This window comes from Brassicibacter mesophilus (assembly GCF_050433385.1).
GTDB lineage: Bacteria > Bacillota > Clostridia > Tissierellales > Proteiniboraceae > Brassicibacter > Brassicibacter mesophilus.
On record NZ_JBNPXI010000021.1, the window covers coordinates 1 to 90904 of the forward strand.

Here is a 90904-nt window from a genome sequence, read left to right on the forward strand (position 1 = left end):
AGTATGGTGCTTACATTGTGCAGGAACGGATAATACACTGAAAGCGTGGTGCGGTTTTCATATTCATGGGCAACTTTTTTGCTATTATCATAGACGTCGCCTTTGGTGTATAAAACATCGTAAAGCCGAACCAAAAAGGCTCTGAACGCCAGAACACCCTCACGTATGCTCTCTTCACTTGAAACATTTGTATATGCAGGATTGATCGCATATGCTTCGTGCGTTTCGGGCACCATAATTTCCTTCAAATAGCTTGCCACATCCTGAAGCGTTTTTCTCATGTGTTTCACCTCTTGTAATTTATTTTGCCTAATATCTCTAAAACCAATTTGCAAATTCCTGTTTATCTGATTGTATATGAATAATTCATGTGTCACGTGATAGAACTTATATGATTTATCTAATTCGTTCTTAATTGGGGATTTTCTATTTCTTTTTTATTTATTTTTATGTTGATAGTCTACATTGCCTTTAGGGATTGCAGATAACGGGTTATGGATTGTAGTCGTCCTATGTTTTTGATAGGATGACTACAATCCTATGTTATAACATGGGGTGTTATCACTCTTCAAAGACTTTCTTCAAATAACTTTTTATTAAATATAAATACAATTTATATTCTTGATATTATACCTATTTTGCGCATTTATAATTTTTTTGCCAAATAGAGCGCTATTGTGTCATTAAGGACTATTCTATTTCCTGAATTTGTAATTGCTTCTCGAATTCCGTTATAAAAGTTTGATTTATACGGTTCTTGTAATGTAATATGTGCACAACTCGTTCCTAGATAATTAACATATTCATCAGCATTAAAAACTCTTGTCTTTTTCCAATCACGATAATTATAATCAACAAATCTATAGTTAACAATATTGTCATAATTCAATCTACAAGTATACTCTTGTTCAACATGAAAATATTCATCATAAACTTTCTGTATTTCATCATACAATGCCACGTTTGATGTTTTTTCATCAGTTCGAGTCATAAACATAGCTAATGTTCCACCAGTTTTAAGAAGGTTGTACACCTTTGGAAAACCAATCTTTTCAGGTATCCATTGGATAGTAGCAGCAGAAAAAACCAAGTCAAATTTACAATCTCCAAAGTCATAAGTTTCAAAATCGCCGTTTATAATTTTGAAATTATTATATGCACCAAATTTTTTCTTTGTAAATTCAACAAAATGTTCACCAAGTTCAACAGCCAGGTAATCACAACCTGTTTTCAAAAACGGTTCAGTAGCTTGTCCTGTTCCTGCCCCAATTTCAAGTACTGATTTACTTTTATCAATATCGGCATATTTTATAATATCAGCAAAAAGCTCATCACAATAGCGTGGTCTCCACTTGTCAAACTGTTCTGGAATTTTATCAAATGTTTTTCTAAAGTCCATAATTTCACCTCACAAAATATAAATAATCTTCACTAACTATATATATCAATCAGATATAAAGCTTCAAAGTATGTTTCAATCAACCTCAAAGTTTTTCTCTGAAATGATAACGCTCTTTCTTATAACGGTTTGTGTTCATGAAGTCGATGAGTCGGACCCACGAAGTCCTTCTCCTAGGCGGCAACTCGTTTGCCCGACGAATCGATTTGGTGGTGACCATTAATTTCTACCTTACAATACTCTAGAGCCCTTGCCCTAAGCACTTTTCAGCCGCCACCCGGAGCATGAACATGTTGTTATAAGATGTGGGGCACCTACAGAGGCTAGAGCAGCAAGGATGCTGCGACCCAAATAATTACTGTAAAACAACTTTTATTTATGCTTTTTTACATAAACACCTTAGCTTTTTCTTGAAATAAACAAACCCATTTCTTTAGGAATATTTATTGTTCCTTCTTTAATCCGTATCTCTTCAAAAAACTCAAACAATCCATCAAGGTCGCTTTCAGAAAAGCTCGCAAATGTAATTGTTGACTTAATCCAATCAACTAAATCCTGTGTTTCTGTGATTCTAAGGGAATCTTCAAATTCAACCAGTTTTACATCATCAAAAAACTTATGTAATGTTTTCTCGCCATTTTGCATTGTAAATAATAGTTCGGTTTTAAAGGAATCAATTTCGGGATTAAAACGCTTTAATGCGTCATGTAAATATGGACGCATTCCGCCATTCCCATTTGTTGACGCGTAAAACCGTCCGTCATTTTTAAGCACACGTTTTACTTCAGCCAGTGCCTTGTCCAAGTCTGGAATATGGTAAAGCATGTGGTTTGCTATAATAATATCAAACACCTCATTTGGAAATGGCATATCTTGAATATCGACACGTTGTACTAATACATTGTTATACTTTGAGTACTTTTGCCATACTGCATCTACCATCCCGAATGAAAAATCAGTTAAGACAAGTATACAATCTTCAGGCAAATCATCTATGCGTCCATACCATTGAGCAGCATTTCCGCATCCCAACTCCAATATACGAAAGCTTTTGTGGAACTCATATTTTTCAAATAACCAAGGATAAAATCCCTGCTCATTTGTACTATGTTTAGAATGTAAATTTATCCTTGCTGATAATTTGTTGTCATTTGAATACTGTTCTTTCACTTTCTCTCTTTTATTCATTTCAGACATAGTGACACCTCCGAATGTAAATAATTTTCAATTCGCTCTATATACTAATACCCAGCTACATAGTTATACTTATACAATCCGCAACAGGAAGTGGCAGAATCCGCGCCCCATGTCTTATAACGTCCCGGATTGCCGAAGCCTTTGAGCTGGACTCCAAAGGAATGCTTCTTGGCGGAGCTTGTCTCCCAGCGAAAAGGTTTGGGTCGGAGCGTAGCGGAACCGGCAATGCATTGTTATGTAAAGTCGCGCGCCTTCGAAGCTCAGAGGCTGACAGGACGTCAGCCCCTTAATTTCTATCCCTTATATTTCATAATATAATAATATTGTGCAAGAAACTTACTGTAGATTATGCTTATACTGTACGCGACCATGACTTTGCCTGTTGCAGAAGTTTTGCATAAAGAAATTAATTCAGTTAAGCCCTAACCACTCACCACAACTAAAGTGTCTCATCCAACTTCCGAATCTTTGAGTGGGAAATTAAATATACATTGCCTAAAATGTCTATTTTGTCTCCCTTTACACGTACAACGCAATCTTTGTTCGACGCATAAACATTCATTTCTTCTGATAAGGGAGATAGTTCACCTTGAATCTGCGCAATGTTATTTTCAAGATCAAAATGAGACAGGACAGAAAAATCGTCAAGGCCGATACCGTCGTAAATAGAGCTTATTTCACCTTTATAGCCAGTGTATTTCGAGCATAACCATTTAGCGGACATGTTTATCGCACCAGCGCTTGTCCCCATCACAACGGCTTTGCTTTTTTTAATCAAATCTGACAATTCATATTCAATCAAAAGACCGTTCTGTTCAACTGTATTTCCACCCAACAAGAAAATGACCGAAGCATTTTGAATTAATTTTTGGGCCTCTTCCTTCTGTACGCCATAATCAATTAAATGATATTCATCAAAAATAATGTTAGCCTGGTCAAGCCACGAGCGTTCAGTAGCACCAACTTCCTCATCTTCATGAAGAAATGGATTCGCGCTAATCATAACAAGCGATTTTCTATCAGTTATATCCTCATGCAACAACCTGACCAGCTTCTCAAGAAAAATATCGTTAAACCAACCGAAATAATAGTGAGTTTTCATAAGTACCTCCTTAGTAAAGTTTATATAATATAAATAATCTGTAGTTCGCTTTATCATACTTGTATGAACCAGTCTCCCTAAAGCCAAGTCCTTAAAACCCGCCACAGGACGCAGCGGACTTGCGCGCGATTTTATATAACGTCCCCTGACTTCCCGACGTCTAACGGTTCAATTAACATCCCCTTCCACTAGTCATGAAACCAATAGATGTTGGGAAGTCAATGTTAGGTGATGTTGCGTACGGAAGCTACCAATATCCATAAATGTGTAGTTGAAACGTAATATATAAATGTTATGTATCAATCTTAGTACCGAAAATGCTTATACTGTTCGCAAAATACCAAATTCAGTTAATAAATTCTGAAACCTACATTTTTCATGTTCCATCACAGAGAAAAGGGGATTATATAAACAATGATGCAAAACATCTGCATCTTTTAATACTTCATCAAATGCAGAATGAGTAGTCTCCTTAGAACTGTGGTTGCGAATAGCTGAACATATTAAATCGGTTTCATTATCAGTTGTTAATGACAACTCCCCAAGAATTTTACGTGCCAAAACTGCACCGTGCTCAGCATGATTTTCAGTATTCATGGTTTTGTAAGAATGTAAATCATGTAACATACCAACTATGGTCGCCAATTCAACATCTTGATTTCTTTTGAGAGCAATCATAGCACACGCTTGCGAAACTCCATAAAGATGGAGATACCCGCACCTTCTTTCTTGAGTGTCTTTCATATTTAATAGAATTTCATCAATATACTTTCGAAGCCTTTCAATGCGATTATCCATATCTTCAGCACGTCCATTATGTAAATACTTTTGAATTTTTTCAATATGGTTTTCCATGTCTTCCTCCGCCCATTATATATATTTTTTTCTAACTTCACAGTTTTTATCTTAAGTTTACAATTTCCGACTAGTACCAATGCCATCTAACGTTTTGGATATATTACGATGTTACACACTCTTTTTGTGGAATATCTGTAAATAGCTTGTTCGTATTATTAGCTTATACCAGTTTAGTCTTGGTATAAGTCTTTTTTTGTCAATAATCTAGATATAAACTAGGTAAAGAACGTATAGTTTGTTGGGGCCTAGATCCCGTCGTTTAAAGTGTTCAAGCCTAGGCTAGACTTGTTACCTCGATTAAGCTGGTTGGGGCTTTGACCCCGCATCACTTCGCGAACCTGAGGAGCTGTTGATGCTTAGGACCTAGTAAAAAAAGGAGGTATTCTATGAATCCAATTTTATCTATTGATGTTTCAAAATCTAATAGTTATGCTGCTGCTTTTCTTTCTAATTCTAAACCTTTTTCTAAGCCTTTTAAGTTTAACCATTCTCCAAATGATCTTAAAAACCTTTTATCTTTATTGGATGAAATGGAGAATATTACAGGCACAGAGCCAAGTATAGTTCTTGAAGCTACAGGTAATTACTCTAAGCCTATCACTTCATATTTTATGAGCCATGGTTATGATGTGATAGTACTAAATCCACTTCAGACACATGAACTTAAGAAAAAGACTATTCGTAAGGTTAAAACTGATCCTGTTGATACTAATAGAATCGCTAAAGTATATTACCTTAATAGCTTCATGCCTACTAAATTGCCTGACAGTATTACTAGCAATCTGAGAACTGCCTGTCGGCATTATGAGGGTTTTAATATTCTCTACACTGAAGCTATCCTTAGGTTAAGAAGTATTTTAGATGTTGTTTTTCCTAATTATGATAAGCTCTTTTCTTCTGTATCTAGCAAGATCTCTCTTAATTTTCTTTCTAATTTTAATACTCCTGAGAATGTATTAAATGCTAATTTTGAAGAGCTTGTACAATATCTTAGAGTGCGTGGTAGAGCCAAATCATGGTCTGTTGAAAAAGCTAAGCTAATAGTAGAGACTGCCAAAGAAAGCTTACCTGATAATACGTCCCAGCAGTCTAATGTTTATGCTTTGGAGCAATATATCAAATTGCTCATTTACATACAAAATATATTGACTGATGTACGGGATCAAATGATTAAATGGGCTAAGCGTTCTCCTCAATACGAGCTTCTCCTATCCATTCCTGGAGTTGGAGATATGACAGCCTCTACTATTCTCTCAGAGATCGGTGATATTACTAGATTCCCTACTGAAAAACAGATTGTGGCATTCGCTGGAATTGATCCATCTGTTTATCAATCGGGAACCTTTAGAGCTTCTAACAACAAAATATCTAAACGTGGATCAACATATCTTAGAAAGGCTTTATATCAAGCTACGTGTGCTGGAATTTATAGAAGGTCTAGTGGATATGCAAATACTACATTAAGAGCTTATTATGATAAAAAAATAGCTGAAGGAAAGCCTTCTAAAGTAACTATTATTGCTACTTGTAACAAATTATTAAGGATTATTTATGCTATCTTAAAGAGCGGTAAAACATTTAATTTAAATCATTAATTAGTATAGATTATTACCTTGCAGTAGCACTTTTAAAACCTATTTTTTAATAGGCTTGTTTACTATGCCTATTTTTACTATATTCTACTTTTTTTCAAAAAACCCTTGACAACTATTAGCTGGTTTATCTGTTGTAGTATCCCCAAAGAATTCCGTAACATCCAAATTTCTTACACAACATAAGAAAGAGACGACTTAACTAACACTAAAATTATGCTACTACAGCTCTACAAATTGGAATCTATTACTTGTCTATATAATCGGTTTATGAGTAATCCTCACCAAAACGACTTGTTTTCTTTAGCACCTCTTTAACTATTTTTGCTAGTTGATCATACTTAGTATGATCAACTAGTCTAAAGTATAAGCTTTTTAAGAAAAGAGTTACATTAAATTCAATAAATAAATGATCAGGAACTATACCTGTTTTTTCTCTGTTACCAATGCTTCTAATCCATTCTTCAATTTCTTCTACAGGAATTATATCTCTTTCCAAAACCGCCTTAACAGCCGATATCATACGCTCATCCTCGTTGTTAATATATCCGTAGTAATTTATTTTAATTTTTTTATGTATTGAATCTAATATCTCTTTTAATCCTTCATATCCTATTATTTGACATTGTGCAAGTTCCACCAGAGCATCAGCACCGTGGGCCGCCCCATGAGCCCAGCTTTTACCCTCTACAAAACCTCTTACATCCCTGTCCTCATTATAAAATTTCAGAACTTTCTTAAAAGCTTTTAAAATATCACTATCAGATAAACGCTTCCTATGCTTATAGATAACACATGCAGTCACTTCAACGGAAAAACTCCTGTCAAAAACTGAATCTCCCATTTCTCCTAAGCCTTTGAAAATATGTTTTTCGTCCAATGCAATTAAAAATATCTCATATGCTTCTTCTGGTGTAAGAACATCACTCACTATCCATTCTACAAGAATGTCAAAAGCCAAGTCATTACGCAGTTCACCGTCAGTATCTCCTATATAATCCATCAGCTCTAAGGATAATTTATATGGGTTCACCCCCTCTGGTACTGTGTATTTGTTATCTTTTATATTTCTTAATAATGTCTTTAATGCTTTTCTTTCCATATATTTCCGCCAACCTCTCATTATTTTTTGAGTTCACTTCTCTTGCCATAGATTACCATATCTTTTCTCAAAAGCCTTTATTATACATCTTTCACCTACTTATTATATTATTTTCACTACTAAAGTAATCCTTCATGGAATACTCTCTATTCTTAACTTTATGTAGTACCTCATGTAATGCTTCATAATAATCTACTATTATGTTTTATCTATCTTATATATTTTTTATTTTTTCTGTTATTTTGCTATTACAGATAACAGTCTTGTGTTCACGACGTCGCTTGAACCGGACACAAATAGCTAGACCGTCTTGGCGGTGCTCGCACCCGGTGAAGTGATGTGGTCTGACTTGCCCTCTTGAACGTTCTCGCTAGGACCCTTGCGTGAACATGTTGTTATAGGATGTAGTGAACTCTGTGACAATCCACATAAGATAATTTTACTCGACAAAATCAATCTGTTTTGCCATTTCGATGCGAAACTCTCTCTTATTAACATCTTGATTTGTGTATGCAAATAAATCAAACCCTATGATTGAGAAACCACAACTTTTATAAAATGATATTGCATTATAATTACATGATTGTGTTTCTAAAATAATCATTCTTGCATTTTCTTGAATAGCAGTTAAACATGCTTTTTTCATTAATGCTTTTCCTATGCCTTGTCCACGATGAGATTTTTCAACTAAAATATTTGAAATTCGCATTCTATTATTCCATTGTTCATGGCTTAGTTCTAAATAACCTATTACATCTTCTTTTTCGACTACTCCGAAAAGTTTTGGATTTTCAAGCCAATCTGATAAAAGTGTATCTTCAAACTGTTTTTCAATTATCTTATCATATTTCTTTTTCATGAGAGAAAAATAAAAACCATTATTATCTTCTACAGCTTCAATGTCATAAAAAAATTCTGTTTTATATCTAAATATTAATTTTTTTCCTTTATATGTTTCATTATTTAATAATTTAATTTCCATAAATGTTTGCTCCTTGCTTAATTTGAATAATTTCAATATTTTATTTCTTTAATCACTATTTTTATTATAGACGTTCAAAGAATAACCCCCACATCACTATGTCCTAGTTACGGTAGACGCGTCAGTCACCTGACGCACTCCGCTCAGAATCCCGACGTGCAGATTTCCCGCACCGGGCTCTTCAAATATACTCGCTTCCGTAATTAAACAAAACATTCTTCTATTCTTATTTGATTATCTATCTTTTCTGTTATCTTCGGTTTGATAAGTCCATACCATTTCATTTTCTTGTTGAATTCTTCCCATGTAAAACTTCTCCTTTGACTTCTTCTGTTTAACCACTTATAGAGTATTTTTTTTGCTGGTCCATAAAAATCATATAATCCTTTGCTATTTCCTATTACTCCATAGTAATTAAAATATCCTCGAAACTTTACATTTAGTGTTTCAACTATGCGTTTTATCCTATTGTGCCTATTTTCTTTGCACCACTGTGTAAACGCTTTTAGCGATTTTCTTAACTTCTTCCTACTTGTCCTTCTTGCTATTATGTCTTTTCCTTTTCTTGATACTGCCCAACGATACTCAAATCCTAGAAATTCAAAGCTTGTGTTTTCGTATTTTCTAAATCTTGAAAAGCTTATTATTTTTGTCTTTTCTTCTGCTAGTTCTAAGCTAAATTTTGCTAGTCTATTTCCTAAGTTTCTATAAAGTTTATCTGCACCCTCTTTGTATCTAAAGGCACATATGAAGTCATCTACTGTTCTGCATAGATATGCTTCTCCTTTGCATGATGGCTTTACTCTTTTTTTCAAACCATATATCTAATGAGTAATGTAGGTATATGTTTGCTAGTATCGGACTTATGACTGACCCTTGCGGGCATCCTGTTTGTGGGTTTATTATTTTTCCATCTACATCTAATATGCCTGCTTTTAGCCATTTCTTTATTAGTCTTAGAAATGTCTTGTCTTTTATCCTTTGTTCTAGCATTGTTATTAGCCATTTATGGTTTATGTTGTCAAAGTAGCTTCTTATGTCTGCTTCTACTACGTAACTGTATCTACCCATTAGTTCTTTTGTCATTTCTTTTACTGCCTTTTGTGCTCCTGTTTTGATCTGTATCCATAGCTACTTTTTAGAAAATCTTGTTCATATATTGCTTCTAGTATATTTGCTGCTGCTCGTTGGATTATTTTGTCTCTTAGTACTGGAAGTCCTAGCGGACGAGTTTTTCCATCGCCTTTTGGTATGTTTACTCTCTTTATTAATCTTGCCTTATACTTTTTGCTTTTTAGCTCTGTTAGCATGGTTTCTAAGTTCTCATCTAGATTTTTCCTGAATTCTTCTGCTGTTTCCTTGTCTATTCCAGATGCTGAATTCTTTTTTATATCTTTCCATGCTATATACAGTGCTTCTTTATCTATCATCCCGTATAAGTTTCCGAATTTGTATTTGTCATCTTGTTTTGCTTTTCTTGCTATTCCCCACAGTGATGTTTGCATTATTTCCTCCAGTCCTGCAGTCCGGATAATGTTTCATTTGCGGGCTACATATATTTGTTAACCCCTTCCCCATGTAATCGGCGTTACCGTCTCAGAGTACTATGGATTAATCCGAATTCCTACAAGCATTGGTCGTCCTCTTTTTTCGATTGGATAGACCTACCGATATTAATGCTATCGGAGCCATAGGAGCCTCCCAAGCTCCTAACAACTCTCTCTATACATGCCATGTTCTTTGACCCCGACAGAACCTCGGGAATCTCACCTCTATCGATTTCTCTGTGTTGGCTTCCGTGACGTTAAACACATCGCCTTCTGTTTTAACCCGGTTACGAGGCTGAATATGCTTCAGGGATTACGGTCTCCCCTATGGCCTGCATAGTTCCCTGTGTACGCTTAGCCTTACTGTTACCAGTTTCGACCCAACACTCGGTATGGATGGTTGGTTAGACCTTATCCAACAAGGACTTTCACCTTGTAAGAATTGTCAAGCTTTCTTGGCGCACTAACGTCTCGTATTTCCGACGTCGCTGAACCGGACCCCCTGAACCATTCTTCGTAGGCGGTGTTTGCACCCAGTGAAGAGATGTGCGTAGCGAACGGAAACATTTTGTTATCAGATGTTGACTCATTCAGCTTAGAAGCCATTTCCCTAATGTTTTTTATTGTTTCTCCAACAAATCTAAACTATCTTTCATATCAGTTTTTATAGATGTCATTAGCTTCTGGGTATTTGCTTAAAAACTCAGTATTTGCCAACATAATTTTTTCGTGATATTCTCGGTAAGAACTACTTAATATTTTAAGATTATAAATAAAAATATCATTGTATCTACTATCTTCTTTAAATTTAATTAAAAGTTGTTGCATTTTATACATAGGACTTGATTTAAACTCTTGTGAATTACGATATTCTAAATATTGTGATATATTATCATTGTTTTTAGCAATATAATTGCTTATATCACTTATCACATTATTGGTAGACTCTTCTATCTTTTGTAAGTCGCTTTCACTTATTTCATTCAAATATTTTGATAGAAATTCTTCTAATTCTTCTGGGATATCAATATTATCAAGAAATTGAATTATCCTATAATATGCTAATACCTTTTCATCACTGTCAATTTTCCCATTTAAGAACCTACCAAAATGTAGGGATAGATACCTTCCATAATACCCTGGAAATGAATGAGTCAATTTATCCTGAATCACCATATTTTCGTCTAATCTTCGATTAATTGTGTCTATTGCTTTATCTACATTATATTCATTATCCAATAAATAGTTTAAGCAATCATACTGTGTTTTCAGTTGTTCTATTTGAAGTTCCTTTTTAATTTTATAATCAGATAATGCTTTTGGTCTATCATCACTCGTAATGATTGTTTTAATATCGGCAATACTGATATTAAGTTTTCTCAACATAGCAATTTCTTTTAATAAAGTTAGATCATTATTGTCATAGCACCTATAGTTGTTATTATTTAATTTGGGTTTAATCAAACCTTGTTTCTCATAATATTCTACTGCCTTTTTTGTCACACTACACGCTTTACAAACTTCGTTTATTAGCATTTTTATCACCTCAATGCAAATTATAAACTACTCCCCTAGGTGACAGTCAATAGAATTTGAATGAAAATTGCATAGATGTTTTTCATTCTACTATAAGTATACATATATTAGGTTCTTTACCCCAAAGGAATACCCTGAAATGAATGAGTCAATTTCTTATAACGTCTTGGATTAGCGATGTCTCTGAACTGGACCTTAGAATATTTCTTCATAGGAGGTGCTTCGCACCCAATGAAGAGATGTCTGCTAATCTAATGTTAGGAGAAGTGTCTCAACTTTAGATTCTATGACGAACCATTTACTAGTAATATATACAGTGTTTTATTATTATAAAAAAAGTATACCTATCAGATTGGAAACCTTCAAAATGAGGTAATAAAGCATCCTTATTATACTATTTTATTCCGATAAGAGATATCAATCCATGTGCCAAGGTTTCTCCCCAGGATAAATAATCATGACTACTATTAAACCATTGAAAATCAACATAGTAGCCTTTAGATATTAAGGTATCTCTTAAATTTATATTTGCATAAATCATTTCCTTATGTTCAAAAACTCCTACATCTAAATAAAACTTAAGAGGTAACTTATTTATTTTCTTAAACTTAGTACTCATCCAGCAATCCTCTTTAGTAGTACTAGAGCCCTCTGACTTGTACCAATAAGAACCTGATTGAGAAAGAACATTGCCAAAAACTTCTGGATAGTTTAATCCTAAATAAGTTGCTGTTAAACCGCCTAAACTAAGTCCACAAATTATGGTCTCTTCTGGATTGTTAGAAATATTATAATTTTGCCTAACCCATGGAATTAATTCTTTTGTAATAGTCTCACCGAAGAAATCACTACACTCCAATTCTTTTTCTCTTGTTTCTTCTTTTGAATCAATAAATATTGCAACTATAGGAGGTATTTTTTTAGACGCTATAAGATTATTCAAAGTTTCTATGGCAGAAAGAAGATATATGTAATCATCACCATCAGTTAAAACCATAACTCCATATGGTTTTTCTTCCCTATGATATCCATAAGGTATATAAACTCTAATTCTACGCTTGTCCTCTAAGTTTTTACTTTCAAATCTATATTCTTCTACATTACCTCTTGTTACACCTCCTGTTTTTTTAGCCCAAATATGTTCTGGTGCCTTAGGCATTTCTATATAAGAGGCTTTATCTTCTCCATTTTCGTCTTGGAATGTAAATACTTTTTTGTTAAATTCATCATATACAATTCTATTATCAAATCTGTCATTCCAATTATTATCTAATGGATCATTTGGTGAAAAATAGTACATTAACCGAGCATCATTTCTCATCTCATAAGTAATATACCATAGGTCTGTTTCCATTATTCTTTCCATTTGAAAATCTTTATAATTATCTTTATATCTATCTCTTCCTATCTCAGGCACAAACAAAACACTTTTACATTCTTTATCACCTTGGTATATAAAAGTAACTAAATTGTTTTTAACCTCATTTTCTAACTCTTCTATTATTGGAGCACCCTTCTGTTTTAAATGGCATAAAAATTCTTCTATGGCTCTATCCCCATACTGTTTAATTTTATCTTCTAATTGAATGATAGTCCTACTTTTTAATAAAGATTTTTTCATACTAAGCCCTCCCCCTTGCTTTCATTCACTATAATTTTTAATACTACTTTTTTATAATGGCCCGTTAGAAGCTACCCAGAAGGACATTTCTTCTAACGTCCCTTTGTTCACGACGTCACTGAACCGGACATCATAGATAGACAGCCTTGGCGGTGGTCACACCCGGTGAAGGGATGTGGTCTGACTTGCCCCTTAAACATTCCCCCTAAGACCCTTGCGTGAACATTTTGTTAGGAGATGTTGTTTTCTCAGCTTCAATTGCTTGCTATAACTTTATTATATATTTCTTTTTAAATTAATTTTCTATCCATTTTTCTCTAGTTAGCTTATAATAATTTCGTTTAAGTATTTTTTCTTTTTTCTTAAATAATTCTTCTGTAGTATCAAACAATTCATAACCTACTGATTCTAATGACTTACAAGAGTTAATATTGTCTCTTAAAGCATCGGCTATAAGCACTTCAACACCTAATATATTAAAAGCATAGTTATACATAAGTTTTCGTGCTTCTTTCATATGTCCTTTTCTCCAATAATTAGAATGTAACCTTTGAGAATCACCTGCTATCAATTTCCCATCTTTTTTCTCAGGGAAAGAAAGTCTCATCATTCCGATGACTTCATTGCTTGATTTTTCTTCTATCATCCATACATATAGTACTTTTTTATATACATTTAATAATTCTTCAATTTCAACTACTGTCTTTGGAACTGTATTGCCAGTCCATTCATGCATTTTTTCGTCTTGGGATACTTTATAATAGTGATACTTATCCTTTCCAATTTCCATCGGACGTAAGCGTACCATATTTCCTTCTAAAGTAGGTATTTCTATCAATTTGCTACCTCCTATAATCTCGAGTTCTTAAATTACAAACTTAATCGATATTCATCATATCTAAAGACCTAATAGATATACTCTGAAATGAGAAATCAATTTCTCCGTCACCATAGAGCCATCAGTCACCCAACGCCCCTGGCACAGATCCCAGCATGCGGATTTCCCGCACTGGGCTCCTCAGTTGTATATCTCTACTTCCGTATTTCAGCAACTAAATTTAAGTTGTTCATATTCTTCTCTCTTGATAAATGGTTTCTGGAGGTTGTACAGATTCATCTTTTCTTTAAATTCTACGTAGTTGAAGCTTCTTCTTTGGCTTCGCCTATTTAACCATTTGTATAGCAGATTGTTTATTATATTATTTAGTTTCCATATGCTTTTCCAGTTGCCAATTACGCCATAGTAATTGTAGTAACCCCTTAGTTTTACATTTATCATATCTATCATTTTCCTTAAGCGACAGTTCCTGTGTTCTTTTATCCATTTCTTCATTGTTTCAATGGATTCCTTGAACTTCTTTACACTTGTTTTATGGGTTATTATGTCTTTTCCTTTCCTTGATTTCTCCCATCTATATGTAAATCCTAGGAAATCAAAGCTTCCATTTTCTTTCTTCTTAAATCTTGTGAATTTTACTAGCCTTGTCTTCTCTTTTGATAGTTCTAGGTTAAATTTCTTTAGTCTTCTTTCTAGACTTATCATGAATTTTTCTGCATCTCTTTTGTACTGAAATGCACATACAAAGTCATCTGCATAGGATATTATCATGCTTTGTCCCTCTGCTTGTGACTTTACTATCTTTTCAAACCATATATCTAATGCATAGTGTAGATATATATTTGCTAGTATTGGACTTATTACTCCGCCTTGGGGTGTTCCTTTCGTTGGCTTTTGCACCTTGTTTTCTTCTGTCATAACTCCTGCTTTTAGCCACTTCTTGATTAATCTGATGAATTGTTTGTCTGCTATCTTTTCTTCTAGCATCTTTATTATCCATGCGTGACTCATGTTATCAAAGAATCCTTTTATATCTGCCTCCACTACATATCCATATCTACCAAAGTTTAATTCTTTTCCAAGGTCTTTTACTGCTTTCTTTGCTCCTCGGTTTCTTCTATATCCATTTCTACTTTCTGTAAATATCGGCTCATATATTGCTTCTAGTATCTTTTTACATAGTGTTTGAAGTAGTTTATCTCTTACTACTGGCAGACCCAATGATTTTTTTCCACCATTTGGCTTTTCTATATGTATTCTCTTTATCAACTTACTCTTGTATCGTCTATTGATAAGTTCTTTTTCTAGTTCTTTGATTTCCTTTTCTAGGTTTATCTGAAATTCCTTTGCTGTCTTTTTATCTATTCCATATGCAGCTCTTTTATTCACATGTCTCCAAGCTTCGCTTAAGTTATATCTATTCAAAAGCCTGTATAGGTTTTGAAATTTATGATTCTTATCTCTAGTTGCTTTCCTTTCGATACCGTACAGTGAGGTTTGCAAACTTTGCCCCAGCCCTACGTGTCTGGTGTTTGTTTCCTTTGTACGGTGCATACTCCTGTTTCCCCCTTCCCCATGTAGACGGCTTTCCCGTCTTCAGAGTAATATGAGGAAATCCGACTTCTTACCATCTATACAATATCTTCTTTTTCGGTTGATTATTGCTTCTTGTATTAACAAGGGATGATAAGACCTCCCAAGTTCCTGACTCTTCTCTTTCTACATACCATGTTCTTGGACCCCGGCAGACCCTCAGAAATCTTTGCCTTTAGCGATTTCCTTGTATTGACTTCCGTGACGTTAAACACGTCGTCATCTGCTTAACCTATTAGTAATAGGGACACGCTTGACGGGGCTGAATATGCTTAAGGGATTACGGTCTCCCCTATGGTCTATAGAATTCTCTGTGTACACTTCACTCTGACTGTCGCCAGTCACAGCGCAACACTCGATAAAGGTGGTTGGCTAGACCTTGTCTTACTAGGACTTTCATCTAGTCAGAAGAGCCAAGCTTCGCTTGGCGTACTAACGGTCTTGTGTTCACGACGTCACTAAACCGGACATCTTGGCGGTGCTCGCACCCGGTGAAGTGATGTGGCCTGACTTTCCCTCTTGAACGTTCCCTCTAAGACTCGAAGCGTGAACATGTTGTTATAAGATGGAGCATTATCACACTCCATCGACTTTCCTAAAATATCAATTTATATATTTGATATTATGTTTATTAGTGGAAGTCTTATCAATTAAATTCATAAACAAATTCACATGGTTTTTCACCTCGACTGTTAATCGGAGACGAAATAATTTTCTTTGTTTTCAGTTTAACATCTAACATTAATTGTAAATGACGGCGAAATGACCCAGCACAACATAAACAGTATGATAAAGGCATATCACGGTCATCAGAATTGCTTTTTGATAGGGCAAGATCTGAAACTTTCACATCTTTACAAACGGTTGCTGAACAAACACACGAATACTTATCATTGTTTTTGTAAACCATTACCGCAGTCAAATTACCTTCATTATTTAAGGCAATATTTTCGGAAGCAAAAATCTTACTATTGAGATAGATTATTTTTTCGTTTAAAGATTCACCCATCAATTCTTTACCGATTTTTTCACATTTTTTTCGATATTCTTTACTGCCCAAACAGGCACAAGAATCCAAAATTTCATACATCATATCAGAATCAAGTGAAGTTTCCATCCGTGTAATGACTTCTACTAAATCTTCGTTTCCAATAATTTCTCTTATAAGTTTTTTGTCAATATTATTTTGCTCTAATCGCTTTTTAATTCCATAAACTCTTGCCACTTTATTTTTTCCCCCTCCATTATATAAATAATCTTCACTATTTAATTATTAAAAAAAATTAAAAGTTCAAACAACAATTAAATTGACCTAAAATCTTGTCTCCGAAATGATAATACTCTTTCTTATAACGTTTTGAGGCTTAGCGATGTCGGTTTTACTCTAGATAATCACTTTCGATGTTGCTAAGGCTCTGTTATATGACGTTTCCTACCCCACATTCCCAAAACGCAATACATACAGCACTCTTATAAGAAAGTCCCAGTCAAAACTAACTCATATTTTTAGATGTTACAAATCTATTCATATTTATCAAAGTCCAAAATTTGAAGTACATCCTTCTATATATTCTTCAATTCTTTTCCTTGTTCCTCTAGATACTCTATCGGGTAAATTATTTAGCTGAAAAAACTCATACCTTTCAATTTCTGTATCTGTTTTACCTATAAGAGAAAATTTATCAGAATAGAAAATAATAATATTATCATTTTTATATTCATTAAAACTGTTATAAACTCCTAATAATCTTATAGAATGCAACTCACACTCTAATTCTTCATGTAATTCTCTTCTAATTGCTTGTTCAAATGTCTCTCCCTTTTTCATTCTTCCTCCTGGAAGAAACCATGAGTCATGATATGTATGCTTTACTAGCAAGATAGAATTCTCTTTCAATAACATAACCCTTACCCCAATTGTTATAGGCTTAGTTATTTTCCAAAACATCCTATTCACTAAATAAATCAACTTTGGTAAGGTCATTATTGTATTCCCCATTTCTTTATAATATCAATTCTTATAGAATATCCTACAGTTACTTCTTGTAAAAATTTTTAAGATTTCATTTTATGAGATTTACAAAGGCTACTAATAGTCCTGCTAGAAATGTTATATAACGTACCGTACTCCCGACGTCTCTGAACCGGACCCTCAGAGCCCTTCTTCGAAGCGGTGCTCGCACCCGGTGAAGAGATGTGCATAGTGAACGGGAGTATTTTGTTATATGCTGTATACCGGTAACATTCCTCTATAACTGCTTTGACTTATTCTTTTCAACTATTAGCTATTTTTACACATAATTCTCTCAAGTCTGACAATTCTTCAAGCGCTAATGGATTCTTGTCTACATTAATCAAAGGACGATACTTCTGTATTAATTTATTTTCTACTTCTTCAAGATTCCCATTAGTTTCAATCCAATTAACTATTAGATTTTCGTCTATCTACTCTATTATTTTATCCTGGTCTTCTAATGAAAACTTATAGTTTTTTTTATTAACTTTATTTTTTAGTGAACCACAGGGTGGTCTATATCCTAAAATAGCTCCAAGACTTCTAAAAAATGTACCGTGACCCTTAGCTCTCAGTTCTTGTTTTAAAAATCTTTTATTTAGACTTTGAATAGCAATACCAATGTAGATTATATTATGATGTCTTTCTTTGATAATTTTATCAAATGGAGTAGGTAATGTAGTGATATCTTTTATTCGAATACAATAAATACCTGAATTACTTGGCATTAAATTATCAATAATCATTGCACTTTTAAAATTTTCTTCGTTCATTAACTCTTCTTCAAGAGACGTATCACTTTTTTTAATATCTATATGTTTTATTTTTAATTCTTCTATCTCAATATGAGTTGATTTATTTAAGCTAGTCTGTTCCCTTAAAAAAACTGTAGAACCATTACGAATGAAAATCTGAGGATAGTTTCTTGTACGACCATGAATTTGATAAGGTTGAATCATAGATCCATCTTTCTTGTGATACCAGCCATTTTTATTTAATTCTTTTGCAATCTCTGTTGTTGTCATGTGTCGTCCTACCTGACTTAATAATTTTTCTATTGCTTCATGAAGTATCATAATTTATCTCCTTAGAATGTATTTTTTGCTCAAAACCATAACTAAAGTATGGCATATAACGTTCAGGCATTTACGAAGCGTCCTAACTGCATTCATCATCCTAAGTTTCGTAAATGCCGTGTTAGGCGAAGTACGGCACCCCATACGTACGCTATAATATTAAAATTGTCTTTCTCCTCTAGTATCAAATTCCACTAAATTGATAAGATTTTTTATTCCTCTATTTCCACTCGTTTTATTCTCTACTCCGTCATCATCTGTTTTAATTTCAATATAATCTCCAGTTAGCAGATTTATATCTTCATAATGTCTTCCTGCACTTGAAACAGCTTGAAACCAATCTTCGCTTGCACCAATTAAATACCAACCATCTTTTTGATATCTAAATCTATAAGATTTACTCCATCTCCAAGCACTTCCACCGTAATGATTAATTAAAAGAGAACCTCGATTTATTTCTAAACCCATAAACGGTTCTCCCATATTACCACCTTCATCTTTTCTTAGAATTGCCTTTTCTGCTTTTACTGCTAAATTATAAGTCATATCTTTGTTACCTGTTGCAATAATCAATATACGTGGAGAAGTTGATTCATTTATTCCATCTCCATTAAGGTCTCCCACTACTTCAGATTCTCCATAAGCCTTAGCAATTTGCCAACCATCTGGAATAAATGAAGTAATACTTTTAATCTCAACATTGTTTTCTATACTATTTGAAGAAGGTTTCTTACCAAGGTCATCTTTCTTGATATCTTGATTAACTGCACTTTTACTTTGGACAACTTTAACATTATCACTACATGCTGTTGCAAATAACGAGATCACTATTAGCCCAAAAGAAAATATAATTAATCTTTTCATTATTTAACTCCTTCATCCCAAAATTCATTCAGTATATGCCGTATTTCGCCTAACGTTCCCGTGTTTACGACGTCCCTGAGCCGGACTCAAAAGATAGACCGTCTTGGCAGAGCTTCGCTCCCGGTGAAGGGATATGGTGCTCTGATCTTACCCTTGATACATGCCCACCAGCACCTCCCGTAAACATGCTGTTATCGGATGGATGGCACCTATCACACAAAGAGACACAAAATGAACCTATAAATTGATTTTCCCTATCATAGCAAAGTTTTTAAAATGATTTTGGGGAAAATATTTTTTCTTACTTCTTTTCTATAGTTCATTTCGCTATCTTCTCCTCCAATTAATAAAGATTTGTTCTTTAGCGTATTATCAGAAACACTAAATAGAGCAGCTAATTTTAAATTTACTAAAGTTGCTGCACGAAATGCTGCAGCAGTTTCCATTTCAATTACATTACAACCCATATTCATTATCTCATCAATGTAAGGAAACTGAGCAACAATAGTATCAACACTGAATGTCTTTCCGATATGCCATTGCACCCCATTTTCTTGACACATTTCTCTTGTAGTATTACTTAACACATTGAACATTTCTTCATCAGGATAACTCAACTCTCCAAAAGGATCATTAGATTTTAATATACTTCCTTTTAAGTATCTACTGATTCCATCACCACATATTGACAACATAGGAATTACTATATCACCAATAGATATGTTTAAATCTAAGGCTCCAACCGAACCAATAAATAGTAATTTTTTACATTTAGTTCCTGCAAGTGCTAGTATTGCATCAGTAAGAATAGGTGCGCCTATTCCGGTTTTTATATATGAAATTACACACTCATCAACATGTATATTCCAAACTTTTATTATTGATTTCTCCTTGCTCAAATAGGTTGTTTCATTTCCTAAATTAGCAAATACATCTGGTTCCCACCAAGGTGCAATAATAACTCTTTCATGAATTTCATCTGGTGAAACTCCAAGTGTTTGTAAACAAACATCTTCAGGTGACGATCCAAACCTTTTCCATCCATCAATCAAATCTTTATATTCCATTGTACCACCTCACAACTTTCAGAATTTAAATACTTTGGTTCATCTGTCCGATAACGGTTCTGATTAGCGATGTCTCTGAGCTGGACCCTAGAACTTCTCTTCGTAGGCGGTGCTTCGAACCCAGTGAAGAGATGTTTGCTAATCTATTGTTAGATGGTGCGGCAATATCTTTTCTCCAACGGTTTTTCGCATAATATAAAGGGTAGGCCTTAACTTCTTACATAGCTTACTATAGATTCTTTGTAGCTACAACAAAGTTATATTTACTGATTCAAGCTTATTTCTAATCAAATTGATTTGAAAATCTATAACTCTAAACATATTGCCATAGATAAATCCACCAGATTAGTTCTAAGATCTTCTAATCTATTCCAATTTCTAGAATCCCATTTGATACCGCTCAGGTCATCTCCTCCATAAAGTATTTGTCCCAGTACAACACTTCTAAATTTAGCAACTGCGAAAAATGCAGCCGCCTCCATTTCAACAGTTACACATCCTTCGGAAACACGTAGATCTATTTTATCGTCTGTTTCACGATAAAATGCATCTGTAGTCCATGTCTTAGCTTCAATAAATGGTATCTCATTCACTTTTAAATACTTAGTGATGCATTTTAAGGCCGACTTACTACATTCAACTTCTCTAGACGGCTTTAAATAATGATAAGATAAACCTTCATCCCTAATTGCCGAATATGGAACAATCAAGTGCCCCACCTGAATATCCTTTTTTAACACACCAGCAGCTCCACAAACAATAAACTTCTTAAATCCCATAGCAATTAATTGTTCAAGTTGTGCACCAGAACCGGCTGCTCCTAAGTAACCTTGCACAATTCCAATAGGTTTCCCATCAACTGCTGTCTCATATATAGGTAATACAACTGTACATGTTTTGAATTCACCAACCTTTTTTAATCTTCCCTCACTTAGCATTCTTTTAATAACATCACCAAAGAATGTGATTATGCAATACTCTGGAACATCTCGCTGCTTTTTAATTGTATCAAAAGGCTCAATTTTAGCTCTTATAGCAGGATCAAACTCCAATATAGGAAGATCTCTTTTTAACATCATTGCTTCATCCCCCTTTTGCATTAATTTTATTTACTTCAAATAATTCTACTATTATGCAATATCTTCTTTTCATTAAAAGATCCCCAAAGAACTGCTCTGAAATTGCCGTGTCATCTAACTCTCAGGATTGTATCTGAAGTTGAAAGCACAAAATAAATAACCCTCATTATTCTAGATTACTAATCAAGAGCTATAACCACTCAATACTTTTTTCAATTTCAGATACAATTCAGTTGAACGATGCCGCATACCACTTTACTATGGGATTTCAATCTTCCCTATTTTCTTTTGTTTTTGAAAAAATCTTTTGTTTTTTTCGAAACTTCTATATAGTTTAAATAATATATTTGATATTTTTTGTATTATTCCTTTAATCTTACAGTAATTTATTATATTTTCATTTGCTCTTCTTAAAAATATGCATACTTCTCCTAAGGACCTGTCCCCTTTAAAACTTCGCTATTTTAGATTAAGCTACTGACATCTTCACGCCTGGCGGCGAATAACATCTAGGATTAATCTTTTTGTTTCTAACCATACTGCCTTTGCCACAACATGGACATATGGTGTAATCAACTCCAGTTAATCTAAGAATTAATTCTTGCCAGCTTTCTTTGTCTTTTGCATTCATTGTCTTTTTAAATACTTTAAGCAGTTGTTTGCTTTTTTTTAGTTTAGTTACTCTATTTCTATTACTTAATATTCCATAGTGCCTTATCTTAACAAATCCACGAGGTAATATATGTAGTAAAAACCTGCGTATAAACTCAAATACATCTAGAGTCATAGTCTTATTCTTATTATCATCTCTATAATCTCTCCACTTAAATGTAACTTTGTTATCTTCTAGCTTTAAAATTCTGTGGTTTGATATGGCTACTTTATGAGTGTATCTACCTAAATACTCTAGTACATATTCAGCACTTCTAAACGGAGGCTTAGAATATACTACCCATTCTTTTTTATAAAGATTATCAATTAACTTTTGAAATTCTTTCTTTACTACTAGCCCGTTTATTATTCCATCAAATTTGAGTTTGCTATTATAGTATGACTTTTTTAGATAATATAGAAACTTGCCCCTAAACAGTCTAGACATTACCTTAACTGGTATGAAGAAATCTTTTTTTGAGCTTATCCATCTTTTTTCATCTGGTGATAATCCTCCACCTGTTACTATACAGTGTATATGAGGATGATCCATAAGATTTTGTCCCCATGTATGTAAAATTGATATAAACCCTATATTAGCTCCTAAATATTTAATGTCTTCTGAAAGCTCTATCAATGTTTCTGAACTAGCTTTAAATAGTATTGAGTATATTTCTTTTTTATTTCTAAGTGTTAGTGGATTGAGTTCATCTGGTATGGTAAATACGACATGAAAGTATTGGATAGGCAATAAATCTTTTTTCCTTTCTTCTAGCCATCTTTCTTTATTAAGGCTTTGACACTTTGGACAATGTCTATTACGACAAGAATTATATGAAATTCTTATATGTCCACATTCGTCACATTTATCTATATGCCCGCCAAGTTTATCTGTACGGCAAAATTCTATATCACTCATAGTTTTTAGGGTATGTAATGGTAACTTGTATTTTTCTCTATAGGCTTCGCCATATTTACTGAATATATCTGCTACTTCCATGTACTCAATCCTTTTGATATCTCATTGGTGATTATTGCCAATCAATATCAAAAGAAACATTCATACCCACGACTCATATGTAGTTTGTTTGCTTTTCAGCCACCGCTGTTAAGCGGTTTAGTTCAACTATTGCATTCCCGAACCCAAGTTCGTTTTTTATTCCGATATAGAAGGAATTACGAACCAAGGTTCGTGAATTTCTGCTTATAGATGACTTTTGCTAATTACATATTATACCACACTTTGGTAAAATATTGTTTATAAAAAGCACTAAAAAATTTAAACTGTACTCTATCGACTAAACAGAGTACAGTTTAAAAAATTCAAAATACTATTATAACTATATATTTAATTATCTACATTCAATGCTTTATTAAGCTTTTTTATTGCTCTTTTTTCTATTCTTGATACGTATGATCTAGATATTCCTAGCATCTTTGCTATCTCTCGTTGTGTTTTACAGCCACCGTTTGCTAAGCCATATCTTAGCTCAATGATTGTCTGTTCTCTATCCTTTAATACTTTATTCATTTTTCCATATAGCTTTTTTACTTGAATTTTGAGGTCGACTTCATCTATTACCTCATCAGGTTCAGTTCCTAGTATATCTATCAGTGATAGTTCATTGCCTTCTTTATCTACTCCTATAGGATCTTGTAATGATACTTCTGATTTTGTTTTTTTAGATGAACGTATTGTCATAAGTATCTCATTTACTATATCCTTCAAAAGACAAAAAAATTTATTAACAACTAAACTATATTGATGTTAAAAGCTCCTTTTTATAAACCATATACTTCTTTTAGGTTCTTCAATAACATCCTCCTTATTTACATCTATAGATTAATGTTCTTATTTAGCCTTTCTCTAACACTCTGACAAAGCTACTAATTTAGTTTTCATCGTTTAATATATTATAGATACACTTTTTTTAAAAATCCCAAAAGAGCATATTTCCATACTTTCTAAATCTATAAATTTACTCACTAAAAAGCAAAAGAATTATATGTTATAATAAATTTATTATAGAAGTATTCGTAAAGATTAAAGACTCTAACATCTATTAGCCTATATCATAAATATCGTATGTTTACTGGCTTATTTTAAGTTTCTCAATATTATTTACTGAGGTGGTTTCATGAAATTTGCTATATATTCAAGAAAATCAAAATTTACCGGTAAAGGTGAATCAGTTGAAAACCAAATCCAACTATGCAAAGAATATGCATATAAGCACTTTGGTATTACAGAAGATAATATAAAAGTTTATGAAGATGAAGGTTTCTCTGGAGGTAATATAGATAGACCGCAGTTTCAGTTAATGATCAAAGATGCAAAGGACAAAAAATTTGATACGCTTATTTGCTATAGATTAGATAGAATAAGCAGAAATATTACTGACTTCTCTTCACTCATTGATGAGATCCAAGACTCTAATATTAGTTTTATATCAATTCGGGAACAGTTCGATACTACTACTCCTATGGGTAGAGCTATGATGTACATAGCAAGTGTTTTTGCTCAACTTGAAAGAGAAACTATAGCTGAGCGTATTCGTGATAATATGCTCCAGCTTGCTAAGACTGGTAGATGGTTAGGTGGTAATACCCCTACAGGTTTTAATTCCGAGCGGTGTGAATTTATTGATTCTAAAGGTAAGCAAAGAAAGTATTATAAACTCTCACCAATTAAAGAAGAACTTGATATAGTTAAAATAATCTATGAAAAATTTATAGAATTTAGATCACTCAATAAAGTCGAAACTTTTTGTATTCAAAATGATATCAAGACAAAAAACGGGTTGAATTTTACTAATTTCTCTATTAAATGCATTCTCAACAATCCTGTTTATGCTACTGCTGACAAAAAACTATATGATTATTTTACTAATAATAACCATGAAATATATGCAGATGAATCTGATTTTGATGGAAATCATGGCATCATGGCTTATAATAAAACTTTCCAGCGAAGAGGTAAGGCTAATAAAATGAGAGATACTTCTGAATGGATTATAGCTGTTGGAGCTCATGAAGGTATCATATCAAGTGATAATTGGATTGATGTTCAAAAGCTACTTAATATAAACTCATCAAGATCTATAAGATCAGTTAAAAATGCATCATGTCTACTATCTGGTCTATTAAGATGTGCTGACTGCGGAAGTTACATGCGCCCAAAGTATGGTAGAGTTAAGAAAGATGGCGAAAAAGCTTACTATTATATGTGTGAGCTCAAAGAAAAGAGTAGAAAACAGAAATGTGATATCAACAATGTAAATGGAAATGACCTTGACAAACTTATTATCAAAGAACTTAAAAGCTTAGCTTCTGTCGAATCAAATCTTTATGGAAAAATAAAAAAAGACAAAGTCAGTATTGAAACATCTCAAAATAGCATTAAAGCTGAAATAAAAATACTTGAATCTAGTATTAGAAATAATGAACAATCAATTAGCAATCTAGTCATGAGCCTTTCACAAGCTCAAAACACAAGTGCTGAGAAGTATATTATTGACCAAATTAATTCGCTAGATGAACAGAATGCTAATATGAAAACTCGCTTATTAGAATTAAGAGAGAAATCAGATAATAATCAACACAAAGAAGATGGCCTTGACTTAATGAAAGACATGCTCGCTACTTTTACTAATATAGTTGATTCATTGGATATTCATGGGCAAAGAAGCTTAATAAAAAATCTTGTTGATAAAGTAGTGTGGGACGGAGAAAAAGTTGATATTTCTTTATTCGGAGCTGCTACTAAAAAAAAGTAGCAGAAATGTTTCCGTTGATTAAGGATAGCATTATCTATACATCTAGCAGCATAAGTAGCGAGTCTAGTTCCTTTACATCTGTCAAAAGTTGAAATTGCTTTAATAAGTCCAATTGTTCCTATAGATATTAAATCATCTGGCTCTCTACCAGTATTATGGTATTTCTTTACAATATGAGCAACTAGTCTTAAGTTTCTCTCGATTAAGATATTTTTTGCATCTTCATCTCCTTGTTCATATAGCATAAGGTAATATTCTTCCTCTTCTTGCGATAAAGGCTTCGGGAATGAATTGCTGCAAGAAACATAACCTATTAACGGAAAAAAGGGCCTAGCGATAAACCCTATGTTAACTAATAGTGCAGACAACATTAAAGCATACACCTCCATTGTATTATGCCTCATACTTAATTATATGTTAAAACTAGATTAAGTGTGCACGTACTTTTCTGCTTTATTATAAAATTTATTTATGCTTTTCAATGTCGTATATTATTTTTGCTATTTGTTCAAATATAGGTGCAGCAGATCTACTACCAGAATGTCCTCCTTCCATAAAAACTGTCACTACATATTTCGGTTCTTTCTTTGGAAAATATCCTGCAAACCAACCATGTACTGTCTTTTTTTGGTTCAAAATAGCCTGAGCTGATCCTGTTTTACCTGCACCTCCACCTATATCATCTATTGAAATGTTTCTAGCAGTTCCCTTTTCAACAACATCCTCTAAATATATCTTTATTCTTTTACATATATTCTCAGGAAAAGCTCTATAACTATCTTCTCTATTTATTTTCTTTACTAGTCTACCTTGATCAGTCACAATGCTATCTACAATACTTAAATCTTTCCAAATGCCATCATTGACAATAATCATCATCATGTTTGTAATTTGAATAGGTGTAGTCTCTATATTGCCTTGTCCAATGGAAATATTGCCTATAGCAGGGCCTAGCAGCTCATCGTCCTTAGGTAAATTGCCCTCAGCCTCTAGTAATCCGATTTCTATTGTTGAGCCAAAACCTATCCTTTTAGCAGTCTCAATAATCTTTTTTGCTCCAATTCTCTTCCCCAATTGAATAAATGCAGAGTTACATGAATCATAAAAAGCCTGTTCAATATCAATCTCTCCATGACCTTCTTCTTTATTGCATCCAATTGTGACAGTCCCAACAGTTTCATAACCATTACATACAAACTTTTCATCCTCATTTATCATGTTATTCTCAAGTGCAGATAATAAAACTACAATTTTAAATATTGAACCTGGTGGGTAAGATAGTTCAGTAGCTCTATTATATAGTTCCATCTTTTTACTCTCGAAGTAATTATCTACATTCGTTAAATCTATATTAGGCCTGCTTGCCATAGCGATAATATCTCCACTACTGACATCAGCTACTACAACAGCTCCATTTTTTTCATCTTTATCTAGGATATTTTCAACTGCTTTTTGTATTTCATAATCTATAGTAAGTTTTACACTATTTGACTTTGAAGTCCTCTGTTTTGATACTTCTGAAACATCCATGCCTGGGATCAACCTTTGTTTTCCATCAATAGCAACAGTCAATAACCCATATTTACTGTCTTGTTTGAATATATCATCATATCTTTTCTCAATTCCACTTATGCCCATATTATCACTTTCATTCACATATCCAATAACATGAGACAAAATATTATTTTCATCATACCTATTCTCTTTATCAATCAAAATAGCACCATTAATTGAAATCTTATTTAAGCTAGTTTTCTCTTCTAACATAATCTCTGCAGTTGTTCCAGCTGTATCTAATATTCTCTTAAGCTCTAAATCTGTATAACCTGTCAAATCCTTTATCTCTTTTAGACTTTTTTCATCGTTTTTTACTGTATCTTTAAATAGCAATAATGCTTTATTATGTTTTCTATTGGTCAATCTTACTAAATTTCTATCAAAAATAATTCCTCTAGGTGGTGCAACTCTAACTTCTTTTACATGCTGTTTTAGTACTGCAGCTCTATATTCACTATTCTTAACTATCTGTATCCAAAACAACCTTATCATTAACAGCATGAAAATAAGGAAAGAAATATAAACAAAAACATTAGCTCTTTTCAGTATTTTTTTATCTTGAAAACTTTTCATAGAAAAACCCCCATCTAAGTCTTTAATATGATTATTTCCAACTTATAATGGAGGTATAATTGTAGTTTTATTAAATTTTCATGGAAATAATTGATTTTACCTTTGTAACCATCAAATCAATTGCAACTTTGTTATATCCGCCTTCAGGAATAATGATATCGGCATATTTTTTACTCGGCTCTATGAATTGCATGTGAGCTGGTCTAACAGTAGTCAAATATTGTTCTATAATAGAGTCTAATGTTCTTCCTCTTTCTTTGATATCCCTTATTATTCTTCTGATTATTCTTACATCTGAATCAGTATCTACAAATATCTTGATGTCCAATAACTCTCTGATTCTTTCATCATCAAGTAATAGAATTCCCTCAAGGATTATTATATCCTTTGGAAAAACTGTTTCAGTTTCTTTTCTTCTATTATGAACTTCAAAATCATAAATTGGTTTATTAATCGATTGTCCAGACATAAGTGCTTTTAAGTGTTCAATAAGTAAATCATTATCAAATGCAAAGGGATGATCATAGTTTGTCTTTATTCTATCCTCAAAGGATAAATGACTCTGTTCTTTATAATATGAGTCCTGTTCAATTATAACAATATTTTTTTCTGGTAGCGAGCAAAATATTTCTTGTGCTACTGTACTTTTACCAGAACCGGTTCCCCCAGTTATGCCGATTAAAATTGGTCTGTTCAAAATTATCATTCCTTTCTAGGTTTTCTTATCATGTCCCAAGTGCCAACAGGTTTGTTCATTTTGATCCTAATTTTTTGCTGAGCATGAGGTGCTACCTCTATTTCGTTACCTTTATCATCCCACATTCTCTCAACCTTTTGAGTAAAATGCTCTTTATTAGGTCCAAAAACTTCTATTTCGTCTCCTAGAAAAATTCTATTTCTTTGTTCAACAGTTGCAATTGAAGTTTCTACATCATAGTCAAGTATTAACCCAACAAAATCATAAGTTCTGATGTATGAACTACTTGTATACAGTTGTTCATTACCACTAGGCTTTCCAAAATAAAAACCTGTTGTAAAATCTCTATAGCTTGCTTTTTTTATTTCATCTAACCATTTATCATTATAAACATAATTTTTAGGGTCGGCAAGATATTTATCTATTGCCATACGATAAGATCTGATAACTGTCGCAACATAATAAGGACTTTTCATTCTTCCTTCAATCTTAAAGCTTGCTATTCCAGCCTCAATTAGTTCAGGTATATGCTGTAACATACATAAATCTTTTGAGTTGAATATATATGTGCCTTTTTCATCTTCATAAACTGGATAATATTCTCCAGGTCTTTTTTCTTCCATAAGATAGTACTCCCATCTACATGATTGAGCACACTCACCTCTATTTGCATCTCTATGCACCATATAGTTGCTTAGTAAACATCTACCTGAATAAGATATACACATTGCTCCATGAACAAACGCTTCTATTTCTAATTCATCAGAAGTATTATCAATTATTTCTTTAATTTCATTAAGTGAAAGCTCCCTTGCTACAACTATTCTTTTCACTCCTTGTTTATGCCAGAAATTCGCAGTAGGATAGTTAGTAGTATTAGCTTGAGTACTGAGGTGTATTTCCATGCCAGGTATTACATCTTTTACTATTGAAAATACTCCTGGATCTGAAACTATTACTGCATCTACTCCAATTTTATCTAGCTTTTCTAGGTATTCAGGTAAGCCAGTTAAATCTTCATTGTGTGGAATAATATTAAGTGTTACGTACACTTTCTTACCTCTAGAGTGTGCAAAATCTAAGCCTAAGTTTATTTCTTCTATAGTAAAATTTTTAGCTGCTGCCCTTAATCCAAATTCTTCGCCACCTAAATATACAGCATCTGCTCCATATGTTATAGCCATCTTCAATTTTTCTAGGTCTCCTGCTGGTGCTAATAGTTCTGGTCTATTCATTACTTTACTACCTCCTTCTTATATGTTAGTGCAACACCATCCCCAATTGGTATAATGCATGATTCGAAACTTTCGTTATTGCAAATATAGTCTAAGTATTCTCTCATTCTTTTCACAATAGTTTTCTTACGTCGAATTACTAAATCATCACTTGCTACCATTCCCTTAAAAAGAACATTGTCAGATACAATTATGCCATTATCAGCTAGATTGCCTATACAATAGGAAAAAAACTCTAAGTATTTACCTTTTGCAGCATCTAAAAATATAAAGTCAAAGCTATCTTTAATATCTGGCAGTATCTCTTCTGCGTCTCCTCGAACTATTTTTATTCTTTCAGATAGTCCATTCTTTTCAATATTTTCCTGAGCTATATTTATCATATCTTCACGACGTTCAATAGTTAATATCTGGCCATTTTCTTCCATGGCTTTAGCCATTAAACTCGCTGAATAGCCTATAGCTGTTCCAATTTCCAATATTTTTTTAGGCTTTTTTATGTTAATTAGTACTTTTAGAAATTGAGCTACCTCAGGGTGAACTATTGGAACATGGTTTTGCAACGCATATTCCTCCATTTCTAATAAATGACCTTGTCTTTCAGGTATTACTTTTCTAATATAATCTTCTATATATGGTTCAGTAATATTACTCAATACAAATCTCTCCTTATCATGACTCAGTGCATAAATAATACGTGGTTCATCCCCCCACGTATTATTTTAACCTTAATGCATAGCTTAAATTCTAATTCCTGATTTTATTCTTAGCATTCAAATGCTCTTGATACGTCCTGGTAAATGTATGCGTCCCGTCCCCATTTGCAACAAAAAACAAATAATCAGTATCCTCTGGATCAACCGCAGCTTGTATTGACTTAACTCCAGGAGAAGCTATTGGTCCTGGGGGCAACCCTTTGTGTAAGTACGTATTATATTCTGACTTAATTCTAGTATCACTTTCGGTTAAGTTTTCTTTTCTTTCCCCTAGTATATATTGAACAGTTGCACAGGATTCTAGTTTCTGACCCTTTTTAATTCTGTTATGAAACACACCAGATATTAAAGCTCTCTCCTCATCAACCATTCCTTCTCTTTCTATAATTGATGCAAGAGTAATCACGTGATTAATGTCCATGTTTAAACCATAAGCTTTATTTCTTATATCATCAGTGTATATGCTTTCAAATTTATTTAACATTTTTCTAATTACATCTTCTTCTTTTACATCGATATATACTTCATAGGTATCAGGATATAGGTATCCTTCAAGAGAATGATCTGAGGGAACTTCCTTTAAGAAATCATATTCAGAAGAAAAATTAGAAGCCTTTGAGCATAGTTCTAAAAACCTTTCTTTATCTATAATTCCTTTTTTTTCAAGTCTATCAGCTATTTGTTTTAGTTCAAAACCTTCTGGAATTGTAAATATAATAGTGTCTTTGCTAATACCACCTTCTACTAACTTGTCCATTATCTCTCGCTGCGACATTCCACTAGAAAGAATATATTTGCCTGCTTTATACCTTCCTTCTTTATCTTCCATTTTTGAAACAAACCTAAATACATATTCATTTTTAATCAAGTTATTTTGTTTTAAAAGCTGAGCAATAGATGAAGTTGAACTTCCTTTTGGAATTTCAATAGATTTTTCTTCAATATTCTCATGTGAAACAGGCATTAGTTGGTCATTAATATAATATTTTATCCCTATCACACTAGTGACTAAGATAATCACTATGATAATAAATATGCTTCTATATCTCTTCCTGCCATTTTTCTTATTATTGTTAGGAAGGGTTTGAGTCATAAAACTTCCCCCTTTTTAAACCGTTTCTTAAATTATACAATAATTAATCTTTTTATTACAAGAAATATATAACAAATTCCAACATTTTATTATTTTAATTTATGATTACAATTTATTAGTAAAAACAAAAAGCTTTAAATTGTTTAAAGCTTTTGTTTTATATTAAATATTGGATTTTAATTTTATTCGTTTATATGCGTATAGTACTATATGACCAAAAATACCTACTGCCACTAATTCACCAGCTGCTATTCCAGCTACTGTAGGCCAATATGGTATTTTAATAAAGTATGATACCCAAATAGATACAATTAGACCATTTAAAATAACTGGCGGTATTATACCAAGCCATTTGTTAGGCATTTTGCTAGTTAAATATGCTGATATTAATGTAACTAGACTCCCAGCTACAACATCTATTAGTCCAAATCCCGATGTAAATGTTAAAACTAAATTCGCTAGTAAGCAACCAATAAAAACACCAGGTATTGCTGCAGATTCAATTAAAGGAAGTAAGACCAATGCCTCAGCAATTCTAACTTGGACAGGTCCAAATGCCAATTGACCAAGTGGAATCTCTAATACAACTAAAATTACATATATAGCCGCTATTACACTAGCCTTTGTTAAGTACCTTGTATTCATCCTTATCCTCCGCTCATTAAGTATAACTTATTACTTTATAACTTAGAATATAAAGTCGTAGAAGTTCTACGACTTTATACTTCCATTATAATCGGCAATATCATAGGATTTCTTTTAATCTTCTCATATAAGAAATTCCTTAGAGCATCTTTTATGCTTGATTTTAATGTTGCCCAATCAGTTATTTTATTTTTCTCGCATTCAACCAATACTTCTCTTACAACTTTTCTAGCCTCTTCCATCAAGTCTTCAGATTCTCTTACATAAACAAATCCTCTAGATACTATATCCGGGCCAGCTACCACTAATCCATCTTGCTTACTTATTGTAACAACAACTACTATTAATCCATCTTCCGAAAGATGCTTTCTATCTCTTAAAACAATATTTCCTACGTCTCCTACTCCAAGTCCATCTACTAAGATGTTACCTGAAGGCACACATTGTCCGAAATTCCCACTATCCTTGGTGAATTCAATACTACAGCCATTTTCAGCTATGAAAATATTCTCTTTTGGCATTCCAATATCTTGTGCAAGTTGTGCATGTTGTTTTAAATGTCGATATTCACCATGTACAGGAATAAAAAATTTTGGTTTTAATAGGTTATGCATAAGTTTTAACTCTTCTTGACACGCATGTCCTGATACATGCACATCGGCTAAAGCTTCATATATTACATCTGCACCTTTCTTGAAAAGCTGATTTATCACTTTAGACACGGTCTTTTCATTTCCTGGTATAGGAGTGGCAGATATAATAACTAAATCACCAGGCATCAGTTCCATCTTTCTATGGTCTGAAGATGCAATTCTAGCTAGTGCAGACATTGGCTCTCCCTGACTTCCCGTTGTTATTACTACTATTTTATTATCAGGATATTTACCCATATCATTAATATCAATTAAAGTTCCTTCTGGTATGTTTAAGTAGCCTAACTCAGTAGCTACGTTTACTACATTAACCATACTTCTACCTGACACTACAACCTTTCTATTAAACAATAAAGCTGCATTAACGATTTGCTGAACCCTATGGATATTAGAGGCAAAGGTTGCTACAATAATTCTCTGCTTAGCTGTCATAAATATATCATTAAATGTATCTCCAACAGTACTTTCTGACATAGTATAACCAGGTCTTTCAACATTTGTGCTATCTGCTAATAGAACTAGTACTCCTTTGTTCCCTAATTCAGCAAATTTATGGAAATCCATAACTTCACCATTAATAGGAGTGTAGTCTATCTTAAAGTCACCTGTATGAACTATAGTTCCTACAGGCGTATGGATAGCTATAGCTACTGAATCAGGTATACTATGACTTGTTCGGATAAACTCAAGATTAAATTCACCTATTTTTATGTTCTGAGAAGGCTTAATAACATTTAGAGTAGCATTTTTTATATCATGCTCCTTAAACTTATATTCAACTAAACCTAATGTAAGCTTTGTACCATAGATTGGTACATTGAGCTTTTTCAAAACATACGGCAACGCTCCTATGTGATCCTCATGTCCATGAGTAAGGATAATACCTTTTACTTTATCACGATTTTTTAATAGATAAGTTACATCAGGTATAACAACATCTATTCCAAGCATTTCATCCTCAGGGAAAATAAGTCCACAATCAATTACTATTATCTCATCATTATACTCGATAACAGTAATATTCTTTCCGATTTCATATAATCCACCTAGTGGAATAATTTTTAGTTTTGATGCTTTTTTAGACACCATATCACTCTCCTTATATTGCTTCATATTTTATTCTATTGAATATTACAAATCACGCGCATAACCAATTATTTCTATTATACTTTATTTAAGTAAACTATTCAATAATTTACTATATTGCACCTATTATTGTATGTATTACGAATACTTATGGTCTTATTTTAACCATAAATATATTAATAATTTATCATAAAAAGAAATATAATTATTTTCATCTTTAATATGTAATATAACAATTTAAGTACTAATTTAAATTGACAAAAAAATAAACCCCTAGGTGGGATTTATTTCCGACAGTCCTTACAATAACCAAAAAATTTTACACTGTGGTCTACTATCTTAAATTCCCCTTCTTTTTCTATCTCGTGCTCAAGATTCTCTAGTAAATCTAATTCTACCTCTATCACTTTGCCACAGCTAAGACAGATAAGATGGTGATGCTGATGATCATGAGAAGTAGATATCAACTCATACCTACTACATCCATCATTAAAGTTTAGCTTATAGACTATATTAAGTTGTTCAAATAATTGCAGTGTTCTATATACCGTAGCTAATCCAATCTCCGGATATTTATCTCTAACATCATCATATATTTCTTCTGGACTCAAATGCCTGCCTTGATTTTCTAAAATAACATCAAGAATAACTCTTCTTTGAGTAGTAAGCTTATATCCCTTTTCCTTAAGTTTAGATTTTAAATTCTCAATGAATTTATCCATTTCCCCACCTGCTTTTTACTTTCTATATAATAGTCTATAGTTATAGTATGCAAAAGTCAACATTTATGTCAATTATTAATGATCATCAATTCTTTTATATGATTTCATCCGCTATTGCTTCATATGCAGCTACAACATCTTCAAATTCATCTGTATCTTCTATGTTCGCTAATATTAATTCTCCATCTTCATCATATTCCATTCTCAAGATATAAGCTTCTTCCTCATCTTCGTTAATTGGAAACAATACTGCATATTCATTGTCTTCTACTTCAAATGTAGCTAAAACTTCAAACTCTTTTTCTTCTCCATTGTCATCAATTAATGAAATCCTATTTTCTTCACCTGACATTTTAACACCCTCCTACCTTTTTTGTAAATAAGCTTGTAAAATATATGTGGCTGCTACTTTATCAATTACTTCTTTTCTCTTTGCTCTACTTACATCTGCACTTATCAGAGCTCTCTCTGCAGATACTGTTGTTAATCTTTCATCCTGCATTATTACTTCTAAGCTAAATTTAGCTTTAAGTTTTTCCACAAATTGAAGTACTTTCTCCCCTTGAGGCCCTATTGTATTATTCATATTTTTAGGCAGTCCTACAACTATTTTTTGAACACTATAATCAGAAATTATTTGCTCAAGTTCATCAAAGTCATTTTTAATTCCTTTTCTTCTTATGGTGGTAATTCCTTGTGCAGTTATTCCTAAAGGATCGCTCACTGCAACACCAATTGTCTTATTACCAACATCTAATCCCATTATCCTTTGCATAAAATATTGCCTCCATGTATTATATTACCTTGATACAAAATTCTGGACAACCAGCTGCACAATATCCGCACAGTACACATTTCCCTTCAACAACGACGGCTTTATTATCTATTATTTCTATTCCTCCATGCTTACATACCTTTGCGCATTCTCCGCAGCCTAAACACCAATCTGCTATTTGAAGCTTTCTTGTTTTATTTCCAAGCTTATTTTTGATATCAAGAGGTATATAGCCGTGCTCCATTAGACTTATATTGGCATCCACTTCTTCAAAGCACTGCATACCTATTGCTATTGAATGTAAGAAAGGAATATTTTTCACAAATTCCATGGCTTGTTCAACACTTTTAATTAAATGTCCACCACCTAAAGGCTTCATTCCATAGATACCCTTTCCTTTTTTATGAGCCGCTTTAATAGCTTCAATCATATCTGTTACATTTCCATCTTGGATACCTAATCCCACTTTATTTACAATAGGATGTATAATTTGTAATTCATCATATTTTAATGAGCCTATCACTGCATCAACTCTATGTGTTGACAAACCTGTTGCCCTAATTATTCCTTTTTCTTTAGCCTTCAAGAAAAATTCTATAGCTTCATAGTGTCCTCTAATAGTATGCTCACTTTCCTGTTCATGTAATAGGAATATATCTATATAATCAGTATTAAGCTCCTTTAAAGCTTTATTTAAGCTTTTCTCTGCTGTTTCCTTGGAATATGAATATGACTTTGTTGCAATAACATATTTACTTCGTTCTATATGCTTTAACGCCTCAGCAATATAAGCATAGTTATCATACAATTCAGCTGTATCTAAAAAATTGATTCCTTTATCAAATGCATACTTAATTATATCTGCACCTTTGCTTACTGGCAAGTGAGCCTGCAAAGGACTCATTGTCAATGATCCTAGACAAAGTCTAGATACTTCAATACCAGTATTGCCTAGTATAGACTTTTGCATTTTATCACTTCCTTAACATTCACTTACTATTACTTCGTATAATAACGCTACTGTTATATATATACTAGATATAGCCGCAAGTAAGATACCTGAATCATTTACTAAAAGTCCAACAATAACTCCAAGTAATGCTGATATTAGACCTGAAGCAAAAAACTTATTTATATCGAATAATTTGAATAACGTAGTCTTAAAAAACTTAATTAGTATTGATATAATAACGATACAGGTAAATATCACCTTTGACCATATTGACACTCCAATGAGCTTTATATTCATCTGCAGCTTTCTTATAATAACATTAATCAGAGATGCTGGGCCATTCTTAAAAACCATCATCAAAGTTTGACCCAAATGTGTCGGGTTCGGATTTATATAGATATCAATTATCCCCATTAAAACTATTATCATTACAACGGAAATTACCATTAACAATATTCTTTTGAAGTCAATTTTCACATCAAAAATTAACAATGTAAGTACTATAGAAGCAAACAATACAGAAATAGTACCTCCTACATTGGCACCCAAATTAGGATGTGCGACTAGCAAAATACATATTGGTAAAAAGACTAACACAATTTTATGTCGTCTGACTTTGTCTAAGAAAAATACTATAGACAATATTAATACTGCCAGAAATACTCCTACAAGTTCATTACCTACACCAAAGTATCTTGCTCCAATTATTGGGTCATATCCAAGTATAGAATATTTAGTTAACTTCCCTCCAATGGCTATATCTATAGACAAAATTATAAAAGTCAATAAAATAATGGAAAATAACCTATATTGTCTTTTAATCTTATAACTCATTAAGAAGAGAACTAAAACAATAGCAGTGACAGCTAGCATAAAAGCAGTGGCATTATTTATACTAAAGATTGACACTAGTAAAAATGATAGTGGTAATATTAATAAAATCAACAATATAGCGCTTATCAGTTTCTTAATTTTTTTGTTAACAATATCACTTAATACAAGAATAAGCATAGATATTATTAAACTAACTATTACAATTATGCTATAAGTAGTTAAAAAAGGTGATCTAAGCTTGGATATAATATTTGTCTTCTGATTCAAATTATATATATAGTTAAAACTACTGTTTTCGTAATTTACAGACATAGCATGACCGACAAAATTGTCTGAGTCTGTACCAAGGTAATTAGTAATAGTTGGCGCTATATCTAAATTTGCAACTATTCCATTCCTTCTTGTTGTTCCAGAAGTCAGTATTCCTTTAGTGATCTCTTTTTCCCATACTACTATAGGTGACAGCTTACTTGCATCAACTTTTTCATCTGGTGCATTAGGACTTATAATCATCATCATAGAATTATCTTTATCAATTGAATTATATAATTCTCTAATAAAATCATCTATATCACGTAAAATTCGCTTTCTATGAGTAACATACATTTCATCAGTTAGTTCTCCACTATAAGAGAACAGTCTATCTAAATCTCCAGTATCTATTACAATGAGTGATGCATTTTGACTTGTTTCATTGATTTCAGTAATTAGCTTATCGTAATTAGTTTTAAAACCAAATGGGTATTGATCATCCTCTACTGTTATATAGTCAACATTGCCGTAATCTATTAACCCCTTACTGTCAACAGCTATTAATCCACTAGTTCTAACAAAACTATCAGCAGTATCTGAGTTCCCAAATACTGCTGTCTTAAGACCACTATTATGTAGGTTATCTCCTAAAGCCCCTATATATGGAGCATATGATTTATCCTTGTTCAAGCTCAATAATTTATTGATATCAATATTTGCAATTTCATGACCTTTACCTATTAGTCCAGTTCTTCTTTGATATATAGCAATTTTTTCTTTATCTAGATTAAAAAACTTCGAAGTACCATAATTTGCATATGCCTTTGAAGAAGCATTGATAGTTACATATCCTTCTGCGCCCTTATACCCTATTGCTCCTCTTGTGTTCATAAGTCCTAAGCTTCCATATTTAATTATATCGTTTAAGTTGTCCATTTGTTTGATGTCCTGTAAAGACAATCTATTGGCAACGATCACGTAAACTTTTTTAGAATTACTTTCATCACTTACAGAATGAGCGAATCCTGATATAAAAATAGATGATAACACAACGAGCAGAATCCACATCCTCTTTTGTATATTTTGTATCAATTGTACCTCTCCTATTACCTTTTTTCTAGGTATTTTTTTAATATCTCCTCTAGCAACTCATCTCTTTCAAGCTTTCTTATCAATGTTCTAGCATTATTATGACTAGTAATATAAGTAGGATCGCCAGATAATATGTATCCTATTATTTGATTAATAGGACTATATCCTTTCTCCTCAAGAGCCGCATATACAGTGAATAAAATCTCTTGAGCATCTTTCTTGTTATCTTTAGCAACATTGAATTTCATAGTTTGATTAGTATCTTTCATGCAAAACACCCCCTTATATATTTATATCATATATTATAATTTTGTATACTGCTTGTATAAAATTATCTACTGTCCAGCAAGTATAATGCTTTAACCTACTGGACAGCATTTTACTATCTTAGTTGTGATTTAATAATATCTGATACTTGACTAAGTGCAAAATCTACTTTTAGTGGATCCTTTCCTCCTGCTTGTGCCATATCTGGACGGCCACCGCCTCCACCACCAGTTAATTTAGCTACTTCTCTTATTATATTTCCAGCATGAATGCCTTTATTTAACAAGTCTTTTGTAACCATAGCAATAAATGACACTTTTTCATCGTTTACTGAACCTAATACTATTATTACAGAGTCCATCATATCTTTTATCTTATCACCTAACTGTCTTAAGTTATTTCCGTCCATACCATCAATTCTTTTGCAAATTACATTCATATCCTCTATCTTATAGTTATCCTTAATTATATCATCAACTTTTGATAAAGCCAACTCAGACTTTATTTTTTCAACTTCTTTTTCTAGATTTTTGGTTTCTTCGCTAATAATTTGTACTCTATTTATTATATCCTTTTTGTTTGTTTTTAATATATCAGCTATTTGTGTTATCTGAGTCTCAATATCATTCATATACTCATATACTTTATTTCCAGTAATAGCTTCAATTCTTCTAACACCAGATGCTATACCTGATTCGCTTAGTATCTTAAATAATCCAATTTGACTTGAATTGCTTACATGTGTACCTCCACATAGCTCCTTACTATACTCTCCAATCATAACTAATCTTACAACTTCACCGTATTTTTCATCAAATAATGCAGCTGCACCTAGTTTTCTTGCTTCATCAAGTGTAGTTTCAATTATTTTTACATCCAATCCTTCTAATATCTTTGAGTTAACAATTTTCTCTATTGTAGAAAGTTCTTCATTTGTCAAGCTTTCGAAATGAGTAAAATCAAATCTTAAGCGGTCTGATAAAACAAGTGAACCTGCTTGATTAACATGTTCTCCAAGAACTTCTTTAAGAGCTTTATGAAGTAAATGAGTAACAGAATGGTTTCTTGCAGTATCTAGTCTTCTAGACTTATTCACCTTTGCAAATACCTCTGCCCCATTACTCAGGCTTCCCTCAACAACTTCTACAACATGAAGAATCTTTCCTCCACTAACTTTTTTAGTATCTTTTACGTTTGCTAAAAATCCATCTCCTCTAATTATTCCAGTATCTCCTGTTTGTCCTCCACCTTCTGGATAGAATGGAGTTTTATCTAAGAGTACAACACCTTCTTCATTTGCAGATAGTTTTTCTACAGAACTATCATCTCTTATTAAAGCAATAACTTTTGATTTCATTTCAATATTATTGTATCCATCAAACTCTGTTTGTACATCTGTACCAATCATAGTAAAGCCGTCATTGCTCCACGCTTGATTATCTCCTTCTTCTCTTGCTTTTCTTGCTCTTTCTCTCTGCTTATCCATTTCAATATTAAATCCTTGTTCGTCAACAGATAAATTGTGTTCAGACAATATTTCTTTTGTTAAGTCAAGAGGAAAGCCATAAGTATCATATAATTTAAATGCACTCTCACCATCTAATACCATAGTTCCCTGTTTTCTGATTTTTTCAATATAGTCATTTAATATATTTATACCCTGATCTATTGTCTCTTGAAACTTTTCTTCTTCAATTTTTATTATTTTTTTAATTTGAGCTTCTCTTTCTCTAAGTTCAGGATAAACATCTTCCCAAAGCTCAATGACATTTGACAATAACTCACTTAAAAAATCATCATGAATTCCTAAAAGCTTCCCATGTCTTGATGCTCTTCTAATTAGTCTTCTTAATACATATCCTCTACCTTCATTGCTTGGTATTATGCCATCTGATACCATAAATGTCATAGCTCTTAAGTGGTCTGTTATTACTCTTATTGACATATCACTTTTTGGGTTATTGCCATATACTGCACCACTTTTCTTTTCAACAACATTTAATAATCGTCTTATTACATCAACTTCAAAAATATTTTCTGCTCCTTGCATTATTGCAGCCATTCTTTCTAGTCCCATTCCAGTATCAATATTTGGATTTGGAAGTAGATTGTAATTACCATTCTCATCTTTGTCATATTGTGAAAATACAAGGTTCCATACCTCTACATATCTATCACAGTCACACCCTGGCTTGCAATTATCGCTTCCACAGCCATATTTTTCTCCTCTATCTATATATATTTCTGAACATGGCCCACAAGGCCCCACTTCTAACTCCCAAAAGTTATCTTCTTTTCCTAGCTTCACTATCCTATCCTTACTTACGCCTATATTCTTGCTCCATATTTCATATGCTTCATCATCGTCATGATATACAGAAACCCATAATTTTTCTTCCGGCACAGACATTCTATCTGTCATAAACTCCCATGCCCATTGGATAGCTTCTTTTTTGAAGTAATCTCCAAAAGAGAAATTACCAAGCATTTCAAAAAATGTTCCATGCCTTGAAGTTTTACCTACATTCTCAATATCTCCAGTTCTAACACATTTTTGGCATGTAGTCATTCTTTTTCTTGGAGGCTCTTGTATTCCAGTAAAATAAGGCTTTAAAGGTGCCATACCTGCATTGATTATTAGTAAACTCTTATCGTTTTTAGGAACTAAAGAAAAGCTAGGTGCAACTAAGTGTTCTTTTTCATTAAAAAAATCTAGAAATTGTTTTCTTATTTCATGTAGTCCTGTATTATTCATAGTATTTCTCCTTCCATATTTAAATTTGAATATAAAAAAACCCGCCCCTGCGTTAGGGACGAGTTTACCCGCGGTACCACCCTATTTACTAAAATAGTCACTTAATAAGATAACGGATTAACCGAAAGCCTCTACTATAGTTTCAAAGCTTTAACTTAAGGGCTGCTTCAATATATTTATCTAAACACCTTCCAGCCAAGGGCGTTCTCTCTATGAGATTCAATATATTTACTATTCCCTGTCACAGTTTTTTACATTTATATTTTTATTACATAGACAATAACACTATTGCCTATATAACTCTTCCATAGATAGGATTATAATTAAAAAGTTATATTTTGTCAATACACTAAACTTTCGATAATTTTTCTACAATAAATCCAGAAGTAATTTTTATAATAGCTGCTAGAGGTACAGCTAAAAGCATACCTAAAATTCCAAAATAACTTCCACCAATTAATAAAGCTAGCATTACAATAACAGGATGTAGTCCTACACTTTCTCCTACTATCTTAGGAGCAACAATATTACCTTCAAGCTGTTGTATAACAACAAATACTATTATTACCCATACTGCTTTTATTGGACTTTCCAGTAATGCGAATAGTAGTGCAGGCAATATTCCTATTATAGGACCAAAATAAGGTATTATGTCAGCTATACCAGCTACCATACCAATAATGATTGCAAAATCTACTCCGATAATCAATAATCCTATAGTAGTCGCAACTCCAACAAATGCTGCTACTATTAATTGTCCTCTAATAAATTTACTAAGAACAGAGTCTATTTCTCTACTTAATCTTAGAGTATCATTTCTATATTTTTTAGGTATTAATAAATATATTTTTTTCTTAAAATACTCTTTATCCTTTAAGAAATAGAATGTTAATATTGGAATAATAACTAAACTAACTACTTTAGAAAAAGTTTTAATTACTGAATTAGTTAATCCTTTTAATGAACTGATAATTATAGATTGGAATCTGTTTAGATTTTCTAACAACACCTCTCTAATACCATTAAATTCAGGCGGTAAATTTTCTAGCTGGCTAGAGTATTTGATATAAAGTTCATTGAAAAAGTCATATATTTTATTAAATTGCGTTGGTAAAACTTTTGCTAAGCTTTGGAATTCACTTGCAAGCTTTGGAACTATAGAAAAAGAGACTATAAGTATAAATGCTACTAGTATGAGATATACCAATAATACGCTTAAAGATCTTGATACTCTCTTCCTCTCAATAATATTAACAAGAGGATTTAGTAGATAAGCTAATATTATAGAGTAAAAGACTAGCATTAATATTTGAGTTAGGCTGCTAGGTCCTTTAAATAAGTTGTAAATAGCGACAAGAAAAATGACTGCTATTATAGTGTTTATAACCGCTTTTCTACTAATAACAAACTTCTTACCTTCTTGCACATGTTTGTTCCCAATATTTATTAAAAAATATATACCTAATCCAAGTAAAATAGTTAGAAAGATAGAACGCAAATATCCAGATAATATTAGTATGTAATCCATATTTTACCCCCTTACTGTTAATTAAAAGGCAGCTAAGCTGCCCTTTAAAACAAACCAATGTTACTAATCATATTAGACATCATTCTTCTGCTAATTTTCATCATTCTTTTTCTTTGTCTAGGACTCATTCTGTTCATAGCATACATGCTCGCAGTTGCTCCTACTAGGCTCCCTGCAATTATGCCTGATACAAATTTTCCTCTCATTTTATCACCTCTTTTATAGGGTATATATACTTAGTTTAATACATTTTTCTAAAGTAATTCTAGTAGTTTCTTGTAATCTTCCTTATATTTGTCAAATTCACACTTCAATTTTTCGTTTATAACTAAAGCGTCTTCGCCAAAGGTTATTCCATTTTTGTAAGGAAGAATATTTCTACCTTCTTTAATGTCCTGTATTAACCCATCTGTTAATATAAATCCTATAATTTTTCCCTTTGTTTCATCAATTAATATATCTTTAATTAACCCTAGACTCTCACCATTTTCTGTAAGAACTTCTTCATCAGATAATTTTTTTTGGTTATTTATGATTTCATCTAATTCAGGTATAACTTTAGCTTTTTCAATTACTCTATCATTAACCACAATAACCGCATCTTTTCCAATAGACTCAACATCACTAAATTTAATTACTTTGGCTTCTCTAAAAAGTCCTCCCTCACTAACCAGAAAGGCCAATACTCTAAATTTTTTTTTAGAATATATTACGTCCTTTATGGAAGCTATTTTATTACCATCTTTTTTACTTAAAATAGGAAGTCCTATAAGGTCACTTTCTTTTCTCACTACTACAACCTCTCTTTATTTTCTTTATATATATTATTCCACATTCGCGACCTATTATTTGATTTTTTTTAGAATAGTTCCTCCACCAACTAAAACATCTCCATCATAAAAAACTGCTGCTTGTCCTGGTGTTATGGCTCTTACAGGTTCATCAAAAATAACTTTTATCATGTCTTCCTTGACTGGAAATAATGTTGCATTAGTCTCTTTTGCAGCATATCTTATTTTTGCCTTTACTCTCATTGGGTTGCTCAAGGTATTAATAGATATGAAGTTGACATCATCGACAATTAATTCAGTTCCAAAAACATCCTGTGCATCTCCAATAATAACTTTATTAGTTTTAACATCTATATCTACTACATAAACAGGCTTTCCAACGGCGAGTCCTAAACCTTTTCTTTGTCCGATAGTATAATTTGTGATACCCTTGTGTTTTCCAAGAATGTTTCCTTTTGTATCAACAAAATTCCCAGGCTTAATATCATAGCCAGCATTTTCTTTGATGAACTTTCCATAATCATCATCCTGAACAAAACATATTTCTTGGCTATCAGGCTTTTCAGCAACTATTAATCCTAGATCACGTGCTATACTTCTTACTTCATCCTTGTTATTGAAATCGCCAAGAGGCATCAATGTGTGTTTTAACTGTTCTTGAGTCAAGTTATACAAAGCATATGTCTGATCCTTTTCAACAGCATCCGACTTTCTTAGTAAAAATCTATTTTTTTCTTCATCATATGAAACTTTGGCATAGTGTCCAGTTGATACATAATATGCATCTAGTGAAAAGGCTCTTCTCATCAGTTCTTCAAACTTCACGTGTCTATTGCATGCGATACATGGGTTAGGTGTTCTCCCACGACCATATTCGTCTATAAAATAATCAATTACTTTTTCTTTAAAAATCTCTTTAAAATTCATTACATAAAAAGGTATATTTAATTTATTAGCTACCATTCTTGCATCTTCAACAGCAGAAAGCGAGCAACAGCCGCCTTCCTTTTCAACTGCATCTATGGCTTTATCCTGCCAAATCTGCATAGTTACTCCAATCACATCATAACCTTGTTTCTTTAATAGATACGCAGCAACTGAGCTATCTACTCCACCGCTCATCCCGATGACAACTTTTCTTTTGTCCATTTTTTCACCTCTTTTACTCAATTACATATAATTTAACATAAATCATAAATTTTTAAAATATCAAATAAAGCTACTGTAAAAACAGTAGCTTTATATTTCTTCTCCATGGTCATGTACATCTTCGTCTGGGTTAAAATCTTCTAATCCATCTATTTTTACATTATTTTTCTTAGAATAATCTTGTAAAGCTGATTTAATTGCTTGCTCAGCTAGGACTGAGCAATGCATTTTAACTGGTGGGAGGCCATCTAAAGCCTCAGCAACAGCTTTATTTGTAAGATCCATAGCTTCTTGAATTGTTTTTCCCTTTACCATTTCAGTAGCCATACTTGAAGATGCTATTGCAGAACCACATCCAAAAGTTTTAAATTTCACATCCACTATAACATCTTCTTCAATCTTTAAATATATTTTCATTATATCTCCACATTTAGCATTGCCTACTTGACCAACACCATCTGCATTTTCTATTTCTCCAACATTTCTTGGATTTGTAAAATGATCCATAACTTTTTCTGAATACATTATTGTTACCCCCTTACGTTTTCATATAATGGTGACATTTGTCTTAGTCTTTCAACTATCTTAACTAAATTCTCAACTACATAGTCTATTTCTTCTTCTTTATTAAAATCTCCTAATGTAAGTCTTAGAGACCCATGAGCAATCTCATGTGGCAAACCTATAGCAAGAAGTACATGAGAAGGATCTAAAGAACCTGAAGTACATGCTGAACCACTTGAACCTTCGATTCCAACCATGTCTAAACTTAATAATAAAGCTTCTCCTTCAATGAACTCAAAAGAAATATTAACATTACCAGGTAATCTTCGCTCAGGATGTCCATTTAGTCTTGCATATTTAATATTTTTTAGAATATCATTAATTAGTTTGTTTCTTAATTTAGTCAATGTCTCATTATGCTCTTCGATATTTCTATGAGCTAATTCTATTGCAGTAGCTAATCCAACTATACCAGCAATATTTTCTGTTCCAGCTCTTCGGTTTTTCTCTTGAGCTCCTCCATGCATATATTGATGAATTTTTACACCTTGTCTTACATACAAAGCTCCTACCCCTTTAGGTCCATACAACTTATGAGCTGATAACGATAATAAGTCAATATTTAACTCATCAACATCTATCTCAACATTTCCAATGGCTTGAACTGCATCTGTATGAAAGTACACCTTTTTCTCACGTGCAATTTGTCCAATTTCTTTTATTGGCTGAATAGTCCCAATTTCATTGTTAGCAAACATAATTGATATTAATATTGTTTTATCTGTTATGCTGTTTTTCAACTGTTCTAAATCAATAACACCATATTCGTCAACATCTAGATAAGTAATATCAAAACCATTTTTTTGTAAATATTCACAAGTGTGCAAAACTGCATGATGTTCAATTTTAGTTGTAATTATGTGGTTCCCTTTATCCTTGTTTGCAAAAGCAATTCCTTTAATAGCCCAGTTATCTGCTTCTGAGCCTCCACTTGTAAAAAATATTTCCTTTGATTTTGCGTTAAGTACTTTAGCTATTTTCTCTCTAGATTCATCTAAAGCAGCTTTAGCTTCTCTTCCTAATTTGTAAATACTAGATGCATTACCATATTTTTGAGTAAAATATGGAATCATTGCATTAAGAACCTCTTCTTTTACTGGAGTAGTAGCTGCATTATCCATATAAACTAATTTTGTCATTTTTTCTCCTCCTAAAAATAACATGAAAGTATTAAAAATTGAAAAGTTTTTTATATATAGTACATATAACCTTTATCTTCATTTATTTTTATATGATCCTCAACCATATCCTGAAGTGTTATTGAATCAATTACATCGTTTATACTATCTCTAATTTTAATCCATACCATTTTAGTAACACATGATTCTTTTCTTTCACATTTTATAGCTTGATTATCTGTTATACAATCTGAAGGAGAAATATCTCCCTCTAATGTCCTAATAACTTCACCAACAGTTATCTTATCTGGCGTATTAGTAAGCAAGTATCCTCCTTGTGCACCTCTTACACTTGTCACAAGCCCATTTTTTTTAAGTACAGCAATCAATTGTTCTAAATAATGGTCAGATATACCTTGACTTTCAGCTATGTTTTTTAAAGGAACTGGACCTTCACCGTAATGTAATGCAAGCTCGAACATAGCTTTAAGTCCATATCTCCCTTTCGTTGATAGCTTCATAACATCACCTCTCTACAATCCCAAGTGTAGCACTTGGTATTCTGTTCTAAGTATATTATACCCTACTATTTTTGTCAACATTCAATTATTTTATTTTTTCTTAAAAAACAATTCATAAATTACATAAAAGTATATGTGCAATTTTGTCGAACTCTTAGCTTGTACCTATTTTTCATAAAGTACATAAAGACCTTATAAATTCTTATAATCATATAAATACATTTTGAATCCAAAATTTACATATGTTGGGATAGATATTGCAGGAAACTATTATACTGAAGTTTTTATAGAAAAATGATGAAAGAGGAGCTAATCGCTCCTCTTTTTCTATGCGTCTGGATATAAATCTTCAAATTGTGGTGGAAAGAAATCTGGGAATGGTTCATAATCAAATCTTTCACATATGTCTCCATCTGGACTAAATTCTTCACACTCTGGTGGCTCAGGACAGAATCCGAAGGCTGGAATAAGTAACTGAACTCTTCCTACAACCTTCACTATTACAAATACTCCTACTGCAAATGATAATGTTCCTCCACTTTGAGTTGGCTGTCCGAGTACCTTTGAAGAAGTCTCTACTACTATTCTGAAATCAAATTCATCTCTTGCATCTGGTATGAATAGAATTATGTCTTTGCATATGTCTGGCAAAAATCCATTTATCATGCTTCCATCTGTTGTTATTACTTCAAAAGGTATTCTTAATGTAAATCTAACCCTTTTAAAATTAGGCCTATTCTGTATGTCTGAAACAACTAACGTATTGTCAACAATAAATCCAGGTCTAAATTTTATAGTTGAAAATGTTTTGCCATCTATATCTACTTCAATTTTTGGAAAACATTCCCTTTGTTGACAATGTGCATATACTTTGTCTGTAATAATGCAAACCGTTTCTGTTATATAATTTAGGTCTTCTGTAATAAAAGGATCTCCAGGACTAGGATCAAAGCCGTTAACCATAAATTTTCACTCCTTTTTACTGATAATAATTTAATAAAATCATCTTTACTTTCATATTATGAAGTAAAGGAAGTTTGGTGATTGTTTTTTAAAATATTTTTTTGAGGTGATTGATAAATGATTAGTTATTGGAAAGAAAATGTAGTAATTAAAAATACAAGCGGTGAAACATACTGTTTTTATTTAGATGAAGAAAATAAAATCAAATATAACAAATATAGTATAGAAAATGATCTTATTTATTCGTCTACTTTAAATGAAGATAAAATACTTGACTTTTCAACTGAAATTGATAAGAATGATAAAATACACTTATTATGTATAACAAGTGAGGGAAAATTAGTATACTACTTATATTCAAAAAGTAGATGGTCTGAAAGCATTCTTACAAAATTTGATATAAAATCAAACAAGTATAAGCATCTATCTTTGAAAATTTCTAACAATAGTATACATATTTTCTTTTCTTATTCTAATATGATTAATCCGTCTGTCTGGACAATTCAACATATCATTGGCAATAAAAACAACTGGAAAAAGTATAACGTCATAAGCATGAATATTGGTAAATTCCCACCATTCTTCCATATAGATTTTGATAAATTTGATAACGTTCATATGATTTACAAAGCAAAATCTAAATCTCTAAATGATGAAATATATTATACATTTTATAACTCACTATTAAAGAAGTGGAATCCATCTCCTCAGCAAATATCAGAACAACATAAAGACAGTGACTCTCCTTATATTTTTATAGATACTAAGGATAACGTTCACATTGTATGGCTTGTTTTGAATAATAGTAATCAAACATTAACTTATAAACACCTTCCTTCTATTGGAAATTATAAGTTCAAATGGAAAAGTGAGCATTTGCCTATTTATGATATTAATATCACTAATCCTATTATTTTTGAAAGGTTAGGTAAAATAAAAATAATGTTTGCATCTCAAAGCACGATTAAGTCAATTGTTTCAAGTGATGATGGTTTTACTTGGACACTCGATACTTCAGAAACATTTGATACAGTAGACTCCTTCCAGTTAGTAAAATATTCTTCAAATTATATTTTAGAGACAAGTAAAACTAAAATAAACGATTTATATATTTATGTAAACAATCCAATTATTCAACTACCAAACGATATTTATGAAGGAGATCAAAACTTTTTAAATATCAGTAACATTAGTGAAGATATCAACAGTAAGGATAACGATATAGCTTATAACTATAGTAACAATATTGATGTTTCTGGACAATATGTTGAAATGTCTGAAATTGACCAAATCTCTGAAGAAGAAAATCCAGAAGCTAATCAAGAAGAAAAAGCAACTATTCTAAAGAACTTAGACGAATTTAATTGTGAGAGCATAAAAGAGTTTGTTTCAAATAGTAAAGTGAGCCTTGATTCAATATTGTCTAAGGAAAAAGAAATCAATGCAATAAAAACAAAAATAGAAAAAATGATATATGATAACTCCCTCTGTCTAGATAAAGAAATCAAATATTATAAAGGTTTATATAAAGACATATCAGATAAATTGTTGAGTATAGAGAACATATTAGTACAGTGTCGGAATGAAAATAAAACTCTAAAAGATCTCATTGAGTCTGTAGATGAAGTGAATTCTTCTAGAGTAACTATGATTAATAATATTGATTCTCAAATTAATCAAATAAAGGATATTATCAATACTGAATCCAGTCCAAGTATTTTAAAGAAAATATTAAGCGTATTTAAAAAGGATATTTAACAACCTTATAATGCTTTTTTCCTTCTTTTCTTTCAACATGATATATATTATTTATACTTCCTATAAAGTCAGAAGATTCTTTTTCTAAATAATTAATATCACTAATATTATTAAACTTGATGGAATAGCTGCATCCACCTTTTAGTTGACAAGGAGTAGAAACAAGTTGAAATTTACTATACCCTTTTTTTTCAAGCTTATAGAATAGCTGAATAGCATAATTCTTTGAATTAAATACAACAATATAGTACTCCTTATTGTTGATAAGCTTGCTATGCATAATATACACTTCCTTTTTTATATTCTATATTTAATATATTAATCTACATAAGAACATGTTACAGAATATTAGATATCAATATATAAATATATACCCTTGAGGAGGTTATTTCTTGACTTCAACGATAAAAAAACCGACGAATCCAATAAATAAATCAATAAAAAAATCAATTTCTCATAAAACTCGAGAAAAAACGAAATCTAATCCAAATAGTTTTGAAAGAAATATAAATAATAAAAAATTAGGAATATCTGTTGTTGTTTGTACAAATAGACCAGGTTATTTGAATAACGTATTTGATAACTTTATTAATCAAAAATATGAAAAAAAAGAACTCATTATTATACTAAATGATAATAAAATGAGGTTAAAAAATTGGCTTGCTAAAGCAAATGAATATAACTATCCAATCAGAGTATTTCAAATAGATGAGAATAAATCATTGGGATTTTGCCTAAATTTCGGGGTAAGCAAAGCAATTTATGAGATCATAGCTAAATTTGATGATGATGATTACTATAGTTCAAATTATCTCTCAGAATCAGTTAAATCTTTTAAATATGCGGATGTAATCGGTAAGGCTACCACTTTCGTTTATTTTGAAGCAAATAAAACTTTAGCTATACGGAGCCCTAAAAGAGATAATCGTTATGTCTATAGACTCGAAGGTCCAACATTATTATTCAAAAAAGAGATATCCAATATTATTAAATTTGCTGATAAATCATTAGGAGAGGATATTCAATTTTGTAAAGATTGTGCAAAAAATGGAATCAGAATGTATTCTACAGATAGATATAATTATGTGTATATAAGACATAGCTTAACTGACAAGCATGCATGGAAAATAAGTGATGAATTTTATATGAAACTTTGCAAAGTTGTTGGAATTACAAATGACTATAAGACACCTGCTGATAGTTATAAAAAATAAAAACAGCATAGATTTTGATACTTTATCAATCTAGGCTGTTTGTTAATTAGTCAGAAATTTTATTATACCATTCAATTGTTCTTTTAAGTCCAGAGTCAAGATTAAAGAATGGTTCATAATATAGAATCTTTTTAGCTTTATCTATGCTAGCTAAACTCTGTCTAATGTCCCCTTCTCTTTCATTCTTATAGATAGGTTTTATATGTATTTTCAATAAATTAGAAATTTTACTAAATAAATCATTTAAGTTTATACTATGTCCATATGCAATATTGAATACCTTGCCGTAAGCATTTTCACCTGCAAGACATGCTCTGATATTTGCATTTACTACATCTTCAACATAGGTAAAATCTCTGGATTGCATACCATCACCATAAATAATTGGACTCTCTTTCCTCATTAACCTGCTAATAAAAATAGGAATAACAGCTGCATATTGTGAATCTGGATCTTGATTTTTTCCATAAACATTAAAGTACCTCAGTCCTATAGTCGGAAGTTTGTATTGGTTATAAAATATATCTCCATACATTTCATTCGTAATCTTTGTAATAGAGTAAGGTGATAAAGGTTTACCAACATTATCCTCAACTTTTGGCAAGCAGTAATTATCACCATAAACAGAAGATGAAGAAGCAAAAACAAACCTTTTTACTTTACTCTCTTTTGCCGCAAGGAGCATATTCAGTGTTCCAGTAATATTTACCTCATTAGTAGTTTTAGGGTCTACAATTGATCTAGGAACTGAACCTAAAGCTGCATTATGCAAAATATAATCTATACCTTCACATGCTTTATAGCAATCACTTATGTTTCTAATATCACCCTCAATAAGTTCAAATTTCTCATTCTGCATAGACTCTTCTAAGTTTTTTTTATATCCAGTAGAAAAATTGTCTAGAATTCTTACTTTATAACCAAGCTTTAAAATTTTCTCTACTATATTCGAACCAATAAAGCCCCCTCCACCTGTTATTAAAAATTTAGAATCTTCGTCAAACTTTAAACTTGAGTTATACATATTCCAACCTCCAATATTTTTTATATTACTAAATATATATGCACTTATTTCTCAGCTTTTCATATAAATACAATAAGACTTAATTCTTCTAGAAATGATAATAAGGGTGGTAATATTATGAATAAAAACTATAAAACAAAGAAAGCTACGTACTATAATTCAAGTCAACAAGTAATTAAAATTAAGAATCCAGTCAATAAAACTATCCCCAAAATAAAGAAAATAAAAGAAATAAAAAAGAAAACAATTCAACCGTATGTATCAATTATTACTGTAACTAATCGGAAAAGTCATATGAATAGAGTATTCAATAATTATAAATGGCAAAATTATAAAAATAAGAAATTTATTATTGTGATTAATAATAATTCAATAAATATAGATGAATGGATAATTGAGTCAAAGCATTATAAGAATGTGAAGATTTTTCAATTGGATGAGAACTTGTGCTTTTCAGAATGCAAGATTTTTGCATTTAAAAAATGTTCTTACGATTTTATATGTCACTTTGATGATGATGACTTTTATGCTCCAAATTTTATAAAAAATGGCATGAATTATTTTAATTATAAGGATGCCGATATTATAGGTAAAAAAACTGCATTTGTATATTTTGAAAAGAGTAAATTACTGGCACTCCGTTTTCCCTATCAAGAAAATTGCTATGTAGATTTTGTTCTAGACTCTAGTATGATTATAAAGCGAAGATTATTAAGCAAAGTGGAATTTCCAATCATGAAAACAGGTGCTGACTTTGAATTCCAAAAGAAATGCATAAAAAGTGGATTCAAAATATATTCAACTGATAAATATAATTACGTATTTCATAGACATGACTCTACAGATAAACACTCTTGGAAAATAACCGAAGAAAAATTACTAAAAGAATGTATTCAAATAAAATCTAATATAAATGACTATACTGAATTCGTCATGAAATAAAGATATTTTAAAAGGAGGAAATTTATGGCATCAAATAATCAAATACTAACAAAACTTAAATTAAAAAAGAACATTAATCCTATTAACAAATCTATTAATAAATCTGTTCATAAAAAGACATCTCTTAAAAATAGATCACTCTCTCATGATGTTTCTATAATTACAGTTACAAATCGGCCAAGCAATATAGATAATATCTTCGATAATTATTCAAGACAAACAAACATAAAAAAAGAGCTAATAATTATTCTTAATAATAATAAATGTGATATCAATAAATATAGAGATAGTTTTAAAAATCTTAGTAATGTATCCATATTCCAATTAGATGAAAAAAAATCGCTGGGCAAATGTCTTAACTTTGGTATAGAAAAATCAAAATATAATATCATTGCTAAATTTGATGATGATGATTATTATGCTAATAAATATCTAAGTGATTCAGTAAAAGAATTTAAAAAACGCAATGTTAAGGTAGTGGGTAAAGCTGCATATTTTGTTTATTTCAAAAAAAGTAAAACATTAGCTCTGCGTATGCCCCAAAACGAAAACAAGATGGTTAATTTCGTAAATGGTTCAACTCTTATTTTTAAAAAAGAAATTTATAATAAAATAAAATTTGCAGATTTAACCCTAGGAGAGGATGTGCAATTTTGTAAAGATTGTTTAAAAAATAAGATAAATATATTTTCTTCATCAAAATACAACCATGTAGTTATAAGATCAGACGCCACTGCCCATCATACCTATAAATTAAGTGATGAAGAATTTATAAAATGCTGCATTTTTATTGCAAAAACAAATGATTTTATGAGCTATATTATAAAACATTAATAATTTTCAATAGTAGAATTTAGGAGGTAACATCACAAGTATGTATAAAAGAATTGCTAATCCGGTAAATAAAGATATAACCCAATTACTTAAGAGAAAGCCTAAAACAGTAAATAATATAAAATATATTAATAATAAATCAGTCCTTAAAGGTGTTTCTATAATAACTTGTACTTGTAAACTTAATTCTTTAAACACAATTATTAACAATTATACAAGACAAAAATACAGTAATAAAGAACTAATAGTTGTAATTAATAATAATACTATTGATTTAAATAACTGGACTATGGAAACTGAGAAATATGAAACCATAAAAATTTTTCAGATTGATGAAGCCTATACTCTCGGAGAGTGTTTAAACTATGCTGTTGAGCAATCAAAATATTATATAGTTGCAAAATTTGATGATGATGACTATTACGGACCAGAGTATCTACTAAATTCAATTAGATTATTTGATACTACAAAAGCAGATGTAATCGGAAAAGCTACTTACTTTATTTATTTTAAGCAAAGTGATCAACTTGCTATTAGTAGAAATGGTAAAGAAAACAGTTATGTGAATTTTCTAGCTGGACCTACTCTTATTTTTAATAAAAAAGTTTTTGCAAAAGTTAAGTTTCGTAAATTAAATCTAGGTGAAGATAAACATTTTTTACAGGACTGTCTATCAGTTAATTTCAAATTATATTCCTCAGATAGATATGATTTTCTATATTATAGACAGGAAAGTAAAGAAAATCACACATGGAAAATTGAAGATGAACGATTTATTAATCGCTGTAAATTACTATGCAAAATAAAAAATGACAATAGTTATGTGAACATAGTCAATAGATCTACTTCCAATAAAATAATTTAAGACTATGAGCGAAACTCATCTCATAGTCTTATGAGTTCAATTTCTCAAAATCAAAACTTCTAAATAAATTCATAAATATAATCAACAATCTGCTTTGCTCTAACAGTATTGGTATGAGAAGCATGAATAAAATCATATCCATTTTTCGTAATTCTTTCTCGTTCTTTATCATTTCTGATATAGTACATTGCTTTGTCATAAAAATCAAGTTCATTACATTTTACAAAATTGGTACCATCACTAAATCCTAATTCATAAACATCTTTATTCGGCTTAGCAAATAATAATGACCTACATCCTGGAACTTCAAAATATTTAGCTACAGCATATAGAAAACTGCCTCCACAAGTAAAAAAAATTTTTGAACGATTTATTGTCTTAGCATATTTTTCATTTACAATAATATCATTTGACGGTATTACATAGTGTCCAGGATGTGGAAAGAAAACAAAATCTTTTCTATCCTTCATTTTCCTCAATACTTCCTCTCTAAATTTATATCTACCCTTAGGAGGCAATCTTTTAGGAGGATTTTTTTTATCCTTATAAAACAATTGCCCCATGAGCAGAAAATCTATATCTTTTTCTAGGTTCCAATCTTTGATTATATCTTCATTTACAGAAAAAGGTATCCACCTAAATTTTTGACTGTATTCAGGAAATATTTCAAGAAAAGGATTTTTACATGCAGAAAAAATAAGGTCTACCTTATTATCTTCAAAATATTTTTTTCTTGTTTTTTTTGAGTAATGTAAATCAAGTACAAAACATCCTTTAGGAATATTAATTCCATCTAATCCTTCTATTTTAGGAGAGTAAACATAATTCCATTCGATATCATAATGTAGTATAAAATCTGGCTTAAATCCCAAGTCATAAATAATCTGTCGTATATCTCCATCTTCATGCCAATAGTATACATTCGCATATTTCTCAATAGCTGTAATCATATCGAATTTATGTTTGTGTTTCGGCCATTTATCTGCAAATCTCTTTATTAAAATTAATATTTTCAAATCTGATATTGCGCCCCCTCTAGTTTGTCAGTATTGTAATAGCTGAAATATTTAAATAGGTCATATCCCAGTATAGTCACTGTCTCTAGCAATTATAGTGAAATTTTGTAAAAACTCATCATCTACTAATTGCTCACATTCCTTTATCTTAATAAAAACAAAACTATTTCTGTCAGATGAATATATCTTGAAGCCTTTATTTGAGCAATCAATACAAAACTGTTTTTCAATGCCTAACTCTGATTCTACAAATTTTACTTCACCTATCACTTCTTTTCTAAAACTTAAAGTAGGACCATACACATAATCAACATAATTATTTTCTATTCCTTTTTTTGAAACAGCTAATACTCCACTGCTTTTTAAATTAACATAATATTTAGTTTTACCTATCACAGATACATCTTTAGCTCTACACAAATTTACCAACTCTGAAAGATAATTTGAGCCATAGAAAGCATTTTTATCAAATATAGCTATTATATTGTACTTAGATTGAGCAGTTGCATCGATTAAACATTCAGATACTTTTTTATTTTTACTAGAATTGATAAAAATTACATCATTCTGTAGATAATTTTTTAACACTAGTGCTTCAATATTAGCATCATCATACCTTAATATTACAATCAGCTCTCTATTCATATAGTTTTGTCTATTATAGTTTTCTATTATCTCCTCTAAATAATTATGATTATCTACTATAGAAATAACTGATACTCCTGAGATATTTATTTCTTCTTTTCTATGTTTCATTTTCTTCTTCATTCTTCTTGTATTTTTCCTAATATTCTTTTTAATCAATTCTTCTAAAGATTTATTTAAAGGCTTCTTGAGAGAATAATCTTTAGTATTTACAGCTGTATTATATAGTTCTTTCATATTAAAATCTCCAATATAAATAGCCAAGTTTTATTGCATCGCTCTTGCTAAAAATTCCCTTTATATCTATTAATACCGGTGTATTACCTGAATACATCTTAACCATATCTTCTAGCCTTAATTCTTTGAACATGTCATGGGATACTGCAAATATTATTGCATCCATATCTTTAATATCTTCTTTGCTCCTAAGTTTAATATTATGTTTACTCAAAACTTCGTTCTTATCTACTATTGGATCAACTACAATGACAGTTATTCCAACTTGTTCTAGTAATTTTATTATTTCTAATACTTTCGTGTTTCTAATATCACTGCAATTCTCTTTAAAGGAAAATCCAAAAACACCTACCTTAGATCCTTTTATATCTTTATTAGCTTCTATAAGCCTTTTTATTGTATTTTCTACTACATATTTACTCATGAAGTTATTTATTCTTCTTCCTGTACTTATGATCTCTGGATTACATCCAACCTGTTCAGCTATATAAATAAGATAATACGGATCAACCCCTATGCAGTGTCCTCCAACTAACCCTGGAGCATATGATGCAAAATTCCATTTCGTTTTGGCAGCTTTAAGAACGTGCTTCATATCAATATTAAGAGTATTAAAAATAATTGATAGTTCGTTCATCAGTGCTATATTTACATCTCTTTGTATATTTTCCATCACCTTTGCAGCTTCAGCCACTTTTATGCTTTCAGCTCTATATACTCCAGCTTCAATAATCAATTCATAGGTTTTTGCTATTATATCTAAAGCCTTACTATCAACTGCAGAAACAACCTTGGTTATTGTATCCAATTTATTTACTTTATCTCCAGGGTTTATCCTTTCCGGTGAATATCCAACCTTAAAATCGTCTCCACATCTCAATCCTGACTCTCTTTCTAATATTGATACGCATATATCTTCAGTTACACCAGGATAAACGGTAGATTCAAACACTACTATAGAGTCTTTAGTTAAATTCCTGCTAAGTATTCTACACGCCTTTTCTAGACAATCTAAATCAGGTATATTATCTGATTTAATTGGTGTTGGTACAGCTACAATATGAAATTTTGCCTCTTTAAGCATATTCTCATCTGAAGTAAAATATGCTGTAGTTTCCTTGATGGCTTGATCTCCAACCTCCTTTGTTACATCTATACCATTCTTGTATTTTTCAATTCTACTATTATCAATATCAAAGCCTATAACTTGAGTTTTCTTTGCAAAACTTATTAACAACGGAATTCCAACATATCCTAAGCCTATTACAGAGATTTTTTCGTCTTTATCCATAATACCTTGAAATAAATCCATCATGAATACACCAAGTCCTTTCTTAATAGCTTGTTTAACATACTTACTGGTACTGTCTTTCTTTTGATAACATTATATGAAAGGTATGGTATTTGGTTCTAAAAAACATCCTCATTACTAAAAATCTTAATCGAAACACTTTTACTCGAATTTTTAATATTTTTCTTTTTTATCACAATTCAATCTGTTTTTCATATTATTAAAATATACTAATTTTATTATTTTTCTGTATTTTTAAGGAGGCTAAAATTATGCCTAATCAACCTGTAAATAAATCTATATATCAATCTATATGCAATCGCAAAAAAGTTTCAGCAGTCGCCTATAATAACAAAGAAGATAAAGATAATGCGCAGACTGATTTCCCTTTTGTATCTATAATCGTTTGTACTATGAGACAAAGCTGCATAAAAAATATATTTGATAACTATAGTAGACAAATTTATAAAAATAAGGAAATGATTATAGTACTTAACAATAATAATATGAAGCTTTCTGGATGGCAGGAAAAAGCTGATATGTATAGGAATGTAAAGGTATTTCAGGTAGATGAAAAAATCACTTTAGGTAACTGTATGAATTTTGGCATTTCTCAATCAAATCATGAAATTATTGCAAAATTTGATGACGATGATTACTATGGTCCTAAATATCTACTTGACTCGATTAAAGAATTTCAGCAGTATGATGCTGATATTGTAGGTAAAGCAGCATCCTTTGTATACTTCAAAAAAAGCAAGATACTGGCCATTCGTTTTCCATATAATGAAAACAGGTATGTGTTCCATATGGATGGACCTACTTTACTTATAAAAAAAAGAGTATTTGAAAAAATAAGGTTTGCTGACATTCCAAGAGGAATAGATACTCAGTTTTCAAAGGATTGTGTAAAAAACGGATTCAAAATCTATTCTATTAATAGATTTCATCATGTTTATATAAGAGATGAATCATCTAATAATCACACATGGAAAATAAGTGATAAAAATTTATTAAGATGGTGTAAAATTATACGTCGTGGAGTCGATGATTATACAAAATTTGCTGATATATAATCAAAAAAACAAAGGCTTTTAGCAATGCTAGCAGCCTTTGTTTTTTTGATCTCTTCCTACTGAATAATATTCAAAACCAAGCTCTTTAATTGATTTTAAATCAAGCATATTTCTTCCATCAATTATTATTGGATACCTCATGCATTCTTTTATTTTTAGGAAATCTAATGAATTAAATTCTGGCCATTCAGTACAAATTATGATACAATCGGAATTTGTACTAGCTTCATAAGAATTATAACAATACTCTATACTTGAAAATTTAGATTTTACCTCATCTGATACTATTGGATCATAAGTTTTTATTTTAGCTCCTCTTCCTAATAACTCCTTTATAATATAAATAGATGGTGCCTCTCTTATATCATCTGTTTCAGGTTTAAATGATAATCCTAATATAGTTATCGTTTTATCATCTAAAGAACTATAATGTTCCAATAATATTTTTACTGGTAAAAGTCTTTGCTCTTCATTGACTTCTAAAGTGCTTTTTATTATTTTGAAGTCAACACCATATTTTTCACCTATTTTTATTAAGGCCTTTGAATCCTTTGGGAAACATGAGCCACCAAACCCAATTCCTGCTCTTAAAAAAAGAGGTGATATTCTTCTATCTAGCCCCATTCCATAAGATATCGTTTCTATATCAGCTCCAATTTTATCACACAGATTAGCTATTTCATTAATAAATGATATCTTGGTAGCTAGAAAAGCGTTAGATGCATATTTAATCAACTCCGCAGTTTCTGGAGTTGTAAAAATCACTTCTGAATTAAAAGGCATATAAAGCTCTTTCATTATATTTCTTGCTTTTATTGAATCACAACCTATTACTACTCTATCGGCATTAAAGAAATCATGCAATGCTTTTCCTTCCCTTAAAAATTCAGGATTTGAAACTACATCAAAATTTTCAGGAGATACTCCTTTCATAGAAAGAAGACAGCTGACATCTTTTTGGGTTCCAACTGGCACAGTACTTTTATTGACTATAATTTTATAACTATCTATATAATTAGATATTTGAATTATTACTTGGTTAACCTGAGTCATATCTACATTGCCATCGTTCTTTTCAGGTGTTCCAACTGCCAAAAATATAATATCTGAAGTCTTCACTCCTAGTGATATATCATTTGTAAATATTATATTATTTGAAGATAGACATTCATTAAGTAGTCCATCTAAACCTTCTTCATATATAGTAGGAACACCTCTTTTTAGAGCGTTGACTTTTTCAATATCTTTTTCAACACAAATAACTTTATTATTTAATTTTGCAAATGCTAATGATGTAATAAGCCCTACATAGCCTGCACCGATAACACAAATTCTCATTTTTTCACCCTCTTTAACGGAATATAACCACTATCTTATACCATTATCATATTTGTCTATTACATTTTATGTAACGTTCAAATATAGGTGATTTTTTTATAAAGATTAGTAGAATCTATCATAACCTGTTTATCACAAAATATTGTACAATTCATATATTGAATTAGGATACTATATAAGTCCAATTTATAAATGAGGTGAAATAATGGGTAATAAAAAAGTTTTTAAACAAAAACCCGTTAATAAGATTATAAAAAATAAAAATAAATCCACTATTAAAAAGAGAAATAAATCTGCTAGCAGTAAACAGAAAAAGAAAAAAACTAAACTAAAGTCTATAGGAAAGGATAATACCTTAAAACCAAAAACTTATATTCCAGGCTCTAAGAAAATCATAATATACAGTGACTTCAACACACTACGTTTTAGTAATAAACGATTCTCAAAAAAGTGGATTGAAAAACGCATTGCCATATTCATGAAATATACTCTAAAAAGTCTTAAACTTCAAACAAACCAGAACTTCTTGGAATTATTAAAATATGAAGATAGATCAAAAGATACTATCGAGTATGTTCTTAATAAATACCCGAAACTCCCTGAGAACATAAAATTTATCCCAAAAAGTAACTTTGAAGATATGGTCATTAAAAATATTCAAGGTTTTGACTACTTGTATTTAGTAAGATTAGACTCTGATGATTTGTATCATAAATCTTTCATTCAGCAAATGCATGACTATAAACATGATATAACTACAGAAGCAATCATAAATCAAAATGGATATATATATGATTCCATTAAAAAACGTCTGGCAAGATTTCCTCATAAATCACCTAACTATTATACTCTGATATATAACTCCAATGACTATATTAAAGGAAAGAGATATATTATTCCTGGAGGACATCCGAATGTAATCAAACTACTCAATCATGAAATAATAAAAAAACCAAACTATATACGTAATGTGCATTCAACAAATGATTCCTCTACTTTTAGACTAGCAAATAGCAAGAATATTATAAATAATAATAATAAAATAAAACAAATACTAAGTGAGTTTTTGTAGATTAAAATATTGCTCCATTAAAAATATATTTTGAAAGGATGCTTGATATGTCAAATAAAAAATCTCAAGCAAAGAATAAACCGGTTAATAAATCAATCCAGAAAAAAATAAAGAAAACAAAAAAGAAGCAAAATAATGTTATAAAGAAAAATAATCGCAGCAAAAAGAAAACTAGCAAACCATTAAATAGAAAAATTAAAAAAAATATGAAAATTATTCCTCACACTAACATGAATGTCTCTAACAATCTTAGTATTTCCGTTATTGCTTCAACAAACAAGGAAAAATATGTTAATAATATATTTGAAAATTATAAACGTCAGAAGTATGAGAAAAAAGAGTTAATTATTATTTTAAATGACAATAAACTTGACTTAGAGAAATATAAACAAAAAGCAGCCGAATATAACAATGTTAGAGTATTTCATATTGATGAAAAGAAAGATTTATCTGATTGTATAAACTTTGGTGCTGCCCAATCTAGCTGTGATTTAATAGCTAAATTTGATGATGATGATTACTACGGACCTTATTATTTAACAGAAGCAGTTTACGCTATAGAAAAATTTAATGCTGGAGTTGTTGGAAAATCAAGATTCTATGCATATTTTGAAGATAGCAGGAAAATCGGCATAAGAAGAAATGGCGTAGAGAATGGTTATACAGGATATATTCACGGACCTACCCTAGTGATTAAAAGAAAAGTATTTAATAAGTTTAAGTTTAAAAACATGTCCCATGGTGCTGATCAACATTTTTTAAGAGATTGTAAAAAAAATAAAATAAAAATATATTCAACAACTAGAAAAAATTTCATATATATTAGACACAAATCACTCCAACATCATACTTGGAAAATTAAAAACTCAAACTTCATGAGACAGTTTAGAATCATAAGAAAGACTAATGATTATATTCCTTATTCAAAAATATAGTAATTTGTTTTTTTATCATGTATTTTAGGAGATTGATATTGAAATGAATAATAGCATGGGTGTTTCAATTATTACAATTACAAATAATGACATTTTTGTAAACAATATCTTTGAGAACTATTCTAGACAAAAACATCAAAAAAAAGAACTAATCCTTATATTAAACAAAAATAGTTTAGAAAAATCAAAATACGAAAAGAAAGCAGAAAAACATTCAAACGTTAGGATTATTAAGCTTAACGAAAAAACCTCTTTAGGAAACTGTCTTAATTACGCAGTAAAAATCTCAAGATACAATATTTTAGCAAAGTTTGACGATGATGATTATTATGGACCTAAATACCTTTCTGATTCATTGCAAGTCTTTGAGACTACTGATGCAGATGTTATAGGGAAAAGATCTCATTTAGTATATTTTGAAAGTAATAAAATGTTAGCTATTAGAAACCCTAACCATGAAAATAAATATGATTCTTTTGTAAATGGCTCTAGTTTAATATTCAAAAAAAATATTTTTAAAAAAGTCAAATTTGCAAATATATCTATTGCTGAGGATACTCAGTTTTGTAATGATTGCTTAAAAAAAGGCATCAAAATTTACTCTACAAATAGATTTCACCATGTATATATCAGAAAATCCTCAAAACAATATCATACTTGGAAAATAAAAGATAAAGATTTTCTTCAAAAATCATGTAAGATAATTGGACAAATTGAAGACTATAAAAATTATGCTGATAGGGGGAGAGTTCATGAAATGGATAATTAAAAACCCTTCACCTTTAGATTATAGACTAAAAATGTGGGGAGATTATCACATCGGAAGAAGTCTATCAAAGTATCTGATAAGACTCGGGGAAAAAGTTGAAACTGATTATCATAGTAAATGGAATAATAACAAAAAATCAGATGTAGTTTTAATCTTAAGAGGTAAATATCCCTATAAGCTCAGATCTAATACTAAACTTCACATAATGTGGAACTACGGGCATCCTGCAGATATAAGTGTCAAAGAATACGAATCTTATGATATAATTCTTGTAGCATCTAATAAGCATGCTGATGTATTAAAAAAGAAAATTAGTAAACCAGTTTATCCATTTTTACTATGCACTGATCCTTAAGAATTCTATATTAATGATAAAGATAATGATATGAAAAGAAAAGACATAATATTTGTAGGCAATACAAGAGGAGTAAAAAGAAATTGCGTTTCATGGGCAATAGAGTATGGAATACCGCTAAAAATTTGGGGCAGAGGTTGGGAGGAACAGATTAATAAAAAATATATTGTTGACAAATATATTGCTAACGAAAAGCTCTCAAAACTATATTCAAAATCTAAAGCAACCCTTAATAATCACTGGCCAGATATGATAAAATATGGATTTGTGAATAATAGAGTTTTCGATGCATTGGCGTGTGGCCTTCCAATAATTTCAGACTACAGTGAAGAGCTTTTCAATCTGTTTCCTAATGAAATATTGTATTATCGCAATAAGAACGAATTCAAAAAATGTATAGATCATCTTAATTCAAATTATACAGAGGTAAAAGAGAAAGTAAACAACGTTATCCCTAGGATTATAAGTGACTTTTCTTATGAAAAAAGAGCTACAAATTTATTAGAAATTGTAAAAAAACACCTATAGTTTCATCATTTTAGTTAGGAATATGGGAGGAGTCACGATGTTAAATGCAGTAGGTAGCATTTTTAGCATATTAATAATAATATTTATTGGTTTTATTTTTTCAAAGAAGGGTTGGTTTGATCAAATAATAGGAACTGCATTATCTAAAATAGTGATAAACATATCGCTTCCATCTTTGATGATTGTTAATGTCATGCAGAGATTCCAAAAGCAGACATTACTCCAATACAAAATAGGACTACTAGCTGCATTTTGTTGTGTATCCCTTTCATATTTCCTTAGCTGGGTAATAGGAAAATCTATTAAGTTATCTAATAATAGGCTAGGGATTTTTTGTGCCATGTTTACCTTTTCAAATACTATTTTTATTGGTTTACCGGTTAATATTGCTTTGTTTGGAGAAGAAAGTATCATCTTCGTATTACTATACTACTTTGCAAATAGTTTTCTATTTTGGACTATTGGAGTATACAATATAAAAAAAACTAATTCTAAATCTATGAACAAAACAATTAATGTCAGTACGTTTCATAAGATTTTTTCTCCTCCTTTGATAGGATTTCTAGTGGGAATATTATTTGTTATGACAAATATCTCTCTACCAACTTTTATAAATGATACTCTAAGATATTTAGGAACTCTAACCACACCTCTATCTATGATTTTTATAGGAATAACTATTAGCTATACCAATATAAACAAATTTAAACTTAGTTCAGAAGGACTGATTATCATATTGGGTAGGTTCTTAATTACTCCTGTAATAGTTTATATTGTTGTAAGCATTTTAAATTTCCCGTATATAATGAAAAATGTGTTCGTATTAGAAGCAGCTATGCCAATAATTGCTCAAATAGCTATAGTTTCTAAAGCTTATAACAATGAGTCTGATTATGTTTCATTATTAGTTTCTTTAACTACTATATTAAGTTTGATGTATATACCCATATATGCGTATATACTCAAATAAAAAACATTGCTTTTCTGTCAAATTACGACGAGAAGCAATGCTTTTTTTTATTAAAGAATATCTCCGAACCTAGATACTTCCTTTAACTGCTTGTTACTTTTTATTAATTTATCATACCAGTTAACAGTTCTAGTCTTTGGGTCATCCCAGTTAATTAAATTGTGTTCCATTTTGTTCCATATTTCTCTTGTTGCCTCTTCTATACTATATTTTGTTTCATAACCAAGTACATTTTTTATCTTATCAAAATTCACTCTGTATGATCTTTTGTCAGGAGTTCCATGCCATTTATAATAAAAAGGCTTATTAATTCCTTTACATATTCTCTCTCCAAGATCGAATATTTGAATATTTAAATCATTTGAACCAACATTAAATATCTCACCATTCACCTTTTCTTTTTCAGCTTCCATTACTTCTATAAATGCTTTACCTGTATCTTTCACATGAATATGTGGCCTCCACTGGTTTCCATCTCTTAATAACTCAAGATACCCTAGTTGATAATATGCTCCTACCATACCATTTACTACAAGATCAAACCTCATTCTATTAGAAAAACCAAAAACAGTTGATTGTCTAAGTGCAGTTACACAAAATGTTTCATCAGCTAAAGAAAGCGTAGACTTTTCAGCCAAATAGTTTGCCTCAGCATAGGTTGTCAGAGGATTGACTTTAGATTCTTCAGTTAAAACATCATCTTGGAAACCATAGATACTGCATGAACTAGCTAATATATATCTTCTAACACCTGATAGTTTTGCTAGATGTGCTATTCTAGTTCTGCCAAGATAATTTATATCTAATGTTTTTTGCTTATCTAACTCTCCTGATGGATCATTTGATATTGCGGCAAGATCCATTACTGTATCTATTCCATCAAAAACTTCTTTTCTTACATCTCTGACGTCTCCTTTAATTAATTCTATTTTATCTTCTATATCTACAAGAGACTCCTTACCAAAAAAAAGTCTATCTAAAACTCTTACTTTATATCCTTTATTAATCAGCAGTCTAACAAGTACTGAGCCAATATATCCTGCGCCACCAGTCACTAATACCTTGCTCACCTTCATCACCTCCAGCTACTAATTAATGATTATCTTACTATTTTTCCCAATGACAAAAGTATTAACTTTTCTGTGTAATTCTTCTTTGATAATTACACAATTTCGTTCTATAATACTTGAATCTATTACATTAATAACATTAGAAATATAGCTTCCATCTAGTATAATACTATTTTCTATTTCACAGTTAATAATTCTTATCTTATTACTAATTGAGCTGTAAGGACCTATATAACTATTTTCTATAATCGTATCATCTCCTATTACAGCAGGACCTCTTATTATGCTATTATAGATTTTAGAATTCTGTCCTACTATAATAGATCCTGTCAACTCACTCTTTTCATCGATTATACCATTCATTTCAGTACTAATGTGGTTTAGCTTATGGTGATTAGCATCTAATATATCTTTTGGCTTCCCTAAATCTCTCCACCACCCTTCTAATATATCGAATTCTACCTTATATCCATTATCTATAAGCCACTTGATTGCATCAGTTATCTCATATTCATTTCTCCAAGATTTATCAATACTCATACATGCATCAGAAATATTTTTATCAAAAATATATACTCCTGTAATCGCTAAATTTGAGGGAGGATTTTTAGGCTTTTCTATAAGATCCACTAATATTCCATCTACAATATTAGCTACGCCAAATCTCTTTGGTTCATCTACTTCCTTAAGCAAAATTGTACAATTCATTGGCTCCTTATTAAATTCATCAATAAAGCTTTTAATATCCACTTCATATAGGTTATCTCCTAAAACCATAACAAAGTCATCTTGACCTAAAAAGTCTTTAGCAGTATATACTGCATTTGCCAATCCTAATGGCGCCTCCTGTCTTATGAATTCAAACGTTACATCATAGTTTTTATATTGATTAAGAGCATCTATAAATATTTGCTCATTTTTACTTACTACAATGCCTATTTCATTGATGCCAGCCTCAGCTAAAGAGTCAATTATATAAAATATAACTGGTTTATTAGCAATTGGAATCAATTGTTTAGGCAATGAATGTGTTATAGGCCATAACCTAGTGCCTAACCCTCCACAAAGTACTAGACCTTTCACATATGTCACCTCCTTGAACAGCTTATATCATTTCGTTGTATAGTTTTCTTAGTTTCCATAATACTGAGCTTCTATCTAGCTCTACATCATCTAAAGTAATTGGTGTACCTTTGTTTATATTTTTTATCAGTCGAGCACCTGGTGCTAATCCTATAGGCAAAATATTCTCTTCTTTAATAGTTTTAGCTTCATCTATAAGACCATAATAAGTGTAACCACCTATGTCATCAAGTATTTCTCCTGCTTTTAAATCTTTCTTTGCCACAGTTACTACATCCGCTACTGGTTTTGATAATGGTGCTATAGTAGAATCATTATCTATTACTGCTCTTGCAACTCCAATAGCCATTTCGAACGAACATAAATGATATGGTCTGTAGAATAAATAATTAGGTCCGCTGCCCATTTTATAATATTCTAAATCCTTTTTAATACGAGGATGTGTTGTTGTAGCCACTACATATACTCCACTACTAGGTTCTACACCTCGTACAATTTCTATAGTTCCGTAAGACGACAGTATTCCTCCTTCTTCTTTTTTTCTTAGTATTCTAGTGACTGTATCCAAAGTTCCATAAGGTAAATGCATACCCCTTACATCAGGTAGCAGTCCTGTAGCATTAGCTACAAGCGCCATTTCAATACTCATCTTACTTCCATCTGTAAATGAACATATTTTTAAGGGATTTTGTTCAGCTTTATCAGCCCATGGCTTAACAGATACTGGAGTCGCATGACTATCATAATAGTTCTTAAACTTCCCTACAGCAATTACATCTAGTCCAAGCATTTTAACATACCTATATAGATTCATTATTACTCCTGGTTCATCTCCTTCTGCTCCGCTATACACTACTCCAACATTCTTAGCCATTTTATTTAAAACTGGTCCAACTGTAACATCCATCTCTGGATTCGCAATGAAATGCTTTTTATTTCCAATAGCTGAAAGACCTAACGCTGCACCAAGTTCAGGATCACCTGTACAATCTACAACAATATCAACATCAGCCTCTGCAAGTAAAAGTGGATTAGAAGCTACCCCTATAACACCATCTCTTAAAGCAACCTGCATATCAAAACTATTATTGCATATTTTATATTCTGCTTTAGAGTTAATATTGTTTATCACAGTCAATGCTTTGTCAATAGATCTATTTGCAACTGCACACACCTTAATGCCTTTCATAATACCTATCTGATTTATTAACCCTCTTCCAATGAAACCTGTTCCTGCAACAGCTACTCTTATTTTATTTCCTTGCTTTTCTCTTTCGTTAAGCTGCTTTAATAAATGTTCTGATACCATATTTTTATCCTCCATATTAAAAATTTTTTCAGCTTAACTTATATATTAAACAATTAACTTTAACTCTTTTAATCCACCCCAATTTTTATCTTGCTCTGACAGAATAATCTGGTCATCAATAAATGGCCAAGTTATTCTGATATCTGGGTCATTCCATATTAATCCGAATTGATCTTCAGGATAATAATAATCTGTGCACTTATAATAGAAAATGGCTTTTTCCGATAATACTAAATATCCATGTGCAAATCCTTCAGGTATATAAAGCATTTTGTTATTCTCTTCAGATAATTTAATACCAAACCATTTACCAAAAGTTTCAGATCTATGTCTTAAATCAACAGCAACATCAAATACTTCTCCTTGGATAACTCTCACTAGCTTTGCTTGTGGATGTTTATGCTGAAAGTGTAGTCCTCTTAGAACTCCTCTTTTTGAAACTACTTTATTATCTTGTAAAAATTCTTTAGTAATACCTAGTTCATCGAAATCCCTTTTGTTATATGCTTCAGTAAAGCTACCTCTATAGTCACAAAATACTGAACACTCAATAATAAAAAGTTCACTGATTCCTGTTTCAGTCAAATGAAGCTTCCCCACATATAAGCCTCCTTCTATTATTTTGTTTTTTAGTAAAAGCTATTTTGCTAATATATTATATGGATAACTATTGAATAAGTGATAAAATAAATATTTAAAGAATAAAACTATTTCCTAGGTAATAGTCAAATACTGACACACAATATTATTTCAATACTTTTTTTGTTAGTAGGACGATGTTTTTGTAATATTGAATCGATAAATGTTTCTATATAAAAAATCTCAGCACTTATTGAAGAAGTACTGAGATTTTTTATATTATAAAATAATTACTCTAATGTCTTTATCAAAGAATAATTGCTTTATATTATTATTTAAACTTTTGTTTTATCATAAATGTCAACATAGTAAACTATTTAGTTCAATGCTTACTTCTTGTATTTGAGATTCTTTTAGTTCAGGCCACATCGGTAAACTAATAATTTCCTTGCATACTTTTTCAGTTACTGGAAAATCCCCTTTCTTGTAGCCTAAATATGCATAAGCTGGCTGTAAATGTAGAGGAATAGGATAGTGTATTCCTGTAACAATTCCTTTTTTCTTTAGCTCTTCTCTTACATAGTCTCTATTGCTTATTCTGCATACATACAAGTGATACACATGTTTAGAATTATCCCTGTAAAAAGGTTTTATAACTTTATAATCATCTAAGAACTTACTATATAGTTTTGCATTTCTTATCCGTAAATCATTCCATTTGTCTAAATGCTTTAGCTTAACTCTTAATATTGCTGCTTGTATAGAATCCATTCTACTATTATATCCTTCAATCTCATGCTTATACTTCTCTATTCTGCCATGATTCGATAGCATTTTAATATTCTTTGCAATATTAGTATCATTAGCAACTACTGCTCCTGCATCTCCAAAAGCTCCAAGATTTTTACCCGGATAAAAAGAAAAAGTGGCTATATCCCCATATTCACCTGGTCCTTTGCCATTAATTTTCGCTCCATGTGCTTGAGCAGCATCTTCTATAACCTTTAAATTATATTCTTCTGCAATATCCATAATTGCATTCATATCTGCCATTTGCCCATATATGTGAACAGGTATCACTGCCTTTATGCGCTTATTAACTATATTCTTTACAAGATATTCTCTCAAGCTGATTGGATCCATAGTGTAAGTTTTCTCATCTATGTCTACAAATTCTACATTTGCTCCAACGGATGTTATTGCTTCAGATGTTGCAATAAAAGTATTTGGAACTGTTACAACTGTATCCCCTTGACCAATTCCAAGACAGTGTAAAGCTAAAATTAAAGCATCTGTACCGTTACTACATGCAATTGCATGTCTCATATTACAATATATTGCAAACTCCTGTTCAAATCTCTCTACTTCTTCTCCTCCAATAAAATTAGTTGTGTTTATAAAATACTGTATTCTTGTTATAATTTCATCATAAATATCTTTGTAGCAATCTGATAAGCTCGTAAAAGGAATTTTCAATACTATTCCTCCTCATAAACTATTATATTATTTACTTCATTTATTTTCTTTGCAGGGTTTCCAGCTACTACTATTTTTTCTGGTACATCGCGAGTTACAACACTGCCTGCACCAATTATAGCATTATTCTCTACTTTAATACCTGGCAATATAGTAGAGTTTGCTCCAATTATTGCTCCCGATTCTATAGTAGGTCCTTTTAGATTTTCTTTTGTACTTTTTGATTTTGGATATCTTGCATTAGTCAATACTACATTAGGTCCAATCCAACAATCATTCTTAAGGGTTGAATATTCAGGAATAAAAGCTTGAGAGTGTATCCTTACGTTGTCTTCTATGACTATATGATGTTCAATACATGAGCTAGTCCCTATGCTCACATTATTACCAATAGCATTATTTTCTCTAATCGTTACATTATGACCGCATTGAAAGTTATCACCAATAGTGTTTCCAGAATATATTATCGTATTTGACCTTATAATAGCATTATCACCAATTACAGTTTTCAAATCCCCAGTTTTTTTGCCTCTAGGAGGTTCCCCAATTATCACAAAGTCACCTATTTCACAATTACACCCTATTATCACATTAGGATATCTTTTATAATTATTCATTCTTCTCACCTAACTTACATATTTGAGGTTGGAATCTTAAACGAACTTTATTTCCAGTTTCTGACGATTCATATATAGCATTTATTAATTCAAGAGATTTTCTTCCTTCTAGACCATCAACTAAAGCTTTTTTACCATTTTTAATACAATCAACTACATGTTCAAGATATCTCATATGTCCAAATCCATATATATTTGGCGGATTCTCATTATAGCTTTCTAAAACTTCATCATTTTCTGGTCGTTCTTCTTCAAATCTCCAAATCTTTATCTTGTTAGCTGCTAATCCACCTATCTCTACAATGCCTTTTTCCCCTAGTATTGAGATAGACCCTTCAATATCGGTAGGTCTCGTTGCTGTAGTTGCTTCAATAATGCCAAGTGCACCATTTTCAAATCTAATAATTACTACACCAGTATCTTCAACCTCGATATTTACCAATCTTGTAGAAGTCATAGCTGATACTTCAATAGGTTGCCCTATAAACCACTCTAATAAATCAATAAGATGTGATGCTTGATTAGTTAAGCATCCTCCATCCATTTCCCATGTTCCTCTCCATTCATCTATATCATAATATTCCTGATATCTTGCCCAACGCAACCTAACAGTTCCCATAACCATTTTTCCAAATCTACCTTCATCTAAAGCTTGCTTGAGTTTTTGAATAGGAATATTATATCTATTTTGCTTGACTATAAATAATCTTACTCCATTTTCATCACATACTTTAATCATTTCATCTGCATCTTTCAATCTTAATGCCATTGGTTTTTCACACACAATATGCTTCTTATATTTCTTTACAATATCGATAGTATGTTTCGCATGAAGTCCACTTGGAGTCAATACGTTTACAACATCAATATCCTCATTTTTCAACATTACATTATAATCAGTATAATAAGGTACTTCTAATTTCTCACCATGCTCTTTAGCCCTGTTTTCTTTGATATCACATACTGCTACTATTTCAGCATCATTCAGCTTTTTTAAAGCTTCTATATGCTTACTCACTATTCTTCCACAACCTAATAAAGCAAACTTTAGCTTTTGCATTTCTATTCCCTCCCTATAACTAAAAAAACATCAACTGCCTGACTTTTCTAACCCTAACTTGATTCAGTGTTTTGCTTCTCATACTATCGCTGTATTAACTTTATAGCTTACAATATATTTAAAAATGTATCTTTTTTTTACTGTCTGTTTGTAAATAATCTTCAATATAGTTTATAAACTGTTTCGCACGTACACTGTTGGTATGATTAGAATGAATAAATTCATATCCATTATTAGTAATACGTTCTCTTTCTACATCATTTTCAATATAATATATGGCTTTTTCATAAAAATCATCTTCATCACAGGCAACAAAATTTACTCCATCCTCAAACCCAAGATCTAATATTTCTTTGTTTGGATGGGCTAATAATAATGTTTTACATCCCGGAGCTTCAAAGAACTTTGCAACAGCATATTCGAATTCCCCTCCACAAGTAAAAAAAATCTTTGACTGATTTAATTTCATTGCGTATTTTTCATTCACTATAGGTTTTTTAGACGAAGGTGTTAGATGGCCAGGATGAGGGATGAATTCAAACCCTTTTTCGTTTTTCATTTTGTTTAAAACTGCTTCTCTAAACTTATAACGTCCTTTAAAAGTACGGCTTTTAGGATGATACTTTGAATCTTCAATATATACAAGACCCATTAAAAGAAAATCTATAGTTTTATCTATCTTCCAATCCTTAATAATGTTAGGATTTATTGAAAACGGTATCCATCTAAGCTCATTCTTATACTGAGGAAATACCTTCAAAAAAGGCTTTCTTGATACAGAAAAAATCAAATCAATTTTATTATCTTCAAAGTATCTTATTCTGTCTTCTTCAATCCAATGTATATCAATTACAAAACATCCTTTTGGTATATCTACCTTTTCTAAACCTGTTATTTTTGGAGCCCATGTATAATCCCATGCGAAATCATAGTGCAATATGAAATCAGGTTTAAATCTAATTTTTTTTAAGATATCACATATATCACCTTCATCGTTCCAATACTCTATATCGGCAAACTCTTCCAAAGCTTCAATCATATCATATTTATGTTTATGCTTTGGATACTTCTCAGCAAACTTTTTTATTATTATTAAAATTTTTAATCTTTCCATACTATTCCTCCATTTTTATCTATCAGGTATTGACAGTCCCTTACAATTAACTCTATTCATAATAAAAGCTGAATATTTTGCATAAGTGAACTCTTACCTATTTATACATGCATATCTAGGCTATTCTACTACTATAAAATATGCATACATAGCTTTAGTGTTACTAATTGTAATAAATCTACGTGTACTTTTGCTTCATATCTATCTATATGTGATTTATATTTAGCAGTAAAAATCACAAAAATGATTTAAATAATATATATTGTAATAAGAAGGGTATAACTTATATCTACTTTTTTGTGATTGATTTAAAACTACCTTCTCTTATAAATTTTCCTAAGGAGGTTATTAAACTTATGTATGAAGAAAAAATAACCATAGTAAGATGTAAAAAGTATTCACTAGATTCTAATGTTAAAAATAACACCTCTGTTTCTAAGCAAGATTCTAATAAATTAGTTAACCCTGTAAACAAATCTTTATCTGATCTAATTAAGAAAAAAAGGAGAAAAAAAATGGATGATAAAGTTCAACTTTACAAAAATATCCACCCAACAAGTGTCTCAATAATTACTGCAACTAGAAAACCAAAATATATAGACAATGTATTTGAGAATTATGAAAGACAAAATTATGATAATAAGGAATTGATTATTGTTTTAAACAATAACAGTATAGATATAGAAGAATGGGAAAAAAAAGCCAGCCAATATAATTATGTAAAAGTTTTCCAGCTTGATGAATCAAAAAACCTGTCCGAATGTTTGAATTTTGGTATAGAGCATACAAAGTATGAAATTATAGCAAAATTTGATGATGACGATTATTATGGTCCAAATTACTTAAAGGACTCTATAAAGGCTTTTAAAAACAAATATGCTGGTATTGTAGGTAAAGCAAAAATATATATTTATTTTGAAGACAGTAAAATATTGGCAATAAGAAATGATGGTCGTAAAGAAAATCACTATGTAACAGTCATAGCTGATGCAACTATGTTAATTAGAAGAGAGGTATTAGATATTGTAAAATTTGATGAGAATATTGAAAACAGCGTAGGAATTAAATTTTGTAAGGATTGCAAAAAACATGGTATCAGAACATATGCAACAGATAGGAAAAATTTCGTTGCTCGCCGTCATGAATGTATGGATGACCATATGTGGTTAATCCAAAAGCAAGAACTACTAAATCAATGCTTAATTATTTCAGAAACCGAAGACTTTACTGAAATTGTAAATTCTTAATATCATATAATCAAAACCAAAAGTATGACTTTCATAATATACTATTAAAAGTCATACCTTTTCTTCTTTTAGTCAACTATTACACGCAGCTTATAAATTTTGAATAAGAGCTACTAAATCATTAACTATTTGATTACTTTTCAACTCATAATTATTGTCTATCTTATTCATTATTATATTGACTTCCTCCTGCATCTTATTTATATCCCAAATCTCACTCATATTTATTTGAGGAACATATATTGAATTAGAATTTTTCTTGATAATTAGTAGTTTTTCTGAAACACCAAGTTTTTTTTGACATAAAAGCTGCTTCTCTCTTATAAATATATACTCTCCAAAAAGTTTCTTTGCTTCATCTGATAACTCCTTACTTTTAAATATAGATTTAATAAGACTAAAAAGCTCTACTACTTTAGGAGAATTATCTTTAAGCAATTTGCTGTCAAATGGATTATTCATAAAGAAAAATACAGGTATCTGCTGTACTAGCTCCAAACCATTGTCAGCCAAAGTATTTTTAACATATTTAAAATCTCTAATGGTAACATGATTAGATTCACTTTTAGTATTAATCATAGAGATTGGATCATATAAGATACAAAATCCTTCTGCTTTCAAGCATCTAGTAAAATTTCTAATAGTAGATTTATATTTTTCTTCATCTGTAATATGCAGTAAAACATCTGCAGCAAAAACTAAATCATAGCTATTTCCTTTATAGTAAGCTTCATCACAAATATCTCCTTTGATGAAGCTATATTTTTCATACTGTTTTTTCAACTCTACTACTGATTTTTCTGCTATATCAATACCAGTATAGTTATTTGCATCATGCATTTGAAAATATCGAGTAAAGATTCCTGTTCCAGGTCCTAACTCAAGAATATCTGCTTTATTTATATTCAAATCTAATCTTTCAATAATATAATCTAAAATTTCAAATCTCATTCTATACATAAAACGATTATAAATTTTTCCTAAACCCAGATATCCTACTCCTTCAATATTAAATTTTTTATTAAGTCTATCGTTCCAATAAGCTTCATAATCAAAGCCTTTGCTTTCTTCACTACTTACCATAGTCATACACTTCCTTTTATTCTTTAATAACATCTACTAACTTTAATCATTTTCTACAGTTTTTAATTCTTCATCAATAATAGACTTCCATTGGATTAATAATTTGTTCTTATCAAATTTTTGAAAAGCATATTCCTTCACATGCTTCATATACTCATTTCTTTCTTCTTCTGTAAGTTTTCTGATGAAGTCAGCTGCATCCTTTGTTTCTTCGAAAATATACTTTGAAGGATATATTCCTTTAGCAGCTTCCCAATTCAGTATAATTGGAATGCTTCCTGATGCCATTCCTTCAGCAGAAGCAAGATGAAAGCTTTCGATATCACTAGTTGACAAGATAAAACCTATTTTCCTATACCAGTTAGAAACATCAGTCCCCCAAGATTCAAATACCACCGAATTCTTCCATTCACTGCTGTCGATCCTATTTTTAATTGCTGCGAAATATTGAGCTTCTTTCTGGTCATTTTTCATCCAAGGATATTCAATATAGTCTTTACCTTTAATAAAAAGTTTATATCTTCTATCATGTTCCCAAAGTTCTTCAAATATATCTAGTGCTCTGTCTATTCGCTTAAGCTTAGGACAATATCCTAGTATCCCTAAATGATATTTTGAATCATCAAATTTTTCTTTGTCTAAGGCTTTAGTGTCTACCAGATTATGAATCATCATGAACTTACTTATATCTGCTTTTGTTTTTTTTCTGAACATTTCTACCCAATATTGTGAAACAGCTATTATCTTATTAACGTTTTGTAGAATTATTTTTTCTGGATAGACCTTGTTTACTTCAAACCTATGCATTCTGATTATTAAAACCTGATTCTTTTTCTTGTACTTTGAATACCATACTGAATTCCCTAACCCCCACTCACATATTATTACATCCGCCCATTTTAAAAGCTCTTTGCTCTGTTCCTCATCATGTATATTATGCGATAGCCATTTGTCTATCTTCACTTCGTACTCATCTAAGTTCTGAAAATAAGCAGTTATATGCTCAAGGAAATTAAAATTATGAGCCACAAACAGTAGTTTTATTTTTTTCATAGCCACTTCACCTCGTAAACATTTTATTTATACTTTATTTGTGTTCCTAAAGAAAAGTATTTTTGATTTTCCTGCCTTTGTATTAGTTCTGATTATATAGACAAAAAATCTCTTTTCATAAATATGTTTCATTTTTTACAGTATTCTTTTATAAATGAACCAAAATAACTGAATAACCAGTTGTCTAATTCATTATACGAAGAATAATCTGAATCGTGATTATTTCTATTAGTGACATAAGGTTTCATAACTGTATTGCTCACCAAATGAAAATAGTAATAATACTCTATTCAGTCCAAAGGAGACTTATTTTAGAAAATATCCGTATTGTAACAACAAAGGATATACAGCATATATTAAACTAGAAACAGACTAGAAGTTAATATTTCTAGAACAAATAGTAAATCTACTAATGATTATCCTCAGAACTTAAATATACTTGTATACGTAAAAAACAATTGAATTCTACATAACCCAAATACATCAATTCATTTTTTACATTTCATTAAAGTAAAAAATATCTTATCAATTTTAAATTTTTAACTATTATTAAAAGTTCTGGAGGTATAACAATGTTTAAAAATAAAACTCTGCTCATTTCAGGAGGGACTGGTTCTTTCGGAAATGCAGTATTAAATAGATTTCTCGACACAGATATAAAAGAGATCAGAATTTTCAGTAGAGATGAGAAAAAACAAGATGACATGAGACATAAGTATAACAACGATAAATTAAAATTTTATGTTGGAGATGTAAGAGATTATAAAAGTGTTTATTTTGCAATGAAAGAAGTTGATTATGTTTTCCATGCTGCTGCATTAAAACAAGTCCCTTCATGTGAATTTTACCCAATAGAAGCAGTCAAAACAAATATTCTAGGTGCTGAAAATGTGTTCAATGCTGCTATTGCAAACAATGTCAAAAAGGTGATAGCACTTAGTACTGATAAAGCAGTCTATCCAATAAACGCTATGGGAATCTCCAAAGCAATGATGGAAAAGATAATGGTTTCAAAATCAAGAACATTATCAGAAAGTGAAACAATATTATGCTGTACTCGTTATGGAAATGTAATGGCATCCAGAGGTTCTGTAATACCTCTGTTTGTTGAGCAAATCAAAAATGGTGAATCACTTACTGTAACAGACCCTAACATGACTAGGTTTTTAATGTCCTTAAATGAAGCTGTTGATTTAGTTCTATATGCTTATAAAACCGCTGAACAGGGAGACATTTTAGTTCAAAAATCTCCTGCATCAACAATAATAGATCTTGCATCTGCACTAATACAATTATTCAATTCGGACGCTAAAATCAAAATAATTGGAACACGTCACGGTGAAAAACTGTATGAAACTCTGGTAACCAGAGAAGAAATGATAAAAGCAAAAGATGAAAGCAGATATTTCCGAATAAAAGCAGATAGTAGGGATTTGAACTACAACAAATACTTTGTCATGGGTGAATCTAAGATATCTACTCAAGAGGATTATAATTCTCATAATACAAGAAGGTTAGATATTGAAGAAGTAAAAGAAAAGCTATTAGAGCTTGATTTTATTCAAGAAGAGCTCAATCACAGACAAAAATGAATTTATTCTTATTTTATATAAGGTGTTGATAATATGTTAAAAGTAATGACTATCGTTGGAACTCGTCCAGAAATAATCAAACTTAGTCGTGTCATATATGAACTTGACAGGTGTACAAATCACACTCTTGTACATTCAGGTCAAAACTATGATTATGAACTAAACGAAATTTTTTTTCAACAAATGAATATAAGAAAGCCAGATTATTTCCTTAATATTACTAACACCAATACTGCTGAAGCTATAGGTGATGTAATTATTAAAGCTGATAAAGTAATGGCAACAGAAAATCCAGATGCACTATTAATATATGGGGACACAAATACATGCCTATCAGTAATACCTGCAAAGCGTAGGAAAATACCAATATTTCATATGGAAGCTGGAAACAGGTGCTTTGATCAACGTGTTCCTGAAGAACTTAACAGAGTAATCGTTGATCATTTAAGTGATATCAATATGCCTTTGACTGAGCATGCACGCCGATATCTAATTAACGAGGGTATAAAGCCAGAAGCCATAATAAAAATCGGTTCAACCATGAAAGAAATATTTCAGTTTCATATGGAGAAGATTAACAATTCAGATGTGCTTACTAGCTTAAAGCTAGAAGAAATGAAATATTTTGTTGTAAGTGCTCATCGTGAAGAAAATGTAGACTCTGAAATTAACTTTATAGATTTACTTGATACTTTAAATAAGATTGCAGAAACATATAATAAAAGAATTATAGTATCCACACATCCAAGGACAAGAAAAAAGCTTAATAAAACATCTAAAAACCTTGATACTAGAATTGAATTCATGAAACCCCTTGGCTTCATTGATTATGTCAAGCTACAAATGAAAGCTTTTTGTGTTATTTCGGATAGCGGCTCATTAACTGAGGAAGCTTCTATTTTAAATTTTCCTGCTATCACGATTCGCCAAGCACATGAAAGACCAGAAGGCATGGATGAAGGTACTTTAATTATGAGTGGACTCAAATGTGAAAGAGTATTGCAGTCAATTGATATAGTTACTAAGCAGCACAATTCTAATAACAGAAATTTTAAAGTGGTTACTGATTATGATACTGATAATGTCTCCAAAAAAGTGGTACGCATTATAATGAGTTATGCTGATTATATTAATAGAACTGTTTGGTATAAGTAATAAAATCATTGTTATATAATATTAAACCTTAAATTTCATAGAGGTGATAATTGAAATGAAAAGAATATTAGTTCTTGGTTCAACAGGTATGGCAGGACATGTAATTACAACATATTTGGAAAAGAATCCAAAACTTGAAATATACAATTTATCTCATACTAGAAAATTGAATAACAAAAGCATCATTATGGACGTCATGAATATAGAAGAATTAAATAAATATCTAAATAAAATTAAAGTTGATTTCATAATAAATTGCATTGGCATCTTAAACAAATATGCAGAAATGTATATGGACAAAGCAGCGTTTTTAAATGGATATTTACCTCATTTTCTAGAATATAAATATAAAAATTCAGATACAAGAATTATTCACTTAAGCACCGATTGTGTATTTTCTGGTAAGGATGGCAATTACACCGAAAATTCTTTTAGGGATGGAGACAGCTTTTATGATAGAACAAAAACTGTTGGAGAAATCATTAATAATAAGGACATAACATTCAGAACTTCAATAATAGGTCCTGATATGAATCCTGATGGAATAGGATTATTTAATTGGTATATGAGAAATAAAGGAGAAATCAACGGATATGTGAACGCTATCTGGACTGGGGTTACTACCATAGAACTGGCTAAAGCTATAGAATGTGCTATTTTTTCAGATTTGACAGGATTATATCATTTAGTATCAGATACCAGTATTAATAAATATGAGTTACTAAGCTTATTTAGCCTTATTTTTAGTCGCAAAGACTTGATAATAAATGAATGTGAAGATATCCGTGTTAATAAAAGTTTAATTAATACAAGAACTGATTTTTCTCATCGAGTGCCGACTTATTACCAAATGATAAATGAAATGAAAAAATGGATAGATGAAAACAAGATGCTCTATCCACATTATATAATCAATTAAATATCTGATTAATTCAATGTAATCCAAAATTAGAGGTGAGAAAATGTCACAAAATAATAAAAAAATAATTATAAGCTCGAGTATATGTAATACTGATAAGGAGTGGCTAGCTCAGCGTATTTCAATATTTATGAGATACACCTTACAAAGCCTAAAGAATCAAACAAATCAAAATTTTTTAGCCTTGATTGTATATGATACTAAATCAAAAGAAATAATTGAAAGCACTCTTGCAAAAAATAAAGTACTATCAGAAAATATACGATTTGTCACTCCTATCGAACACTATAATCAGATTTTAGAAAGTACTAAAGGATATGATTATCTATACCTAGTACGGTTAGACAGTGATGACATGTATCATAAATCATTTGTTCAGCAACTACATGATTATAATCCTAAAGACGATACTCAAATATTAATTTGCCAAAAAGGATATATATATGATTCAGTAAATAATCGCCTGGCAAAATACTTTCACTTTTCTCCTCAATTTTATACTCTAATATATAAAGTAGAAGACTATATACATGGAAAAAGACATGATTTAGGTGGTAGTCATGGTGGTGCTATAAAGCTTAATCATGAGATCTTAGAAGAGCCTAATTATATAAACCATGCACACTCAAATAATACTGCTATTAAATTTCCAAAAGCTAATCCGAAGGTTAATAGAGATATATGGATTGACAATGAAGATTCAGGACCCTCACGCCCACAGTTGATTGGAAACATATATGAAGACAAAGAAGAAACGTCAAAAATCTTAGAAGAATTTTTTTAAGAGGTGAAAATATGTTAAACAATAAAAGAATAATTGTATATTCAGGATTAAACAGTATAGACCAAAATTGGCTCAAACAAAGAATTTCAGTATTTATGAAGTATACTTTGCAATGCCTAAAAATTCAAACTAACCAAAATTTCCTTGCCTTTATCACCTTTCGTCCTGACACTAAGGAAATAATTGAAATGGAACTTTCAAAATATAAAAAACTTCCAGACAACATAAAATTTATTTCTTCTAATACATTTAACAAATTAATATTAAAAAATATTAATGGATATGAATACTTTTATTTAGTACGCTTAGATAGTGATGATATGTACCATAAATCTTTTATTCAGCAATTACATGATTATACTCCTAAAGATGATACTCAAATATTAATCTGCCAGAAAGGATATATATACGATTCATTAGCAAACCGTTTAGCTAAATACTTCCACCTTTCTCCTCAATTTTACACTTTAATATATAAGGTTAAAAATTATCAACAAGCAAAAAGACATGATTTAGGCGGCAGTCATATGGGTGCTATTAATCTCAATCATGAGATACTAGAAGAACCTAATTATATAAATCACGTGCATTCAGGCAATACAGCATTTTTATTCCCCAAAAGTGACCAAATGCTAGACATTGATGTATGGGACGATAATAAAAAAATCCATCATATGTTTCCTCAATTAGTTGGTAATGAAATAGAAGATAAAAACATGATAAAAAAAATATTAGCAGATTTCATTGGACCTAGCTTAGAATAATAACCTTATCAAGCTCAATATTATAATAACCATATAAAAATAATGTAACGAGGTGAAAAAATGTCTAAAAAAATAATCATATTTACAAGCTTTAATAATTGGAATCAATGGGGAGAATCAGATAACAGAATATATACAAAGGAATGGATTGACCAAAGAATTTCAATATTTATGAATTATACTTTAAAAAGCCTTAAAATACAAACTAACCAGAATTTTTTGCACCTTATTATGTACGATCCTACAACAAAAGAATTAATACAACAAGCACTTGCTAATTATGATAAGCTACCAGATAACATCAGATTTGTCAGTCCGAATGAATATCATAATCAAATATCTGAAAATATCAAAGGATACGATTACCTGTATTTAGTACGATTAGATAGCGATGATATGTATCATAAATCATATATACAACAGCTGCATAATTATATCCATAATGAAAATACTAAAGTTTTAATTAACCGAAGAGGTTATATTTATGATTCAGCAAACAATCGTTTAGCAAAATACTATCACTTTTCACCTCAATTCTACACTGAAATATATAAAGTAAATGACTATCAACAAGGGAAAAGACATGGAATAAGTGGACATCATCTTAGAGCATATAATCTTCCTTATGAAATTTTAAAGAATCCTAATTTTATAAACCACAAACATACAAATAATACTGATTTTGATTTTCCAAAAAACAATAAAAATGTTAATAGAAATATATGGCAGGGAAATGGAAATAGTAAATGTGAATTAATTGGTAATTTATATAGAGATAAAAATGAAATAGAGAAAATATTAGAAGAATTTATTGGACCTATAACTATAGGATAATATTATTGCTCCTTAAATATATGGTCTTGTATATTAAGTCCTAACATTTGTGCAAGAAAGACTGATAAATATATAATAATTTGCTGAATACAATGAATACGAATCTTGTACTAAAAAAATAATTAAAGCCTTAGCTCACTAATAAGTAAACTAAGGCTTTAAGATTATTTACTTAATTTAATTTTTAATTTTTCTAGCATATCAGTAGTCATTGAAGCTAAATCATATTTTGGATTCCAACCCCATTCTTCTCTTGCAGCAGTATCATCTAAAGAATTTGGCCAAGAATCTGCAATTTTTTGTCTTACTGGATCTACATCATAGTCCATCTCGAAGCTAGGAATATTCTTTTTGATTTCAGCAGCAATATCTTCAGGAGCAAAACTCATAGCAGATATATTAAATGCATTTCTATGTATTAGCTTAGAAGGGTCTGCTTCTGCTAATTGAACTATTGATTCTAAAGCATCAGGCATATACATCATATCCATATATGTTCCCTGTTTAATATAACTTGTATATTTACCCTTTTCTATAGCATCATAATAAATATGAACTGCATAGTCAGTAGTTCCTCCACCAGGCAAAGTTTCATAAGAAATCAATCCTGGGAAACGAACTCCTCTAGTATCAACACCATACTTTTCACAATAATAGTCACAAAGTATCTCTCCTGCTACTTTTGTAACACCATACATTGTAGTGGGTCTTTGAAGAGTATCTTGAGGTGTATTATCCTTTGGAGAAGAAGGTCCGAAAGCTGCAATAGAACTAGGTGTAAATATTGCTGTATTCAACTCCCTACCTACTTCTAACACATTAAAAAGACCACCCATATTAACTTCCCAAGCCATAGTTGGTTTTGCTTCTCCAACAGCTGATAGGATAGCTGCCAAATGTATTATTGTATCTACATTATGTTTCTTAACTGCACTTGCAATTTGTTGAGCATTATTTACATCAACAATTTCAAATGGTCCTGACTCAATAACTTTTTCAAGACCGCTTTTTTTACTTCTACTACTTGCAATAACATTAGATTCTCCATACTTATCTCTTAAAAACATTGTAAGCTCAGAACCTATTTGTCCCAATGCACCTGTCACTAATATTTTTTTCATTATTCCACCTCCAACAGTATTATGTGTATAAAGTCAATTATACACACATTTATTTTATTTCCTAATTTATTTAATTTTATTACATGAAAACCTTTGCATAGCTATTTAATCATACATTAATACATTCTTCACAACTACGTGATTATTATACCACATTTTGGTTTAATCATAAACTTAATATTTTATTAAACTTATTTAAAATATTGAAGGGAGATATAAAAAAATATCTCCCTTTGGTTTAGTTACTACTATCAAGATATTCTGATATTCTAGTCATAACAGCTGCCATTTGAGCTCTCGTGATCTTTTCTTGAGGCATAAATAAACCATTATCATATCCTTCAAATACTCCTAAACTATTCATCTCCATGATAGACTTATAAGACCATCTAGACGTATCAATATCTGAGAAAGGATTTTTATAGTCAATTTTACTAGTATCATAATCTATTATCCTACTAATTAGTGCAGTCATTTGTTCTCTTGTTATATAATCATTAGGATAAAATTTACCATTCTCCATTCCCTTAATTATTCCAGTTTCTTTTGCAATTTGAATTTCTTTATATGCCCAATGATTTTTAGAAACATCAGGAAATGAGTTTTTTTCATTAACTACTTGTCCTTCAAGGTCCATAGCTCTAACAAGAGTTACAGCAGCTTGTGCTCTAGTAAGCTTACCATCAGGTGAAAACTTGATGCTTGATGTTCCTTTCATCCATCCTTTATTTGCAACATAAAGAATATCGTCTTTCCCCCAGTGTTGTTGTATATCAATAAAATATTTGCTGTTTAGCCAGAGCTTATAATAGTTCCATGTCTCAGGTAATTCTTGCCCTAGGGACCAACTACCTGTTCCTTTAAGGTTATATTTTTGAACCAGCTCTAGCTTGTTTTTAATTGATTCTTCATTTTCAAACCACACTGTATAATTCCCAGGAGTTAGCTCGTTTCCATATACATAATATTTTTCATCATTTGGAGAAATGGTGAAAGTAGCTTTTGGTGATTTAGATGTTTTATCAAATGTTACTTTTCCATTAAATCTTTGTATTAAAACATCTACATCTGCTAGACTTATTCCGCTTCCCCCCGTATTTTCACTACTGTTCCAGTAGCGTCCATAAAAAGGGATGCCCAATACTATTTTTTCTGCAGGAACTCTATCTAAAGCATACTTAACAGATTTCTCTACAAACGAATAACTAGCAACCGCGCCAGCACTGCTGCCATAATAACTTTCATCATATGCCATGACTAATAAGTAATCAGAGTATTTCGCGAGCTCTGAATAATCATATGAACCATGCCAGCCAACATTGAACCCTCTTGGATTTGCAGCTACAGCAACAGAAATTTCTTTATTACTTGGCAATTTTCCCCTTAGCAATCTTACAAAATCGGTATAGTTATCTCTATCAGCTTCAGTTACATTTTCGATATCAACATTAACCCCGTCAAGCTTGTACTCTTCTATTACTTTTACAATTTCATCTACTAGCTTTTCTCTATTTTCTAATGCAGCTCTACCAATAGCTCTATTCCAATGATTACTTAAGAATGGTATTACTTTTATATTTTTTTTATGCATTTCAGAAATAAAAGACTTGTCTACACTCCTTGTTAGCTTTAAGCTCCCATCATCATTTAAATCAAAGTAACTAGGAGATATAGCCTGTAATGAATCTTTAGTTTGTTCAACATATTTTAAGTAAGTACCTGAATTTCCAAAATAAATATATGACATATTAAATCTATTAATTTCAGCTTCAGATCTATGTGGTCTAAAGGCTATAGCTGCAAGCATTAGCATGATAATTATGGATATTATCTTTTGTTTAGTACTGATTGTTTTCACTGAACTCCCTCCCTCTTATCTACATTACAAGATTTCACATTGGAATTCAATGAACAAATTATGTAAACAAAAAAAGTGCTACTCACTAGCACTTTTAACAATATCTATTAATGTTTCATAATAAGCAAGTTGTCCTCCCATCTCTGATGAATAACTAACCGTGAGAGAATTTGGATTTCCATGTTTTTCCCACCATCCTGTATACATATACACAATGTTATCTGGCACATCTCCACTTATATTAATTAGAACTTCTATCTCCCCATTACTATTTTTTAATAATGCTTTGTCATTCTCACAAATCTGTAGTTTTTTTGCAAAATTTGAACTAATATATGCTATAGCAATTCCCTGAACATCTAAAAAATGTTGAGAAAACAATGAATTTCGTGGATGACCTGTAATAAGTCTGACTTTATTATCATCCTCAGAATTATTTAGGCTACTTATATAGACTGGTATAGGACTTAATCCATCAGTTTTAGCTTTCTCTGAATAAATTTCTATTTTTTTAGAAGGAGTGCTGAACTCTTTATCGATCCAAGCAACCCCATTTTGATCAATTGCAATATAATCATTTTTGATTCTATTTAAATCAATATCATAGTTTCTAAGTGGTTGTATGACTTTATTCAAATATTCTTGCTTTGATACATATGGATAATCAGATATATTCATATGTTTTGCTAACTCCATAAAAAAGAAATACTCATCCATAAGCTTATTATTAGGCTCAACAATCTGCTCATTATAAGTAATATATGAATTATTCATAGAAGAATATACAATGTCTTCACTTTCTAGTGTATTAGTGCATGGAATAAATAAGTCACAACAGCTAGCAGTGTCAGTCATAAACATATCTATACATACCTTAAATTCTATTTCTTTAAAAGCATTCTTAAGCCTATTTATGTTTGGCAGCTGTGCAATTGGGTTAGATTTTGTAATAAATATAGCTTTAATTGGCGGCGTATCTTCATTTTTAATAAAATTACTAAAATTATGTAAATTAAAATATCTTTCATTTTTTGCGTATCTTCTACTATTATATGGGTCTAAATTAAGGATACCTGGATATACACGATTGGCATAATTTACTCCACCACCTGCTATCCCAATATAGCCCACTATAGCTGCCATAGCATCGATAGCCCTTATTGTATTTCCACCATTTTTGTATTTTTGAAGACCATATCCTGGATAGATAGTAGCTGGCTTGTTATCTCCATACAATCTTGCCAATTCCCTTATCTCTTCTATCTTAAGTCCTGTTTGCGATGATAGATATTGTAAATCTAAGGTATCCAAATAATCTTTATAATATTCATATCCATACGTGTAGTTATTAATATAATCTTGGTCAATCATTTCTTCTTCAATCAATACCTTTGTCATAGCCATAGCAAGTGCTCCATCAGTTGATGGATTGATACTAACATACTTATCTGCTTTTTTTGCAGTATCTGTGCATATCGGATCAATTACAACAACTTTTATATTTCTTTTCTTGGCTTCATTAATCATTTGCATAAGGTGAATAGAAGTATTAGATGGATTTCTTCCCCATAAGAAAATACATTTTGAATTCATCATATCAACCAAAAAATGTCCCTTTGCATCTCCAAAGTCATATTTTTGTGCTTTTATTCCTGCCCCCCAGCATGGACTCCCATCAGCTAGAGTTACTCCTCCATAATAATTGAAAAATACATCTTCTATAGACTTTAGTATCCCATTTGATCCTGACTGATAAAAATGCATAACTGAACTTGAACCATATTCTCTTTTTAGCAAGAGTAATCTATGACAAACTATCTTTATTGCCTCATCAAAAGTTATCTCAATCCATTTTCCGTTAATCTTTAATAAAGGACTATATATTCTTTCACTATGATAAAGTCTTTCAAGATGCTTCCTACCTTTTACACAAATAATACCTTTTGTATAAGGATGAGACTTATCTCCTTCAATTTTAAGAATTTTTCTGTCTTCTACGTATACATTAAATTTACATGAATCCCAGCAATCTAGAGTACAGCCATGACTGTATATCTTCATTGACACCACCTCTTCTTTAAAAAGCTACATATAAAACCAAGCAATAATTTTTGCACTTGGAATAAGCAATAGTTGACCTATTAAAGTACCTAGTAGCTTTGTACCAATTAATAATATGACCAGAGTTTTAACATTCCCATATGATCTATTTCCTCTCAAAGCTTGGTCTGTAATAATAGCTGCTTTAGGGTCTACAAATAGTGTTAAAAGTATAGTTGCTACTCCGTTAATCATACCAGAAGATGCAGCAGCTGCAAGCTGTTTTTGTGCAGAGACCATTGTTGCAGAATAGAAAGCTGCAAAAATTCCAACAGTGTATACTCCTGTAATTAACGTATTAAGAAATAATAAGCTTTTTGGTACTTCACCAAAATTAAGCATTTTAATCATTTTTTTCTTAGGCAAAGTTGCATTCTTAGCAACTCTTTTAATGCTATTTTTATTAAGTGCTTGAAAAATCAAAGCTGGTACTGAACCAGTAAGCTCTAGCCTAGATACAGCTGAGCTAAAAATTCTAAGAAAAGTAGGGATTAAAAAAATGCCTACTATTGTTCCAATAGTTGCTGAAAAGATAATTAGGCGAAGCTCAAATATTGGATCATACCCATTTTGAATACTCCTGCCTGTCAAGTTTCCGACTAAAGGGGATAGGAAAGTGTTCGCTGTTCTAGAAACAAGAACAAAAACATTAAATAGCGAAAGTGATAAAGCATATTGACCACTTTTCACAGAGTTTAGTCTCACAGAATAAGCAAGTGTATCTATCATATGTATGACAGCAGTTATTAGCATAAGCTCAATTAAAATAATATTCAAGCGTATCATCCTCATATCATATAATCATTAATCTAAGAGTTCTATTTAAAATTCATTTGCAGTTTGCTGTTTTGTAATATTCCCACTATTAAGTATTATACCATTATTTTCAATTAATTTCTTTGCTTTTTTTATTGATTCATCAAGGTTGCTACAAATACTGTCTTTACCTATTCTTTCTATGAAATTATAGCTGTCCATTACTTTAAATGGCTGCTCTTGTACACTTGATAATATTAATTTGATATTATTCATTTTACAGTTTTCATATACCTTTGTAAATGCATAAAAAGCTGTTGCATCCATTGCTGGTACATTTCTCATTCTAATAATCAACACCTTAGGCTTTTCTCTAATTTCGTTCATAACCTCAGTAAACTTTTCAGCAGCTCCAAAAAAGAACGGTCCATCTATTTCATATATGGAAACGTATTTTGAAAGAGCATCTACATTTAAAAGTTCATTCTCATCATTATTATCATCTTCGTATGATTCATCAGTTAGTTGCTTCACATTAGTTACATCAGCCATTCTCTTCATAAATAAAAATGCAGCTAATACCATTCCAACCTCTATAGCGACTACTAAATCTACCATTACAGTTAAAAAGAATGTAATTAATAGTACCGCTACATCGCTCTTTGGAGCCTTCATTAAATTCTTAAATGCTCTCCACTCGCTCATGTTATATGAAACAACAATCAAGATTGCAGCTAAAGACGATAGCGGAATTAATTTAGCATATGGCATAAATATTACCATAACAAATAGAATAACTATAGCGTGAACAATACCTGCTATTGGAGTTCTGCCGCCATTTTTTATATTGGTAGCTGTTCTAGCAATAGCTCCTGTTGCTGGTATGCCACCAAATAAACCTGAACCAATATTAGCAACGCCCTGAGCAACAAGCTCCATATTTGATCTATGTTTTCCACCTATCATACCATCAGCAACTACTGCTGATAAAAGTGATTCAATGGCAGCCAATAACGCAATAGTAATGGCAGGGTTTAACAATTCTTTGATTCTAGACAAGCTAACATCTGGAACTGAAAACTTTGGTAACGCTGATGATATTTCACCAAATCTACTCCCTATTGTTTCAATATTTAGATTGAACACTGCCGTAATCACAGTAGCTGCTATAAGCGCAATTAATGAACCTGGAATCTTTTTGTTTATTTTAGGCCATAGGATTATTATAGCAAGGGATATTAATCCTATAAGCAAGCTTGAATAATTTAAAGTATGTATATTCTTAAAATAACTAGAATACTTTGCCAAAAACTCTGATGGAACAGAATCTATTCTTAATCCTAAGAAATCTTTAATCTGCGTAGAGAAAATAGTCAATGCTATTCCACTTGTAAAACCAGTAGTTATAGGATAAGGTATAAACTTTATTAAGCTACCTAGTTTCAATAACCCCATGATGACAAGTATTATTCCTGCCATAATGGTTGCAAGTATCAATCCATCTATACCATATTGACTTAGTATACCGAAAACAATAACTACAAATGCTCCAGTAGGACCTCCGATTTGTACCCTACTTCCCCCTAAAAATGAAATCAGGAATCCTGCTATAATAGCCGTATGAAGGCCTTTTTCAGGAGATACGCCAGAAGCTATAGCCAAAGCAATAGAAAGAGGTATTGCTACTATTGCTACTATAATTCCTGCAGTGACATCATTAATGAACTGTTCTTTGCTGTAATCTTTTAGTACTGTAAATAGTTTAGGTTTTAACATTAGATGACTCCTTTCGACATTTTTTAATAAACCCACATAAGTTTATCAGTATATTTGATATAAGTAAATTCTTTTATAATATAAATTATATATAAAATCTCCCTTCTTCCTTTGATTTCATAAATTAGTTAACTAAATCACAACATATCTTAGTTTTAAATCAGCACCACCCGTCTAACGGGTGGTTTGCTCTGCCCCTATAAGGGGCTGTTACCGACCAGCGCCTAAAGACGCTGGCCTTCACATTGTTCAA

Annotated in this window: 86 protein-coding genes, 1 pseudogene and 1 other annotated feature; of the genes and pseudogenes, 21 read left to right on the plus strand and 66 right to left on the minus strand. The window is 31.1% G+C overall.

All coding sequences use genetic code 11. From position 1 onward, the window contains the following. From HNR33_RS17715 to HNR33_RS17735, 5 genes are all read right to left on the minus strand, one after another. On the minus strand, positions 1–281 hold a 281-nt coding region (locus tag HNR33_RS17715; RefSeq protein ID WP_429085894.1), incomplete at its 3' end, for a hypothetical protein. A 365-nt stretch (positions 282–646) separates the two neighbouring features. Next, the gene (locus HNR33_RS17720; RefSeq protein ID WP_429085896.1) at positions 647–1399 is read right to left on the minus strand and encodes a class I SAM-dependent methyltransferase; all 753 of its coding nucleotides are present in this window, start codon (positions 1397–1399) and stop codon (positions 647–649) included. A gap of 399 nt (positions 1400–1798) precedes the next feature. Then, on the minus strand, positions 1799–2596 hold the full coding sequence (locus HNR33_RS17725; protein WP_429085898.1) for a class I SAM-dependent methyltransferase: 798 nt from the start codon (positions 2594–2596) through the stop codon (positions 1799–1801). A 439-nt stretch (positions 2597–3035) separates the two neighbouring features. Beyond that, positions 3036–3698 (minus strand): Type 1 glutamine amidotransferase-like domain-containing protein, encoded by a 663-nt coding sequence (locus HNR33_RS17730; protein WP_429085901.1) that lies wholly within the window; start codon positions 3696–3698, stop codon positions 3036–3038. Between the two features lie 321 nt (positions 3699–4019). Then, positions 4020–4553 carry an HD domain-containing protein gene (locus HNR33_RS17735; protein ID WP_429085904.1) on the minus strand — a complete coding sequence of 178 codons (534 nt, stop codon included), beginning with the start codon at positions 4551–4553 and terminating at the stop codon, positions 4020–4022. 389 nt (positions 4554–4942) lie between these two features. Between HNR33_RS17735 and HNR33_RS17740 the strand changes: the two genes are divergently transcribed. Then, a complete protein-coding gene (locus HNR33_RS17740; RefSeq protein WP_429085906.1) occupies positions 4943–6151 on the plus strand; it encodes an IS110 family RNA-guided transposase in 1209 nt (402 codons plus the stop codon). 265 nt (positions 6152–6416) lie between these two features. On the opposite strand, the gene HNR33_RS17745 is transcribed toward HNR33_RS17740, so the two are convergent. From HNR33_RS17745 to HNR33_RS17825, 17 genes and pseudogenes are all read right to left on the minus strand, one after another. After that, entirely contained in the window at positions 6417–7250 is an 834-nt protein-coding gene (locus tag HNR33_RS17745; protein ID WP_429085908.1) for a DUF2785 domain-containing protein, read from the minus strand. A gap of 439 nt (positions 7251–7689) precedes the next feature. Continuing rightward, entirely contained in the window at positions 7690–8232 is a 543-nt protein-coding gene (locus HNR33_RS17750) for a GNAT family N-acetyltransferase (RefSeq protein WP_429085911.1), read from the minus strand. Between the two features lie 203 nt (positions 8233–8435). After that, complete coding sequence (locus HNR33_RS17755; RefSeq protein WP_429085914.1) at positions 8436–9047, minus strand: RNA-dependent RNA polymerase family protein; 612 nt, start codon at positions 9045–9047, stop codon at positions 8436–8438. Beyond that, positions 8986–9318 (minus strand): reverse transcriptase domain-containing protein, encoded by a 333-nt coding sequence (locus HNR33_RS17760; RefSeq protein ID WP_429085917.1) that lies wholly within the window; start codon positions 9316–9318, stop codon positions 8986–8988. The genes HNR33_RS17755 and HNR33_RS17760 overlap by 62 nt, the downstream gene beginning before the upstream one ends. Before the next feature lie 5 nt (positions 9319–9323). Then, complete coding sequence (locus HNR33_RS17765) at positions 9324–9737, minus strand: hypothetical protein (protein WP_429085920.1); 414 nt, start codon at positions 9735–9737, stop codon at positions 9324–9326. 699 nt (positions 9738–10436) lie between these two features. Further along, positions 10437–11315: a MerR family transcriptional regulator gene (locus HNR33_RS17770; RefSeq protein WP_429085922.1), complete on the minus strand. Its 879-nt coding sequence runs from the start codon at positions 11313–11315 to the stop codon at positions 10437–10439. A 394-nt stretch (positions 11316–11709) separates the two neighbouring features. Next, positions 11710–12936 (minus strand): alpha/beta hydrolase-fold protein, encoded by a 1227-nt coding sequence (locus tag HNR33_RS17775; RefSeq protein WP_429085924.1) that lies wholly within the window; start codon positions 12934–12936, stop codon positions 11710–11712. A gap of 295 nt (positions 12937–13231) precedes the next feature. After that, the gene (locus tag HNR33_RS17780; RefSeq protein WP_429085927.1) at positions 13232–13774 is read right to left on the minus strand and encodes a GNAT family N-acetyltransferase; all 543 of its coding nucleotides are present in this window, start codon (positions 13772–13774) and stop codon (positions 13232–13234) included. Between the two features lie 207 nt (positions 13775–13981). Continuing rightward, the gene (gene ltrA / locus HNR33_RS17785; RefSeq protein WP_429085930.1) at positions 13982–15328 is read right to left on the minus strand and encodes a group II intron reverse transcriptase/maturase; all 1347 of its coding nucleotides are present in this window, start codon (positions 15326–15328) and stop codon (positions 13982–13984) included. 685 nt (positions 15329–16013) lie between these two features. Beyond that, complete coding sequence (locus HNR33_RS17790) at positions 16014–16592, minus strand: hypothetical protein (protein ID WP_429085933.1); 579 nt, start codon at positions 16590–16592, stop codon at positions 16014–16016. A 309-nt stretch (positions 16593–16901) separates the two neighbouring features. Continuing rightward, on the minus strand, positions 16902–17351 hold the full coding sequence (locus HNR33_RS17795) for an NUDIX domain-containing protein (protein ID WP_429085936.1): 450 nt from the start codon (positions 17349–17351) through the stop codon (positions 16902–16904). Positions 17352–17641: 290 nt separating this feature from the next. Beyond that, positions 17642–18457 (minus strand): annotated as a pseudogene (locus HNR33_RS17800) (GIY-YIG nuclease family protein). A gap of 159 nt (positions 18458–18616) precedes the next feature. Next, positions 18617–19321, minus strand: a complete 705-nt coding sequence (locus HNR33_RS17805; RefSeq protein ID WP_429085938.1) for a hypothetical protein — start codon at positions 19319–19321, stop codon at positions 18617–18619. A gap of 257 nt (positions 19322–19578) precedes the next feature. Next, positions 19579–20388: a phosphorylase family protein gene (locus HNR33_RS17810; RefSeq protein ID WP_429085941.1), complete on the minus strand. Its 810-nt coding sequence runs from the start codon at positions 20386–20388 to the stop codon at positions 19579–19581. A 305-nt stretch (positions 20389–20693) separates the two neighbouring features. Then, entirely contained in the window at positions 20694–21467 is a 774-nt protein-coding gene (locus tag HNR33_RS17815) for a nucleoside phosphorylase (protein WP_429085942.1), read from the minus strand. Positions 21468–21936: 469 nt separating this feature from the next. Further along, positions 21937–23118 carry an IS91 family transposase gene (locus HNR33_RS17820; protein WP_429085945.1) on the minus strand — a complete coding sequence of 394 codons (1182 nt, stop codon included), beginning with the start codon at positions 23116–23118 and terminating at the stop codon, positions 21937–21939. Between the two features lie 348 nt (positions 23119–23466). After that, the gene (locus HNR33_RS17825) at positions 23467–23847 is read right to left on the minus strand and encodes a sigma-70 family RNA polymerase sigma factor (RefSeq protein ID WP_429085947.1); all 381 of its coding nucleotides are present in this window, start codon (positions 23845–23847) and stop codon (positions 23467–23469) included. Positions 23848–24256: 409 nt separating this feature from the next. Here HNR33_RS17825 and HNR33_RS17830 point away from each other — a divergent pair, with 409 nt between their 5' ends. Next, positions 24257–25894, plus strand: coding sequence for a recombinase family protein (locus tag HNR33_RS17830; RefSeq protein ID WP_429085949.1), 1638 nt, complete (start codon positions 24257–24259; stop codon positions 25892–25894). Here the strand turns inward: HNR33_RS17830 and HNR33_RS17835 are convergent. The 23 genes from HNR33_RS17835 to HNR33_RS17945 all read right to left on the minus strand — a co-directional run bounded on the left by HNR33_RS17835 (position 25792) and on the right by HNR33_RS17945 (position 48432). After that, entirely contained in the window at positions 25792–26283 is a 492-nt protein-coding gene (locus HNR33_RS17835) for a sigma factor (RefSeq protein ID WP_429085951.1), read from the minus strand. The genes HNR33_RS17830 and HNR33_RS17835 overlap by 103 nt on opposite strands. A 76-nt stretch (positions 26284–26359) precedes the next feature. Next, entirely contained in the window at positions 26360–28024 is a 1665-nt protein-coding gene (locus HNR33_RS17840; RefSeq protein WP_429085954.1) for a peptidoglycan D,D-transpeptidase FtsI family protein, read from the minus strand. Between the two features lie 70 nt (positions 28025–28094). Further along, a complete protein-coding gene (udk, locus tag HNR33_RS17845; protein ID WP_429085957.1) occupies positions 28095–28721 on the minus strand; it encodes a uridine kinase in 627 nt (208 codons plus the stop codon). Positions 28722–28726: 5 nt separating this feature from the next. Continuing rightward, a complete protein-coding gene (locus HNR33_RS17850) occupies positions 28727–29956 on the minus strand; it encodes a peptidase U32 family protein (RefSeq protein WP_429085959.1) in 1230 nt (409 codons plus the stop codon). Further along, positions 29956–30612, minus strand: coding sequence for an O-methyltransferase (locus tag HNR33_RS17855; protein ID WP_429085962.1), 657 nt, complete (start codon positions 30610–30612; stop codon positions 29956–29958). The genes HNR33_RS17850 and HNR33_RS17855 overlap by 1 nt, the downstream gene beginning before the upstream one ends. A 91-nt stretch (positions 30613–30703) precedes the next feature. Next, positions 30704–31765, minus strand: coding sequence for an endolytic transglycosylase MltG (mltG, locus tag HNR33_RS17860; protein ID WP_429085965.1), 1062 nt, complete (start codon positions 31763–31765; stop codon positions 30704–30706). A gap of 162 nt (positions 31766–31927) precedes the next feature. Continuing rightward, a complete protein-coding gene (locus HNR33_RS17865) occupies positions 31928–32410 on the minus strand; it encodes a QueT transporter family protein (protein WP_429085968.1) in 483 nt (160 codons plus the stop codon). 74 nt (positions 32411–32484) lie between these two features. Beyond that, positions 32485–34152 carry a ribonuclease J gene (locus HNR33_RS17870; RefSeq protein ID WP_429086114.1) on the minus strand — a complete coding sequence of 556 codons (1668 nt, stop codon included), beginning with the start codon at positions 34150–34152 and terminating at the stop codon, positions 32485–32487. A gap of 281 nt (positions 34153–34433) precedes the next feature. Beyond that, the gene (locus HNR33_RS17875) at positions 34434–34871 is read right to left on the minus strand and encodes a Fur family transcriptional regulator (protein ID WP_429085971.1); all 438 of its coding nucleotides are present in this window, start codon (positions 34869–34871) and stop codon (positions 34434–34436) included. A 94-nt stretch (positions 34872–34965) separates the two neighbouring features. Further along, a complete protein-coding gene (locus tag HNR33_RS17880; RefSeq protein WP_429085974.1) occupies positions 34966–35223 on the minus strand; it encodes a DUF1292 domain-containing protein in 258 nt (85 codons plus the stop codon). A 12-nt stretch (positions 35224–35235) separates the two neighbouring features. Beyond that, positions 35236–35646, minus strand: a complete 411-nt coding sequence (gene ruvX, locus HNR33_RS17885) for a Holliday junction resolvase RuvX (RefSeq protein ID WP_429085976.1) — start codon at positions 35644–35646, stop codon at positions 35236–35238. Between the two features lie 19 nt (positions 35647–35665). After that, the gene (locus tag HNR33_RS17890; RefSeq protein WP_429085979.1) at positions 35666–36616 is read right to left on the minus strand and encodes an aldo/keto reductase; all 951 of its coding nucleotides are present in this window, start codon (positions 36614–36616) and stop codon (positions 35666–35668) included. Positions 36617–36628: 12 nt separating this feature from the next. Then, positions 36629–38776, minus strand: a complete 2148-nt coding sequence (locus tag HNR33_RS17895) for a hypothetical protein (protein ID WP_429085981.1) — start codon at positions 38774–38776, stop codon at positions 36629–36631. Positions 38777–38790: 14 nt separating this feature from the next. Beyond that, the gene (locus HNR33_RS17900) at positions 38791–39045 is read right to left on the minus strand and encodes an IreB family regulatory phosphoprotein (RefSeq protein WP_429085984.1); all 255 of its coding nucleotides are present in this window, start codon (positions 39043–39045) and stop codon (positions 38791–38793) included. 113 nt (positions 39046–39158) lie between these two features. Further along, entirely contained in the window at positions 39159–41798 is a 2640-nt protein-coding gene (alaS, locus tag HNR33_RS17905) for an alanine--tRNA ligase (protein ID WP_429085987.1), read from the minus strand. Positions 41799–41849: 51 nt separating this feature from the next. Beyond that, positions 41850–42052: a binding site (T-box leader), on the minus strand. Between the two features lie 95 nt (positions 42053–42147). After that, positions 42148–43326, minus strand: coding sequence for an AI-2E family transporter (locus HNR33_RS17910; RefSeq protein ID WP_429085989.1), 1179 nt, complete (start codon positions 43324–43326; stop codon positions 42148–42150). Positions 43327–43370: 44 nt separating this feature from the next. Then, complete coding sequence (locus tag HNR33_RS17915; RefSeq protein WP_429085992.1) at positions 43371–43532, minus strand: hypothetical protein; 162 nt, start codon at positions 43530–43532, stop codon at positions 43371–43373. A 48-nt stretch (positions 43533–43580) separates the two neighbouring features. Continuing rightward, positions 43581–44117: a PRC-barrel domain-containing protein gene (locus HNR33_RS17920; RefSeq protein ID WP_429085995.1), complete on the minus strand. Its 537-nt coding sequence runs from the start codon at positions 44115–44117 to the stop codon at positions 43581–43583. A 54-nt stretch (positions 44118–44171) separates the two neighbouring features. After that, entirely contained in the window at positions 44172–45266 is a 1095-nt protein-coding gene (gene mnmA, locus HNR33_RS17925; protein WP_429085997.1) for a tRNA 2-thiouridine(34) synthase MnmA, read from the minus strand. A 90-nt stretch (positions 45267–45356) separates the two neighbouring features. Continuing rightward, positions 45357–45791 carry a Fe-S cluster assembly scaffold protein NifU gene (nifU, locus tag HNR33_RS17930; RefSeq protein WP_429086000.1) on the minus strand — a complete coding sequence of 145 codons (435 nt, stop codon included), beginning with the start codon at positions 45789–45791 and terminating at the stop codon, positions 45357–45359. Positions 45792–45796: 5 nt separating this feature from the next. Next, complete coding sequence (nifS, locus tag HNR33_RS17935; RefSeq protein WP_429086003.1) at positions 45797–46969, minus strand: cysteine desulfurase NifS; 1173 nt, start codon at positions 46967–46969, stop codon at positions 45797–45799. 50 nt (positions 46970–47019) lie between these two features. Next, complete coding sequence (locus HNR33_RS17940) at positions 47020–47469, minus strand: RrF2 family transcriptional regulator (RefSeq protein WP_429086006.1); 450 nt, start codon at positions 47467–47469, stop codon at positions 47020–47022. Between the two features lie 327 nt (positions 47470–47796). Continuing rightward, positions 47797–48432, minus strand: a complete 636-nt coding sequence (locus tag HNR33_RS17945) for a hypothetical protein (protein WP_429086009.1) — start codon at positions 48430–48432, stop codon at positions 47797–47799. A gap of 117 nt (positions 48433–48549) precedes the next feature. On the opposite strand from HNR33_RS17945, the gene HNR33_RS17950 reads away from it, so the two are divergent. After that, positions 48550–50190, plus strand: a complete 1641-nt coding sequence (locus tag HNR33_RS17950) for a hypothetical protein (protein WP_429086010.1) — start codon at positions 48550–48552, stop codon at positions 50188–50190. Here the strand turns inward: HNR33_RS17950 and HNR33_RS17955 are convergent. Beyond that, positions 50174–50470 (minus strand): putative Se/S carrier protein, encoded by a 297-nt coding sequence (locus HNR33_RS17955; protein WP_429086013.1) that lies wholly within the window; start codon positions 50468–50470, stop codon positions 50174–50176. The genes HNR33_RS17950 and HNR33_RS17955 overlap by 17 nt on opposite strands. 112 nt (positions 50471–50582) lie before the next feature. On the opposite strand from HNR33_RS17955, the gene HNR33_RS17960 reads away from it, so the two are divergent. After that, the gene (locus tag HNR33_RS17960) at positions 50583–51404 is read left to right on the plus strand and encodes a glycosyltransferase family 2 protein (RefSeq protein ID WP_429086014.1); all 822 of its coding nucleotides are present in this window, start codon (positions 50583–50585) and stop codon (positions 51402–51404) included. A 46-nt stretch (positions 51405–51450) separates the two neighbouring features. Here the strand turns inward: HNR33_RS17960 and HNR33_RS17965 are convergent, their stop codons facing one another. Further along, positions 51451–52428, minus strand: a complete 978-nt coding sequence (locus HNR33_RS17965; protein WP_429086017.1) for an SDR family oxidoreductase — start codon at positions 52426–52428, stop codon at positions 51451–51453. Positions 52429–52545: 117 nt separating this feature from the next. Here HNR33_RS17965 and HNR33_RS17970 point away from each other — a divergent pair, with 117 nt between their 5' ends. The 3 genes from HNR33_RS17970 to HNR33_RS17980 are packed head-to-tail and all read left to right on the plus strand — an operon-like array spanning position 52546 to position 55069. Continuing rightward, positions 52546–53370: a glycosyltransferase gene (locus HNR33_RS17970; protein ID WP_429086020.1), complete on the plus strand. Its 825-nt coding sequence runs from the start codon at positions 52546–52548 to the stop codon at positions 53368–53370. Between the two features lie 24 nt (positions 53371–53394). After that, entirely contained in the window at positions 53395–54204 is an 810-nt protein-coding gene (locus tag HNR33_RS17975; RefSeq protein WP_429086022.1) for a glycosyltransferase family 2 protein, read from the plus strand. Between the two features lie 40 nt (positions 54205–54244). Continuing rightward, positions 54245–55069 carry a glycosyltransferase family 2 protein gene (locus HNR33_RS17980; protein WP_429086025.1) on the plus strand — a complete coding sequence of 275 codons (825 nt, stop codon included), beginning with the start codon at positions 54245–54247 and terminating at the stop codon, positions 55067–55069. A 59-nt stretch (positions 55070–55128) separates the two neighbouring features. Here the strand turns inward: HNR33_RS17980 and HNR33_RS17985 are convergent, their stop codons facing one another. Genes HNR33_RS17985 through HNR33_RS17995 form a run of 3 tightly spaced genes read right to left on the minus strand, consistent with a single transcriptional unit; the run spans position 55129 to position 58279 of the window. Beyond that, positions 55129–56085 carry a glycosyltransferase gene (locus HNR33_RS17985; RefSeq protein ID WP_429086028.1) on the minus strand — a complete coding sequence of 319 codons (957 nt, stop codon included), beginning with the start codon at positions 56083–56085 and terminating at the stop codon, positions 55129–55131. 60 nt (positions 56086–56145) lie between these two features. Beyond that, a complete protein-coding gene (locus tag HNR33_RS17990) occupies positions 56146–56967 on the minus strand; it encodes a glycosyltransferase family 2 protein (RefSeq protein WP_429086030.1) in 822 nt (273 codons plus the stop codon). A gap of 1 nt (position 56968) precedes the next feature. Beyond that, positions 56969–58279, minus strand: a complete 1311-nt coding sequence (locus HNR33_RS17995; protein WP_429086031.1) for a nucleotide sugar dehydrogenase — start codon at positions 58277–58279, stop codon at positions 56969–56971. Between the two features lie 251 nt (positions 58280–58530). Between HNR33_RS17995 and HNR33_RS18000 the strand changes: the two genes are divergently transcribed. After that, entirely contained in the window at positions 58531–59334 is an 804-nt protein-coding gene (locus HNR33_RS18000; protein WP_429086032.1) for a glycosyltransferase family 2 protein, read from the plus strand. A 27-nt stretch (positions 59335–59361) separates the two neighbouring features. On the opposite strand, the gene HNR33_RS18005 is transcribed toward HNR33_RS18000, so the two are convergent. Continuing rightward, on the minus strand, positions 59362–60672 hold the full coding sequence (locus HNR33_RS18005) for a UDP-glucose dehydrogenase family protein (RefSeq protein WP_429086035.1): 1311 nt from the start codon (positions 60670–60672) through the stop codon (positions 59362–59364). Positions 60673–60877: 205 nt separating this feature from the next. On the opposite strand from HNR33_RS18005, the gene HNR33_RS18010 reads away from it, so the two are divergent. The 6 genes from HNR33_RS18010 to HNR33_RS18035 are packed head-to-tail and all read left to right on the plus strand — an operon-like array spanning position 60878 to position 65301. After that, positions 60878–61744, plus strand: coding sequence for a glycosyltransferase family A protein (locus HNR33_RS18010; RefSeq protein ID WP_429086037.1), 867 nt, complete (start codon positions 60878–60880; stop codon positions 61742–61744). A gap of 47 nt (positions 61745–61791) precedes the next feature. Beyond that, positions 61792–62679 (plus strand): glycosyltransferase, encoded by an 888-nt coding sequence (locus HNR33_RS18015; protein WP_429086040.1) that lies wholly within the window; start codon positions 61792–61794, stop codon positions 62677–62679. Positions 62680–62734: 55 nt separating this feature from the next. After that, on the plus strand, positions 62735–63448 hold the full coding sequence (locus HNR33_RS18020) for a glycosyltransferase family 2 protein (RefSeq protein WP_429086043.1): 714 nt from the start codon (positions 62735–62737) through the stop codon (positions 63446–63448). After that, entirely contained in the window at positions 63432–63803 is a 372-nt protein-coding gene (locus HNR33_RS18025; protein ID WP_429086045.1) for a CgeB family protein, read from the plus strand. Before HNR33_RS18020 ends, HNR33_RS18025 begins: the two co-directional genes overlap by 17 nt. A gap of 30 nt (positions 63804–63833) precedes the next feature. Further along, entirely contained in the window at positions 63834–64331 is a 498-nt protein-coding gene (locus HNR33_RS18030; protein WP_429086047.1) for a glycosyltransferase family protein, read from the plus strand. A 37-nt stretch (positions 64332–64368) separates the two neighbouring features. After that, on the plus strand, positions 64369–65301 hold the full coding sequence (locus HNR33_RS18035) for an AEC family transporter (RefSeq protein ID WP_429086049.1): 933 nt from the start codon (positions 64369–64371) through the stop codon (positions 65299–65301). A 50-nt stretch (positions 65302–65351) separates the two neighbouring features. On the opposite strand, the gene HNR33_RS18040 is transcribed toward HNR33_RS18035, so the two are convergent. The 8 genes from HNR33_RS18040 to HNR33_RS18075 all read right to left on the minus strand — a co-directional run bounded on the left by HNR33_RS18040 (position 65352) and on the right by HNR33_RS18075 (position 73609). Then, on the minus strand, positions 65352–66371 hold the full coding sequence (locus tag HNR33_RS18040) for an NAD-dependent epimerase/dehydratase family protein (RefSeq protein WP_429086052.1): 1020 nt from the start codon (positions 66369–66371) through the stop codon (positions 65352–65354). Positions 66372–66389: 18 nt separating this feature from the next. Next, positions 66390–67454 carry a glucose-1-phosphate thymidylyltransferase gene (locus HNR33_RS18045; protein ID WP_429086055.1) on the minus strand — a complete coding sequence of 355 codons (1065 nt, stop codon included), beginning with the start codon at positions 67452–67454 and terminating at the stop codon, positions 66390–66392. 22 nt (positions 67455–67476) lie between these two features. Further along, positions 67477–68763, minus strand: a complete 1287-nt coding sequence (locus HNR33_RS18050; protein ID WP_429086057.1) for an NAD(P)H-dependent oxidoreductase — start codon at positions 68761–68763, stop codon at positions 67477–67479. Positions 68764–68808: 45 nt separating this feature from the next. Then, positions 68809–69363: a dTDP-4-dehydrorhamnose 3,5-epimerase gene (gene rfbC, locus HNR33_RS18055; RefSeq protein ID WP_429086060.1), complete on the minus strand. Its 555-nt coding sequence runs from the start codon at positions 69361–69363 to the stop codon at positions 68809–68811. Positions 69364–69702: 339 nt separating this feature from the next. Further along, positions 69703–70818, minus strand: a complete 1116-nt coding sequence (locus HNR33_RS18060) for a DegT/DnrJ/EryC1/StrS family aminotransferase (RefSeq protein WP_429086063.1) — start codon at positions 70816–70818, stop codon at positions 69703–69705. Positions 70819–70820: 2 nt separating this feature from the next. Further along, positions 70821–71435 (minus strand): acyltransferase, encoded by a 615-nt coding sequence (locus tag HNR33_RS18065; protein WP_429086066.1) that lies wholly within the window; start codon positions 71433–71435, stop codon positions 70821–70823. Continuing rightward, the gene (locus tag HNR33_RS18070) at positions 71428–72495 is read right to left on the minus strand and encodes a Gfo/Idh/MocA family protein (RefSeq protein WP_429086069.1); all 1068 of its coding nucleotides are present in this window, start codon (positions 72493–72495) and stop codon (positions 71428–71430) included. Before HNR33_RS18070 ends, HNR33_RS18065 begins: the two co-directional genes overlap by 8 nt. 118 nt (positions 72496–72613) lie before the next feature. After that, a complete protein-coding gene (locus tag HNR33_RS18075; RefSeq protein ID WP_429086072.1) occupies positions 72614–73609 on the minus strand; it encodes a glycosyltransferase in 996 nt (331 codons plus the stop codon). 356 nt (positions 73610–73965) lie between these two features. Between HNR33_RS18075 and HNR33_RS18080 the strand changes: the two genes are divergently transcribed. Continuing rightward, a complete protein-coding gene (locus HNR33_RS18080) occupies positions 73966–74856 on the plus strand; it encodes a glycosyltransferase family 2 protein (RefSeq protein ID WP_429086075.1) in 891 nt (296 codons plus the stop codon). 90 nt (positions 74857–74946) lie between these two features. Here HNR33_RS18080 and HNR33_RS18085 read toward each other — a convergent pair whose 3' ends face one another. Together HNR33_RS18085 and HNR33_RS18090 are read right to left on the minus strand one after the other, a co-directional pair. Beyond that, positions 74947–75939, minus strand: coding sequence for a class I SAM-dependent methyltransferase (locus HNR33_RS18085; RefSeq protein ID WP_429086078.1), 993 nt, complete (start codon positions 75937–75939; stop codon positions 74947–74949). A 42-nt stretch (positions 75940–75981) separates the two neighbouring features. Continuing rightward, positions 75982–76992, minus strand: a complete 1011-nt coding sequence (locus HNR33_RS18090) for a glycosyltransferase (RefSeq protein WP_429086080.1) — start codon at positions 76990–76992, stop codon at positions 75982–75984. A 572-nt stretch (positions 76993–77564) separates the two neighbouring features. Here HNR33_RS18090 and HNR33_RS18095 point away from each other — a divergent pair. Genes HNR33_RS18095 through HNR33_RS18120 form a run of 6 tightly spaced genes read left to right on the plus strand, consistent with a single transcriptional unit; the run spans position 77565 to position 83040 of the window. After that, entirely contained in the window at positions 77565–78584 is a 1020-nt protein-coding gene (locus HNR33_RS18095; protein WP_429086083.1) for a polysaccharide biosynthesis protein, read from the plus strand. A 33-nt stretch (positions 78585–78617) separates the two neighbouring features. Next, positions 78618–79739 (plus strand): non-hydrolyzing UDP-N-acetylglucosamine 2-epimerase, encoded by a 1122-nt coding sequence (gene wecB / locus HNR33_RS18100; protein ID WP_429086086.1) that lies wholly within the window; start codon positions 78618–78620, stop codon positions 79737–79739. A 55-nt stretch (positions 79740–79794) separates the two neighbouring features. Continuing rightward, the gene (locus HNR33_RS18105) at positions 79795–80658 is read left to right on the plus strand and encodes a sugar nucleotide-binding protein (protein WP_429086088.1); all 864 of its coding nucleotides are present in this window, start codon (positions 79795–79797) and stop codon (positions 80656–80658) included. 43 nt (positions 80659–80701) lie between these two features. Continuing rightward, positions 80702–81442: a glycosyltransferase gene (locus HNR33_RS18110; RefSeq protein WP_429086091.1), complete on the plus strand. Its 741-nt coding sequence runs from the start codon at positions 80702–80704 to the stop codon at positions 81440–81442. A gap of 11 nt (positions 81443–81453) precedes the next feature. Further along, a complete protein-coding gene (locus HNR33_RS18115) occupies positions 81454–82206 on the plus strand; it encodes a glycosyltransferase (protein WP_429086094.1) in 753 nt (250 codons plus the stop codon). Between the two features lie 60 nt (positions 82207–82266). Then, the gene (locus HNR33_RS18120) at positions 82267–83040 is read left to right on the plus strand and encodes a glycosyltransferase (protein WP_429086097.1); all 774 of its coding nucleotides are present in this window, start codon (positions 82267–82269) and stop codon (positions 83038–83040) included. Between the two features lie 164 nt (positions 83041–83204). Here HNR33_RS18120 and HNR33_RS18125 read toward each other — a convergent pair whose 3' ends face one another. From HNR33_RS18125 to HNR33_RS18145, 5 genes are all read right to left on the minus strand, one after another. Further along, on the minus strand, positions 83205–84161 hold the full coding sequence (locus HNR33_RS18125) for an L-threonine 3-dehydrogenase (protein ID WP_429086100.1): 957 nt from the start codon (positions 84159–84161) through the stop codon (positions 83205–83207). 238 nt (positions 84162–84399) lie between these two features. Continuing rightward, positions 84400–86019, minus strand: a complete 1620-nt coding sequence (locus tag HNR33_RS18130) for a glycosyl hydrolase family 18 protein (protein ID WP_429086103.1) — start codon at positions 86017–86019, stop codon at positions 84400–84402. 78 nt (positions 86020–86097) lie between these two features. Then, complete coding sequence (locus HNR33_RS18135) at positions 86098–88080, minus strand: molybdopterin-dependent oxidoreductase (RefSeq protein WP_429086105.1); 1983 nt, start codon at positions 88078–88080, stop codon at positions 86098–86100. 24 nt (positions 88081–88104) lie between these two features. Continuing rightward, complete coding sequence (locus tag HNR33_RS18140; protein ID WP_429086108.1) at positions 88105–88896, minus strand: lipid II flippase Amj family protein; 792 nt, start codon at positions 88894–88896, stop codon at positions 88105–88107. 45 nt (positions 88897–88941) lie between these two features. Beyond that, positions 88942–90651 carry a SulP family inorganic anion transporter gene (locus HNR33_RS18145; protein WP_429086111.1) on the minus strand — a complete coding sequence of 570 codons (1710 nt, stop codon included), beginning with the start codon at positions 90649–90651 and terminating at the stop codon, positions 88942–88944. Positions 90652–90904: the final 253 nt, after the last annotated feature.

Bases quoted from the DNA above. Each gene is read 5' to 3' on its own strand.
- HNR33_RS17995 (WP_429086031.1), bottom strand. From the start codon at position 58,279: ATGGATTTATTTCAAGGTATTATGGATAAAGACGAAAAAATCTCTGTA.
- HNR33_RS18090 (WP_429086080.1), bottom strand. From the start codon at position 76,992: ATGAAAAAAATAAAACTACTGTTTGTGGCTCATAATTTTAATTTCCTT.
- HNR33_RS17945 (WP_429086009.1), bottom strand. From the start codon at position 48,432: ATGGTTAACGGCTTTGATCCTAGTCCTGGAGATCCTTTTATTACAGAA.
- HNR33_RS17850 (WP_429085959.1), bottom strand. From the start codon at position 29,956: ATGAATAGACCAGAACTATTAGCACCAGCAGGAGACCTAGAAAAATTG.
- HNR33_RS18005 (WP_429086035.1), bottom strand. From the start codon at position 60,672: ATGAGAATTTGTGTTATCGGTGCAGGCTATGTAGGGCTTATTACATCA.
- HNR33_RS18105 (WP_429086088.1), top strand. From the start codon at position 79,795: ATGAAAAGAATATTAGTTCTTGGTTCAACAGGTATGGCAGGACATGTA.
- HNR33_RS17835 (WP_429085951.1), bottom strand. From the start codon at position 26,283: ATGGAGGTGTATGCTTTAATGTTGTCTGCACTATTAGTTAACATAGGG.
- HNR33_RS17980 (WP_429086025.1), top strand. From the start codon at position 54,245: ATGTATAAAAGAATTGCTAATCCGGTAAATAAAGATATAACCCAATTA.
- ltrA (WP_429085930.1), bottom strand. From the start codon at position 15,328: ATGCACCGTACAAAGGAAACAAACACCAGACACGTAGGGCTGGGGCAA.
- nifS (WP_429086003.1), bottom strand. From the start codon at position 46,969: ATGACAAAATTAGTTTATATGGATAATGCAGCTACTACTCCAGTAAAA.
- HNR33_RS17830 (WP_429085949.1), top strand. From the start codon at position 24,257: ATGAAATTTGCTATATATTCAAGAAAATCAAAATTTACCGGTAAAGGT.
- ruvX (WP_429085976.1), bottom strand. From the start codon at position 35,646: ATGCAAAGGATAATGGGATTAGATGTTGGTAATAAGACAATTGGTGTT.
- HNR33_RS17820 (WP_429085945.1), bottom strand. From the start codon at position 23,118: ATGGAAGTAGCAGATATATTCAGTAAATATGGCGAAGCCTATAGAGAA.
- HNR33_RS17805 (WP_429085938.1), bottom strand. From the start codon at position 19,321: ATGAAAAGATTAATTATATTTTCTTTTGGGCTAATAGTGATCTCGTTA.
- HNR33_RS18125 (WP_429086100.1), bottom strand. From the start codon at position 84,161: ATGAAAAAAATATTAGTGACAGGTGCATTGGGACAAATAGGTTCTGAG.
- HNR33_RS18025 (WP_429086045.1), top strand. From the start codon at position 63,432: ATGAAATGGATAATTAAAAACCCTTCACCTTTAGATTATAGACTAAAA.
- HNR33_RS17965 (WP_429086017.1), bottom strand. From the start codon at position 52,428: ATGTATAACTCAAGTTTAAAGTTTGACGAAGATTCTAAATTTTTAATA.
- HNR33_RS18080 (WP_429086075.1), top strand. From the start codon at position 73,966: ATGTATGAAGAAAAAATAACCATAGTAAGATGTAAAAAGTATTCACTA.
- HNR33_RS18115 (WP_429086094.1), top strand. From the start codon at position 81,454: ATGTTAAACAATAAAAGAATAATTGTATATTCAGGATTAAACAGTATA.
- HNR33_RS18120 (WP_429086097.1), top strand. From the start codon at position 82,267: ATGTCTAAAAAAATAATCATATTTACAAGCTTTAATAATTGGAATCAA.
- HNR33_RS17770 (WP_429085922.1), bottom strand. From the start codon at position 11,315: ATGCTAATAAACGAAGTTTGTAAAGCGTGTAGTGTGACAAAAAAGGCA.
- HNR33_RS17870 (WP_429086114.1), bottom strand. From the start codon at position 34,152: ATGGTGTCTAAAAAAGCATCAAAACTAAAAATTATTCCACTAGGTGGA.
- alaS (WP_429085987.1), bottom strand. From the start codon at position 41,798: ATGAATAATACAGGACTACATGAAATAAGAAAACAATTTCTAGATTTT.
- HNR33_RS17900 (WP_429085984.1), bottom strand. From the start codon at position 39,045: ATGAAAGATACTAATCAAACTATGAAATTCAATGTTGCTAAAGATAAC.
- HNR33_RS18010 (WP_429086037.1), top strand. From the start codon at position 60,878: ATGGGTAATAAAAAAGTTTTTAAACAAAAACCCGTTAATAAGATTATA.
- HNR33_RS17815 (WP_429085942.1), bottom strand. From the start codon at position 21,467: ATGATGTTAAAAAGAGATCTTCCTATATTGGAGTTTGATCCTGCTATA.
- HNR33_RS17745 (WP_429085908.1), bottom strand. From the start codon at position 7,250: ATGGAAAGAAAAGCATTAAAGACATTATTAAGAAATATAAAAGATAAC.
- mnmA (WP_429085997.1), bottom strand. From the start codon at position 45,266: ATGGACAAAAGAAAAGTTGTCATCGGGATGAGCGGTGGAGTAGATAGC.
- HNR33_RS18095 (WP_429086083.1), top strand. From the start codon at position 77,565: ATGTTTAAAAATAAAACTCTGCTCATTTCAGGAGGGACTGGTTCTTTC.
- HNR33_RS18085 (WP_429086078.1), bottom strand. From the start codon at position 75,939: ATGGTAAGTAGTGAAGAAAGCAAAGGCTTTGATTATGAAGCTTATTGG.
- HNR33_RS17810 (WP_429085941.1), bottom strand. From the start codon at position 20,388: ATGGAATATAAAGATTTGATTGATGGATGGAAAAGGTTTGGATCGTCA.
- HNR33_RS17720 (WP_429085896.1), bottom strand. From the start codon at position 1,399: ATGGACTTTAGAAAAACATTTGATAAAATTCCAGAACAGTTTGACAAG.
- HNR33_RS17865 (WP_429085968.1), bottom strand. From the start codon at position 32,410: ATGAATACAAGGTACTTAACAAAGGCTAGTGTAATAGCGGCTATATAT.
- HNR33_RS18135 (WP_429086105.1), bottom strand. From the start codon at position 88,080: ATGAAGATATACAGTCATGGCTGTACTCTAGATTGCTGGGATTCATGT.
- HNR33_RS17970 (WP_429086020.1), top strand. From the start codon at position 52,546: ATGAATAAAAACTATAAAACAAAGAAAGCTACGTACTATAATTCAAGT.
- nifU (WP_429086000.1), bottom strand. From the start codon at position 45,791: ATGTATTCAGAAAAAGTTATGGATCATTTTACAAATCCAAGAAATGTT.
- HNR33_RS17775 (WP_429085924.1), bottom strand. From the start codon at position 12,936: ATGAAAAAATCTTTATTAAAAAGTAGGACTATCATTCAATTAGAAGAT.
- HNR33_RS18015 (WP_429086040.1), top strand. From the start codon at position 61,792: ATGTCAAATAAAAAATCTCAAGCAAAGAATAAACCGGTTAATAAATCA.
- HNR33_RS17765 (WP_429085920.1), bottom strand. From the start codon at position 9,737: ATGCAAACATCACTGTGGGGAATAGCAAGAAAAGCAAAACAAGATGAC.
- HNR33_RS17915 (WP_429085992.1), bottom strand. From the start codon at position 43,532: ATGAGAGGAAAATTTGTATCAGGCATAATTGCAGGGAGCCTAGTAGGA.
- HNR33_RS17890 (WP_429085979.1), bottom strand. From the start codon at position 36,616: ATGCAAAAGTCTATACTAGGCAATACTGGTATTGAAGTATCTAGACTT.
- HNR33_RS18020 (WP_429086043.1), top strand. From the start codon at position 62,735: ATGGGTGTTTCAATTATTACAATTACAAATAATGACATTTTTGTAAAC.
- HNR33_RS18110 (WP_429086091.1), top strand. From the start codon at position 80,702: ATGTCACAAAATAATAAAAAAATAATTATAAGCTCGAGTATATGTAAT.
- HNR33_RS18065 (WP_429086066.1), bottom strand. From the start codon at position 71,435: ATGAATAATTATAAAAGATATCCTAATGTGATAATAGGGTGTAATTGT.
- HNR33_RS18050 (WP_429086057.1), bottom strand. From the start codon at position 68,763: ATGGTATCAGAACATTTATTAAAGCAGCTTAACGAAAGAGAAAAGCAA.
- HNR33_RS17975 (WP_429086022.1), top strand. From the start codon at position 53,395: ATGGCATCAAATAATCAAATACTAACAAAACTTAAATTAAAAAAGAAC.
- HNR33_RS17880 (WP_429085974.1), bottom strand. From the start codon at position 35,223: ATGTCAGGTGAAGAAAATAGGATTTCATTAATTGATGACAATGGAGAA.
- HNR33_RS18035 (WP_429086049.1), top strand. From the start codon at position 64,369: ATGTTAAATGCAGTAGGTAGCATTTTTAGCATATTAATAATAATATTT.
- HNR33_RS17950 (WP_429086010.1), top strand. From the start codon at position 48,550: ATGATTAGTTATTGGAAAGAAAATGTAGTAATTAAAAATACAAGCGGT.
- HNR33_RS17910 (WP_429085989.1), bottom strand. From the start codon at position 43,326: ATGGATTACATACTAATATTATCTGGATATTTGCGTTCTATCTTTCTA.
- HNR33_RS18145 (WP_429086111.1), bottom strand. From the start codon at position 90,651: ATGTTAAAACCTAAACTATTTACAGTACTAAAAGATTACAGCAAAGAA.
- HNR33_RS18000 (WP_429086032.1), top strand. From the start codon at position 58,531: ATGCCTAATCAACCTGTAAATAAATCTATATATCAATCTATATGCAAT.
- HNR33_RS17735 (WP_429085904.1), bottom strand. From the start codon at position 4,553: ATGGAAAACCATATTGAAAAAATTCAAAAGTATTTACATAATGGACGT.
- HNR33_RS18075 (WP_429086072.1), bottom strand. From the start codon at position 73,609: ATGGAAAGATTAAAAATTTTAATAATAATAAAAAAGTTTGCTGAGAAG.
- wecB (WP_429086086.1), top strand. From the start codon at position 78,618: ATGTTAAAAGTAATGACTATCGTTGGAACTCGTCCAGAAATAATCAAA.
- HNR33_RS18030 (WP_429086047.1), top strand. From the start codon at position 63,834: ATGAAAAGAAAAGACATAATATTTGTAGGCAATACAAGAGGAGTAAAA.
- HNR33_RS17940 (WP_429086006.1), bottom strand. From the start codon at position 47,469: ATGAAGCTATCAACGAAAGGGAGATATGGACTTAAAGCTATGTTCGAG.
- HNR33_RS17990 (WP_429086030.1), bottom strand. From the start codon at position 56,967: ATGAAAGAACTATATAATACAGCTGTAAATACTAAAGATTATTCTCTC.
- HNR33_RS17955 (WP_429086013.1), bottom strand. From the start codon at position 50,470: ATGCATAGCAAGCTTATCAACAATAAGGAGTACTATATTGTTGTATTT.
- HNR33_RS17750 (WP_429085911.1), bottom strand. From the start codon at position 8,232: ATGGAAATTAAATTATTAAATAATGAAACATATAAAGGAAAAAAATTA.
- HNR33_RS17795 (WP_429085936.1), bottom strand. From the start codon at position 17,351: ATGACCTTACCAAAGTTGATTTATTTAGTGAATAGGATGTTTTGGAAA.
- HNR33_RS17760 (WP_429085917.1), bottom strand. From the start codon at position 9,318: ATGACAAAAGAACTAATGGGTAGATACAGTTACGTAGTAGAAGCAGAC.
- HNR33_RS17840 (WP_429085954.1), bottom strand. From the start codon at position 28,024: ATGAAAAGTTTTCAAGATAAAAAAATACTGAAAAGAGCTAATGTTTTT.
- HNR33_RS17740 (WP_429085906.1), top strand. From the start codon at position 4,943: ATGAATCCAATTTTATCTATTGATGTTTCAAAATCTAATAGTTATGCT.
- mltG (WP_429085965.1), bottom strand. From the start codon at position 31,765: ATGACTCAAACCCTTCCTAACAATAATAAGAAAAATGGCAGGAAGAGA.
- HNR33_RS17725 (WP_429085898.1), bottom strand. From the start codon at position 2,596: ATGTCTGAAATGAATAAAAGAGAGAAAGTGAAAGAACAGTATTCAAAT.
- HNR33_RS17730 (WP_429085901.1), bottom strand. From the start codon at position 3,698: ATGAAAACTCACTATTATTTCGGTTGGTTTAACGATATTTTTCTTGAG.
- HNR33_RS18070 (WP_429086069.1), bottom strand. From the start codon at position 72,495: ATGCAAAAGCTAAAGTTTGCTTTATTAGGTTGTGGAAGAATAGTGAGT.
- HNR33_RS17875 (WP_429085971.1), bottom strand. From the start codon at position 34,871: ATGGATAAATTCATTGAGAATTTAAAATCTAAACTTAAGGAAAAGGGA.